A 115,343-nucleotide genomic window follows, 5' to 3' on the forward strand; every position below is an offset into this window, starting at 1 on the left:
AGGAGGTCACCGACGAGGTCTTCGAGAGCCCCGCTTCCAAGGTCTTCGACGAGGCCGAGAACCGCATGCACACCATCAAGGCTGTCATGTACGCCACGCTCAAGTAAGAGCATCTAGCATCTCGCTCGGGGTGTCTTGCTGCACACCCCGAGCGGCTTTGTCTGGTAAATATCTCGCACCAGGCGGCAGGCACGGCACGGAAGAGCCGCTTCGGGCGAGATCAGTAAATGATTTATGAAGGGGGGATGAGAACTATGACTGAGACCGCTAAGAAAAAGCGCGGTATGCCTTCATCGTTCACCATTCTTCTTGCTCTGCTGGCAATTGTCGCAGTGATTACCGTTATCGTCTCCGGCACGTCCGGTGGCGCGGTTACTGCCGCCCGTCTGAGCGATTTCTGCACCGCCCCGATTAAGGGCTTCGCTGACGCTCTGCCCGTCTGCCTCTTCGTTATGATCCTGGGCGGCTTCCTCGGCATGATGACCGAGACCGGCGCCCTGGACAACGGCATCGCCGTCCTGGTGCAGAAGCTTAAGGGTAATGAGATCATGCTCATTCCCGTGCTGATGCTCATCTTCTCCCTCGGTGGTACCACCTATGGTATGTGCGAGGAGACCGTTCCCTTCTACGCCTTGCTTGCCGCTACCATGATGGCCGCTGGCTTCGACCCGATGGTCGGTGCCGCCACCGTCCTGCTCGGCGCTGGCTGCGGCTGCCTGGGCTCCACGGTTAACCCGTTCGCCGTCGGCGCTGCCGTCGACGCTCTGACCGGCGTTGGCATTGAGGTCAACCAGTCCATCATCATCGGCCTCGGTGCCGTCCTGTGGATTGTTACCACTGCTATGTCCATCTTCTTCGTCATGAGCTATGCCAAGAAGGTCAAGGCTGACAAGGGTTCCACCATCCTGTCGATGCAGGAGCTCAAGGACGCCGAAGAGGCTCACGGCAAGGCTGCTTCCGAGGTTCACAATGAGGTCAAGCTCACCGGTCGTCAGAAGGGTGTTCTGATCGCCTTTGCCTTCACCTTCGTCGTCATGATCGTCGGCTTCATCCCGCTGGCCGACCTCAACGAGGGCGTCGCCAACTTCTTTGACGCTGGCGCTGTCTACGATGCCGACGGTAACGCCGTCGTCCAGGGCTGGTCTGCCCTGATCACCGGCCTGCCCATTGGCCAGTGGTACTTCGACGAGGCTTCCACCTGGTTCTTTCTCATGGCTGTCCTGATCGGTATCATCGGTGGCCTGTCCGAGAAGCAGATCGTCAACACCTTCATCACCGGCGCTGCCGACATGATGTCCGTTGTTCTCGTCATCGCCCTCGCTCGTGGTATCTCTGTCCTCATGGCTAACACCGGCCTCGACGTCTACGTCCTCGACGCTGCCGCCAATGCCCTGGCTGGCCTGTCCGGTGTGATCTTCGCTCCCATGAGCTTCCTGGTCTACTTCGGCCTGTCCTTCCTGATCCCCTCGACCTCCGGTATGGCCACCGTCTCCATGCCCATCATGGGACCGCTGGCTGTTAAGCTCGGCTTCTCGCCCGAGGTCATGGTCATGATCTTCTCCGCCGCCATCGGTGTCGTGAACCTGTTCACCCCGACCTCCGGCGCCATCATGGGCGGTCTCGCCCTGGCCAAGATCGAGTGGACGACCTGGCTCAAGTTTGCCCTTAAGCTCATCGTCGCGCTCTCCGTCGTCTGCGCCATCATCCTGACCGTCGCCTGCGTGTTGCTCTAAGTACCCAACGGGTACCCCACGGAAACCTTGACGATCCTGTAAAGGATCACCTGGTCATCGTCTGTCCGGTGGGGTCAACCCACCGGTAGACTCCTACCTTTAGCCCCCTCCCGTTCCGTGCGCGGGAGGGGGCGACTTTTTGTTCCGCGGTTTTACCAAACCGCGGAACCGGTCGACGCTACGCGCCGTCCAGAACGACAATTTGTCATTCAAAAGGCAAGGCATGACCAAAAGGTCTATGCCTCGCCTTTTTCATGCCAACTTGTACGTTCTGGACGGCGCTCGCTGTCCGTCCTCTGCCTGCGGCGCTTTCCATTGTTGGTGCAGAGGGCGCTTTGCCTACTCTGGTGGGCTTTCGCTGGCTTATGCTCAACCTGCGACGTTTCCATTATTGATACAAAGGCCAGGTTTGTTTGAACCAAAAAGGGGAAGTTGCGGTGGAATAGTTCCTGTTTGGCCGTCTTGAGGGGTTAAACGGGAACTATTTCACCGCAACTTATCGATGGCGTGTTTGGTTGGTGCCAGTTGATTGCTTGGGCGTTGGGGAGGGTCTGCTCCGTTATAATCGCCTAGAACATTAAATGGAAACGGGACGGGAGCCATATATGCGCCAGGGTTTCGACAACGCGAAGTATATCGAGCTGCAGGCTGCTCACATTAAGGAGCGCATCTCACAGTTTGGTGGCAAGCTCTATTTGGAGTTTGGCGGCAAGCTGTTCGATGACTATCATGCGAGCCGCGTGCTGCCGGGTTTTGAACCGGACAGCAAGTTCCGCATGCTCAAGAGCATCGCCGACGATGTCGAGGTTATCATCGCGATCAACGCGAACCACATCGAGAAAAACAAGGCTCGTGGTGACCTTGGCATTACCTATGACGAGGATGTGCTGCGCCTGGTTGACCTGTTCCGCGGCAACGGCTTTGCCGTCGCGGCTGTGGTCATCACCCAGTACGCCGGCCAGCCTGCTGCCGATGTGTTCCGCAACCGCTTGAACGCGCTCGGTATTCCCGCCAAGCTGCACTATCCCATCGAGGGGTATCCGCACGATGTCGATCTGATCGTGTCCGACGATGGCTACGGCAAGAACGAGTTTGTCGAGACCACGCGTCCGCTCGTTGTCGTGACGGCACCCGGCCCCGGCTCGGGCAAGCTCGCTACTTGCCTCTCGCAGCTGTATCACGAGCATAAGCACGGTACCGCCGCCGGCTATGCCAAGTTCGAGACCTTCCCGGTCTGGAATCTTCCTCTGACGCATCCGGTCAATATTGCCTACGAGGCCGCCACGGCTGACCTCGACGACGCCAATATCATCGATTCGTTCCACCTTGAGGCCTACAACAAGACCACGGTCAACTACAACCGCGACGTCGAGGCCTTCCCGGTAGTCCGTGCCCTGATGGAAAAGATCCTGGGCAAGAGCCCCTACCAGAGCCCTACGGACATGGGCGTCAATATGGTCGGCTTTGCCATCACCGATGACGATGCCTGCCGCGACGCTTCCAAGATGGAGATTGTCCGCCGCTACTTTACCGCGGTCGAAAATGTGCGCCGTACCGGCGTGGGCGATGAGCAAGTCGACCGTCTCAAGATTATTATGAAGAAAGCCGGCATCGATAAGAACTACTCACCGGCGCGCTCGGCGGCCCTCACCAGGGAGCAACTGACGGGTGGTCCCGTGGGTGCCATGGTCATGCCCGATGGCTCCGTGGTGACCGGTAAGACCTCCACGCGCCTGGGCGCCGCAAGTTCGCTCATTATGAACGCCCTCAAGCACGTCTCGGGCGTCGACCTTGAGCTCGAGGTTATCAGCGATGAGGCGATCGAGCCCATCAGCAAGCTCAAGACGCATTTCCTGGGCAGCAAAAACCCGCGCCTCCACACCGACGAGACGCTTATGGCGCTGTCGATCACCTCGGCCACGAGTGAGACGGCCGCTCGCGTCCTTTCGGGCCTGGAGCAGCTGCGCGGTTGCGATGCCTTCTTTAGCGTGATTATCTCGCCGACGGACGAGACGGTACTGCGCAAACTGGGTATCAACGTGTGCTGCGAGCCCAAGTTTGAGCGCCGCGGTTTCTTCCATCGCTAAGTTTGAAGCACCGCGGTAATTGCATTGCATTTTGGCCGTATCGGGTTAGCGTCCGGTACGGCTTTTTGATCAATAAAGCGCCTATTTCGGCGAAAAATAGCTGTTTACCTGCCTAGAAACAATTTGAGCGGTATACAATAACCGTAACTGTTTCATCCTTAGCGGGATGCCGCATGATGGATATTACCTGCCATCGTGAGGTGTGTCGGTCGCGCACGGCGCGTTAGATGCTCGTGCTCGGTTTGAGGAGGCTGCTATGGCGGGCAAGGGTCGTGCGAGTGTCAACGATATGAAGCGTGTCGAGGTGCTGGTGTTGATGGAGATCGACCAGCAAACCGAAGACAATGGCGGGCCGTATGGTTTCTCGCGCAAAACGCTTGCCGAGCGCGTGGGGGTTTCGCCGTATCGTGTCCGCGCCGCAATCGATCGCTTGGATTCCGAAGGCATGATTGATGTCGTCTCGCGTTATAGCGACGACGGCGGTCAGCTTGCAAATGGCATTTGCCTCACCGAACGTGGCGAGTGGTATCTTGAGGGCGTCCGTACCGGCATGCTCGTTCAAGAAATGCTTGAGGACGAGGTTGCTGATCGATAGCAGCATGTAACCCTTGCCACAGCGACGCCGCCTGGGAAACCGGGCGGCGTTTTGTTTCAAGATTGAGAAATGCAATCGCACGCGAGAAAAATTGCGAACGGTCCGCGGCGCGAGTATTACAATGAAGACCCGTAAGATGTGGATAAACAACTTCTACGGGAAGCGCAGGTAACTCAATATGACCAAGCATGTGTTCGTAACCGGTGGCGTGGTTTCGTCCCTGGGCAAGGGTATCACCGCGGCCTCGCTGGGCCGTCTGCTCAAGTCGCGTGGCTACAAAGTAACGATGCAGAAGGCCGACCCGTATCTGAACGTCGACCCCGGTACCATGAGCCCCTTCCAGCATGGTGAGGTCTTCGTTACCGAGGATGGTTACGAGTCCGACCTGGACCTGGGTCATTACGAGCGCTTTATTGATGAGAACCTGACCCGCGATTCCAACTTTACGACCGGCGCCATCTATAAGAGCTTGATCGCCCGCGAGCGTCGCGGCGACTTTTTGGGCGGTACCGTGCAGGTGATTCCTCACGTCACCAATGCCATTAAGGACAAGTTCCGCCGCATCGAGGAGCAGACCGGCTCCGATGTAGTCATCACCGAGCTGGGCGGCACGATCGGCGACATCGAGTCGCAGCCGTTTGTCGAGGCCATCCGCCAGTACCGCAAGGAGGCCGGCCCCGAGAACGTCTGCTACATCCACGTGTCGCTCGTTCCCTATATCGCCGCCGCCCACGAGGTCAAGACCAAGCCCACGCAGCATTCCGTCAAGGAGCTCCGCAGCTTTGGCATCCAGCCCGATATCATCGTGCTGCGCTCCGACCACCATATCGATGACGCTATCCGCGGAAAGATCGCAAGCTTCTGCGACGTCGACACCGATTGCGTCTTTACCAACGAGGACTGCGCGAGCATTTACGATGTTCCGCAGCTGCTTGCCGAGCAGGACTTTGACCTGCGCATTTGCGAACGCCTGGGTCTGGATCCGCGTGAGCGCGACATGAGCGAGTGGAACGAGTTCCTGCGCAAACAGAATCACGCCAACCATCACGCCGACAAGGTGAAGATCGCCGTCGTGGGTAAGTACACGCAGCTGCCCGATGCGTACCTGTCGGTTATCGAGGCCCTGCACCATGCGGGCGTCTTCTACGATCGCCATGTGGACGTCCAGCTGGTCGACGGCGAGAGCCTCGACGAGCAGAATGTCTCCGAGGTTTTGGGCGACGCCTCGGGCATCCTGGTCCCCGGCGGCTTTGGCAAGCGCGCCCTGGAGGGCAAGATCCTCGCGGCCGAGTTTGCCCGTGAGCACAAGATTCCGTATCTGGGCATTTGCCTGGGTATGCAGGTGGCCGTGTGCGAGTTCGCCCGCAACGTCGTCGGCCTTGCCGGCGCCAGCTCCTCCGAGTTCGATCCGGACGGCCCGTTTAGCGTCATCGATCTGATGAGCTCGCAGGAGGACGTGACCGAGAAGGGCGGCACCATGCGCCTGGGCGCCTATCCGTGCAAGCTCGCCGCCGATACCCTTGCTCGCGAGGCATATGGCGAGGAGCTCGTCTACGAGCGTCACCGTCACCGCTTTGAGTTCAACAACGCCTTCCGTGACCAGCTCGAGGACGCCGGTTTGGTTATCTCGGGTCTGTCGCCTGACGAGCGCCTGGTCGAGATGGTCGAGCTGCCGCGCGATGTGCATCCGTGGTATGTGGCAACCCAGGCTCATCCCGAGTTCAAGAGCCGCCCGACCAACCCGCAGCCGCTGTTCCGCGAGTTCGTGCGCGCTTCGATCGGCCAGCACGAGGGTGTCGACCGTCTGCAGGTGACGCCCATGAACCTCGCTACGGACTAAGGGTGCCGGCGAATAAGGAACATACCGAAGCTACTCCCTCGTCGCTCGCCGTGGCGGCGGGGGAGTATCTCGATTACCTTGCGGTCGAGCGGGGTTTGGCGCGCAACACGATTGCGGCCTATCGTCGTGACCTGACGACGTACTGCGCCTATCTGGAGCGGGTGGGTATTGTGTCTTTTGAAGAGGTGACCCGTCAGGTCGTGGAGGGCTTTGTCGCCGACCGTCGCGATGGGGGCTATTCGGATGCCTCGGTGGAGCGTGCGCTTGCGGCCGTGAAGGGCCTGCATGCCTTTTTGGTGCGCGATGGGGCTGTGGCCCAAAATCCAACGGCGGCGTTGCGCCTGCCTAAAAAGGCTGAGCGTTTGCCGGAGTATCTATCGGTGGAGGATGTCTCGGCGCTGCTCGATCAAGACTTCCCCGAGGGCGAGATGGGCTTGCGCGACCATGCCATCTTGGAAGTGCTCTACGGATGCGGTTTGCGTGTGAGCGAGTTGGTGGGACTCGATGTGGGCGATATCCATATCGACGATGGCTTTGTGCTCGTTCGCGGTAAGGGCTCGAAGGAACGCCTGTCCCCGCTGGTGGGAAGCGCGGCGCGAGCTCTGACGCTTTATGTAACTGAGGGGCGTTCTCGCTTGGCGGCCCATGCCCGCGGAACCGAGACCTCGGCGGTCTTTTTAAATAAGAACGGCCGCCGTCTGTCGCGCCAGGGCATCCATGCCATCTGTGAGCGCTACGGGCGCCAGGTGGGACTGGTGGGGCTCCATCCCCATACGCTGCGTCACTCCTTTGCCACCCATATGCTTGCGGGCGGCGCAGACCTCCGTGTGCTACAGGAGATCTTGGGACATGCCGATATATCGACCACGCAGGTCTACACGCATGTCGATCGTACGCAACTGACCGAGGTCTATTTGGCGGCGCACCCGCTGGCACATTGTTAACACATCGCTGACCTGCATATTTATAGGTATTTGGGGACGGGCTCCAGATTGCCGCGGCGTGCTTTTGCGCGCGCATGGGCAATCTGGGGCCCGTCCCATTTTTCGCCACTTGGCGTCGCGGTGGTGGGCCGCACGGGCCTTGGGTGGGGGAGTTTGGGGGCGATGTGAACGGCGTGTAAAGGGACGTAAAAATCGCCTCAAGGTCAACTTGAAGGTTGAGGTTCGCGGGCGTGGTTCTACAGGTGGCATCACGCCTTTGCTGCAAACACAACATATTGTGTTCTCGAACATATGCTCGGGGGTGTTTTACAACATATTGAGGGTGGAGTGGTGGGGCGGGGTGGGGGAAGGGGTGGGGAAAGGTGTTGAAAAATGGGGCGGTTCCCCATATTATTGATGACGTCGACAGGCGGGGCGGTTCCCCGCGTACGTGCCATCTGAGTAACCGAGGGGAGGGCGCACATGGGAATGACGGGTGCATACGAGCGCAATCTCGATGCAAAAGGTCGTCTGTCCCTGCCTGCACCCCTTCGCGAGGAGCTTGGAGAGCACGTTCGCGTGTTCAAAGCCCTGGATGTCGATGCTCTGTACGTGTTCTCTGCCGAGGCCTTCGATAAGTGGGTCGAAGGACTCTTCGCGGGTCGTGAGGGCCACGAGGGTTTTAACCCGCGTGACATCAACGACCAGAAGCTCATGAGGGCGATCAACAAGCGCACCACGTCGATGGACGTGGACAGCGCCGGTCGTATCGGTCTTTCCGAGTCTCTCCGCAAGCAGGCGAACCTCGACCGCGAGGTCACGGTTGTGGGCAACTACGACCACCTTGAGGTTTGGGATCGCGCCGCGGCCGATGAGGACGATGACGATGAGGCCCTGCTGGACCTCTTCTTCTCGTAAGGGCAAGGCACGGGTAACGGATGGAGCGTGGGATCTTGACACAAGAATATCGGCATGAACCTGTCATGCTCGGCGAAGTGCTTGAGTCGCTGCGGCTAAAGAGCGGCTCCGTTGTCTGCGATTGCACCCTTGGCGGTGCCGGCCATTCGGTAAAGATGGCCGCGCAGGTGGGGGAGACGGGCCTTTTGCTCGGCGTCGATCAGGACGACATGGCCCTCGAGGCCGCTGGTGCCCGTCTGGACCGCGAGGTTCCCGGCGTTCCGCACCAGCTGCTGAAGGGCAACTTCGGCGACTTGGACGAGCTGCTTTGCTCGGCCGAGGTGCCCGGGGTCGATGGCTTCCTGTTCGATTTGGGCGTTTCGTCACCGCAACTCGATATCCCTGGCAGGGGCTTTTCGTATAACGAGGACGCCCCATTGGACATGCGGATGGATCCGGGTAATAACACCTTAAACGCAGCTGAGGTCATCAACACCTATAACGAACACGACCTCGCCCGGATTCTACGCGTCTACGGAGAAGAGAAGTTCGCCTCGCAGATTGCGCGCGAGATCGTGCGCCGCCGCGAGCAAGAACCGATCGAAACCACCGGCCAATTTGTCGAGATCATCAAGGCGGGTATCCCGGCTGCCGCTCGTCGGCATGGCGGACACCCGGCCAAGAAAAGTTTCCAGGCCATTCGCATCGAGGTCAATCACGAGCTCGATGTGCTCGAACGAGGGCTTGATGCCGCCACCAGGTGGCTCAACCCGGGCGGACGTATCTGCGTCATCTCGTATCACTCGCTCGAGGACCGTATCGTAAAGAACCACTTTAAGGAGATGAGCCAGGGGTGCACGTGTCCGCCGGAGATTCCGGTGTGCGTGTGCGGCAACGTGCCGATACTCAAGGTCATCACCCGCAAACCCTTGGTTGCCCAGCCTGATGAGGTTGAGCGCAACCCTCGGGCGAGATCAGCCAAAATCCGCGTGGCGCAGCGTCTGTAGGCGCGACCGCGCGATATTGGACCTCCCGCTCGCACCATAAACGAAGCTTAAACACACTACCAACGTACTCGGGATGGGAGGCGGCATATCATGGGCTACAACACTTCAAGCGCAGCACTCGCCTATGATATGAACGCCATGCCCGCCTATCGTGAGACGCCGCAGGCCCCCGTTGCTCCCCGTGAGCAGCGCACGCCGCGCTTTGATGTCTACACGGGCGCGGGCCGTCAGGCAAACCAGGCGGTAAGCCCGGTTTTCATGAGCGTTCTTAAAACGTTTTGCATCATTGCGGCTATCTTCATGACGATCGGCGTCGCCCGCGTGGCACTCGCCGGCGTTACGGCCCAGGTGCTCAACAGCAACGCCGAGCTTACCAACACGCTCGAAAAGGCGACCGATGAGAGCTCCGACCTGGAGGTCATGCATTCGGTCTATGGCGCCGACACGCGCATTCGCGACCTTGCGGGCGCTTATGGCATGGTGGAGCCCAGCGAGAGCGTTACACTTGACTTTTCGCAGGATGCAGCCGCGGGCGCCAACGCGACCGCGACCGCTCAGTAGCAAGACGGTAGCTGAGTATGACAAATGACTATCGCCGCGGTTCCGATGGGGGCCGCGGTTCTGGACGTCCCTCGTCGCGGGGACGTTCTGGTTATCAAGGAACGGGTCGGCAATCTTACAACGCCGGGCAGTCCCGTGGCAACGACCCGGCGTCGCGACTTCGCGGCTCGGACGGCCCTCAAATGCATAACACCAGGTCGCGCAAGAGTTCGTCGACCGAATGGCTCACAGGCACGCCTCTGCCTCGCCGCAAAGCCATCATGGGCTTCATCGGGCTTGGTTTGGGCTTGGGCGTCTTTCGCCTTGCCGACTATCAAATTGTCGAAGCCGATAAACTGCGCGAGCGTGCCGATGCGCGCCGCCTGCTTGCACAGACCCTCTATGCCAAACGCGGCACCATCTACGACCGCAACGGTAACGTGCTGGCGTCGTCGGTCGAATGTCGCAACATCGCCGTGAACCCGCAGCTTGTCGAGGATGTTGACAAGACGGTGTCGGCGCTGGTCAAGGCAACTGGAATCGATAAAAAGACCTGCCGCAAGCTCGTCGAGTCCGATGGCACCTGGGTGTATATCAAGCGCCAGGTGGACGAAGACGATGCTGCGGCGCTGGAGAAGAAGAACCTGCCCGGCGTGCTTTTTGAGCAGGCCATGAAGCGCGTATATCCATACGGCAATCTGGCATCGCAGGTGCTGGGTGTAGTGAATGTAGACAACGACGGCTTGACGGGTCTCGAAAAGCAATACAACAAGCTTCTGACCGGCACGAATGGTACCCTCGTGCGCGAGCGCGCGAGGGACGGCAGCTATATCGCGGGCGGTGCCTATAAAAAGGTGGCTGCGGTCGACGGCGTTGACATCGTGACGACGCTCGACGTCAATATGCAGCGAGCGGCTGAGGATGCTTTGGCGGAGGCTGTCGAGAAGACAAAGGCCAAGAACGGCTCGGCTTTGGTCACCGACCCCACGACTGGTGAAATTCTCGCCGCCTGCTCGTACCCGACCTACGACCAGACCGATCTGGAAAACGCCAAGACCGAGGATATGAACTTGCGCCTGGTCACCGACGCCTACGAGCCCGGCTCGGTCTTTAAGACGCTCGTGGCGGGCGCCGGCTTCGACTTGGGCGTCGTGCGATCGAGTACGTCGTTTGAGGTGCCGGCGAGCATCAAGGTGGGTGACGATACCGTCACCGATGCCGACAAGCGCGACTATGCCATGACCATGGATGTGCGCGAGATGATGCGCCGTTCGTCCAACGTGGGCTTTGTCCTGGTGGGGCGCAAGATCGGTGCGGATGACTTTGCCGCCTATGTGGACAAGTGGGGCATAGGTCACAGCTCCGGTGTCGATTTTCCGGGCGAGAGCCTGGGCATCGTCAAGGAGCGTGACCAGTATGACGGCGCCACGCTGGGTTCGATGAGCTTTGGACAGGCGCTGTCCGTCTCGCCGATTGAGATCGCACGTGCCGTGGGCGGCATCGCCAACGGCGGCGTGATGATGACCCCGCACTTCTATAAGTCCAGCAAGGGCGACGAGAAGGACTGGGGCGAAGGCGAGCGCGCGATTTCGGAGGACGCCGCATCCCAGGTGACATCGTGCATGCAGACGGTCGTGTCCGAGGGAACGGGCGTTGGCGGCGCGGTTGACGGCTATGACGTGGCGGGTAAGACCGGTACGGCCGAACGAGCCGACGAGAACGGCGGCTACCTCAAGGAGAACTACATGTCGTCCTTTATGGGCTTTGCACCGGCACAATCGCCCAAGGTGCTGTGCTATATCACGCTCGACGGAACGCCGAGCGGCTCAGATGCCGCTGCGGTGCCGTTCCAGTCCATTATGGCCAACGCGCTCGACGTGCTGGGTATCCCGCACACGAAGTAGGGGGTTACAATCTTTGGGGCGTGGTTTGTTGTCCCATATGAGGGGTGTTCACATGCCCTGCACCACGCATGCGCGGCGCTGGGATACAATACGCCGATAGCATTATTAGGTTTACAGGGGAGCTGCAATGATAGAGATCGCCGTCAACAACCTCGCGGCCGCAACAGGGGCCCGAACCGTGACGGGAGAAGCCGATCAGGTATGCCGCGGGTGCGTTATCGACTCGCGCCAGGTCGAGGAAGGGACGATTTTTGTCGCCTTTCCCGGTGAAAACGTCGACGGCAATGATTTTGCTTCCCGTGCCGTCCAGTCGGGTGCCGGCGCCGTCGTGATGATGCGTGAGCCCGAGGCCGAGCTGGTCTCGCTGGCGCAGGACAAGGGCTGTGCCATCTTGCTGACCGATGATCCCGAGGAGTTTCTGCTGCGTTTGGCGCACACGTACCGTCTGGAGCTTGGCTGCCTGGTCGTTGGTATTACCGGTTCCATCGGCAAGACGACGACCAAGGACGTGCTCGCCGCTGTGCTCGCCAAGCGCTATCGTGTCTGGGCCACCAAGGGCAATTTCAATAACCTGATCGGCATGCCACTCACGGTGCTTTCCGCTCCGGCCGATACCGAGGTCCTGGTGCTCGAGATGGGCATGAACCATTTCCACGAGATCGAGCGCCTGTCCCAGTCCGCCAATCCCAACCTTGCCATCGTGAGCAAGATTGGTACCTCTCATATCGGCATTTTGGGTAGCCGCGAGAACATCGCCCGCGCTAAGGCCGAGATTGTCCAGGGTATGTGCGCCGCTGGCGACTTCTTGCCGCTGCTGGTTTTGGGCGGCGAGGACGACTTTACGCCGTTCATTCGCGATACGTTCGCCCAGCCTGCTGGTATCGACGTGATGCTGGCCGGCGTCTCGGACGATGATGAGGTCCGTGCCCGCGACGTTCGAGTTGATGACGAGGGCCGTCCGGTCTTTACGCTCGATTTTGGTCAGGGCGAGACAATCGATACCATGCTTGCCATCCCCGGCGTGCAGTCCGTCCCAAATGCCGTTAAGGCCGCCGCGGTTGCCTATCGCCTGGGCGTGACGCCCGAGCAGATCGATGCTGCCTTTAGGGGCCTCACGATCACCGGTCACCGCCAAGAGATCAAGCGCGCCAAGAGCGGTGCCCGCGTCATCGACGATTCCTATAACGCCAGTGCCGAATCCATGGCTGCTGGCCTCGATCTGCTGTGCTCGCTTTCGTGCACGGGGTCTCGCATGGCGATCCTGGGCGAGATGGGCGAGATGGGCGATGAGGCTCCTCGCATGCATGAGCTCGTGGGCGCCTATGCCGCCGCCAAGAAGCTCGACATGCTGGCGTGCGTGGGTGGTGAGCTGGCCCAGCTTATGGCCGATGCCGCGCGCATGATGGGCATGGACGAGGACCGCATCCAGGTGTTCTCCGATTATCAGCAGGTGCTCGACCGCATGGGCGGCGCGCTTGAAAAACATGATGTTGTACTGGTCAAGGGTTCCCGTTTTGTTGAGCTCGACCGCTTTGTGGAAGGTGTGTGCTAGCCCATGTTCGGCAATCCCTCGTATCCAACGTATCAGGCTTTTTTGGGGCTTGGCATCGCCGCTGCCATTGCGCTGCTGCTCATGCCGTGGTGGATCAAGCTGCTCAAGGTCGAGGGTATCGGCCAGCAGGTTCGTGCCGACGGCCCCAAGCGTCATTTGGTTAAGCAGGGAACGCCCACCATGGGTGGCGTTGTCATCCTCGTCGCGATCTCGCTGACCTGCCTGCTGATGGGCAAGCTCACCACCGAGCTCGTGCTCGTGCTGCTCGCCACGCTGGCGACCGGCGTGCTGGGCCTGATCGACGACCTGACCTCCGTTACGCACGGGCGCTCGCTCGGTCTGACGCCTCATGCCAAGATGATCGGCCTAACCATTATCTGTGTCACCTTTACGGTACTTGCCGTCAACTGGTGCGGCGTCGCCCCCGAGATTCGTTTTCCCGGCGGCCTGACGATTGACCTCGGTGTTCTTTCGACCACCATCTGCGGCCTTTCGTTCCCGTGGCTCTACATTGTCTTTTGCTGGCTGATGATCGCCGGTCTTTCTAATGCCGTGAACCTGACCGATGGCCTTGACGGTCTTGCTGGCGGCACCTCCATGATCGCCATGCTCGCCATGGCTGCCATGGCGTTTTTGCACGGAGACGTGAACCTGTCCATCTTCTGCACCGCGTGTGCCGGTGCCTGCTTGGGCTTTCTGTGGTTCAACTGCTATCCGGCGAGCATCTTTATGGGCGATACCGGCTCGCTTGCCCTGGGCGCCGCGTTTGCCTGCACGTCCATCATGACCAACACCGAGGTCGTCTCCCTCATCATCGGCGGCCTGTTTATCGTTGAGACCCTGTCGGTCATGATTCAGGTTGTCTACTTCCACTTTACGCACAAGCGCGTCTTCCTTATGGCGCCCATCCATCATCATTTCGAAAAGAAGGGCTGGGCCGAGACCAAGGTCGTCATCCGTTTTTGGATTATCGCTGCGGCCTTTGGTGCCGTTGGCCTTGCTTTGTTCTTCCAGTTGGGATAGTGGTCTTTCATGCCTCTTGCTGATGTCTTTAGCCTGCTCGTTTTGGGTCAGGGCAAATCCGGTCTCGATGTCGCCCGCTGGGCGCTGGCACATCCCGAGCGCGTAAGCGCCGTTACCGTGTATGGCGGCGGCACCTCTGAGCCCAATGACGCCACGCGTGCGCTCGAGGCTGCTGGTGCGTCGTTTGTCTATGGGGCCGAACAGGTCGAGGGCGCCTATGACGTGTGCGTGACATGCCCGGGTATTTCGGAGTTCTCGTCCTTCTTTAAGGCGGGGCGTGAGCATGCCGCTCAGATTATGGGCGAGCCCGAGTTTGCCTATCGCTTGTCTCCCCAAAATTGGATTGCCATCACGGGCACCAACGGCAAGACAACTACCACGTCGCTGACTGATTATCTGCTCAAGGCCGCCGGTGAAGCCAGCGTGGCCGTCGGCAATATCGGTGAGCCGCCGGTGAACGAGATCGACGGCCGCGCACATAATGAGTGGTTTGTGGCCGAGCTGTCGAGTTATCAGATTGCTACGACCGCCGAGCTTCATCCTCGCGTGGCGGTGCTGCTCAACATCACGCCCGACCACCTGGGCTGGCACAAGAGCCACAAGAACTATGCGCTTGCCAAGATCAAGTTGTTCGAGAATATGGTCGACGACGACCTCGTGGTTATCGACGTTGAGGATGCCGGCATCCATGAGTTCGATGAGTACATCTACATGCCGGGCCGCCGCATCTGCAAGGTCGCTTTTGACGAGCCCGAGGGTGCAGACGCCGCCTTTGTGCGCGACGGCAAGTTGGTCGTCCGCCTGAAGGGCGTCGAGACTCAGCTTGTCGCCACTTCCGAGCTCAAGATCTCGGGCCATCACAATGTCATCAATGCCCTATGTGCTGCCACGGCTGCTTTGGCCGTCGGTGCCGATCCCGAGGGCATTTGCCGTGGTTTGGCATCGTTCCAGCCGCTGGAGCACCGCGTTGAGCCCTGTGGCGAGATCGATGGCGTGCGCTACGTCAACGATTCCAAGGCAACGAACACCGATGCAGTCGAAAAGGCCCTGACGGCGTTTCCCGACGACGATGTGATTTTGCTGCTCGGCGGCCACGATAAGGGTACGCCGCTTGCGGACTTTGCCCGCGTCGTTATGGACAACGTGCGCTCGGTCGTTTGCTTTGGCGATGCGCGCGAGCGCTTTACCGCCGCTATGGACGAGGCCGATGTCGATGGTGACGTGGATATCGCCCAGGCGGATGACCTGCGCGATGCCGTGGACGTCGCCCGTTCGCTGTCGAGCCGTGGCGACGTGATCTTACTTTCTCCTGCCTGCTCTTCGTTCGATGAGTTCTCGGGCTATGAGGAGCGCGGCCGCGTGTTTAAGGACTATGTGGCCCAGCTTGCCGCTGCGGCGAAATCGCAAATGGAATAGGGGTTGCCGGTGAGAGAGGAGAGCCCCCGACAAGGTATGAGGAGGCCCGACTCGGACCGTGCTTCCTCGCGGCGCAGCACACCGCGTTCCGGTCGCGGCGGGCAGACGTTTAGCGAACGCTATATTGCCGGCGTTCCCGCCCGTATCATGCGCCCCCGTTTGATATTCATGGCCTGCCTGTTTACCTTGGTGTGCTTTGGCCTGCTGATGGTGTACTCGGCGTCTTCGGTCGAGGCGCTGCACGAGAATGGCTCGGCGACGTTTTTTCTGTTTCGACAAGCCGCGTTTGCCGGAGTTGGCGTGCTGGCTATGGTTGCCATCGTGCGCATCTTGCCGGACAGTTGGTTTGGGGAAGACGTGCTCAGGATCTTCCTCATAGGCATGATAGGGCTACTGTTTCTGGTGTTCTTGGTGGGCAGCGGCAGCCGTGGCGCCACGCGCTGGCTCAACATCGCCGGCATTCAGTTCCAGCCTTCCGAGTTTTTAAAGCCATTTGCCATTGCGTATTCGGCCATCATGCTCGATCGCTTCTTTTCGCCCGGTGGCAACATCAACGAATTCCTTCGCAAGATGGGCATCTACCTGGGCATTTCGCTCTTTCTGATCTTTATCCAGCCCGATTTCGGTACTGTCCTGATCATCCTGTTGACCCTCATGTGCATGGCGTTGTTTGCGGGTCTCGACCCCAGATTTATCATCGGCGTGCTAATCTTCGGCATTCTCGTGATCGTGATTGCGCTTGTCGCAGAGCCGTACCGTATGGTGCGTATTCAGGTTGCCTTGAACCCTTGGGCCGACGAGTATGGTGACGGCTATCAGGCCACGCTTGCCATCATGGCCTTTGCCTCGGGCGGTCTGTTCGGCCGTGGCATCGGCAACTCAACCATGAAGTACTCGTATCTGCCCGAGGCGCACAATGACTACATCCTGGCTATCATTGGCGAGGAAGTCGGCTTTGTCGGAACCGTGCTGTTCTTCTTGGTGTTTGCGATGCTGATCTACTCGGCGTTTCGCATTGCCGAGCAGGCGACCGATCGTCGGGGCGCGCTCATGGCGTCTGGCTCCGCGGTCATTCTCGCAGTGCAGTTTTTGATTAACGCGCTGGGCATCCTCAACGTGTTTCCCATGACGGGCAAACCGTTGCCGTTTATTAGCTACGGCGGTTCGTCGATTATTGTGTCGCTTATGCTTGCCGGGTTGATTCTGCGCGTTTCGTACGAGAGCGCCCGCCGCGATGAGTATGACCGCCGCCGTGAGAGCTTTGCCGTTATGGACGAGAGCACCGCCGGCGTAGCCCATGTGCGCGGTGAACGACCTTCGCGTAGCGGCTTTACCGTTCTGGATGGTTCTGCATCCGAGCCGGCAGCTCGTCCACGCCCGCGAATGGCTCCGCAAGGTCGTCCGCAGCGCCCCAGCCCTCGCAACGCGGGCGGCGGATATAATCGAATCGATTTGAACTCGGACCCGTCGGCGCGTCTGCGTACCGACGACCAGGGACCGCGTGTACGAAGGGACTACCATGACCGATAAAATGACCGTTGCTATTGCAGCCGGCGGCACGGCAGGACACATCAACCCCGCGCTCGCCTTGGCCGAAGAGCTGCGTGACCGTGGCCACCACGTTGTGTTCGTGGGCCAGTCGCGCAAGCTCGAGGGTCGTCTGGTCCCCGAGGCTGGGTTTGATTTTGTGCCCATTACGGTCACGGGCTTCGACCGCTCCCGTCCTTGGACGGCGCTGACCTCGCTGTGGCGTGTCAACAAGGCCAAACGTGCGCTCGCCAGTCATTTCTCAAAGGTCGGCAAGCCCGATGCTGCCGTCGGTTTTGGTGCCTATGTCGAGGTTCCGCTGCTGGGGTGGTGCAAGGGCGCAGGCGTTCCGTATCTGCTGCATGAGCAGAACTCTGTTCCGGGCCTGGCCAACAAGATGATGAACTCCCACGCCGCCCGCGTGTGCATCTCGGTGCCGGCAGCGCGTTCGGTCTTTGAGCGCGAAGGTGACCCTGACCACGTGCTCATGACCGGCAACCCCGTACGTCGCTCGGTAATCGAAGGCGATCGCGCTCGCGGCCGCAAGGCACTTGGCGTTCCCGAGGACGCTACGCTGCTGCTCGTCTTTGGCGGTTCACTTGGCGCCCAGCACCTCAACGAGCGCGTGGTTTCGCTCAAAAACGAGCTGCTTTCGCGCAAGAACCTCTATGTGTTGCATTCGACGGGTGCCGACGGCTTTGAGGAGACCGAGCGCGCTTTGGCGCTGACGCCCGAGGAGGCGAAGCGTTACCGCGTCCAGCCTTACATCGACAACATGGGCGATATGTTGGCTGCTGCCGATTTGGTGCTCTCGCGTTCGGGCGCATCGAGCGTGGCCGAGATCGCTGCGCTCGCCGTGCCCTCGGTGCTCGTGCCGTATCCGCATGCGACGGCCGACCACCAAACCACCAATGCCCGGTATCTGGTCGACGCCGGGGCCGGCGTGCTCTGCGCCGATGCCGATATCGACGGTTCTGCCTTTGCCGATGAACTGCTGCACCTGGTCGATGACGCGGCGGCGCGCGACGCCATGCGTCAGGCGGCGCGTGGTCTGGCTCAGGATAGGGCCGCCGCTCTTCTGGCGGATGCGGTAGAGGGTTTGCGTTAGTTAGACGGGATATCGTCGGTCGCCCTCGCGCTGATGCGGTAGGTGCGGTACAGTTAACGGGTTACAGGCAGTGTTTACGCAAGGAGTACACGAGCACATGGCTGATTCCCAGACTGCAACCTCCGCGCCCGAGTTTAAGAGCGCCCACTTTATCGGTATCGGCGGCGCCGGCATGAGCGGCATCGCCCTCGTTCTGCACGAGCGCGGTTATGCCGTTACCGGCTCCGACCTTAAGACGTCACGTTATATCCGCCAGCTTACCCGCGCTGGTGTGAAGGTACATGTGGGCCATGAGGCCGCCACGATCGACGAGGTCAAGCCCGACGTGGTTGTTGTCTCCACCGCTATTCCGGAGTCCAACCCTGAACTCGTGCGCGCTCGCGAGCTTGGTATTCCCGTGTGGCCCCGTGCCAAGATGCTCTCTGCCTTGGGCCACGGCTACACTACCGTCGCTGTTGCCGGCACGCACGGCAAGACCACCACGTCTTCGATGTGCGCCACCATGCTCGACCGCATGGGTCTGGATCCGAGCTTCCTGATCGGTGGCATCGTCGAGGGCTATGACACGAACGGCAAGAACGGCTCGGGCGACTACTTTGTCGCCGAGGCCGACGAGTCCGACAGCTCCTTCCTGTTCCTGAACCCCAACGTGGTCATTGTGACCAACGTCGAGGCCGACCACCTCGATCACTACTCGGGTATCGAGGAGATCGAAGCGACTTTCGCCAAATTCATGAGCCTGGTGGGCGAGGACGGCACCGTCATCGTCTGCGGTGAGGACCCGCATCTGGTCGAGCTCGCCAAGTCGACGGGCCGTCACGTGCTTTCCTACGGCTTTGCCGAGAGCAACGACATCGTCTGCATGCACCCGGATGTCAAAGGCATCCAGAGTGACTTTATCGTTCGCTTTGAGGACGGCACTGAGCATGCCGTGGAGATCAAGAGCAATCCCGGTCGCCACAACATGCTCAACGCCACGGCGGTGCTCACCGTCGCCCATGTCCTGGGCCTTGACATCGACGCCGCCGCCAAGGCGCTCTCGAGCTTTGAGGGCGTCCGCCGTCGCTTTACCCACGTGGGCGATATCGATGGCATCACCGTGGTCGATGATTACGGCCATCACCCCACCGAGATCAAGGCGACGCTTGCTGCCGCTTCGTCGCTGGGCTACAAGCATGTCGACGTCGTGTTCCAGCCGCACCGTTATTCGCGCCTGCAGGCCCTGTGCGACGACTTTGCCGATGCATTTGCCAATGCCGATAAACTGCTGCTGATTGATGTGTTCTCGGCTGGCGAGATGCCCATTCCGGGTGTTACCTCTAAGATGCTCGCCGATACCGTGCGCGCCAAGCATCCTGGCAAGGAGGTCGTGTACTGCTCCAGCCGTCTTGAGCTCAATCAGGAGCTCGAGCAGATGGTGGGCGAGGGCGATCTGCTGCTCACTATGGGTGCCGGTGACGTTACGACCGTCGGTCCCGAGTTCATTGAGTATCTGACTGCCAAGAAAGACGCTTAAGTCTAATGGGTCTGTTTAACGCCGTCATGGCGCTCTCGGGCATGATCGACACGGATGTGATCGAGGACGAGCGCCTTGCGCGTCATACGAGCTATCGTATCGGCGGCAAGGCCGACCTCTTTGTGACGTGCCATAGCTATCATGCCCTCCGCCGCGCCGTGGCGGTGCTCGATCGCGAGCAGGTGCCGTGGGTCATCATAGGCAAGGGCTCCAATCTGCTGGTTGCCGATGGCGGTTATCGCGGCGCCGTCATTTCGCTCGGACGTGAGTTTCAGCGCACGGTTGTTGCCGATGACGGTTGTACGCTGACGGTCGGTGCGGGCGTGATGTTTGCGCGCCTGGTCAACGATGCCCTGTCGCGTAGCCTCTCGGGCCTTGAGTTTGCCGTTGGCATCCCTGGCTCGGTTGGCGGTGCGATATCTATGAATGCCGGCACACGGACCGAGTGGATTGGCTCGCTGGTTGAGGATGTCGTAACGTTTGACCCGGCATCCGGTATCAAGCATTATGCGGGGTCCGAGATCACTTGGGGCTACCGCGAATGTAGCCTTCCCCGCAATGAGATTATCCTCGAGTGCGTGCTCAAGCTTAAACCGGCGCCCAAGGCCGACATTCGCGAGCGCATGGAGCGGTACCTGACGAGGCGCAAGCGTACGCAGCCCATGGGTCGCGCATCCTGCGGGTCGGTCTTTCGCAACCCGCCCGATGCGAGTGTGGGCAAGCTTATCGAGGATTGTGGATTAAAGGGTTTTTCGATTGGCGGCGCGGAAGTTTCGCCCGTTCACGCTAATTTTATCGTTAATAACGGAACTGCCTCGGCCGATGACGTTGCCGCGGTTATCAGACATGTGCACGGAAAGGTGAGGGAGGCGTATGGCATCGAGCTCAGACCGGAAGTTAAATTCCTCGGCTTCTAGAGCATCGAAACCCACCTTCCGCCGCGCCGGAGGGCGTTCCGGCGCGCCTGTCAAACCTCAACGCAATACCGTCGCGCACTCTAAGTCTGTCGGGCATGCTCGACAGACCAGTCGTCCGGTTGTCGGCTCGCAGCTCGGTAATCGTCCGGCCGCAAAAAAGTCCTCGCGTCCCTCGGTGACGTCAAAGCCTGTTATGGGCGCCAAACCCGCCCGTCCCATGGCAACTCCTAAGCCCTCGACGGGAACTAAAGCGCCGCGTCCAGGTCGCACGCTGGGCGCATCGAAACCGCGCTCGCTGACATCGGTGCTGGCTACCGCCAAGAAGCCTTCGGGTAAAAAAGGCGTCAACCCGTTGTCTTCACTTGGGGCGATGGTAAATAAAACATCAGACGCCGCTTCTGTTGTTGCAGGCAAAGGCAAAATCGTGGGCGGCGTTCTGGCCGCCTTGGCCGTGCTCGTCGTCGTTGCCATCGTGGTGATCAACTCTGGATTGTTTACCGCCACTGATATTCAGATTCAAGGCAGCGAGCATGTGACGAAGCACGATGCTATCCAGCTGATCGATTTGCCCGAGGGAACGTCGCTTTTTAACGTCGATCCCGACCAGATTACCGAGGACCTCAAGGAGAATCCGTGGGTCTCGGGCGTGGATGTCCAGCGTCAGTTCCCGCATACGCTCATCATTACGCCGATGGAGCGCAAGGTCATCGCAATTGCCTATATCAGTTCCGATGACCTTGCCTGGGCCATCGGGGGTGATGACACCTGGATCGCCCCGCTGTCGACGTCGGTCGAAGTGGACGACCAAGGCAACGTCATCACGACAGGGCAGGGCTCAAATACCTTGACCGGAATCGATGCCGCGCTGGCGCTCGCTAAGCACTATGGCGCGGTGTTGTTGACTGATGTCTCGGCGGATGTCGCTCCGGTTTCCGGCCAGGCAGTGAGCTCCAAGGCCGTTAAGGCTGGCTTGGATTATGTGCGTGGTTTTTCGAGCGAGTTCTTGGGACAAGTCAAGGATATTTCCACGCCTTCGGTCGAAGCCATCTCGGCAAACCTCAATAACGGCATTGAGGTGTCGCTGGGCGATTCGAACGATATCGTCAAGAAGGAGCGCGTAGTCACCAAGCTGCTTTCGCAGGTAGAGGGCGTAACGTATATCAATGTGCGCTCTCCGGGTAACTATACATTTAGGAACGCTCCGACCTCGTAGCGCTGGTTGATGCTTTGTTGAGGGGCCATACCACGCCGTTTATCTGGTTTGTTTGGTTTTCACGGTCAATTATTTGACTGATACGTTCATAATGTGCAAACATAATACGGTTTACCTTTGCATTTACTTTCAACCTGAAGGTTAATGTGCGCAGGGGTCGACCCATGCTATGGCTATAACCTTTGTTCGGAGGACCGACATGCACGAGACAGAGATCAACAACTACCTTGCCGTCATTAAGGTGGTCGGCGTCGGCGGCGGCGGTACCAACGCGGTCAATCGAATGATCGAAGAGGGCATCCGCGGCGTCGAGTTTGTTGCCATCAACACCGATGCTCAGGCACTCGCGATCTCTGATGCCGATATCAAGGTGCACATCGGCACCGACCTTACCCGCGGCCTGGGCGCCGGCGCCAACCCCGAGGTTGGCCGCAAGGCTGCCGATGAGTCCCGCGACGACATTGCCGAGGCGCTCGCTGGCGCCGACATGGTGTTCATCACCTGCGGCGAGGGCGGTGGCACCGGTACCGGCGCTGCTCCCATCGTTGCCGATATCGCGATGAACGAGGTCGGTGCGCTGACCGTCGCCGTCGTGACCAAGCCCTTCACCTTCGAGGGCCGCAAGCGCAAGAAGAGCGCCGAGGAGGGCATTAAGACCCTCTCCGATTGCGTCGACACCATGATCGTCATCCCTAACGATAAGCTGCTCGACATCGCCGAGAAGAAGACCACCATGCTCGAGGCCTTCGCGATTGCCGATGGCGTCCTTTCCCAGGGCACCCAGGGCATCACCGACCTCATCACCGTCCCCGGTATCATCAACCTGGACTTCGCCGATGTTAAGACCATCATGAAGCAGGCCGGTACCGCCATGATGGGTATCGGTACCTCTTCTGGGGACACCCGTGCCGTCGACGCTGCCCAGCAGGCCATCTCCAGCCCGCTGCTCGAGAGCTCCATCGATGGTGCCACGCGCGTGCTGCTCTCCATCGCCGGTTCCAAGGACCTGGGCATCCAGGAGATCAGCGACGCCGCCGACGTTGTCGCCAACGCCGTCGACCCCGAGGCCAACATCATCTTCGGTACCGTTGTCGACGAGTCCCTGGGCGATCAGGTGCGTATCACCGTCATCGCTACGGGCTTCTCCGACTCCAACGTCAACCGTCAGGACGAGCTCTTTGCTGCTCAGCAGTCTCAGAGCAAGGCCGCTGCCTCCGCTGAGCCGCAGCGCACCGCTCCTGCCACGAGCCCGGCTCAGGCCGCTCCGACCCGCAACGTCGGTGGCACCGAGCTTCCTAACTTCGGCAACGATCAGTTCGAGCTTCCCGACTTCCTGAAGCGCGGTAGCTTCTAAGTCGTTCTTTGCATTGTTGTGCACAGGGGCGTGTCCGTATGGACGCGCCCTTTTTATTTCGACTTTGTAAACTAGAACCTCCAATCTCTTTACGTTCCCTTTACGATTGCCTCCAGCGCAGCAGGTATCCTTTTAGAGAAGTATGACAGCCGTATAAACGCGGGCTGTAGCGGCGATGCCGCGGTACTTGTGTTATTAGGAGGCTTTAGTATGGCAGCACGTGCGGACAAAGTTTCGCGTGTCGACCATGATGGAGTTACGTTGGTGGAGGGCGCGACATCCGATGTTCGCTTTGCCTTCACCGAGCGCGCCGGTGGCGTTTCCGAAGATGCGTACTCCTCACTCAACTTGGGCTCGCATGTTGGCGATGACCCCTTTGCTGTTCAAGAAAATCGTTGTCGTGCGCTCGAGGCTATGGGTGCCGCCGAGTGCGAGCACAACCTGCTCGTTCCCAATCAGGTCCATGGTGATCATATCGTTGCGGTGACCTCGAACGGCGCCGATGACCTTGAGGACGTTCGCGAGCAGATTGCCGAGGGCTGTGATGCCATCGTCTGCACGGCGCATAACGTGCCCGTGCTGCTCTGCTTTGCCGACTGCGTTCCCGTGGTGCTGGTGGCCCCCGGCGGATTTGCCGTGGTGCACTCCGGTTGGAAGGGCACGATTGCACGTATTTCCGCCAAGGCGTGCCAGGCGCTTTGCGATGCTGCCGGTTGCGATGCGAGCGACGTTTCCGCCTATATCGGCCCCCATATCTTGGGTGACGAATATGAGGTATCCCAGGAACTCATGGATCGCTTTGCCGCCGAGTTCTCTTGCATCGATGCGAATACCTCTCGCATGCTTGATCTTTCCGCTGCCATTCGCGAGGCGCTGGTAGATGTCGGTGTCGACGCGGATAATATCGTGGATACCCAGCTTTCGACCGTGCGTCAGAACGACCGCTTTTATTCCTACCGTAACGAGGACGGCACCTGTGGGCGCCATGCTGCGATCGGCGTGATGCTATGAGAAAGATCGTATCGGTCCTGAGCGCCGCTGTGCTTACGCTTACGCTGTGCGCCTGTTCTTCGGGATCTTCTAGCTCTTCCATTACCGTGGCCGGCTCCACGACCTGCCTTCCTATCGCCGAGATTGCGGCCGAGGGCTTTAAGGAGGAGACCGGCATCGACGTGCTCGTTTCCGGTTTGGGTTCTTCCGCTGGGATCGAGGCCGTCAGCGCCGGCACGGCCGATATCGCCAGCTCCTCCCGTGGACTCAATGCCGACGAACAGGATCTGGGCCTGACTCCCATCGTCATCGCCCACGACGGTATTGCGGTCATCGTGAACGACGACAACCCCGTCGATAACCTCTCGACCGAGCAGCTCCGCGATATCTACGCCGGCAAGATTACCAATTGGAAAGAGGTCGGTGGCGAGGACCTGAGGATTCAGGTCATCAACCGAGACGAGGCGTCCGGTACGCGCGAGGCCTTCCGTACCATCGTGATGGATGGCACGCCGTTCGATCGCCGCTCGGCTGTTCTTTCGGGTACGGGCCAGGTGCGCGACGTGGTATCTCGTTCGCGTGGGGCCATCGGCTACATTTCGCTGGGCTTCGTCGATAGCCTCAACGCCAAGACCTCGGTCAAGGCTGTCTCGGTCAATCATGTTGAGGCGTCCGAGAAGACGGTCGCGAGTGGCGGCTATCCCATCTCGCGCGACCTTTACTTCTTTGTGAAGGGTGCGCCTTCGCAGCAGGCGCAGGATTACATCGACTACGTGACGTCCGAAAAGATGGACAAGCAGATTCGCGAGGCGGGCTTTATTCCCGTCACCAACGACGAGAAGGGGAGTGAGTAGCATGGAAGCACAGGAAAACTCCCAGACTGAGCAGAATGCTCAGGCACCCAAGAAGCGCGAGCTGGCGCTCGTATCGCGCAGTACCTATATCAAGGAGAAGGCGCTGCAGTGGATCTTCTTTGCCTGCGCGTTTTTGGCGGTCGTTACCGTCATCCTGATTTTTGTCTTTACCACGTACTCGGCGCTGCCCGTCTTTACCGACATCGGTCTGGCGGACTTCTTTAGCTTTACGTGGGCGCCCTCTGAGGGCCACTACGGCATCATGTCGCTGCTTGCCGGCTCAGGTCTGGTGACCGTCGGTGCGCTCGCCATGGGCGTGCCGCTGGGCGTGGGTACGGCCGTTTACCTGGTCGAGATTGCCAGCAAGCGCGTGCGCAAGCTCATCAGCCCCGCCGTTGACCTGCTGGCGGGCATACCCTCCATCATCTACGGCTTTTTCGGCATGATCATCATCCGCCCGTTTATCGCACAACTGACCGGCGGCCTTGGTTTTGGTGCGCTGACGGCGTGGTTTGTGCTCGCCATCATGATCGTCCCTACCATCACCACGCTCACCATCGATGCCCTCAATTCCATTCCCATGGGCATTCGCGAGGCATCGTATGCCATGGGTGCTACTAAGTGGCAGACCATCTATAAGGTCGTGCTACCTGCCGCTAAGCTGGGTATCGTGGATGCCATCGTGCTGGGTATGGGCCGTGCCATCGGAGAGACCATGGCCGTGCTCATGGTCGTGGGTAACGCCCCGGTTATTCCCGACAGCATTGCGAGCCCTATCTCGACGCTCACGAGCGAGATCGCGCTCGACATGAGCTATTCCTCGGGTCTGCATCGCTCGGCGCTGTTCGGCATGGGCGTGGTCCTGTTTATCATCTCCGCCACGCTGGTGGGCATCGTCCGTCTGATTTCCAAGAAGAAGAGGGGGTAGGCTATGTCCGATTCCGTTGACACGACGGTCGATACGACCTCGTCGCGCGAGCGCATCAAGCGTGCCCTTTCCCACGGCAAGAAGGGCCGCATCAACAAGGACCTGTCCAACAAGATCATGCTTGGCGTGTTTCGTGCCGCTGCCTACATCACCACGCTGGTGCTGGTCGCTATCATCGCCTACGTGGTCATCAACGGCCTGCCACACATCTCGCTCGACTTTATCTTCGGTTGGCCCCAGGGCGTCAACGCCGAGGGCGGAATTTGGCCCACGATCGTCTCGACCGTCTACGTGACGGCGCTCGCCATGCTTATCTGCACGCCGATCGCTGTGCTGGCAGCCGTCTATCTGGCCGAGTACGCCAAGCAGGGCAAGGTCGTCGAGCTCATTCGCTACGCTGCTGACGCTTTGGCCTCGGTGCCCTCCATCGTTATGGGCCTGTTTGCCTACGCCTTGTTTGTCGAGGCCATGGGCCTGGGCCTTTCGATGGTCTCGGCCGCCCTGGCACTCGCGCTCTTGATGCTTCCCATCGTCATGCGTACCACCGAAGAGGCCATTCGCGCCGTTCCGCGCTATATCCGCTGGGGCGCATATGGCCTGGGCGCCACCAAGTGGCAGGTTGTCTCCAAGATCGTGCTTCCTTCTGCCTTTGGCCGTATTGCCACGGGCATCGTTCTCGCCATCGGCCGTGCCATTGGCGAGACCGCGGTGGTGCTCTATACCATGGGGCAGGCCATCAATCTACCTATTTCGCCGCTCGATTCCGGCCGCCCCATGACGGTTCACCTGTATCTGCTTGCCAACGACGGCATCAACATGAACGCAGCCTACGGCACCGCGCTCTTGCTGATGGTGATCATTCTGGCCTTCAACCTGTTTGCGCGCTTCCTGTCGCGCAAGCGTCGCTAGTTAAGGAGTCCCATGTCCGTTTATCAGTCCGCTCCCACGTTGGAGCAAGCGGCCATTACGGCCAAGGATTTCAACTTTTGGTACGGTGACTTTCATGCGCTGACGGGGCTTGACCTCAACATCGCCAAAAACGCCATCACCTCCTTCATTGGCCCTTCGGGCTGCGGCAAGTCGACGTTTTTGCGCTGCATCAACCGCATGAATGACCTGATCGAGGGCACGCGCGTCGAGGGCACCATGACGCTCGACGGCAACGATATCTATGTCGAGGGTGTCGACCCGGTCGATCTCCGTCGTCGCGTGGGCATGATCTTTCAGCAGCCCAACCCGTTCCCCAAATCCATCTACGAGAATGTCGCCTTTGGCCCTCGTCTGCAGGGCGTGACTAGCAAAAGTGACCTCGATGACATCGTGGAAGAATCGCTCAAGCGCGCCAACCTCTGGAAAGAGGTATCCAATCAGCTCAACAAGGATGGTTTGGCGCTCTCGGGCGGTCAGCAGCAGCGTCTGTGCATCGCGCGCGTGCTTGCGGTGCAACCCGATGTCCTTCTGATGGACGAGCCCTGCTCCGCCATCGACCCCACGTCCGTCTCTAAGGTCGAGGATCTGATGGCCGAGCTGGCGCCCGAGATGACGATCATCATCGTCACGCATTCAATGCAGCAGGCAGCTCGCATTAGCGACTACACCGCATTCTTCTTGCAGGAAGTTGCCGGCGAGCCCGCTACGCTCATCGAGTATGGTCAAACCGACGCGATCTTCACCAGCCCGGTGGACTCGCGGACGGAAGACTATATCACCGGCCGCTTTGGCTGATCGGTGCGACTAGTCCCAAGCCGATCGGATCTGGTCCGGTGCGTATTCACTGTGCGGGCGGCATGACCGCACCCAACTGATTGGAGTGAACCATGCGCAAACTGTTTTCCCGTCAGCTCATCGAGGCCCGTCACGAGATGCTGAGCATCTACGAGGCCGTCGATCTGGCCCTCCACGATGCCGTGAAGGCCTATGTGACCGACGACCGCAAGCTCGCCACCAAGACCAAGAAGCGCACGCTTTCGATTGACGCACGCTGCGCCAACCTGGAGGCCGTCTGCTACAACCTGATTGCCACGCAGTCACCGGTCGCCTCCGACTTCCGCTTGCTGCAGACGATCATCTACGTCGACTTTAACCTGCAGCGCATGACCGATAAGGTTCGCCAGATTTGCCGCGCCACGCGTCATATGATCAAGGCCGACATCTCGCTGCCCAAGGAGCTTGTCGGCACGGTCGAGGCCGAGGCTGAGGCCGTCTACCAGGTGCTGGGCTCTTCGCTTTCTGCGCTCGTCACCAACGACATGTCCATCATCTGCAACTTGGCCGTCGAGGACGAGCCAGTGCACGCCGCCTACGAGAAGTTCTTCCGCACCTTTAACCGCATGGACACGGGCGATTTTATGGACGACGACAGCAACTATGACGACCTGCGCCGCGCCATCATGGTATCGCGCTATCTCGATCGCATCGCCTCGATTTCCATCGATGCCGCCTGCCGTCTGACCTTCCTGTTGACCGGACAGCGTATGACTGCCGGTGATATCGCCTGCACTGATGAGGATGAGCTCGAGAGCATGCGCGTGCCTTCGGGCGAGGGTGTTATCATGAGGCCCGCCGTCGATGCACGCTACGTTGCCAAGGTGCCCGTTAACGAGGTCAGCGAGGGTCTTCGCTACCTGCTCGATCATCTTGAGGATGAGGACGATGGCGAGGACGACGAGGAGTAAGTAACCCCGTTCGTCGAAAGATTGTAAATACCTAAGTGAGCGCGGCCTTGCACATGCGGGGCCGCGCTCTTGCGTTAGCATGGGACTACTTGTTTGGCTGTCAGCGGAGGCGATTGGCAATGGATAACTATTTGGACTTGATGCGCGCTCGCCGCGAGCAGATTCTGGAACGTTTTTATGCGGCGCTCGATCGCGCGGGCCGTCCCCACGACGCCGCGAGCCTCATTGCCGTGTCCAAGACCGTTGGTGTCGATGAGACCGTTGCCGCCATCCAGGCGGGGTATCGCCATTTTGCCGAGAACCGCCCGCAGGAGCTGGTTCGCAAGCTCACGGGTCTGGCGGAGCATCCGGAGCTGCCCGAGGTGCGCTTCGATATGATCGGCAACCTGCAGACCAATAAGATCAATGCGGTGCTGGGCTCAGCCGAGCTGATTCACTCGGTGGGTTCGCTGCATCTGGCGCAGGCGATCTCGAGCCGTGCTGTTCGCAAGATTGAGGCAGGCGAGCTCGTCGGCCCCCAGCGTGTGCTCATTGAGGTCAATGTGAGTGGTGAGGAGTCGAAGGGAGGCTTTTCACCCGATGAGATTCGCGCCGCCGCGGGTGAGCTTGCAGAACTTGAGGGAATTTGCGTACAGGGGCTTATGACTATGGCGCCCCGGGGGAATAAGGATGTGGCACGCCGCACCTTTGCGGGGCTTCGTGAGCTGAGGGATGAGCTGGAGGCGGCGCATCCCGATTTGAACCTGCCTGAGCTTTCCTGCGGTATGAGCGAGGACTTTGAGTCTGCCCTTGAGGAGGGCTCTACGCTCGTTCGCCTGGGCAGGGTAGTATTTAGCCCGGAGTTTGCAGTAAAATAAGGCTCTGAAGTGCGCACTGATTATCGGGGCGCCTGCACTAAACCGCGAGAGGACACAACCATGGGCTTCCTTGACGAGATTAAAAATAAGATGCACCTGGGCGGCCAGCAGGGTTACGACCAGGGTTATGGCCAGGACGACGACTACGGCTACGATGACGGCTACGACGATGGCTATCAGAACAACGGCTATAGTGGTGCTTCGGGCGAGGGCTTCTACACCCAAGACGAGCCGAGCAACGGCCTGCTTGGCCAGACGCGCCGCGGTGAAGCTGAGTCGGTTGCCGTGTATACGCGCTCCGGTCAGCTGGTCGGCGATGACTCCCGCCATGCCACGACGTATAACCCGCCTTCGCGCTCGCAGGACAGTGTTGCGAGCGGTTATCGTCCTGGTGCCTATGACACGCCGTCGAGCTACGCCGAGAATACCCGCGCCCGTGCCGCCGCTGCACCCGCGCCTGCACCGAGCGATGCCTCGGCCTATGCGAGCAATATCATCAACGCCACGCCGCAGCTGCCGGCCTATGTCCTGCGCCCCGAGAGCTATGACGACGTGGAGACCGTGGTGCGCCGCGTTCGCACCAAGCAGCCTGTCGCACTGATTTTTGTGGGCGTACGCACCGAAGTTGCCAAGCGCGTCTTGGACTTCTCTTACGGCTTTGCCTGCGGTCTGGGTGCCACGGTCAAGGAGGTGGGCGACCGCGTGTTCATGGTGCTGCCCGCCGGTTGCGAGGTCAAAGATTCCGATCTCAAGAAGCTTCGTGCCGACGGCTACCTTAAGTAAAGACAAGACGAGGAGATTCCCATCAACATCTACACTATCGTCCAGCTGGTCAACACGCTGTTCAACTTCTATTCCACGCTCATTGTCGTCTACTGCTTTATGACGTGGATTCCCATGAAGCAGGGTGGTTTGCTTCAGGATATTGCCGCGGTGCTTGATAGCGTGTGCGGTCCGTGGCTCAACCTGTTCCGTCGTTTCATCCCGCCGATGGGCGGTATCGATTTTTCGCCGGTCGTTGCGATTATTGCGTTGCAGTTGGTGCAGAGGCTGGTTCTGCAGCTTCTTATAGGTATACTCGTGTAGAACTGACTTAGTAACTTACGTCGGGCGTGTAGCGCCGAGGCGATGAAAAAGGAGACTTGTTATGGCTATTACCCCTGCAGACATCCAGGCTCAGACTTTCTCTGAGGCCAAGCGTGGCTACGATCCTGCTGAGGTCGACGTCTTCTTGGAGACGCTGTCCTCCGAGGTTGACGCTATGCTCGCTAAGATCGTCGACCTTAAGGGTCGTCTGACTGCTACCGAGCAGCAGCTTGCCGATGCGCAGGCTCAGCTTGCCCAGGCTCAGGATGCCACCGCCCAGGCCGTTCCTGCCGCCCCCGTGGCTGCTCCCGCCCCTGACTTCTCCGCTCAGGAGCGCCAGATTTCCGCTGCCCTGATCGCTGCCCAGCAGACCGCTGAGACCATCGTTAACGATGCCAACGAGAACGCTGAGCGTATCCGCAATGAGGCTGACGCCAAGGCCCGCGAGGTTATCCGCCAGGCTCTGACCGAGAAGCAGGCCGAGCTCGAGGAGATCGATCGTCTCAAGGCTTCCCGTGAGGAGTTCAAGGCAGAGTATCTCAAGCTCATCCAGCACTTCATGGACGATGCCCAGAACTCCTTCCCGGCCGACCTCATGGCCTCCACGCCGGTCGGTTCTGCCGCTTCTCCTGCGGTGACTGTTCCCGCCGAGCCGCTGCCCGTCGCTGACCCGGTTGTCCCCGTGGCCGATCCCTTTGCCCCGATCGACAACTTTGCTGCCGACGACCTGGACTAACATTCGGCCTACAATTTAGCGCCTAGAAAGGACCCGCAGCTTGCGGGTCCTTTTTTATGACTGTGCAGGGGCGCGCAACATAAAAAACCGAGCCCTGCACATTGTGGCGCAGAACTCGGCGAATGGGTGAGCGGTAAAAGGTAGGTTTTAGGGCATGTGCCAAAAACTACTTGAGGAGGAAGTTGGGGAGGGGAATGGTACGGGCCTCGCGATGCTCGGGATCGGCGATGTGGTCGGCGGGATAGCCACAGACGAGCATGTGATAGGGATAGACGCCCTTGGGCAGATTGAACTGCTCCTGTGCCACCTCAGGCTTAAAATGGCATACCCAGCACGTTCCCAGGCCCTGCTCGGTGGCCTCCATCATCATCTGATCACACACGATGGACGTATCGATTTCGCTGGAATTCATCTGATCATACGGGCGCACCCAAGCATCATCGGTAACGCTGCAAATAAGAAAGACAAGCGGAGCCCCAAAGATAGACCCATCACGAGCAAACCGAGGCTGACAAGCAGCAGCCTTCTCCAGAAGCTCAGGCGTATCCAACACCATCACACGGGTTGGATGATTATTACAAGCAGAAGGAGCAATACGCCCAGCCTCAACAATGGCATCCACCACAGCCTGCTCAACAGCCCGAGCCTCAAATTCACGACAAGAATAACGAGAACGGGCCAGATCCAAATATCCCATAACCAAACCCTCCAAATTCAGTGTATCAACCCAAAGTAAAACAAAGGGTACCCAAAGCCCCATCCAGACAAACGTTTAAGGCGGTCCCAAAGTTCCCAATCGGGCTCAAAGGCCCTGCCAACAAAAGCCTCATTGCTTTCAAAGTATCAGCCAAAGTTCCCAATGGTGGTACGTAAGGCGAAGGGACGGCCACGGTTTGCTTTCGAACGACTCTGCAAAGCAGCCGGAGTGAGAAAGCAAACCGTGGCCGGCCCTTCGCCGCCGGGACACGTACCCCCAATTAACTGTTCTTCATGACAATCGAATCCACAACATCTGCCACGTTCTCGCAGCAGTCGGCGCAGTACTCCAGGAAGGCGTACACGTCGCGCCAGGCGATGACCTCGAGCGGATCCTTGCCGTTGACATGCAGGTTGCGCATAGCGTTGATGTAGAGCTCGTCGGCCTCGGACTCGATCGTGTTGATCTGGATGACGAGTTCGCGCAGGGTCTTGGACTTGCGGTAGTTGGGCAGCTCGACCATCAGGTCTTTCATGGCGCGGCAGGCGTCAGTCACCTTGTGGGCGATGACGATGGCGTCGGGATGGATGCTCTGGATGTTGGTGAAGTAGACGCGCTGCACGACGCCCTCGATGCGGTCGAGTACGGTGTCGAGTGAGCAGCTCATCAGATCCAGATCCTCGCGCTCGAGCGGGGTGATAAAGGCGGTGAGCAAGGCGTCTTCGAGCTCATGGTGCTTCTTGTCTGCCGCATGCTCAATCGCATGCATCTTATCGAGCATGTCGTGGATCTGCGCGGGGTCAAAGTTCTCAAAAATCTTGGTGAGCAGCTCGGCTGCCTGAACGGCGAGGTCGGCGCAGGCAACGTAGTTATCAAAGTAGAACGAATCGGGTTTCTTTGCCATGGGTGGGTCCTTTCGAGGCGAAGACGGGTGGGCGAAGTGTTGCAGTCCGGATGGACGCTCGGTTTGATTAGAGGAACATCATGAACAGCTTGGCCATGACAAAGCTGATGAGTCCGCAGGCAGGGAAGGTGAAGAACCAGGTGAACATCATGTCCTTGACGACGCCGAAGTTGATGGCCGAGAGGCGCTTGACGGCACCGACGCCCATGATGGCGCAGGTCTTGATGTGTGTGGAGGACACGGGGATGCCGGTAAGGGTGGCAAGCAGCAGGTTCGCGGCGCCCGCCAGGTCGGCGGAGAAGCCCTGGTACTTTTCGAGCTTGACCATGCTCTGGCCGACGGACTTGATGATGCGCTCGCCGCCCACGCTGGTGCCGATGCCCATAGTGGCCGAGCACAGCAGCATAATCCAGATGGGGATGCCTGCATCGCCGACGCTCGTCTGGCCGCTGGCAAAGGCCACGCCTAAAAAGAGCACGCCGATGAACTTCTGTCCATCCTGCGCGCCGTGCATAAAGCTCATGGCCGCGGCGCTCGCGATCTGAGCGTATTTAAAGAAGACATTGGCACGTCGCCTGTTGGCGGCGGCGAAAAGAATCGAGACGAGCTTGCACAGGACCCAGCCCATGACAAAGCCCAGGCCTATGGAGAGCGCCAGGCCGTAGATGACCTTCATCCACTCGTGGACGTTGACGCTGCTCGCACCGCCGAGGGCGATGGCGGCACCGGTCAGGCCGGCGATAAGGCTGTGGCTTTGCGAGGTGGGGATGCCAAAACGCGACGCTGTGGCGCCGTAGACGACGATGGAGAACAGCGCCGCGCATAGGCAGGCGAGCGCCATGGTGCTGTTTCCGCCAAAGTCGACGATATGTGAGATGGTGTTGGCGACGCTCGCGTTAAAGTGCGTCATGATGAGCACGCCGAGGAAGTTGAATGCGGCGCTCATGAGAATGGCGGCGCGGGCGGGCATGCAACGCGTAGTGACGCAGGTCGCGATGGCGTTGGGCGCGTCGGTCCATCCATTGACGAAGATGGCGCCCAACGCGAGGATCACGGTGACGGCAAGGACTGGGTTCGACACAATTTGGCCGAGGAAGGTTGAGAACGTTACGTCCATATATGGGCTTTCTCGAAGTTTGCAGACACGTTACAAAAACATGATAAATCGTATCACCTCCTGCGGGTCTCTTTACCGAGTTCTGATGGGAGAAGTGAACTTTTTGGCACTAAAATTGAATATTAGCCCTGTTGACCGCGGGTGTTCTTTTTGCTAACACGCCATGCGGACACGTGCGATTACTACGACACTCCAAAACCACAGTCTGTTCGCTTTACAACATGCAAACATGCGTTCGATAATAGGAGGCATGGAATATCGACAGACAGACGGCAAAACTCGGCGCGTGCACAAGCAGTATGTGGACGTCGTGGCCCGCATCCTCGCGGGCGGACAGGTCGTGCCGGTCACCGTCTGCTGGGTCGACGGCCGTTGTTTTACGATCGACGAAATTATCTCGACCACCGGGTTTGGCCTGATGGTCCACGGCATCCGTACGGCAACATATAAGGTGCGTTTTGGCGGGCACGCGACCGAGTTGTATCTGGAGGACCAGACGCGCGAGCGGGCAGACGGCTCGCAGGCACACGTGATGCGTTGGTGGGTCTGGGCCTTTGATCGTACGCTTGAGGGCGAGCGCCGTAGGTAAGGACGTGTGGCATTCGGGTACAATGGCAGGAATCTTGTCACCTACGGCGCTGTCGTGCGCTTTTTGAAAGGACGAAGTATGAACGATATCCAGGGCTATCAGAACGGCCCCATCGAGACCGGTGCAAGCCGTGCCAAGGAGATGTCGCCGCGCGCGTACAACCTTGTCATGTCTGCCCTGATCTTTTTGGGCTTTTCCGCCATGGGCGTCGGTGCTTACTTTACGAGCACCATGTCGTTTGCGCGCATGATGATGAGCGGCGCCGCTTTGCCGCTGGTCTTTGGCTCATTTATTTTGACCATCGTCGGCATGGTCATGATGTCGGCCGCCGCCAGCAAGCAGTCCGTGGGCCTGTCCCTTGTGGGCTACGTAATCTTTGCGAGCACCTTTGGCCTGACCGCGTCGTTTGGCCTTGCCAACTACGACCTGCCCACCATCAACACTGCCTTTATCGCCACGGCCGCCATCACCTTTGTCTTTGGCGCCTTGGGCGTGACGTTCCCCAAGTTTTTCCAGCGCGTATATGGCATCGGTTTTGGCATTCTGCTCGCAACTATTCTGGTTGAGATCGTGCTGATGTTCATGGGCGTCTCGCAGACCATCACCGATCTGATCGTGATCGTGGTGTTCGCCGGCTTTATTGGCTACGACACCTATGTTGCCACGACGGTGCCGCCTACGCTGCCCAACGCCGTGCTCATGGCGTCCAATCTGTTCGTGGACATTATCAACGTGTTCCTGCGCATTTTGAACATCCTCGGCCGTCGCGATTAAAGCGCGGCATTGCGACGCTTCCTGCCGGACACGGTAAAACGATGCGAAAGGCGGTCCTTCGGGGCCGTCTTTTTTGTGCGCGGCGGGGTATCATGGATGGGAAAAAGCCGATAGCGGCAGCGACAGGAAAGGTGGCCACGTATGGCAGACGTCGACAACAGGAACCGTAACCGCAGGTCCAACCGAACGGGTCAGCCCAATCCCAAGCGCGAGGCGCGTGCCAAGGCCGCCGAGTGCCATGTGGCGGCTATGTCCGAGGCCTGCGCCAAGGACATCGAGCGTTCGCTTGCCGGCGTGTGCGAGTTCGATGGTATGCCTGCCGGTTTTGTCGCGGCGATGAAGGTCAAGGCCCAGGTGGCTGCTGCTGCCGAGGAGCAGGTTGCCGAGGAGCCCGAGGCCGCCGAGGTCGAGGCTGCAGTCGATACCGAGGTGGCGCCCGAGCCCGCCGAGGAGGCCGCCGAAGCCGAGTCCGAGCCCGCCGAGGAGCCCGCTCCGGTCCTGCCCGAGGTCACCGTGCTTGACGCCTCTGCCACGCAGGCCATTCTGGATAACGGCCGAGGCTACGCGCAATTCTGCGACATGGCCGTACTCGCCTTTGCCTCGTTCACCAACCCGGGCGGCGGCTACATCCAGGGCTATCTGGGTCAGGAGGCCACGCTGTGCGCCGATTCGTATCTGTACAACGTTCTCGATAAGCAGCGCAAATGGTACGGCGAGAACCGTCGCCGCAACATCAACTGTGAGCTGTACCGCAACCGTGCGCTGGTGGTGCCCGCGGTGCGTTTCGACCGCAACCATGTGCACGCCTATGCCGACGTAATCGTCGCCGCCGCGCCCAACGCCAAGCGCGCTCGCCAGGAGTATCGTGTGGGTGACGATGCCCTGCTGGACGCCCTGCGCGATCGCATCCGCTTTGTGCTTGCCATCTGCGACGAGCTGGGTCGCGAGAAGCTCGTGCTGGGCGCTTGGGGCTGCGACAACAACGGCTTTGACGCCGAGGCCGTGGCCGAGCTCTTCCGCAAGGAGCTCGCATCGGGCGACTTTAAGGTCAAGCAGGTCTTTTTTGCCGTGCCCTCTACGCGCTGGGACGAAGATTTTGCCAAGTTCGAGCATGTGCTGGCAAACTTCCCCGAGCGCAACGAGGAGTCCTATGCCCAGGTTGCCGCTCGCGCTGCGGCTGCCCGCGCCGCCGAGCAGGCCCAGGCTGCCGCCGAGGACGATGAAGACGATGACGATTGGCGCAAGTACCTGTAATCGGTATGTGCTGACAGATAGGTCGATTCGGCGGGAGAGACTGCTCCCGCCGACTTTTTACTAGAGGAAGGGCTTACGATGAAAAACGTTCTGTGCTTTGGCGACAGCAATACCTACGGCTATGATCCGGCGGGCATGCGCGACGGCACCGCGGTGCGCTATGCACGTGATGTGCGCTGGTGCGGCGTGGTCCAGCGCGACTTGGGCGAGGGCTGGCACGTGATTGAGGAAGGCTTAAACGGCCGCACGACGGTGCGCGACGATATGTGCCATCTGGACACTAACCTCAACGGCATTCGCGCATTGCCGATGCTACTCGAGGCCCATAAGCCGCTGGACGCCATTGTGATCATGCTGGGCACCAACGACTGTAAGACGGTCTTTAACGTGACGGCTTCCGATATCGCCCGTGGCGCCATGGCGCTGATTCGCGCCGTCCGCGCGTTTCCGTGGACCGACGCTGCGCCTTGTCCGCACATTCTGCTGATGGCTCCTATCAAGATCAAGCCGCAGATTGCCGATGTGTATATGACCGACTTTGACGAGCATTCCGTTGAGGCATCTGAGCATTTTGGCGAGTACTATGCGCACGTGGCCGAGCAGTTTGGCTGCGACTTTTTGAATGCCGCCGAGTTTGCCGAGCCGGGCGATATCGATTATCTGCACATGATGCCCGAAAGCCACGAGAGCCTGGGCCACGCCGTGGCAGCCAAGCTCCAAGAGATGCTCGGAGAGTAGCGCGACCCCAAGCCACCGCAAAGGGGACGGGCGCCTTTGCGGTGGTTTTGGACTGCGAATCTTAATACTGCCACATATGGTTAACGGGGCCGGAGCCTTTGCCCATGTCAAAGCCGGCGGCGAGAGCGCCGGTTAGGTAGGCCTTGCCGGCGTTGACGGCGTCGGCAAGATCCATGCCCTGGGCCAGCGCGCAGGCGATGGCGGACGAGAGCGTGCAACCGGTGCCATGCGTGTTGCCGGTCTCGATGCGCTTGTGGCGGAACCACGTGGTGAGCGGATCGCCCAGGTGGTTGCCCTCGTCATCGAGCGGCGCGGGCTCTGCTAGCACATCGTTGGCCTCGTTGACAAAATGCCCGCCCTTAACGAGAGACGCGCAACCAAAGCGGCGGGTGAGGAGCATGGCAGCATTTTGCTGCGTGCGCTCGGAGTCGACCTCGTAGTCGAGCAGGGCCATGGCCTCGGGAATATTGGGCGTGATAACCGTCGCTAGCGGGAACAGGCGGCGGGTGAGCGCCTCGGCGGCATCTTCGGCAATCAGCCGTGCGCCCGAGGTGGCTACCATGACGGGGTCGACGACCACGTTTGTTACGTTCCAGGCGCTCAAGCGGTCGGCGATGACTTCGATAATCTCGACAGAAGAAACCATGCCGATCTTGACGGCGTTCGGGCGGATATCGTCAAAAACGGCGTCAATTTGCGCGGCTACGATATCTGGCGAGATATCCTGTACGGCGGTGACGCCCAAGGTGTTCTGTGCGGTGATGGCGGTGATGGCCGTCTCGGCATACAGGCGGTGCGCCGTGATGGTCTTGATGTCGGCCTGAATGCCGGCGCCACCGCTGGAATCGGATCCTGCGATGGATAGAACGGCAGGTACCTTACTGCGATCCATGTTCGCTCCCTTGTTCGGTCGGAATCAAATGGGTCTATAAGCCAGCATTATAATGATGCCCGGGCCGACTCTATGTCGAACCCGGGCGGGCGATGCAATCTTTACGCAAATGCAAGCAAATGTTCACACGTCAACAATTGACAGGCACCAGCTCGCCGCCAGAAGCGGCCGCGGCGACAGGGCTAGTCCTCCATGCCGAGGTCGATCGTGGTGCCCTCGAAGATCTTGTTGACGGTGCGGACGGCGCACATCTTGCCACACATGGTGCAAGTGCCCTCGGTGGCGGCGGGGGACTCCTCGTAGCGCTTCTTGCCCGTAACCGGGTCGAGCGCGCACTCCCACATGGCGTCCCAGTCAAGCTTGCGGCGTGCCTGGCCCATCTTGTCGTCCATGTCGCGGGCGTGGGGCACCTTTTTGGCGATGTCGGCGGCGTGTGCGGCGATCTTGGTGGCCATGAGGCCGTCGAGCACATCCTGGGCGTTGGGCAGGCATAGGTGCTCTGCCGGTGTCACGTAGCACAGGAAGTCGGCACCGGAACTGGCGGAGATGGCGCCGCCGATGGCGGCGGTGATGTGGTCGTAACCCACGCCGATATCGGTCACCAGCGGCCCGAGCACATAGAACGGAGCATTGTGGCACAGGCGCTTCTGCAGTTTCATGTTGGCGGCGATCTCGTCGAGCGCCATGTGACCCGGGCCCTCGACCATGACCTGGACGCCGGCGGCCCAAGCGCGCTTGCACAGCTTGCCCAGCTCGATCATCTCAGCGGTCTCGGTGGCGTCGTTGGAGTCGTAGAGGCAGCCCGGGCGGCAGGAGTCGCCGAGCGAAATCGTCACGTCGTACTCGTGGCAAATCTCGAGCAACTCGTCGTAGAACTCATAGAATGGGTTCTCGTTACCGGTGACCTCCATCCAGCCAAACAGCAGTGAGCCGCCACGGCTCACGATGTTCATCAGGCGGCCGGTCTCCTTAAAGGTCTTGGTGACCGACTTGTTTATGCCGCAGTGGATGGTCATAAAGTCCACGCCGTCCTCGGCATGCGCGCGCACGACTTCGAACAGGTCGTCCTTGGTGAGCTTGACCAGCGGCTTTTCCATGTAGCCGATGGCGTCGTACATGGGGACGGTGCCTACCATGAGCGGCGTCTCGTCGATGAGCTGCTGGCGGAACTGACGTGTCTTGCCCGAGTTGGAGAGGTCCATGATGGCGTCGGCGCCAAAGTCCTCGGCGATCTTGACCTTCTTCCATTCCTCGGCGGCATCGGCCTTGTCGCCCGAGATGCCCAGGTTCACGTTGACCTTGGTGGACAGGCCCTCGCCGACGCCAAAGGCGCGCATACCCTTTTTGATATGCACGATGTTGGCGGGAATGGCGATGCGGCCGTCGGCCACGCGCTCGCGGATGTACTCGGGGTCGCGATGCTCGCGCTCGGCGACCTCCTTCATCTGCGGTGTGATCTGCCCGGCGCGGGCGAAGTCGATTTGCGTGACGAGCTTGGGCTCGGTCTGTGTGCTCATTGGCACGGCTCCCTTCGTTGGCATTACCCATATCAGGTTTGCGGGTCAGGGCGGGCGCGCCCAATCTCAGCCTGCCGTCCTGTCCTGCAAGCTCCCCGTTTATGTAATGGGCTCAAGTATAGCCTGAATGGGTACGATTGGGCCAACGAGCGTGCCTGTGGGGAGGCGAACATGGAAGACAAGCATCTATATCGTGAGACGCAATGGGATGTATCGGCCGAGGAAAGCCGCGCGCACCATGGCCTTGTCGCGATTGGTTTTGCGGTGCTTGCCGTGCTGGTGATTGCCTTTTGTATCTGGACGTTTGGTGGTCGCGGCGGCGCTGCCTGGGAGTTTGAGGCCGACGATGCCCTGCCGATCATGACAGTGAAGGTCGCGGGCGGCAATACCGTTGCCGCGCCGGGCGACTATTGGTATCCGCGCAACGAGTTTGTGCAGTTGCAGCTGAGTGGCGGATCCATTCCTGGTGAAGAGATCGAGCGCGTGACCTTCGATGCGGCGCTCAAAACACTCACGGTTAAGCTCAAGAATCAGGGCGACGTGCCCACGACGATGGATATCGCGCTGACGGAATGGCGCCTGGAGCCCCCGTCGGGCGTCAGGGTATCCGAGGTGGAGCATGTCAAGGTTACCTACCAAGATGGCTCGACGAGCGAGATTGCAAAGGCCGATGGCTTGGCGGAGTAACGGGGTGTTTGGAAACGGCGGGCCTATTGTACCTGCGCGTTCATGAAAACCAGGGTGTTTTTGTCTGAAAGCTCGGGGATGTGCCGATAGCCGATGTTGAATGCGGTAAGTTCGCTTACATCCTCGAGCTTGTTTTCTGCCATCCAGCGCACCATGGAGCCGCGCGCTTTTTTGCTGGCGGTCGAGCGCTGGATGGGCCTGCCGTTGCGGACGCCTTCGCCAAAGAGGCATGTGACGACCGTGGCATCGGTGGTGAGGCGGGTCAGAACGGCTTTGGCGTATTCCGCGCTGGCGAGGTTGACAATCGTAGCGTTGGAGCCTGCCGGAGCGATAGCCCGTGCGAGCTTGTCGCCCCAAAACGCGTAGAGGTCTCGGGCATTGTTGACGGCAAGCTTCGCGCCCATCTCCAGCCGATACGGTTCAACGGCATGAAAGGGGCGTACGCATCCGTAAAGGCCCGAGAGGATCCAGAGATGGTTTTGCAGCCAGTCGAGCTGTGCAGCATCCATGACCTCGGGCGCCATGCTTTGGTATTGAATGCCGTGATAGGACATGACGGCAGGGGAGATTCGACGCGCGATATCGGGATCGGCGAGGCCGGCATCGCTCAGGACAGGCATAAATTCGTGAAGCGTATCCAGGCACGTTGTAAGCAGCCTGTCGCTCACGTTCCATAGCGCCTGCAGGCCGCCGCTGCCTTCATTCCGCTCGATATCTAGCAGTGCGCGGTGGAGGCGAGCTGTCTCGCGCACAAAGGGTGGAATGCCCAGGACTTCAAAAGCATCTTGGGCCGCGCGCATTTGCTTGGCGGGCGAAATGATGACCTGCAGCATGGACTCTCCTCTGCAAAAAAGAAGTTGCGGTGGAATAATTCCTGTTTTGCCTGTTAAAAGGCATGTCTGGGAACTATTTCACCGCAAGTTATAAAGGGCTGGTTGGACTCGTTTTACGAGGGTTGATTTAGGCGCGCTCGATGAAGGCCTTGTAGCCGCGATAGGCCTCGTAGATATCGGCCTTGTTGGCGACCTCCCACAGGGCATGCATGGACAGGACGGCAACACCGGAGTCGATGACGTTCATGCCGTACTTGGCCATGATGTAGGCGATGGTGCCGCCGCCGCCCGCGTTGACGCGACCGAGCTCACAGGTCTGGAAGTCCACGCCGGCCTCGTCCATGATGTCGCGGACGAGGGCCACGTACTCGGCATCGGCGTCGTTGGAGCCGCCCTTGCCGCGGCTGCCCGTGTACTTGTTAAAGCACAGACCGCGACCCATAAAGGCGGCGTTCTTGGTCTCGAACTTGCCGGCATAGCCCGGGTCAAAGCCGGCGGACACGTCGGAGGAGAGCATGCGGCTGCGGGCGAGCGCGCGGCGCAGGGCCAGCGGGCTATTCTCGCCGGCGAGCGTCATGATCTCGGCGACGGTGTTCTCGAAGAAGCGACTCGTCATGCCGGTGGCACCCACGGAACCGATCTCCTCCTTGTCGACGATGAGCGTGATGCTCGTGCGCTCGACATTGGCCACATTGATCTGGGCGAGCATGGAGGGGTAAGCGCAGACGCGGTCGTCGTGGCCATAGCCCAAAATCATGGAGCGGTCGAGGCCCATGTCGCGGGCGGGACCGGCGGGCACGACCTCGATCTCGGCGGAGAGGAAGTCCTCCTCCTCGACGTCATACTGCTCCTTAAGGATGTCCAGGAACATCTGCTTGACGGGCTCCTTGGGGGCGTCCTTGTCGTTCTCGTCAAACTTGACGGGACGGCCGCCCACGATCACGTCGAGGATCTCGGCGTCGACGGCGTCCTTGGCGGGCTTGGCCATCTGCTCGCTCGAGAGGTGGATCAGCAGGTCGGAGATGGTGAAGACTGGGTCATCTGCCTTGTCGCCGATGTTGATGTCGACGGTGGTGCCGTCCTTTTTGCAGATGACGCCTACGAGTGCGAGCGGGGAAGCGACCCAGTGGTAGCTCTTGACGCCGCCATAGTAGTGCGTGTCGAGGTAGGCCATGTCGCCGGCCTCGAAGGCGGGGTTCTGCTTAAGGTCTAGGCGCGGCGAGTCCACGTGGGCGCCCAGGATGTTAAAGCCCTGCTCGAGCGGGGCGGTGCCCAGGTTGACGAGCATGAGGTCCTTGCCGTGATTGGCGGCGTACACCTTGTCGCCTGCCTTGAGCTCGCGGCCTTCGGCGATCACGGTCTCCAGGTCGACGTATCCCGCCTCCTCGGCCATCTTGATGCCGGTCTTGACGCACAGGCGCTCGGTCTTGTTCTCGCTCAAAAACTGCTTATAGCCGCGGCAAAGCTCCTCGAGCTCCTCGATTTGCTGTGGCGTGTACTTTTTCCATGCGCAGGGACGCTCCATGACGCAGGCTCCTTTCGGATCGATCGTGCTGGTTGATGTACCGTGAGCCATCGTATCACGCGCGGGCTCACGGTGGCGGGGGAGCTTGATGTGAGGTGGCCGCGGGGCGGGGAGCGTGTAAACTGGAGTGAGCAAACCGTGCCCAGCCCAAAGCGAGGTATTCAATATGTCTGACAAGCGCCGCACCTTTGCCGTTATCGACGGCAACTCGCTCATGCATCGCGCCTTCCACGCCGTGCCGCCGACCATGAACGCGCCGGACGGTCGCCCCACCAACGCGATTTTTGGCTTTCTGAACATGTTTCTTAAGATGATCGACGCCTTTAACCCCGACGGCGTTGTTGTGGCGTTTGACAAGGGCAAACCGCGCGTGCGCATGGAGATGCTGCCGCAGTATAAGGCGCAACGCCCGCCCATGGACCCCGATCTGCATGCGCAGTTCCCTATGATTAAGGAGCTGCTCACCGCGCTCAACGTGCCGATTCTGCAGTCCGAGGGCTGGGAAGGCGACGATATCCTGGGAACCATGGCGCGCCTGGGTGAAGAGGCCGGCTGCGACATGCTACTGGTGACCGGCGACCGCGACATGTATCAACTCGTGACCGAGCACGTCAACGTGGTCTCGACCCGCAAGGGCCTGTCCGACGTGGCGATTATGACGCCCGAGAGCGTGGACGATCTGTATCACGGCATCACGCCGGCGCTCGTGCCCGACTTTTATGGTCTGAAGGGCGACACGTCCGATAACATCCCCGGCGTGCCGGGCATCGGCCCCAAAAAGGCGAGCGCGCTCATTGCGCAGTACGGTAGCCTGGACGAGGTCATCGCGCATGCTGACGAGGTCAAGGGCAAGATGGGCGAGAACCTGCGCGCACACATCGACGACGCGCTGCTGAGCCGTAAGGTGGCGACAATTCGCACCGATGCGCCCGTCGAGCTCGACTTTGAGGCGACGTCCTTCCCGACGTTTTCTGCCGATGAGGTTTCCGCGGCGCTGGGTACGCTTGGCATCACCGCCATGCAGAACCGTTTCTTGGCGCTGATCGGCGGCGAGGGTGGCGCTGCTGCCGCTGCTAGAACGTTTGAGATGCCCACGATTGAGCGCACCGCTGCCGGCGATGCCGAGGCGCTTGCTGACGTGGCGTCCGAGGTTTCGCGTGCGATCGAGGCGGGCGAGTGGGTCGCCGCCGTGGTGGACGATGATAAGGAAGAGGGCGCGCTCTTTGGACTGACGCGCACGCTGTGGTTGGCGACGTCCAAGGGCCTCTTCGCGCTCGAGGAGGGCGACAGCTGCGCGGCGGCTGAGGTTGAGGGCTTCAACTTCGTCCACGGCGTGATTGCTGGCGTGCTCGCGCGTCTGTTTATGGAGGGTCGCGTGGCGAGCCCGGATATGAAGGTGCTGTTGCACGAGCTTTCGCCCATCGATTCTTCTGAGCCCGAGCTCATGGATCCGCTGTCCGCTGATTCCACACGCATCTTCGATACCGTGGTTGCCGCCTACCTGTTGGACTCCGACCGCTCCGAGTTCGATGAGGCATATCTTGCCGATACGTATCTGCGGATGGCGCTGCCTGCGGCGCGCGGTGCAGAGGATGCCGGTGAGGACGCTCCGGCGCCCGCCGCTCGCACGGCGGCCTTGACGCTGGCGCTGGTCGCACCGCTGCGCGATCGCATGGCCCGTGAGAACGCCGCCAACGTGTTCGACGGTATCGAGATGCCGCTTGTGCCGGTGCTTGCCAAGATGGAGCGCGCGGGCATGCTCGTGGATCCCGATCGGCTGCGCAGCCTGTCCGAGGGCCTGGCGACCCAGATTACCGAGGTTGAGCGCAGTATTCGCGACCTGGCGGGTGACGAGACCTTTAATATTGGCAGTCCCATGCAGCTGTCGCATGTGCTCTTTGATGTGATGGGGCTTCCGACCAAGGGCCTCAAGAAGACTAAGCGCGGCTATTATTCGACCAACGCCAAGGTGCTGAGCGACCTTGCGCGTGACCACGAAATCGTGCGTCTGATCTTGGACTGGCGTGAGAAGTCTAAGATCAAGTCCACCTATCTGGACACCCTGGGCCCGCTACGCCGTGGTGACGGTCGCGTACACACTACGTACAACCAGACCATCACGGCAACGGGGCGTCTGTCCTCGAGCGACCCGAACCTGCAGAACATCCCGACGCGCTCGGAGCTGGGTCGTACCGTCAAGACGGCGTTTTCGGCGGGCGAGGGAAGCGTCTTTTTGGCGGTGGACTACTCGCAGATCGAGCTGCGTCTGCTGGCGCATCTCTCGGGTGACGAGCACTTGGTGCGCGCCTTCAACGAAGGCGAGGACTTCCATGCCGAGACGGCCGCGCGCGTATTTGGCGTGCCGGTGTCCGAGGTGACACCCGACCTGCGCAGTCGCGCCAAGGCCGTGAACTTTGGCATCGTGTACGGCCAGCAGGCCTACGGCCTGTCGCAGTCGCTGCATATCTCGATGGCCGAGGCGCGCGACATGATCGACCGCTACTACGAGGCCTACCCGGGCGTGCGCACGTTCCTCGACAACGTGGTGGCGCGCGCCAAGCAGACGGGCTACGCCGAGACCATGTATGGCCGCAGACGCCATATTCCCGAGCTCAAGGCCAAAAACCCGCAACTTCGCGGCTTTGGTGAGCGCACGGCCATGAACCACCCCATGCAGGGCACCGCCGCCGATATCATCAAGATTGCGATGGCCCGCGTAAGCCGCCGCCTGGAAGAAGAAGGCTTTGCCGCCCACATGATCCTGCAAGTGCACGACGAACTGGACTTTGAGTGCCCTATCGACGAAGTCGAGCGCCTAACCACCATGGTCCGCGACGTCATGGAGCACGTAGTGGACCTCCGCGTTCCCCTAATCGCCGAAGCCAGCACCGGCATAACCTGGGCCGACGCTAAATAAAGGCGTACCAACAACCCCAAAGTAACCAAAAGCAGAAGGGGGCTCCTTGCCAACAAGGAGCCCCCTTCATTCCAAAAAATCAGCCAAAGTATCTAGGTGCCAAGACGCCATCCAGGCGGCAATCAAGTCACCGCAGGACCTGGCCGGGCGAGGCGGGTAAGTTTTTCGTAGATTCCGCACGAGCCGGAAAGCACTTAATGTGCTTTCCGAGCGAGCCCAGGACCTGACCGAACGAAAAACTTACCCGCCTCACCCGTCCAGGTCCGACGAGCAACGTTAACGAGCCGCCAGGATGGCGTCGATGAGCGTCAGTACGCCCCCGTCGTTGTTGCTCGGAATGCGCCACTTAGCATGCGCGTTCATGTGCTCCTCGGCATTGTCCACGATAAAGCTGTGACCGACGCGCTCGAGCATGGGGATGTCGTTGTAGGTGTCGCCTACGGCGGCAGCATCGGCAATATCGATGCCCAGGTGCTCGCACAGGTGCGCGACGCCGGCGCCCTTGTCGACGCCCAGGTTCATAAAGTCGATCCACTCGCGCCCGGCGTTGGTGACGTAGAGCTTGTCCGAGAACTCGGGGCTATAGGTCTCGCGGAAAGCGGGCTCGGCGTCGTAGCCTGGGAAGAAGACCGAAATCTTGTTGGACTCGAAATCGATGCCCTCAAAGCTGTCGACGTAGTTGATTGTGTTGTAGTAGACGCTGATCTCGTCGTGGTATTGATGGTCGCGGGCAAGCACGTAGAACTCGTCGAAGCAGCACAGGACGGGGACAGCGCGAGGATCCTCCGAGGCACGGCTCAAGACCTGCTGATACAGCTCCACGTCAATATTGCTCTTATAGATATAGCTGCCGCGATAGATCACGCACGCTCCGTTATCGGGACAAAAAGCGAGGCGGTTCTTAATGCCCTCGAACATCTCTTCGAGCTTGGGGGCGGGACGTCCGCTGGCGGGGCAGAATACGATGCCTGCGTCGGCGAGCTTGTCAAGACGCTCGTCGAGACCCTGGGGCAGCACGCGATCGTCGGTCAGCAGCGTCTTGTCCATATCGACGGCGAGAATCTTAATGTTGCCGATGTTGGCGTCCGATTCGTAAGTTTGCATAAAAATGCGCCTTTCGTTTCGAGATTGTTTCAGACGTTATAACCATCAACTAGTAGTCGAGCGTATTTTCGCAGGAATGGTGCGTATTTGCACTGCAATTCACAAACTAATGAAAAAACTTTTCAGAAATTTGAATTTGTCGCTTGCGCAGCGTGCACTTTATCGTAATATAGCGAACATCGAAAACGGAGACGGCAAAAGAGCCGTTTACCGAGGAAAAGGTACCGTTTGCGATATTTGAATTGCGCCCGGCGATACGTGAAAGGAGAGGCAGATGCAGTTCGTAAAGATCATCACCACTGCAGACAATGCCATCCGACGCCAGCGCGCAATTTCCCGACGACGATAACAATCGTCTCTGTCCGCATGGGGCGCAATGCCTCAACAGAGTCATTTTGAGGTCGTTGGGTTTAAGCACGACATAGCCGCATGTTTCTAGGGCATGCCTGTGATGCATTCTGCTGAATAACCTGATATTGCACGGGTTTTGACCTCAAGGTGACTTGCAACTGACCGATGTTCTAACTAGCTACCAAGGGCGAAAGGAAACAGCCATGAGCAAGGAAAAAGTCGTTCTCGCATATTCCGGTGGTCTTGATACATCCGTATGTGTCAAGTGGCTCCAGGACGAGAAGAATCTCGATGTCGTTTGTGTCTGCGGCAACGTGGGCCAGGAAGAGACCGGACTGGATGCCAAGAAGCAGAAGGCGCTCGACCTGGGCGTTCTCGATTGCCAGGTGCTCGACCTGCGCGACGAGTTCTCCGATGAGTTCCTGACCAAAGCCATCGCAGCAAACTCCATGTACGAGAACAAGTACCCGCTGCTCTCCGCCCTGTCTCGCCCGCTGCTTGCCAAGAAGCTTGTTGAGGTCGCCCACGAGTTTGGCGCGACCTACGTCGCCCACGGCTGCACCGGCAAGGGTAACGACCAGGTCCGTTTTGAGGCCGCCGTCAAGGCCCTCGACCCCGAGCTCAAGGTTATCGCCCCGGTTCGCGAGTGGGACCTGAAGTGCCGTCCCGACGAGGTCGCCTATGCCCACGCCCACAACGTGCCGGTTCCCGAGGGTGCCAACGACAACCCCTACTCCATCGACGACAACCTGTGGGGTCGTGCCATTGAGTGCGGCCACCTGGAGGATCCCTGGAACGAGCCGCTCGACGACGCCTGGGTTATGACCAAGAACCCCGAGGACACGCCCGACACCCCGACCTATACCGAGATCGAGTTTGAGGCCGGCAAGCCCGTCGCCGTCGACGGCAAGAAGATGAAGCTCTCCGAGATTGTCATCGCCCTTAACAAGATTTCGGGCGATAACGGCTTTGGCCGTCTCGACCTGGTCGAGGATCGTCTGGTGGGCCTCAAGAGCCGCGAGTGCTATGAGGTTCCCGGAGCCCTGACGCTCATCACCGCCCACAAGGCGCTCGAGGACATCTGCGTCGAGGGCGACCTGCTCAAGACCAAGATCAAGCTCGAGCAGGATTGGGCCACCGCCGTGTACAACGGCCAGTGGTACAGCCCGCTCAAAAACGCGCTCGATGCCTTTATGGCCGATACCCAGAAGTTCGTGACCGGCACTGTCCGTCTGAAGTTCTTTAAGGGCAACTGCCATGTCGTCGGCCGCAAGAGCCCCTTCAGCCTCTACGACTACGGTCTGGCTACCTACGACCGCGACACCACGTTTGACGAGAAGGCCAGCGCCGGCTTTATCGAGATCGATACGCTGTCGCTCAAGACGTGGGCAAAGGTCCAGGGTCCCAGCTCCGCTGCCGCCCAGGCCTAGCGCCTCCTTCCCTTGGTATCCGCGCGGCCCATCCGCGTGATACATAACGGGCGCACGGGGTCCCTACCTTTCGTTATGCTTGCTGACACTTCTTAACATCGGTGGCCCCTACGTTCCGCCCGCATATATGATGCCGCGTCTGCGGCTGAGTCCGAGCCCCGCCGGGGTTGTCCGGCGGGGCTCCTTCTATCAATTTGGCGGCTCTGTGCCTATATATATGAGGAGTATCCATTATGTTCAATGCTATCGCGCATGCTTTACTTTCCCTCGCGCCCGAGTTCGATGCTGCAAAGGTCGAAGACGTTCCCATGAGCCTGAAGGCCTGGATCGATGGTTCGCAGGGCAACATCCGGAGGGAGACGTTGGGCGCCAAGTGCATGGTGCGTCACTTCTTTGCAAATTAGCTACATGGCTCCGCACACGGTGGGGAATGTGTAAAACTAGCGGTTGAAAAAACGCTTTAGCGATATGGCGCATTGCTTTGGGCGCTTGTTTTGGTATTTGAGAAAGGGGACGGTTCCATGGCTCTTTGGGGCGGTCGTTTTGAGGCGGGCGTGGCCGAGGTCACGCAGGAGTTTGGCGCGTCGCTGCCGGTCGACAAACATCTCTATAAGCAGGATATCGCCGGATCTAAGGCACATGCCAAGATGCTGGCGGCCCAGGGCATTATCAGCGCCGAGGACGAGCGGGCGATTGCCAAGGGCCTGACCGGAATCGAACAGGATATCGATGCCGGCAACTTCACCTTCGACATCAACGACGAGGACATTCATATGTCCATCGAGAGCGAGCTGACCCGTCGCATCGGCGAGGCGGGCAAGCGCCTGCATACCGGGCGTTCGCGCAACGACCAGGTGGCGACCGACACGCGCCTGGGCGCCAAGGCGCTGGCCAAGGAGCTCATGGAGGCCAATCTTGAGCTGCGTCATGTGCTGGTGGATGCGGCCAAGAAGTATGACAAGGTGATTCTGCCGGGCTACACGCATATGCAGCACGCTCAGCCCGTGCTGCTCTCGCATCATCTGCTGGCGTATTCCTGGATGTTCGCGCGTGACTTTACGCGCCTGAAGGCTGCCTTTGATGCCGCCGACAACTGTCCGCTGGGTGCTGCCGCGCTTGCCGGCACGAGCTATCCGCTCGATCGTCAGATGACGGCTGCCGAACTTGGCTTTGCGGGTGTGATTCCCAACTCGCTCGATGCGGTTTCCGACCGTGATTTCCTGCTCGATCTGCATTACGCCGGCTCTGTTATGGCCATGCACCTGTCGCGTCTTTCCGAGGAGATCGTGCTGTGGTCGAGCTCCGAATTTGGCTTTATCACGCTTTCCGACTCCTACTCCACTGGCTCGTCCATCATGCCGCAGAAGAAGAACCCCGACTTTGCCGAGCTTATCCGCGGCAAGAGCGGCCGCGTGTATGGCAACCTGGTGCAGCTGCTCGTAACCATGAAGGGCTTGCCGCTCGCTTATAACAAGGACTTGCAGGAGGACAAGGAGGGCGCGCTCGATACCGCCCATACGCTCATGCAGTGCCTGTCGGTTTTGGCCGGTATGATTTCGACTTGGACCGTCAACGAGGATGCCATGGCGCGCGAGTGCGGCGTGGGGCACCTTGCCGCCACCGATGTTGCCGATTACCTGGCTAAGCGTGGTCTGCCGTTCCGCGAGGCACATGCCGTGGTGGGCCATCTGGTCCTGATGTGCGAGAAGCGCGGCTGCAATCTTGAGGACCTGCCGTTTGAGGTGTTCCAGGAGGCAAGCTCGCTCTTTGAGCACGACATTACCGAGGCGCTCGACATCCCGTCGATTGTCGCTGCACGCACGACCGAGGGCGGTACCGCCCCTGCCGCCGTTGCCGTGCAGCTGCAGCGTGCCGAGGCACAGCTCGTGGGCGACGAGGGCGTGTTTGGATCGCTGACCAAGGTCGTCGAGATGGGCCACGGGATAAAGTAAGGGTTTGGCCGAAGCCGTTTTTGCCATTTATTGAGGGATCGTTTTTTGCTTTACGGGCGTCTGCTGATGTGGGCGTCCGTATTTTGTTGCTATGGGGGAGGGGCTTGTCGAGAAGTTCTGTAGGACCTTTGGGCAGGTTGTGAAGGGGGTACGTTCGCGGGTGGCAACCGACCGTCTGCTCTGTTCGATGCGGTTGATGGGCGGTCGGATGGTACTCTAATCGGGCTTCGAAACAGAAGTGACACATATGGAACGCTTCAATAAATTGCAACGTTTCAATAAACAGCTTTTTGTTTAACTGCAGCTAAAACTCTGTTACGATGCAGTCCAGGCGGGTGCCGGAATGGGACTTGGGCACGCGCGAACCTACTTGAAAGGCTACCTTATGGCTATCGAGAAGACCTTCATCATGATTAAGCCCGACGCCGTGCGCGACCGCAAGATCGGCGAGATTGTTGCTCGCATCGAGCGCAGCGGCCTTGTCATCGAGCGCATGGAGATGACCACGCTCGAGCGCGCTACCGTCGAGGAGCACTACGCCCATCTGGCCGACAAGCCCTTCTTTGGCGGTCTCTGTGACTTTATGACGAGCGGTCCGGTCGTCAAGATGGTCGTTTCCGGTCTCTCCGCTGTTGCTAAGATGCGCACCCTCATGGGCGCTACTAATCCGCTTGACGCTGCTCCTGGTACCATCCGCGGCGACTTTGCCGTCGATGTCAACGCCAACGTGATCCACGGCTCCGACTGCCTGGAGAACGCCGAGATTGAGATCAAGCGCTTCTTTGGCTAAACCAGCTTTGACTCCTTAAAGCTGTTAGCGTGTGGCTTGGGCGCCGCGGAACTCCATCCGCGGCGCCCTTTTATTCCAAAATCTATGAAGGGGCCCGTTCGGTCATGAGTTCCGAGCGGGCCCCTGCTGTTAGCTTGTGGCACTGAGTTGTTTAGGCCTCGTCGACGACCTTGAGGCCGCGCGTGTGGTCGATCTCGTTGAGGAGGTTAACGCGACGCTCGTGACGACCGCCCTCAAACTCGGCGTCGAGCCACTCGTCGACAATCATCTTGGCGAGCTCGGAGCCCACGACGCGGGCGCCAAAGGCGAGCACGTTGGTATTGTTGTGCATGCGGGAGAGCTTGGCGCTGAAGGGCTCGGAGCACACGACGGCGCGCACGCCCTCGACCTTGTTGGCAGCCAGGCTAATTCCGACACCGGTGCCACAGATGAGGATGCCCAGGTCGACGTCGCCGTTGGCAACGGCCTTACCCACCTTGTAGCCGGCGATGGGGTAGTCAAAGCTCTCGGAGGTGTCGGTGCCAAAGTTCACGACCTCGCAGCCGCGCTCCTTCAGGTGCTCGGAGATGATGTTCTTGAGCTCGACGGCGGCGTGGTCGTTACCGATACCGATCTTCATGGATGGTTCCTCTCTGGTCTGTGCGGCGCAAATGCTAAAGGTGTTTACCGCGTTCGACTGCATGATAGCGCGACTTTTGCGTAAACGCTCGGGCGTTTTTTGGTCAAACGCTTTAGCATGCAACAAGACCGGCTTCTCATGAATGAATGCTGTCAGTTTGTGCTTGAGCGCCGTCCGCCGGAACCATGGTTGCGGTTTTTGATGCATTGTTATCAAATAAAGGAGCTAACTATTTTTGAGAGCCAAGCCCGTTATGCAAGCAGGAGATACCTATGCCTACCGATTCCGTCCGTGATGCCGCGTTTTGCGATGTTTTGAACCGCGAGCTTGTCTGCGCGCTCGGCTGTACCGAGCCCATTGCCGTTGCCTATGCAGCAGCGCTGGCGAGCCAGACGCTCGGTTGCGAACCAGATCATATGGATGTTGCCTGCTCGGGCAACATCATCAAGAACGTTAAGAGCGTGACCGTGCCCAACTCGGGCGGTATGCACGGTATTGAGGCCGCGGCCGTGCTGGGTGCCGTGGGCGGCGACGCCAAGAGCGCGCTCGAGGTGCTCGAGAGCGTTAACGATGAAGACCGTGCTCGCGTGGCCGAGCTCCTCGCCGACGCCGACTACTGCGATGTGTCGCTTGTCGAGGGTGTGCCCAACCTCTACATCAAGGTGACTGCGACGGCCGGGGGCCATACCGCGATCGTCGAGATTACCGACCACCACACCAATGTCACGTGCCATACGCTCGATGGTATTCCGGTATGCGGCAAGTCGGCGGGGGAGTGCGCCGCCTGCGCCGAGCGCGTTGTAGCTGAGCGGGCGGCAGATAACGCCGACACGCCCATGTCGATTGAGACCATCATCGACTTTATCGAGTACGGTGACATTGAGGACGCCCGCGCTGCCGTTGAGCGTCAGATTGAGCTGAATGGCGCAATCAGTGCCGAGGGCCTTGCGCACGCTTGGGGCGCCGAGGTGGGTCGTACGCTGCTGGGTGCTCGTGCCGATGACGTCGCCTGCCGTGCCCGTGCCCGTGCAGCCGCCGGGTCCGACGCCCGCATGAACGGTTGCGCGCTGCCGGTCGCCATTGTGTGCGGCTCGGGCAATCAAGGTATTACCTGCGCGTTGCCCGTCATGGAGTATGCCGAGTACCTGCGTTGCGACCACGAGCGCCTGGTGCGCGCCGTGATGCTGTCCGATCTTATCGCCGTGCATATCAAGAGCTATATTGGTGCGCTCTCGGCGTTTTGCGGTGCTATTTGCGCCGCGTGCGGCGCCGGCGCCGCGATTACCTGGCTGTGCGGTGGCACGCGCGAGCAGATTGGCGCGACGGTCTCGAACACGCTCGGTAACGTGGGCGGCATCGTGTGCGACGGCGCCAAAGCGAGCTGTGCCGCCAAGATCTCGGCTGCCGTCGATGCGGCGATTCTGGGCCATGATATGGCCATGCAGGGTCGCGGCTTCCGCGCCGGCGAGGGCCTGATCCAAGATACCGTCGAGCAGACGATTGCCAGCATGGGCTACGTGGGCCGCGTGGGCATGAAGGACACCGACATCGAGATCCTCAACATCATGATCGGCAAAACCCAGGTCTGTTAAGACAGTTCGTCGGCTACTTGGTGTTCGTAGAAGGCTTCTACTACGGCGTTAAAGTCGCGGGCGAAGTCTTCCATGGTTCCGCGCCAGGTGGCTCGGCTGGGCTTGCCCTGGCCAACATAGGCAGTTTGAATGCCGCAGGCGGGACTGGGGAAGTCGCGCTTGGGATCGTTGCCCACCATAAGGACCTCGTGCGGCTCGAGCCCCATCACCTGAAGCTGCTCTAGATAGTAGGTGGCATCGGGCTTGCAGCGGGTGGTGTTTCCCATGTGCGTGACGAGCTCAAAGGGAGCGTCGGCCAGGTCGCCCCAACCCATGCGGCACTCGATGGCCCCCTGGGGAAAGCTGGGGTTGGTAAAGAGCGCACAACGCAGCCCTGCGTCCTGTACGGCCTGGAGCGCGGCGTGTGCGCCCGGCATGGCGTGGGCGTTAATGACATCGTCGTTCTTGTACGGAAGAACTTCGCGGTCATAGTAGGTAAACGCCTCGTAGATGAGGGGATCGGAGAGGCGGATCCCGCATCGGCGCTCGACCTCTTCTTGGTAAAACTCAAGATTGGTGCGGTTGTCCGTGCCGCTGCGGCGATTGGCGTTGAGGTCGACCAGGATGGTGCCGAGGCGTGCCATCGTGCCACCGCGGCTGCGGCGCCCGATATCCGCGAGCATCGAAGAGACATCCTTAAAATAGCGAAGGATGAACGCGTTGAGGTTGATGCTAAGAAGCGTTTCGTCCATATCGAAAACGACTGCTTTGAGCACGCGGGCACCTTTCTCGTAGATTTGATCTAGAGTCGTTGGCTCCGGATACTTTACCCCAAAGCCAATTGCCTGGCTGGTTATCGTCAAGTTGCGGAGACGTGTGTTCATAAGATTACGAAAAAGTCTCCACACGAGTAAAAAATCGCAGTTCACGCTTGAAATCGAACTCATTTCCCCGTAACCTATACGAACGTGATTGCATAAGCGTCACATTAGTATCTGTCGGCTCCCGAGTGTTCCTAAACGTTGTGTGCTTGTCGCACCCTTCTGTAGGTCCTAGCAATCGGGGCCCCGTAGTTCGAAAGGGGTCCACCTTTGAGTGAGATTCAGAACTCGTCCATTTTCTCTCTTGACGATGTCAACGAGGAGGAGATGAACAACCTCATCGACGGTACGATTACCGACTTTGATGAGGGCGATCTCGTTAACGGCACTGTCGTTAAGATCGAGCATGACGAGGTGCTCGTTGACATCGGATTCAAGTCCGAGGGCGTTATCCCGGTCCGCGAGCTGTCCATCCGCAAGGACGCTAACCCTGCAGACATCGTTGCACTCGGTGATCCCATCGAGGCTCTGGTTCTCCAGAAGGAGGACAAGGACGGTCGTCTGGTCCTGTCCAAGAAGCGTGCCGAGTACGAGCGTGCTTGGAACCGCATCGAGGAGAAGTTCAACTCCGGCGAGAACGTCGAGGGCGAGGTTATCGAGGTTGTCAAGGGCGGCCTGATCCTCGACATCGGCCTGCGTGGCTTCCTGCCCGCTTCCCTCGTCGACCTCCGTCGTGTCAAGGACCTCACCTCCTACATGGGCACCCGCATTGAGGCCCGCGTCATCGAGATGGACCGCAACCGCAACAACGTCGTCCTCTCCCGTCGCGTCGTGCTCGAGGAGTCCCGTAAGGCCGAGCGCTCCGAGATCCTGTCCAAGCTCAAGTCTGGTATGCGTCTCCAGGGCACCGTTTCCTCCATCGTCGACTTCGGCGCCTTCGTCGACCTCGGCGGTATCGACGGCCTCATCCACATCTCCGAGCTCTCTTGGAACCACGTCAACCATCCTTCCGAGGTTGTCAAGGTCGGCCAGGAGGTCGAGGTCGAGGTTCTCGACGTCGATCTCAACCGCGAGCGCATCTCCCTGGGTCTCAAGCAGACCACCGAGGATCCGTGGCGCGCACTGGTCAAGAAGTACCCCGTCGGCGCTATCGTCGAGGGCACTGTGACCAAGCTTGTCCCGTTCGGCGCTTTCGTCGATCTGGGCGAGGGCATCGAGGGCCTGGTGCACATCTCCGAGATGGCCAACAAGCACGTCGATCAGCCTTCTCAGGTCACCCACGTGGGCGACAAGGTTCAGGTCAAGGTCATGGAGATCGACCTCGACCGTCGTCGTATCTCCCTGTCCATGAAGTCTGCTGCTGAGACTCTGGGCGTCGAGATCGAGGTTACCCCGCTGCCTTCCGAGAAGAAGGACGAGGAGACCGACGCCGAGTAAATCGGTTTGACGATCACTTGTTTAAGGGATCCGTCCGCAATGGACGGGTCCCTTTTTGCATTTGGTGCCGAGATGCATGATGCTGCCCATGCTATCCACAAGCTATTTGGTTGTCGGTGCATGAAAAAATGCCGACATCCCGCCTCGGGGAGGAGGCGGGAACGCACCGAGTAGACGGAGGGGTGCGGAGCGCGGTCGCGTCTCGACTGACGACATTGCCCATCGACAACCTTATTGTACTGCATGGTGTGGTTCTTGGTTTATCGTGTCGAACGCTTGCGTTGTGCCATTGCCTGCGGCAACGGTGTGCTACACTTTTACACTGCTGAGTGGGCCAGACGGTCGCGCGATGTGCTACTTGCAGCACGCGTGAGGAAAGTCCGGGCTCCAGAGGGCGGGATGCCGGCTAACGGCCGGGCGGAGTGATCCGACGGAAAGCGCCGCAGAAAAGAAGACTCCCACCTGCGCCGCAAGGCGTAAAGGGAAAAGCTGAAACGGTGGTGTAAGAGACCACCAGCGTCGTGGCAACACGGCGGCTTGGCAAGCCCCATCCGGAGCAAGCGCGAATAGGAACGCTATGGGCCGGCCCGGTCCGCGTTCGGGTAGCGTGCGTGGAGCTGCACGGTAACGTGCAGACAAGATAAATGACCGTTCACGACAGAACCCGGCTTATAGGCCCACTTGGCACTTTGTTGACGCTGCGAACCCGTCAGCGCGGCAATCTGCCTTTCAAGCCTTCGGGCATGACCATAAGGTCAATGCCCTCGTCTTTCAAGGCACCTTGCTCGCGCTGACGGGTTCTCGCCTTCGACGGCGTCAGCTGGCCGATTTGGCGCTCATTCGTCGGTCGCCGCCATAAGGCGTGCTCCCTCCTCTTTCGGGCCAAATCGACTCAGCTGACGCCGTCTCGCTGTCTTTGCCTGGTCATTGACGTTGCCGTTCTATTTACTGGGGCTAACGGTACGGGCTTTGCCTTATTATTGAGGCTGTTTGTTGCTTTGCTTGTTGTTGAGGGGCTTTGTTGGACAGCTATTTTACTCTGCAATCGAATATTGAGGCTTCGGGCGAGTTTGTGGACCGCAAGAGCCGGTTTATTGCCCAGCTGGTCCATATTGAGTCCGAGGATGAGGCGAATGCCTTTATCGAGATGGTTCGCAAGCGTCATTACAACGCTCGGCACAATGTTCCCGCGTGGATTTTGGTCGATGGACGCGAACGCCAGAGCGATGATGGTGAGCCGAGCCGCACAAGCGGTATGCCGACGCTCGAGGTGTTGCGCGGCGCGGAGCTCAAAAATGTTTGCTGCGTAGTGACGCGCTATTTTGGTGGCACGCTGTTGGGGCCTGGTGGCTTGGTACGCGCCTATACCGCGGCGACGCAGGCAGCGGTGGCCGCGGCTCAGGAGGCCGGGCAGATCGTTGAGATGACAAGCGTCGTGCCGGTTGACGTGCATGTGGCCTATCCGCAGTACGAGCAGGTACTTCGTTTGGCGCAGGATTCGGGTGCCAAGGTTTCGGATACCGATTACGCGGATGCCGTGACACTTCATTTGGTGTTTAAGGCGGGGGAGCAGGAGCCATTTTGCGCTAAGATGCGCGAGCTTATGGCGGGGCGCGAGGAGATTGAGGTCGGTGCTCCCGAGTTTGCCGAGTTCTAACGACGACGGCCGGCGTGCTTTTGGATGGATTCCAAGCGCGACGGCCGTCGTTTTTCTGTTGCTGCCGTTTACTCGGCGAGCTGCTTTAGCACATCGCAGGCGATCTCGACGGCATCGTCGATGCAGCCGGGACAGCTGCGGAGCGGACCCTTGTCCGATCCGATGCCTTTGAGCGTGCCGCAGATGGTCGTCGTGTTCTTCTCGCCAAAACGCTTGGCGATTTCGCGCGACAGCTTGTAGGTCTGGCCCTTAGTCTTGGGGTTTTCCATGCCGTCGCTCATCACGAAGCCCATGATGGCCACGGCGCCCGAGATGGCGCCGCAGGTCTCGGTCATGCCACCCATGCCGGCGCCAAAGCCCTCGGTGAGGGTAAAGGCGGTCTGGGGGTCGAGCCCGACGGCGGGCGCGAGCGTGCAGGCGACGGCCTGTGCGCAGTTGAAGCCACGGGCGTGATATTCGGCAGCTTGAACCTGACAGGCGGTGATGTCGAGCTGGGCCGTATCGATTTGCTTCATCGTTGTCTCCTTGGTCACGGTGTACCCGCCTATGGTACCCGTGACGGGGCATGTAATCATCGAGAGCTTCATGTATGCCTCATTTTTATCTATCGAGCAAATGCCCAAGGCTTGAGATAAATACCCCTGATCAATTTGTCCCTTAACCTACCTTGGGGATGGGTTGAGAGGGGTACAGGGTAGCGGTATCGTGAACCGAATAAAACTAAAACCCAGGCAAGGGAGCTAGATATGAGCGAGCAGACCATCGGTACTACATGTGTTCAGGGCGGCTATCACCCGGGAGATGCCGAGCCGCGCCAGGTGCCCATCTACCAGTCCACCACGTGGAAGTACGACACGTCCGAGCACATGGGCAAGCTGTTTGACCTAGAGGAGTCGGGCTACTTCTACAGCCGTTTGCAGAACCCCACGTGCGATCTCGTTGCCGCCAAGATCTGCGAGATGGAGGGCGGCACCGCTGCGATGCTCACGAGCTCGGGCATGGCGGCGAATTTCCTCGCGATCTTTAACGTGGCCGGTGCCGGCGATCATGTGGTCGCGAGCTCTGCTATTTACGGCGGTACGTATAACCTGCTCGCCCACACCATGGGCCGCATGGGCGTGACCTGCACGTTCGTCGCCCCCGACTGCACCGATGAGGAGCTCGAGGCAGCCTTTGAGCCCAATACCAAGCTCGTCTTTGGCGAGACGATCGCAAACCCCGCCCTTGCCGTGCTCGATATTGAGCGCTTTGCCAAGGCCGCGCATGATCACGGTGTACCGCTGATGGTCGACAACACCTTCCCGACACCCGTGATGTGCCGTCCCTTTGAGTGGGGCGCCGACATCGTCACGCACTCCACCACCAAGTACATGGATGGACATGCTGCCTACCTGGGCGGTGTGATCGTCGACCACGGCCAGTTTGACTGGATGGCCCATGCGGACAAGTTCCCGGGTCTTACCACGCCCGATGAGAGCTATCACGGCGTGACCTATGCCGAGAAGTTCGGTCGTGAGGGCGCCTTCATTACCAAGGCAACCGCTCAGCTCATGCGCGACCTCGGCCCCATGCAGAACCCGCAGGCGGCCTTCTTCCTGAACAGCTCGCTCGAGAGCCTGCACGTGCGCATGCCGCGTCATTGCGAGAACGGCCTGGCCGTTGCCAAGTTCCTGCAGAGCCATCCCAAGGTGCGCTTCGTGAGCTATCCGGGCCTGGAGGGCGACAAGTACTACGACATGGCTCAGAAGTACATGCCCAACGGTACCTGCGGTGTTGTGAGCTTTGGCTTTAACGGTGGTCGCGCGGCGGCCGAGACCTTTATGAAGAGCCTTAAGCTCGCCCAGATCGCCACGCACGTGGCCGATGCGCGTACCTGCTGCTTGCATCCCGCTAATGCCACGCATCGCCAGATGAACGATGAGGAGCTCATCGCCTGTGGCATTTCTGCCGACATGGTGCGCCTGTCGTGCGGCCTCGAGGATACGGCCGATCTGATTGCCGACCTTGAGCAGGCGCTCGAGCAGTGCTAGGCTAGCGTTCGTGCGAGGCGCCGATGCTGGCAGAAAGCTTCGGCGACCTTTCGTTCCGATTCCGTAGGCGGGACCCCAATTGCGGCTGTTTGCATGCGATTGGGCCCCGTTTTTTTTGCGTTGGGCCACTCGAAAGGATGGATATGGAGAAAACTGCAGAGCAGCTGCGCCGCGAGCACATTGCCCTAGAGGGCGACACCCATGGCAAGAACAAGTGGGCGATTCTGTTTACCGTGCTCATCATGACGTTTATGGTGTGTCTGGATTCGACCGTCGTGACCGTGGCGCTGCCCGTGATGCAAAAGGAGCTGGGCGTGGGCCTCGATCGCATTCAGCTGGTAAGCTCGGTGTATCTGCTTGCGACATGCGTGGCTATGTTGCCGTTTGGCCGTCTGGGCGACGTGCGCGGCAAGGTGAATGTGTTCCAGCTGGGCGTCATCGTCTTTTCGGTCGGTTCGCTGCTGTGCGACCTTTCGTCCTCGCTCGAGGTTCTTATCCTGGCACGCATTGTTCAGGGTGTCGGTTGCGCGGCGGCCATGGCCAACAACATGGGTATCATCACCGAGTCGTTTCCGGCGCGCGAACGAGGCCGTGCCATGGGTATTCTCGCGACCTTCGTGGCCCTCGGCATGATGTGTGGCCCCGTGCTCGGTGGCATGCTGGTGGCAAGCTTTCCCTGGGAGAGCATCTTCCTCATCAACCTGCCCATTGGCGTCATCTCGTTTATCGTGGGGCTCTACACGTTGCCGCATGTTAAGCCGGAGGCCGGCGACCGTCCCATGTCCCTTGCCGAGGCCACTCGTCGCTGCTTTGCAAATTCGGCCTTTACCATCAACCTTGCCTGCATGCTCATCGTGTTCGTTGGTATTGGCGCATCCGAGTTTATCCTGCCGTTCTATTTTCAGGACGCCCACGGCTTTGGTTCCGACATTTCCGGATTGCTGTTTTTGGCGCTGCCGATGGTGAATGCCTTTATCGGCCCGCTTTCGGGTGCGGTTTCGGACCGTGTTGGCTGCGAGGGTCCCACGGCGGTCGGCCTGGGCGTGTACGTGTGCGGGCTCTTTGCGGTAAGTACGCTCGACGAGCACTCTTCCATCCCTGTGATTGTGTGCTGTGCCGCGTTTATGTCGTGCGGTACGTCGATTTTCCAGAGCCCCAACAACTCGCTGTACATGGGCTCGGCTCCGCGCGAGGCACTTGGCTTTGCGGGTAGTCTGGGTAGCCTGGCGCGTTATGCGGGTATGGCACTCGGCATTACGGTGGCGTCGAATATCCTGTATGGACAGATGAGCGTGGCGATGGGCGAGGCCGTGACCAGTTTTGTTGCAGGACGTCCGGATGTGTTCCTGTTTGGTTTCCGTTCGGTGTTCTATGTGTTGATGGCTGTGGCCGCTGTGGGCTTTGCGCTTGCCATGGTGCGTTTGGTGAAGATGCGCGCCCGCCATTAGCGTGTTGGGAGGCTGTCTGCCACGATTCGCGCCGTCCCAAAAAGACTGGTTTGTGGTGCGATGCGGCTTGTGGGACGGGCGGGGGTCGGTCCGTGGTAGACTATCGAACAACGTTTATTAATCGCGCGGTATCGTTGCCGCGAGAAGGGGTTGCGCCATGCAGGAGCTTGAGGATCGTATTCGCCATGACGGCATCGTAAAGGCCGGTAACGTCCTTAAGGTTGATGCCTTCCTCAACCACCAATGCGACGTTGAGCTGTTCGACCACATGGGCGCCGAGTGGGCCCGACTGTTCGAGGGTGTCGAGATCAACAAGATCCTGACGATTGAGGCTTCGGGCATTGGCATGGCTTGCATCGCGGCTCAGCATTTTGGCGGCGTGCCGGTGGTCTTTGCCAAGAAGGCGCAGTCCATCAACCTCGACGGCGAGCAGTATGCCACGACCATCTACTCCTTTACCAAGCAGAAGGAGTACCCGGTCATTGTGGGTAAGCGCTTCCTGTCCGAGGGCGACAAGGTCCTGATTATCGACGACTTCCTGGCCAACGGCTGCGCGCTTGAGGGCCTTATTAAGATCTGCGAGGCTGCGGGCGCCGAAGTTGCCGGCATTGGCATCGCCGTTGAGAAGGGCTTCCAGGGCGGCGGCGATAAGCTCCGTAACCGCGGCTTCCGCGTTGAGAGCCTGGCGCGTATCGCCGATATGGACTGCGAGAACGGCGAGATCACCTTCGCCTAAGCGCGCAACACAAGCGATTGGTATGCGATGTGACAAAGGGACTGTCCCTTTGTCACATTTTTTGTATGAGGGGAGGTGTTGATATGGATGAGAATAAGATGGGATGGCGCGAGTATGCGCGCTATGCCGAGATGTCGGCCGAGGAGTTGGCGCGCGATTGCGAGGTGCAGGTGTTTCGCGCGACGGGTCCGGGCGGACAGGGCGTGAACACGACGGACTCGGCGGTACGCATGAAACATATCCCTTCGGGGATTGTCGTGACGGCGCGTGAGAGCCGCAGTCAGTTCCAGAATCGTGCGAGCTGTTTGCGTAAGCTGAGGGCAGAGCTTGAGCGTCGCGGGCGTCCACCGCGTCGACGCGTAAAGACCAAGGTGCCTCAACGCTCTCGCCAGCGCAGGCTCAACGACAAACGCTTCAACGCCATTAAAAAGGCCAACCGACGCAAACCGGGCAGCGACGAATAGCCTCCTTGTAAGTTGCGGTGAAATAGGGACTGTTTATGCAGCTAAAGCCGCAAACAGTCCCTATTTCACCGCAACTTAGGGGTGGCTAGTGGGTGGGGTGCCAGACGTGGAGGGCGCCGCCGAGGACGTCGACCTCGATGCGCGAGGCGACAACGGGCTCCCCGTCGGCCTGGATGGGGTAGTCGGGCTCCTCAAAGGTAAGCTCGGCATGGCGACAGCGGCGCATGCGAACCGGTGGCAGCTTGGTATGGTGGCCATCCTTGGCCGAAAGGAACATGGGAAGCGCGACCGCACGAGGGACGGGGCCGCAGGCGTAGCAGACGTCGAGTATGCCGTCGCACGGGTCGGCGTCGGGGCAGATGCGATAGCCCGAACCATAGGTGGGGCCCAGCTGAATCGCCATGATAATCGCCCTTACGCGCTCGGCGGGCGCGCCGTCAAAGCTGACGGTCATGGGGTAGTTGCGATAGCGCAGGCCAAACTGCTCAAGTCCCGAAAGAGTGTAGAGCGGAGCGCCGGCGAGGCCCGTCTTTTTGCGCAGCTCGGTGGTGCCAAGGCCGATGGCGGCATCGATACCGACCGAAAGCGTCTGGTCGTAGTACTCGACGATCGCCTCGCCGCTGCCGCTTGCGGGGTTCCATGAACGAATGCGCCCGATGTCCTGACGCTGCAGCTCGCAGGTGAGCAGCGCGCCAAAATCCTTGCCGGAGAAATCGTCGATGCCGAGCGTTTGGGCAAAATCGTTGCCGGAGCCCACAGGTAGGATGGCAAGAGCGGGGCGGGCGTCCTCCTTTTGCGTCATAAGCCCGTTGACGACTTCGTGGATCACGCCGTCGCCGCCGAGTGCGATAACGGTGCGATAGCCCGTTGCCTGGGCGGCTAGCTCCTTGGCGTGTCCCATGCGCTCGGTCAGCACCAGGTCAAACTGGGATGTGCGCGCGGTCATGTCCAAAAAGCGCTGCAGGCGCTCGGCAACCTCATGCGCGGCGCCCGACTGGGCGGCAGGATTGGCGATGATGAGGGTGCGACCAAAATCAGTTGCGTGCATGGGGCGACTCCCGGTGTGAGACATGGCAGTGCGGTCGTGCTCGGGTCGAATTGTCCCCGATTGTGGCTGCACGGCGATTATTACATCTACTCTATCAGGTCGTTGTGGCGCTCGATAGCATCCGCTACCGTACCGCCCTCATCCACAATAAGCGAACGGCGCTTGGGTGAGATGATGCGCTGGGCGGGGTACACGCCGCGGTGTCCGCCGGTTAGGTAGCTGATAAAGGCCACGATGACAAAGAACCCGGCGGCCGTGCCGTGGAACAGGTCGATGGCCATCATGCAGGTGGTGATGGGCACGTTGAGGCCGGCGCAGAACACACCGAGCATGCCGAGAGCCGCCAGAAAACTGGGGTCGAGCCCGGTAAGGCAACCGATCCAGCCACCGAGTGCCGCACCGATGCCAAACAGGGGCGTGACCTCGCCGCCTTGGAAGCCAGCGCCCAGGGTGAGCGCTGTGACGACCAACTTGATGGCTGCGTCCGCCAGGGTGGTGTTGCCGGCAAATCCGGCGCCGGAAAGCCACGTGGAAAGGCCGGCGTAGTTCCAGGCGTCGAGGAGGGCATAGGCGGCCAAAACCACGAGTGCGCCCATGAGTGCGCGAACGAGGTAATTGGTGATAAAGCGACCGTACAGGCTCTTGACGGTTCGAACCGACCAGGCAAAGAGGCGTGCCGTCAGACCGAAGATAATGGCGCTGATAACAACGATGACGACCGTTTTGGGCGTCATAGCGGGAACGCTGGCGATAACATTCGCCTCGTACTCGGTTCCCAAGGCAAGCGATGTAAAGTAGCCGGTAAACGAGGCGAACAGGCAGTAGATGCCCGCGGTGTAGTCGATCTTGCCGATAAAGCACATCTCCATGCCAAAGAAAGCCCCGGCAAGGGGTGAGCCGAATACGGCGCCAAAGGCCGACGAGATGCCCGCGAGCATGAGGTCGTGGTGGTCATGCTTTTTGAGGTGGGCGAGGCTCGAGATGTTGCTGGCGATGGTGCCGCCAATCTGCACCGCAGCTCCCTCGCGACCGGCCGATCCGCCCGTTAGGTGCGTGAGCGTGGAGCAGACGAAGGTGAGGACGGCCATGCGCATATGGATGAGGCGTGTGCCCAGAGCGGAGTCGATGACCAGGTTGTTACCGCGTTTGGCGGCAAGACCGTGGTTTTTGTACACCCATGCGGTGGCAACGCCCACAACGGGAAGCAGTGCGTAAATCCACGCATGGTGCTCGCGATAGTCGGTGGCGATATTCAGCGAGGCCAAAAACGCCCAAGCGGCAACGCCCATGGCGAGCGAGACAATGACGACGAGCGCGAGCAACTTGGCGCTCGCGAGTAGGTTGCGGGCGTTGCGGCGCGTGTCGGCAGCCAAGAGATGCTCGGAGCGGGTAAGTTGATGCCTGCCTGCCGTGATGACGTCGTTCAGGGAGAAAAAGCCGCCATCGTCGAGCGGCTGGGAATGATTCTGCGTTTCGTTTGCGCTTTCGGGTTTGTCGTTATGAGCCATACGTTCCTCTTTTAGGTTGCAACGCAAGCATTATAAAACGCGGCAAACGCGACGAGCCGGTGGGTTGGTTTCCATTCTGTTTCGCGGCTTGCGGCCGACAGGTGTATTTACTGGTACAGGCTGAGTCGCGGTCGTGCGTCGGGGGATTATACTGAGAAAAGCATAAAGAATCGGCGCCCCTGTTGTGCGCCGTGACATTAAGAGGTGCATATGGCAGAGAAACTCATTCCGTTGAATGACGCACAGTCGATTATCCTGTCGCACGTTGCTCCGACCGATCTCGTCGAGATACCCGTGTGGCAGGCCGCCGGCCTTCCCTTGGCCGAGGACGCGGTGGCCGATATCGATATCTCGCCGTTTGCCAACAGCGCTATGGACGGATATGCCGTGCGCTCGGCGGACTTGGCACAGGCATCTGGCGAGGCGCCGGTGACGCTCGACGTTATCGGACACGAGGCCGCGGGCCATGTCTTTGAGGGCACAATCGGCACGGGCGAGACCGTCCGCATCATGACGGGCGCGCCGGTGCCCGAAGGTGCCGATGCCGTGGTGAAGTACGAGATCGTCGACGTACTCGATGGCGACGGCAACGAGGGCTCGCACGTTCGCTTCTCGGCGCCTGCCAAGGTAGGGGAGAACGTTCGCTCTGCCGCCGAGGAGGCCCATGCCGGCGATGTTGTGATGCATGCCGGCGAGGTCGTGGCTCCGGCGGGCGCCGGCTTGCTGGCAAGCGCCGGATACGCGAGCGTGAAGGTGCACGCTGCCCCACGTGTGGGCATCATCTCGTTGGGCACGGAACTGGTCGCACCGAGTAAGGTACCGGCGCGCGGTCAGATTCGCGATTCCAACTCCTCGGCGCTGATGGCCGAGGCACTCGATGCCGGCGCCGAGCCCGTTTTCTACGGCATCGCGCCCGACGATGAGCAGGCGATTGCCGAGTTGGTGCATCGTGCCGTGCAGGAGTGCGATTTTGTCATTACGAGCGGCGGTGCCTCGGCGGGCGATTACGATTTCGTGACAGCGCTCGTCCGGCGCGAGGGCGAGGTGCTGTTTGACCGCATCTCGATGCGTCCGGGCAAGGCCATCACGTTTGGCTTGCTCGGGGGTAAGCCCTACCTGGGGCTTTCAGGCAATCCGGCCGCGGCGTACGTGGGCTTTGAGATGCTCGCCCGTCCGGCAATTCGCAAAATGCGTGGCTTTGCCGAGGGGGCGCGCCCCGTGCAGCGAGCGGCTCTTACTCACGGTGTGAAAAAGCGCCAGGACCGACGCTTCTTCGATCGCGCCACGGTTTTGCGCGACCCCGAGACCAGTGAGCTGTTGGTGACCGAGGCCAAGACGCAGAATTCGGCGCTGCTCGGCACGATGCAGCGGTCCAACTGCCTGCTGCGTATTGACGAAGGACCGTGCGAGCTCAAGGCGGGCGACGTCGTGGATGTCGTGCGTGTCGACCTGCCCGAGGGCACGGTGTTGTAGGAGGAAGACTATGGAGTTGAAGATTTCGATCGTGACGTGCTCGGATACGCGCGATCTTGCTCAGGACGAGGCTGGAGCCGCACTCGAGGAACTTATCGAGGCGCAGGGCTGGACGGTCGCCTCGCATGTGGTCGTGCGCGACGACGCCAGCGAGATCGGTGATGCCATTGTGGAAGCTGCCGATGAGTGCCACGCCAACGTCGTCCTCACCTGTGGCGGCACGGGACTTTCGATGCGCGACGTGACGCCCGAGGCGACGCGTGCCGTCTGCGACCGCGATGTGCCGGGTATTGCAGAGGCAATCCGTGCGTACTCCATGACCAAGACGCGCCGCGCTATGCTCTCGCGCGCCGTGTGCATGCAGCGTGGGCATACGCTTGTCATCAACTTTCCGGGATCCACGAAAGCGGCCCGCGAAAGCTGGGAGGCCATAGCGGACCAGCTGGAGCATGCGGCTCAGATGACAGCGGGCGGCGGACATACCAACTAGGTGGTTTACCTGCGGCGGGGCGACCTGAACGGCTGCTCCGCTTTTGTTTTCCGCCGAAGCGACGCCGAGGTGCACGGTAACTCGAAACTATATTCTCTGACGAGAATAATTTCTCACTATCATTATTCTCGCAGAAGTATAATCTGATTGCAGATTAAAGCCCGCGGTGGGGTACCCGGGCACAAGGTCCGAAAGGGTTGAATATGTTCGATATGGTTTCACGCCGCGGTTTTGTCTCGCTTTCTGCTGCCGCTGCCGCCGGCCTTGGCCTTGCCGGCTGCTCGGGCAACAAGACGTCCGAGCCCGCTGGTTCCGATGCCGGCTCCGTCAAGTCTTCCTCTAAGAAGAAGGCTGTCGAGCTGCAGGTCTTTGCCGCTAACTCGCTCGAGAAAGCTCTGCCCGAGGTTCAGGAGCTCTACACCGAGCAGACCGGCACCACGTTTGCCGACACGCAGTTTAAGGCGTCTGGCGACCTTGTCGAGCAGATGCGCGCCGGTGCCGCCGTCGACGTGCTCATCACGGCCTCCAAGGGCACCATGGATGACGCTGAGACCGCTGAGCTCGTCGACACCGACACCCGTGAGGATATGTTCGTCAACGACCTCGTGATCATTCGCGCCGAGGGCTCCGACACCAAGGTCGAGGCCATCGCCGACGTCGCGAATCTGGACGGTAAGATTGCCATCGGCGACGCCAAGACCGTCCCCGCCGGCAAGTACGCCAACCAGGCGCTGGCTTCCGTGGGCCTCTATACCGGTACCGAGGGCGACGACGGCGAGTACGCGCCCGAGCTCGCCGACAAGGTAGCCCTGGCCGACAAGGTCGGCACCGCTGCGTCTTACGTCTCTACAGGCGACTGCGTGGCGGGTTTTGTCTACAGCTCCGATATCTTCCGCTACGACGGTATCGAGGAGGCCTTCGTGTGTCCCGAGGACTCGCACAAACCCATCGTGTACCCGGGCGCCGTTGCCGATAGCTCCGAGCATGCCGACGAGGCCAAGGCGTTTATCGACTTCTGCCTGTCCAACAAGAAGGCTCAGAAGATTTGGGCGAAGTACGGCTTTGAGCTTTCCGCGTAGTGCGGCTTGGCGCGATAATTCCATCGTTTTGTGTTTCACTCCGTCCTTGTATTTGCTTGGAGCTTTTCGTGCTTAATAGATTCCGCATGCTTGTCGCCTGTGCTTTGACCTTCGCGCTTTGCTGGGTGCCGGGATTTGCGTTTGCTGGGGACGTTGAGGACGGGGCCCAGGTTGCTGCGACCGCTCACGGGCTTTCCTATGGGATCGAGGGTTTTGAGCGGTTGGCCAAGGGGACCGCTCGTGCCATGGAGGGCCAGCCTGAGGGCTACCGTTTTCCCGTTGACGAGGACGTGGACCTTGTGGTGGCGCCTGCTGCCGATCGCGTTGTGGTGTGGATATCGCCCAAGGCGGTCGAGAAGTATGGATTGGATCCGCAGGATAACGAGTGCGTATCGGGTCTCAAGGCCCTCGTTTGTAAGCTCGACAGCGCAAACTGCATGGGAGGTGCGCAGCTAGGGGACGTGGATCTTCCTTGGTATGTTACGGCGGAAACAACGTTTGAGACCGGCGGGTATACCTATGGCTTTGACGAGCGCGGTGCGGATGAGGACCGCTATGTGGTGATTGCATCAGCCTCGGGTGATGCCAAGGGCGGCGCGCGTTGGCTTGATAGCGCTCAAATGGTAGAAGCATCGTCTGTCGTGTTGCGGGATGAGCAGGGCCCCTTGACCTCTCTGGCCTCCTTTTTGGGCGGCATCGACTACCGACCGTTTTGGGTTTCCATCAAAACGAGCGGTCTTGCCCTGGTGATCGCGTTTGCACTGGGCCTGTTTGCAGCGTGGAAGACTATGGGTACCTCGAGTCGCATCAAGGGCTTGCTCGACTCGGTCTTTACCATCCCTATGGTGCTGCCGCCTACGGTGTGTGGCTTTTTGCTGCTTATGCTGTTTGGCCGCTCGACCGGGGTTGGCCAGTGGCTGATCGCGCATGGTGTCTCAATCGTCTTTACCTGGCCGGCAGCGGTGATATCTGCCGTGGTGGTGTCGTTTCCCCTGGTCTACCGTACGGCGCTCGGTGCCTTCGAGAGCCTCGATACGCAGATGCTCGACGCCGCGCGAACCCTGGGATGGTCCGAGCGTCGCATCTTTGCCAAGCTTATGATGCCGCTTGGCTGGCCCTCGATTGCCGCCGGCACGGTCCTCGCCTTTGCCCGTGCGATGGGCGAGTTTGGCTGCACCCTGTTCTTTGCGGGAAACTACGCCGGTATTACGCAGACCATTCCCATCGCCATCTACTTTGAGTGGATGGGCGGCAACACCTCGGTGGCCCTCTTTTGGGTCGCCGTCGTGATCGTGTTCAGTTTCCTGGTCATTCTGTTCATCAATATGTACACGGCGCATTCGCAAAAGTACCGCGAGCGCGGCCTGTCCCGCGTGGAGCGCAAGCAGGCCAAGCAGCTGGGCGGCCAGACCGATTCGCTCGCCCCAGTCGGCGGCGATGCACTGCGTATCGATCGCGAGGCGTTGGCCGAGCTTATGCGCGATGACACGGTCGCAAAGGGAGGTCGATAAGCCATGTCGCTTGTTCTGGATATCAAAAAGCGCTATCCGGGGTTCACTCTCGACATGCAGCTTGAGGCCGGCGAGGAGCGCGTGGCGCTGCTGGGCGCCTCGGGTTGTGGTAAGAGCTGTACGCTGCGCTGCATTGCCGGCGTGGAGACGCCCGACGAGGGCAAGATCGTCGTCAACGGCGTGACCTTTTTTGACTCGTCGGCAGGCATTAACCTGTCGCCCCAAGAGCGCAAATGCGCCTTGCTGTTCCAAAACTATCAGCTCTTTCCCAACATGACGGTGGCCGATAACGTATGTGCCGGTGTAAAGGACGTGGGCGACGCCGCCGCACGCAAAAAGCTCGCCGAGCGCTATCTGGGCATTTTCGGTCTGGCTGATTTCGCCGACCGCTATCCCGCGCGCCTCTCGGGCGGCCAGCAGCAGCGCGTGGCGCTCGCGCGCATGGTGGCGGCGCACCCGGGCATCTTTATGTTCGACGAGCCCATGAGCGCGCTCGACTCCTATCTTAAGAGCGCGCTTGAGCAGAACATGCTCGACCTGTTCGATGTGTGCAACCGTACCGTGCTCTACGTGAGCCACGATATTGACGAGGCATGCCGCCTGTGCGAGCGCATTTGCGTGATGCATAACGGGCATGTGGAGGAGATCGGCTCCGTCGAGGACGTGGTTCGCCGGCCGCAAACCTTGGCTGCGCTGCGCCTGACGGGCTGCAAGAATACGAGCCGCGCGCGCAAGATCGGGCTTCAGGAAGTTGAAGCCCTGGACTGGGGCATGACCTTCAACGTGGGCCGTGAGGTTCCCAATAACGTGGCGTACCTGGGCATTCGTGCGAGCTACTTCCATGTGGACAACCGTGCCGAGCGGGGCCGCAACAGCTACGACCTGCACGTGGCGCGCGTGAGCGATTCGCGTTTTGAACGCCTGGTGCTGTTGGATGTGCCGCGGGCCGATGCGCCCACGCGTCTGCAGTGGAAGGTGAATAAGGTGAGTGTACCCGTGGAAGAGCTGCCGCAGGCGGGTGAGACTCTGCGCATGCATTTTGATGCAAGCAGGATTCATCTCGTTTGCCGATAATGCGGGTGCGATGCGGTCGAGGAGGTAGTCCTCGACTGCTTTGTTTTCACTTCGCCGTTCGCCGATTTCTACATGACTAAACCTTATCATTCTGATAATTAATTATCAGATAGTGAGACGCTCGCATCCCGACGCTGTCGTACGCATGTCGGCGGTGTTCGTCTGGACGACAACCGTTGATATAGTTACCTTCGACGAGAAAAGGAGGGCGCGCTGATGCCGCAGAAGACATATTCGCGTCGCGTTGCCGCGCGCGCCCTGTATATGGCTCGGAGCCGCATATGAGCAGGTATGTTCACGGCTCCGGGAGAGACGACGCACAGCTAAATAATCGACCGCAAAGCAGGTTCCCCAAAATTCCGGGTTTAGGCGCGGCTGGGTTTTCGCCACCCACCGTGCAGCAATACCGTAGCTATTCATTTTTGGTTCGAGAGGGGAACCATCATGGCTGAAGAATTCGATTTCCATCCGATGTGGGAGAGCCTCGGCATGAATCTTGCCGACCACGACATGCTGCTGGGCGCCGTGGGCCAGATGTACGGCGATATGTTCCTGACGCAGAATAATCGCCCCAAGTCCACGTCCTACCTGGACTTTGTGGCCACCAACATCCATAGCGGCCGCATTAAGGAGATGCTCGACAAGAAGGAGGCCGGCGAGGCCACCAAGATCGTGGGCTCGTTCTGCGTGTACGTACCCGAGGAGATCGTGCTTGCCTGTGACGGCATTCCCGTGGGCCTGTGCTCGGGTGCCGACTGGGCAACCGACAAGGTCGAGGAGCACCTGCCGCGCAACACCTGCCCGCTCATCAAGAGCTTTGCCGGCTTTAAGCTGGGCGAGGTCTGCCCCTACATTGAGTCGAGTGACTTGGTGGTGGGCGAGAACACCTGCGATGGCAAGAAGAAGGCCTACGAGTTCTTTGCCACGCAAAAGAACATGTACGTCATGGATATTCCCAACGTGCACGACGAGTCGACGCTCGTGACCTGGAAGGCCGAGGTCAAGAAACTCGCCGCCAAGATCGAGGAAGAGTGCGGCGTCACGATTACGCCTGAGCGTCTGAAGGTCGCCATCCACTCCGTCAATGAGAAGCGCCGCGCCCTGCAGCGCCTCGCTGCCACGCGCGCTGCCGACCCTGCGCCCATCAGCGGTCTCGACAGCCTGCTGACCGTTCAGGCTGCCTTTATGGACGACACGCCGCGTCTGACCGGAGCCATCAACGACATGGCCGCCGAGTGCGAGCAGCGCGTTGAAGCCGGCGAGGGCGTGGCGCCCAAGGGCACCAAGCGCATCCTGTACACCGGTACGCCCATGGCCGTGCCCAACTGGAAGCTGTTCAACCTGATCGAGAAGGCCGGTGGCGTCGTGGTGGGCGAGGAGTCCTGCACGGGCTCGCGCTACTACAAGGACCTGGTCGACGAGTCCGGCGAGACGGTCGACGAGATGCTCGACGCCATCGCCGAGCGCTACTTTAAGATCAACTGCGCCGTCTTTACGCCCAACGACCAGCGTATGAAGGACATTGTCCAGATGGCCAAGGACCTGCATGCCGACGGTATCGTCGACGTGGCCCTGCAGTTCTGCACGCTCTACGAGATGGAGTCGTTTGCCGTGGAGAAGGCCGCCGAGGAGGCCGGCATTCCGTTTATGCACATCACGACCGACTACGCCGGCGAGGACGCAGGCCAACTGCAAACCAGGATTGAGGCTTTCTTGGAAACCATTTAGGGCTATCCGGTCCAGCGGCTTCCCCAAGCACCCGATCTTGCCGTTCAAACCATCGCTTGCATACCAAAGTACGCGGCGCTCCTCTTTCACGGCAACCTCGGGCACCTGGGAAAGCCGTTTCCTTGGTTGGTTAAAAGGTTTGTTAAGGAGTTATATGTCGGAAAATATTGAGCAGCCGTTGCCGTCCACGTTTGAGGAGTTCAACGAGCAACGCAAGGCGGCGTTTATTCGCGTCAAGGATTATAAGCAGGCGGGTAATCGCCTGGTCGGTTTTCTGTGCAGCTACACGCCGCTCGAGATTATCGATGCCGCGGGGGCTGCGAGCGTGGCGCTGTGCGGCACGTCCGACGAGGTGATTCCCGAGGCCGAGAAGGTGCTGCCGGCAAACCTGTGCCCGCTCATCAAGTCTACGTATGGTTTTGCCTATTCGCAAAAGTGCCCGTTTACGTACTTTAGCGACATGATCATCGGCGAGACCACCTGCGACGGCAAGAAGAAGATGTACGAGCTACTCAACGAGCTCAAGCGCACGCACATTCTGCATCTTCCGCAGGGTCGCGATCGCGCCTACGAGCGTGAAGGCTGGTACGAGGAGTGCCGCCTGCTCAAGGAGGAGCTCGAGGGCTTCTACGGCATCACGATTACCGACGATGACCTGCGTGCTGCCGTCCGTCGTCGCAACCGCTTGCGTGCGGCCCAGCTCGAGATGTTTGCGCTGCAGGCCAACCAGCCGGCGGCCATGAGCGGCATCGACCTGATGAGCACTATGTTTGCCGGTACGTTCAGCTTTGATATCGAGGCCTATACGCAGCAGCTGGAGCAAAAGGTCGCCAAGCTGCGCGAGGCCTACGACGCGGGCGAGCGCCCGGTTGCGGCGGACGCCAAGCGCATTCTGATCACCGGTTGCCCGGTGGGCGGTGTGATCAACAAGATCGGCCGCACCATCGAGTCCAACGGCGGCGTGGTCGTGTGCATGGACGACTGCTCGGGTGAGCGCACGGCGGCTATGATGATCGACCCGGACGCGCCCGACATTCTGCGCGCCATCGCCGACCGCTACCTGGATATCAACTGCTCGGTCATGACGCCTAACGACGGCCGCATGGAGAACACACTGACCATGTGCGAGAAGTACCATGTCGATGGCGTGGTAGAGAGTGTGCTACAGGCCTGCCACACCTTCAACGTTGAGAGCGCGCGCATGCAGGAGGCCGTCGAGGGTGCGGGTATTCCGTATATGAAGATCGAGACCGACTACAGCAACGGTGACATGGGCCAGATCGAGACGCGCATCGCCGCCTTCATCGAAACCCTGTAGGACAAATGCGGCAAAGGGATAGTTGCTTTGCCGCATAGAAGGAGGATGCCGTGGTTGGCATTGGTATCGACATAGGCTCGACGGCCGCGAAGGCTGCAGTGGTGGAGACGGACGGCGCCATTGCGTGGACCTGCGTCATGCCGACGGGGTATTCGTCGGTCGATGCGGCCGAGCGCTTGCGCGGCGAGCTCGCTTCAGCCGACTATGACGTGGCTGCCGACGACGTGCGCGTGATCGCGACCGGCTACGGCCGTGTCGCCGTGCCCTATGCGCACAAGGTCGTGACCGAGATCACCTGCCACGGCACCGGTGCCGTGCGCCTGTTTGGCGATCACGGCACGGTGATTGACGTGGGCGGCCAGGACACCAAGGTCATTCAGCTTAAAAGTGGCCGCGTGGCCAAGTTCGCCATGAACGACAAGTGCGCTGCCGGTACGGGGCGCTTTTTGGAGATCATGGCCGACCGTCTGGGTATTTCCCAACAGCAGATGGCCGACCTTGCGCGTTCCGGTGAGCCCACCAAGATCAGCAGCATGTGCACGGTGTTTGCCGAAAGCGAGGTCATCAGCCTGATCGGTCGCGGTGAGCCGCGCGAGAACATTGCACGTGGCGTGATCGACAGCGTGGTCTCGCGCGTGGCGACCATGGCCGGGCAGGCCGCGGGCGCCCCGTACTACCTGACCGGTGGCCTGTGCGAGAACGCCTTCGTGGTGGAGCGGTTGGGCGAGCTGCTGGGGTCGCCGGTGACCACCTCGCCCCAGGCCCGCTTTGCCGGTGCCATCGGCGCGGCTGTCCGCGCCGCCGCCTTGGCCTAGGGGTGTACCGCGACATGCGCATCCTCAATATCTCGGCACAAAAACCAGATAGCACCGGCAGCGGCACCTACCTTGCCGCGCTCGTGCGCGAACAGATCGAGACGGGGCATCGCGCCGCCGTGCTTTGCGGCGCGGCACCGGGTGATACCCAAGGCGAGCTGGACCGGCGTGCTGCCGTGTTTGCCGTACCGTTCGAGTCGCCCGAGCTGCCGTTTCCCATCTGCGGTATGTCCGATGTCATGCCCTATCCCTCTACACGCTATCGTGACCTGACGCCTTCGATGCTCAAGGCATTTGAGCGGGCATTTGCTGCTGCAATCGATCGGGCGGTGGCTGAGTTTCGGCCCGATCTGGTGCTCTGCCATCACCTGTATCTGGTGACCGCATTGGCGCGCGAGTGCGTCCGGGGCGTGCCGGTTGTTGCCGTGTGCCATTCGACCGATCTGCGCCAGCTTCGTTCGCATGCGCTCGAGCGCGATCGCATCGTAAGTGCGGTTCGTCGGCTCGATGCCGTCTTTGCGCTCCATGCTGAGCAGGCTGAGCAGATTGGCCTGGTGTGCGGCGTCGATGCCGATCGCATCCACGTGATTGGGACGGGCTACGACCATCGCGTCTTCTGCCGCGACGCAAGCGTGGCGAGGCGGCCGGGATCGCTTGTGTACGTGGGCAAGATTTGCTTTAAAAAGGGCGTCGAGTCGCTGGTTCGAGCCGTGTCATTGCCGATTGACGATGACGTCCGCCCATCTGGCTTGGTGCTTGTGGGCGGTCGCGGGGACGATGCCGAGTACGCGCGTGTCGAGCGCTTGGCCGCGGCCTCGGATGTGCCGGTGACGCTGGCGGGGCGCCTGGATAGCGATGGGCTCGTGCGCGCCTACCGCAGTTCCGACGTCTTTGTGCTGCCTTCGTTTTACGAGGGTCTGCCGCTCGTGACGATCGAGGCCCTCGCGTGCGGCTGCAAAGTTGTGGCGACCGATTTGCCCGGCGTTCGTCCCTGGATGGAGGCTATGCTTCCCGGCGCTCCCGTGACGTGGGTGGCGCCGCCGCGTATGACGGATGTCGACACGCCCGAGGCGGCCGACCTTCCGTTGTTTGAGCGCGCACTGGCAGATGCTATCGCGCAGGCGCTTGCGGCGCCGCCTTCGACGTTCGAGCCGTCGGCGGTCTCTTGGGAAGCGTGCCTGGGGCGTATACTTAAAGTCGTTGATTTGTTGGAAGGGGGTTCGTATGGCTAAGGACACCATTAAGCTCACATCCATGACGGCCGCGAGCGGTTGAGCCGCTAAGTTGGCTCCCGGAGCCCTCGCCCAGGTCCTGGGCGATTTACCCAATGTGCATAACGACAACTTGCTCGTGGGGTTCGATACCTCCGACGATGCGAGCGTCTTCCGCGTAGGGGAGAACCTTGGGCTCGTGCAGTCCATCGACTTCTTCCCACCGATGGTCGACGACCCGTTTCTATTTGGCCAGATCGCCGCGGCAAACTCACTGTCGGACATCTACGCCATGGGCGGGCGGCCGAGCCATGCCATGAACTTGCTGTGCATCCCGAGCTGTCTGGGCGTTGAGGTTGCCGGTCAGATTCTGGCGGGCGGCGCCGACAAGTGCGTCGAGGCGGGTTGCTCCATCGCGGGCGGTCACACCGTCAACGACGACGAGCCCAAGTACGGCCTGTCCGTGAGCGGGTTTGTCGCGCTCGACAGCATGCTCGCCAACAGCGGCGCGCGCGTGGGCGATGCGTTACTGCTGACCAAGGCGGTTGGCTCGGGCATCATCACCACGGCCATTAAGGGCGAGCTCATCGAGCAGGACGAGGCCGCAGCCATGTTTGACTCGATGCGCACCCTCAACGAGGCTCCGATTCGTCTGGCCGAGGGACTTGAGCTTCACGGCTGCACCGACATTACGGGCTTTGGTCTGATCGGGCACGCGTGCGAGATGGCCGAGGGCTCGGGCGTGCAAGTTGAGCTTGCGTCGGGGGCGGTGCCACTCTTTGACCAGGTGCTCGACATGGCGCGTTTGGGCATTATCCCCGCGGGCTCCTACCGCAACCAGGACTTCTTTGGCCCGCGCGTGACGGCCGACGAGGACCTTGAGCCGGGCATGCTCGACGCGCTGTACGACCCGCAGACGTCTGGTGGCCTGCTTATCGCGGCACCTGCTGCCGATGTGGATGAGCTTGCGAGCCGTCTACATGCCGAAGGACGTATCGCCGCCGTCGTCGGGCGCGTGTACGAGCCGGTACCAGGCGGTCCTGCCGTTCGCGTTGTGCATTAAGGAAAACCGTTTATGCGACCGCCTACTGTTCTGGGCGGTCCCTTTTGAAAGGAAAAACTATGTCTACCAAAATTGAAGTCAATGCCATGGGCGATGCCTGCCCGCTGCCCGTCGTCAAGACGCTCAAAGCCCTGAAGCAGCTCGATGGCGAGGGCACAGTCGTGACCTCGGTCGACAACGAGACCGCCGTCAAGAACATCTCCAAGATGGCGCAGGAGAAGGGCTGCACGGCCTCAGTCGAGAAGGTTTCTGACGCTGAGTGGCACGTGACCGTCGCGACCGCCGGTGCCGTGGCCGTTGCGGACCCCGAGCAGGACGGCGCTGCTTTCTGCGACGCCAGCGCCGGCAAGGGCAAACTTGTCATTTCCGTCTATACCGATTGCATGGGCCGTGGCGACGACGAGCTGGGCCACAAGCTCATGAAGGCGTTTGTCTTTGCCGTGACGCAGCAGGAGGAGCTGCCCGCGACTATGCTTTTCTACAACGGCGGTGCCAAGCTCACCGTCGAGGGCTCGCCGGTGCTCGATGACCTGAAGGGCTTGGCGGAGCAGGGTGTCGAGATTCTCACCTGCGGTACCTGCCTCGACCACTATGGCATTAAAGACCAGCTTGCGGTGGGCGAGGTCACCAACATGTACGTGATCGTGGAGAAGATGGAGCAGGCCGCGCGCGTCGTGCGCCCGTAGCGTATTGGTTGGAGTTGCCATGAGGGAGAAGCGCCCGGCGCTTGTCATCACGTTTCCCACCACGGCGGCCGCCATGGGTTGCGAGTCCCTGTGCATAGAGCGCGGCCTTCCCGGGCGAACGATTCCCGTGCCCGGGGAGGTCGCTGCCGGCTGCGGTTTGGCGTGGAAGGCGTTGCCTGCCGATGAGGAACTGCTGCGCGGCGAACTCGCCGAGGCGGGCGTTCCTACCGAGGGCTATACCGTGATTGATATGTGGGAGGTCGTGCGATGATCTACCTGGATAACGCGGCGACGACCATGCACAAGCCGCAGACGGTCATCGATGCCGTGACGCAGGCGATGTGCTCGCTCGGCAATGCCGGGCGCGGCGCCACGTCGGGTGCGCTCGATGCGGCGCGTACCATCCACGGCTGCCGCGCCAAGCTTGCGCGCCTTTTGGGTTGCCCGAGGGCGGACCATGTGTGCTTTACGCCCAACTCCACGGCGGCGCTCAACACCGCCATCAATGGCGTGGTACGTCCCGGTGATCACGTGGTCACGACGGTGCTCGAGCACAACTCGGTGTTACGCCCGCTCAACCGCTTGGCGACGGAACAGGGTGTGACGGTTGAGCATGCGGGTTGCGATGCGAGCGGCGCGCTCGACTACGACGAGCTCGAGCGGTTGGTCACGCCGGGCACGCGTGCTGTGGTGGTGACGCACGCCTCCAATGTGACCGGCAACGCGGTCGACATTGCGCGCGTGGTGGCCATCGCGCATGCGGCCGGCGCGCTGGTGATCGTCGACGCCTCTCAGTCTGCCGGCACGGCGAAGATTGACATGGATGCCATGGGGCTCGATGTTGTGTGCTTTACCGGCCACAAGGGGCTCATGGGTCCGCAGGGGACCGGCGGCCTGGCCGTGGCAGAGGGCATTGACGTGGCTCCGTGGGCCATGGGCGGCACGGGCGTGCACAGCTTCGACCCACTGCAGCCGCTTGAGTGGCCCACGCGCCTTGAGGCGGGCACGCTCAACGGCCACGGCATCGCGGGACTTTCTGCCGGCCTTGACTATATCGAGGCCCAGGGTGGGGTCGAGGCGATTGCTGCCCACGAGCGTGCGCTCGCTGATCGCTTCCTTGCCGGTGTGCGCAAGATTCCGGGTATTAAGCTCTACGGTGCCTTTGACCAGCCGACGCGCTCGGCGATCGTCTCACTCAACGTAGGCGATATCGATTCGGCTGAGATCTCGGACGCGCTCATGCAAGGGTGGGGGATTGCGACGCGCCCCGGTGCCCATTGCGCTCCGCTCATGCACCGCGCGCTCGGGACCGAGCGCCAGGGCGTCGTCCGCTTCTCGTTTGGGTATTTCAACACGGACGAGGAAGTCGACACCGCGATTGACGCTTTGCGCGATTTAGCCTGCTAGAGCGTATATACTTGCGGGACGGGCCTTTTGCCCGTCCCGTTTTTGTTTCGACCCGAAAGGTGTTCCTATGGCCTCATCCGCACCGCGTGACCTGCGCTCCGACCATGTCGTTACCGTCGGCATCGCGCTGTTCTCGATGCTCTTTGGTGCCGGCAACCTCATTATTCCGCCGTTGCTGGCGCTCCAGGCCGGCACGGCCACACCGCTTGCCATGGTTGGCTTTTTGATTGCCGCCATCGGCCTGCCCGTCATGGGCTTTATCGCCGTGGCGCTTGCCGGCACGGCGCGTGAGCTTGCCGGCCGCGTGCACCCCAAGTTTGGCGAGTTCTTTGTTGCGGCAGTGTATCTGGCCATCGGCCCGTGCCTTGCCATTCCGCGTACGAGCTCCACGGCGTTTGAGATGCTGGTACCGTTGCTACCCGAGGGCATCTCGCTTGGCACCGCGCGCTTGGTCTTCGCCGTCGCCTTCTTCGTGGTCGCATTTGCACTTACGCTGCGCCCCGGCGTCATCACGCGCGTGCTCGGCCGCATTACGGGCCCCGCGCTCATTGCGCTCATCGTGCTGGTCGTGGGTGCTGCCGTGATCTCGCCGCTGGGACCGGCTGCCGCGCCGCAGGCTCCCTACAATGCCGGTGCTACCGTGCAGGGCTTTTTGACCGGCTATCAGACCATGGACCTGCTTGCGTCACTCGCCTTCGGCATCATCATCGCCGAGACCATCCACGAGTTGGGTGTTACCGATGACAAGCGCGTGGCCTTTGAGATTTCGCGTTCCGGTGTGATCGCCGGCGTGCTCATGGCCATCATCTACTGCGGCTTGGGCCTTGCCGGTATGCAGCTCGGCACCGTGATGCCCGATGCCACCAACGGCGCCGCCATCCTCGCCCGTTCGGCCTCCATGCATTTTGGGCTTGCTGGCACGGTCGTGGTCTTCGCCATCTTCTTCCTCGCCTGCATGAACGTGTGCATCGGCCTCATTAGCTGCTGCGCGCGCTATTTCTGTGAGACGTACGTGGTTGAAGGGGGAGCGGAGGCTTCCGAGGAAGCCATGCGCCGCCCCTTCGCGATCCTTGCCTTTGTGTTCGCGGCGTTTTCGTGCGTGCTCTCCAACGTGGGCCTCGATGTGATCCTTATGTTCTCGGTGCCCATGCTCAACGCCTTGTATCCCGTCGCCATCGTGCTGGTTCTCATGGGTTTGGTACACGGTTTTTGCGACGCGCATCCGCAGGTGTGGGTTTGGGTCGGCGGCGTCGTCGCGGTGCAGAGCGTGATCACCTCGGTCCGCGACGCGTTCTTTGCGGGTGCGTGGCTGCCGTTCGATGTGCTGCCGCTGGCGGACATTGGAGCCGCGTGGGCGCCGGTTGCTGTGGTTGCCTTTGTGATCGGTCTGCTCCATAGTCGTTTTGTCGCACATTCGAGGAGCTAAGGCATCAATGCTTGCACAGGCGGGGAGTCTCCCCTATAATTTCCTTCGCTTTGGGACACGCAAGGTTTAGACCTTAGCTGCTCAACACCTTCGGGACGTGGCGCAGTTTGGTAGCGCGCCTGCTTTGGGAGCAGGATGTCGCAGGTTCAAATCCTGTCGTCCCGACCATATCTTGCGGGCGTAGTTCAATGGTAGAACCCCAGCCTTCCAAGCTGATGACGCGGGTTCGATTCCCGTCGCCCGCTCCATAGGATATCTTTAACGGCTTTGGCTCCTTTTGGTGCCAGAGCCGTTTTCATATACATGCCGGGACCCCACATCCCCTTCTAAGTTGCGGTGAAATAGTTCCTGGATTAGCCGCAAAAGCTGTTATCCAGGAACTATTTGACCGCAACTTATTGAGGCCGAGCGGGCTGGGTCGATGATGGGTTCTGTTGCCGAGAAGATGAGGACAGCCGGTCAGGAGTCTGCGTAGGGTTTTGTGGTTGGTATACCGTAGCCGCGCATCATGGAGCCGAACGCTTTGACATCGTAGGTGTCTGAGAGCTTGAAATGAATGACGTTGTGCCCCATGGCACGCAGGTTCGTGTCGCGCATGAGGGCAGCTCGATAGGTTTTTGCCGCAGTATGTTCCGGATCATTTTGGGCATCGTCCTCAAACTTGCCTAGTCCATGCAGCTCAGCCAGCATCCAAGAGCCGTTTGGCATCTGCCAACCGTAATCTGCCAAATAATAGCCGGCGTTTCCCGGTCGAGTGATTTCAACCTGAAGTTCGGGAGCGGCAACTCCCGCCAGAATCATTGCCGCCCGTGCTTCGGATTCTCCACCGTTATCCGATCTGCCATCCATGTGTTCAAAAACGTCAAATGCGCGCGCGATGCCGTGCAGTCCGCGGCAGTTCGTTTGTGCATATGCACGCAATTCTTCACGCTCGACACCGTACTCACGAGCCAATCCGTCGACATAGCCTAGTGCATATCGAAAAGCGTTAGTTCGGGCGATGTCGACCACCGTGCGATATGGATTCGTTAACGTAAAAGGACCGAGCTGCCATACGTCGCCCGGCCGCCAGCGTCGGTATTCAACGAATTCGTACATATCGCGTCTGGTGGAACGCGGCAACAGCACTTGCACCTTGTCGAGAAGCGAATATGCAGAACCGATGCCATAGAGCAGTGCCGCCGTTGCTCCACAAAACACGGCATTCGGTTCAACGACCGCAATAGCGGATGCCAATTGAAAGATGCGATCTTCGACGCCGAGGTCATTCCAATACGCGGGATCAGCGTAGACATGGTTGTAGAGTCGAATAATCATCTCTTTTTGCATGAGCGCGTAGGCACAGCGTTCATCCCATTTTTTGGTAGCTACAAACAGGTGCCCGCCATGATGGGCCTCGAATAACCGGAAGAATAGCTCTGCTTGCGGTTTGGAACAGCGTTTATCATGACTCATTTTCGACCCCATGGTCTCGAGGGGGAGTGAATGACACTACGCTATCCCATATTTGGTCCGCCAGACCTTGCCATGAACTGACCAAAAGCTTGACGGGGCAGGTCAGAGTCATGAGTCAGAGCCAAACATATCGGCAAACGGTTGATTAGTGCCCCTCGGCGGCACTAAAAACCACCCTTACAGAAAGTTGCGGTGAAATAGTTCCTGGAAAGCTCGAATAAGCCTAAATCCAGGAACTATTTCACCGCAACTTAGGTGGGGATGGGGTTAGCTGCGGGGGCGGTGGCGGAGCTTGTCGATGGTGGAGTCGGTGTCGTGGCTGCGGGCTTCGGCGGCGCGGCCGCGGACGTCGGCGGCGCGGTCGCGGGCGTCGGCAGCGGTTTGGCGCTTGCGGCGGTAATCGATCATGCCTTGGATGATGGGCTTGCCAAAGCTCACGACATCATCGTTGTAGATGGCAGTTCGGGCTGCGAGGAGGCAGTCGGTAAAGTCCATATGGGTCTTGCCAAAGAGTTTGACGGCAAGGGCGACAACGGTGGGCTCGTCGACCATGACGTCATCGAGCAACCTCTTCATGGCCGCAGCAATCTCAACGCGGGGAACCTTATAGACGTCGCGCAGCGTGACCACGACGCGCGTGATAATCTCGGGGTAGACGCGAGCGGTGCGCGTGGCGATGACCTTGGCGGCGCGCGGTGACAGAACTTCGTCGTCGTCAAGCAGGTAGCGTAGGATGACGGTCTCGTCGATAATGGTGCTACTCATGGATATCTACTTCCTCGGGACCCAAAATCGAATCGTCGCATTCTGTAGCAAGGTACTCAATCCAGGCATTGCGCTCCTCGGAGCGGCGATTGGGGTCCCCATATGCTTTGAGCGATTCATAGGCGGCGGTGCCGTCCTTTGAGCGCACGGCGACCGGCTGAAAGGGAAGCTTGCGCATCAAAATGCTCTGCGCGACAAAAAGGCGAACGGCCTCGGCAAGCGATGTGCCCATGGCGTCGTAGAGGCGCTCGGCATGCTGTTTGTCCTCTTCGCGAATGCGCACCTGCAGGATGGCTCGTTTTTGCGTCGATGACATCACTGGCCCCCTTAATGAGCGTGCAATATGAATGGTCAAATACAACATTGGCTAATAATAGCCAATCTTATAACCACTGCTTTATTGCACTCAAGTTAATGAGCGCGAAATATATATCAAACGTATTACATCCTTTATAAACGAGCGTGAAATCTCCCCTGGATTTACGCATGTAATACACTCGCCTTTATAGCTATCCGAGAATAGTTCCAACCTGCCAAAACCCCTGCAATACACCCGTATTGCAGGGCCTATGCTCAAGTTTGCCCCCTGCAACTGCGTATATTTAACCTGTATATCGTTGGAGGAATTCTATCGAAGTGCCTGTTTCGCCGCATGTGCTCGATACGCCGATGCCGGACCACGGGCGGTCCGGGGCAACGTCGGCAGGGTCTCTCCGGCATGGGATTCAGGAGGGAGTGAACAACATGGGCAATAAACGAGTCGTAGCCGATTCCTCACGCTGCATTGGGTGCCAAACCTGTATGGCGGCGTGCATCGAGGCGCACGACATCCCCGGCAACATTGCCGCGCCGCGCCTGCGCGTAACGCGCACCTACGAGATCTCCGCGCCGGTGGCATGTCACCACTGCGAGGACGCTCCGTGCGCGAAGGCCTGTCCTACGGGCGCCTTGTTCTTTGATCAAAAGAACCATCGTATCGGCGTCAACGAGGACAACTGCATCGGCTGCAAGAGCTGCGTCATGGCATGCCCCTTTGGCGCCGTGAGCGTGGCGACCACGCAGGCCCCCGTCTTGATGGGTGACCTTCGCGTGGGTTCGCAGACTAAGAGCTTCGTGCTCAAGTGCGACCTGTGCGTGGACCGTCCCGGCGGTCCGGCGTGTGCCGAGGCGTGCCCGACCAAGGGCCTCACCCTGGTAGACGAGGAGCGTCTGGCAGAACTGACTGCCGAGCGTGCCCGCGCCACCATCGAAAACGAGGCGTAAGCGTCGGGCGACAGGCCCAATGATTGTCAAATAAGTACCGAGCATTCGGTAGCAGAGAAAGGAAGGAGGGTGTCATGGAGAAGCATAAAGTGATCTGCCCGTATTGCGGCGCCGGTTGCCAGTTTAACCTCCTGGTCCAAAACGGCCAGGTCGTGGGCACCGAACCGCTCAACGGCATCACCAACCAGAGCGAGCTGTGCCTTAAGGGCATGAGCGGCTACGACTTCATCAACGACACCAAGATCTTGACTCCTCGCGTACTGCACCCGATGATCCGCCGCACCAAGGGCGCGGATCTTGAGCGCGTAAGCTGGGACGAGGCACTGGATTTCACCGCATCTAAGATGCAGGCCATAATTGACGAATATGGTCCTAACGCTGTCATGACCACCGGCTCTTCGCGAGGCGGCGGCAATGAGGCGAACTACGTCATGCAGAAGTTTACGCGTGCGTGCATCGGCACCCACAGCGTGGACAACTGCGCCCGTACTTGACACGGCCCTACTGTCCTCGGTCTGATGGACACGGTTGGTTCAGGTTGCATGTCATGCTCCATCCCCGGTATGGAGGATGCGGGCTGCATTTTCCTCTTCGGCTATAACCCTGCCGATTCGCACCCCATCGTCGCAAGGCGTATCGTGCGAGCCAAAGAAAAGGGTTGCAAGATCATCGTCGCCGACCCGCGCCATATCGAAACCGCGCGTATCGCCGATCTCTACCTTCCGATCAAGAACGGTTGCAATGTCGCGTTCCTCAACGCCTTTGCCAACTGCTTGGTCAACGATGGCCTCTACGATAAGGAATTCGTCGCCGAACACACGAACGGCTTTGACGAGTGGTGGGAGACCATCAAGAACTACACTCCCGAATCCGTACAGGACATCACGGGTGTCGAGCCCGCGTTGATCCACCAAGCTGCCGAGATGTACGCCACGGCGAAGCCCTCTGCCATCATTGGCTGGGGCATGGGCGTATGCCAGCAGAAGCAGAACCTGAAGACGGTGCACACCATCGCCTCCATCGCCTGCGTTGCCGGCCAGATCGGCAAACCCAACTCCGGCCTCGCGCCCGTGCGTGGCCAGAATAACGTCCAGGGCTCCTGCGATATGGGCATGCTGCCCAACCTGTACCCTGGCTACCAGAAAGTCACCGACCCGGCAGTGCGTGCCAAGTTTGCCAAGGCTTGGGGCGTGCCCGAGGAAAAGCTCCCGCTCGAGGAGGGCTACAAGCTCACCGACCTGGGCCACCTGGTCGACGAGGGTAAGGTGCACTGCTTCTACAACTACGGCGAGGACCCGGTGCAGACCGAGCCCGATTCGGCCGGCATGCGCAAGACGCTCTCCGAGCTGGATCTGTTCATTTGCCAGGACATCTTTATGACGCAGACGACTATGCTCGCCGACGTCATCCTGCCTGCCACCTCTTGGGGCGAGCACGAGGGTGTCTTTACCGCATCCGACCGTAGCTTCCAGCACTTTGACGCGGCCGTTCCGCCCAAGGGCGAGTGCCGTCACGACTGGGAGATCTTCGCGGACCTGTCTACGCGCATGGGCTATCCCATGCACTACGACAACACCGAGCAGATCTGGAACGAGTGCATTAGCCTGTGCCCCAACTTTGTGGGCGCGACTTACGAGAAGATGGCTCCCGAGGGCGGTTACGCCCAGTGGCCGGTCAAGAACACCGATGTGAACGACCACGGTACGCCCGACATGTTCGCTGGTGGCAAGTTCACCACCAAGGACGGCCGCGCCAACCTGATGGCGCACGACTGGGAGGCGCCCTCCGAGCTTCCCGACGATGAGTACCCGCTCATCCTGTGCACCGTCCGCGAGGTCGGCCACTACAGCTGCCGCTCGATGACCGGCAACTGCAAGACGCTGGCGCTGCTTGCCGACGAGCCCGGCTTTGTCCGCATGAATCCCGCGGACGCCCAGGCACGCGGCATCAAGAATGGCGACATCGTCTCGGTCCACAGCCGCCGTGGCCAGGTATATAGCCGCGCCGACATAAGCGATCGCATCAACAAGGGCACGGTCTACATGACCTACCAGTGGTGGATCGGCAAGTGCAACGAGCTGACCATGCACAAGGTCGACCCGGTCTCGCATACGCCCGAGGACAAGTTCTCCGCCTGCCAGGTCGACGCTATCGCCGACCAGGTCTGGGCTGAGGGCGAGGTGGAGCGTCAGTACACCGAGCTCAAGCAGGCTCTGGTGGACGCCGCCGCTCCCCAAGACGTTGAGCCCGGCGCCGCCAAGTTCGACGACGAGACGCACGTGAATCAAATCGTGTAGTCCCGTTCTCGTTGGCTTTTTGGGCCGGGCGTCCCGTACGTTCGGGACGCCCGGCCCGTTATTTTGAAAGGAAGTGGGGATGAACCGCTTCATCGACATCAACCCGGAGAGGTGCATCGGCTGCGGAACATGCCAGTCCGCCTGTGCCGACGCCCACCGGATGCAGGGTCTTCAGGATACGCCGCGCCTGGCGCTCGTGAAGACCGGCGGTATTTCGGCCGCCCTTGCCTGCCACCATTGCGAGGGTGCCCCCTGCGCCGAGGTTTGCCCGGTGAATGCCATCGAGCACGATGGCGATCGCATCCACGTCAAGGAGCAGGAGTGCATCGGGTGCAGGCTGTGCGCCATCGCGTGCCCCTTCGGAGCCATCCATCCCGATGGCACGTCTATCGCCGGTGTCGCAGGCATGTGCGATCCGACGCCTTCGTATCCTAAGTCCCTGAGCAGCCTGCTTACGTGGGCTCCTGGCCAGTACACCTGCGCTGTCAAGTGCGACCTGTGCGCCTTCGATCCGGACGGCCCGCATTGTGTGGCGGCGTGCCCCACCAAGGCGCTGACCGTCATGGGCGGCGCGGCCGATCGCGAGCTCGACGAGGCCAAGCGCCTGCGCTCAATCGAGAACGGCCCTGCCGTCGACGTGGCGGCTGTGGCCCAGGGTCTGTCCGAGAAAGCAGAAGGGAGCGTAAACAATGGATAGCATGACGCTGTTTATCGCATCGCTTGCCGTCTCGTGCATCGGTGCGCTCGCCTCGGTTCTGCTGATTAAGGCCGACAACGCCGCCAAGACCGCCGGCTGCCTGATCGGCGCCGTCGCGGCCGTGCTGTCGTTCATCGCGGGCCTCGAGGCCGTGCTTGGCGACGTTTCGTCCCTCAACACGGTCTTCTTCTTCCCGTTCGCCCGTCTCGAGCTCTTGCTCAACGGCCTTGCGGGCCTGATCGTGGTCCTCATCTCGATTCTCGCCTTTGCGGGCTTCATCTACGGTCTGTCCTACTTCGACGAGTACCCGGGCAAGGTCGGGCGCGCCGGCTTCTTTATGAACACCTTCGTCGCCTCGATGATGCTCGTCATCACCGCCGACAACGTGTTCTGGTTCCTGGTCGCCTTTGAGCTCATGTCCCTTACGAGCTACTTCCTTGTCGTTATCGAGGAGAACAAGAACTCCATTAGGGGCGGTTGGCTCTACTTCGTCATCGCGCACGTGGGCTTCGTTCTCATCATGGCGAGCTTCCTGCTCATGACCAACGGCGTGGGCGGTTCCTTCAGCTTCAGTGATTTCCGTACGCATGACTTTGGACCCGCCGTCTCCTCCGCGTGCTTCGTCCTCGCGTTCTTCGGATTTGGCGCGAAGGCCGGTATCATCCCGCTGCACTCCTGGCTGCCCCAGGCGCACCCCGAGGCGCCGTCCAACGTGTCCGCCCTCATGTCCGGCGGCATGATCAAGATCGGCATCCTGGGAATCCTCAAGGTCGGTCTCGACCTGCTCGCGGGTTCGGGCGTCCAGCTCTGGTGGGGCCTCATGGTCCTGGTCTTCGGATCCATCTCGTCGGTCCTGGGTGTCGTCTACGCCCTCCACGAGCACGACATCAAGCGCCTGCTTGCCTATCACTCCGTCGAGAACATCGGCATCATCTTGCTCGGTGTCGGCGCGTCCATGACGGCGCACGCCCTGGGCAACGACGTCATCGCGACGATCGCGCTCATGGCCGCCCTCTACCACACGCTCAACCACGCCATGTTCAAGGGCGAGCTGTTCCTCGGCGCGGGCTCCCTGCTCTATGCCACGGGTACGCGCAACATGGAGAAGATGGGCGGTCTGTTCCGCCGCATGCCGGTCACGGCCGTCTGCTTCCTCATCGGTGCCCTTGCCATCTCGGCCATCCCGCCGCTCAACGGCTTCGTTTCCGAGTGGTTCACCTACCAGTCCCTGTTCAACATCTCGACGCTCTCCGACCCGGTCGTCATGGTGTTCGCCGTCGCCTCCGCGGCCGCGCTCGCCATCACCGGTGCCCTGGCCGTTACGTGCTTCGTGAAGGCCTACGGCGTCTCGTTCGCGAGCAGCCCGCGTTCCCAGGAGGCTGCGAACGCCAAGGAGTCCCCGGCTCCGATGTTGTTCTCGCAGATGCTCCTCGCGGCCATCTGCGTGGTGCTGGGAATCGGCTCTCCCGTCATCGCCCCGGTTCTGGGCGACGTCGCCCAGAGCGTGCTTGCCGGCTCCGCCGTCACGGCCACCTCGGGCGTGTCTCTGGTGAACGAGATTTCCGGTGCCGCCACCTCCACCCCCGCGATCGCCATCGCGCTCGTGGTCCTCACCGGCCTCGCGTTCGTGTTGAGGTTCTGCCTCGGCACCAAGGCCCCCGCTAAGAAGACCGACCCTTGGGCGTGCGGCTACGAGCCCAACGAGCACATGCCCGTCGTCGCCACGAGCTTCGCGTCCGACGTCGAGCTCTTCATGGGCCCGCTCTACACCCTGCGCGAGGTATGCACCAAGATCTGCTGGTCCATCGCGCACGTGTTCCAGAAGCTCACCGGTGTCGCCCAGGGCGTCGAGCCCCTGCCCGACCGTTTCCTGGTCGATGCACCGAGCGAGGGTGCCGACAAGCTGGCCGGCCTTGCCTCCAAGATCGAGGGCGGCAACTACTCCGTATACATCTGCTACATCGTCGCGGCGCTCGTGGTTTTCCTCGTGCTCGCCGTGGTCATGGTCTAGAGAGGGGAGAGGATATTATGAACATCGTTCTTGCGATAGCGCAGGGCCTCGTGGTCATGCTGGTCGCGCCCTTCTTCTCCGGCCTCGCCCGTGTGATTCGCGCGAAGATGCACAATCGCCGCGGTCCGTCCATCCTTCAGGATTACCGGGACCTCGCGAAGCTCATGGCGCGTCCCGAGTCCGTGAGTTCCGACTCGAGCTTCGTGCTGCGCATCATGCCGCCGCTGTTCCTCGCGGTGTCGTTCATGCTCGCCATGGGTCTGCCCATGTTCACGCTCGAGAGCCCCATGCCCGTCTTTGGTGACGCCATCACCATCATGTACGCGCTCGCGCTGTCCCGCTTCTTCTTCGCACTGTCCGGCGTGGATTCCTCCAACGCCTACGCGGGCTTCGGCGGTATCCGCGAGCTGCTCATGAGCGTGCTCATCGAGCCGTCCATGCTCATCGCGCTGTTCACCGTCGCCATCGTGTGCGGCTCCACGGACATTGCGACCATGGGCCAGCACATCGTTACGGGCAACGTCTCGAGCGTCGTCGCCGTTATCCTCGCTGGCGTCGCCTTCGCGGCCGCCTGTTACATGGAGCTCGGCAAGCTTCCGTTCGATCAGGCCGAAGCCGAGCAGGAGCTCCAGGAGGGCCCGCTCGCCGAGCTCTCCGGCCCGTCCCTGGCCATGATGAAGCTCGCCATGGGCATGAAGCAGGTCGTGGTCGTCGCTTGGTTCACCTCCATCTTCATCCCCTGGGGAGAGCCCGCGACCATCGGCGTCACCGCTCTCGTGGGCGCCGTCGTCTTCCTCGTCAAGTGCCTGGTCGATTTCGTCGTCTGCGGCGTGCTCGAGAACTCCGTTTCCCGTTCGCGCTTCAAGGTGCTCGGTAACCAGACCTGGGCCGTCGTCGGCATCGCGGTCCTCGCGTTCGTCTTCGTCGTCGTAGGCGTGTAGGGAGAAGGGAGAAACTATGTCAATCGAATCGAGCTTGTCCCTCTTTGCCATGGTGGCAATCGCCGTCCCCATGCTGGGCTCCCTGCTCATCGTCATGCTGCCGCGTCCCTACGCTAAATGGATCTGCGCCTTTGCCGGCGGCATCGCCACGGTCGCTTCCGTTGGCTTGGCCGCGACGTTTGCCGGAAACGGCATGAACGCGGTCGATGTAACCTGGGCGAGTATGGGTCAGACCTTGGTCATGGGCTTCATATTCGACCGGATGAGCACGCTGCTCGCACCCGCGTTCGTCGCTATCGGTCTGCTCGTCGTCATCTATTCGTTCCCGTATATGAGCGATAAGAACAAGGAGCATCCCGACGCGCCCCGTCGTCGCTTCTACGTGTACTTCTCCACGTTCATCGGCGCCATGGCCGGTCTCGCCTACAGCTCCACCATCGTCGGCCAGCTCGTTTTCTTCGAGATCACCGGCGTGTGCTCCTGGGGCCTCATCAGCTACTACATGACGCCCACGGCCAAGAAGGCCGGTATGAAGGCACTCATCATCACCCACATCGGCGCTCTGGGACTCTACATCGGCGCGGCCTTCCTGTTCGCCGGAACCGGCACGTTCGCGCTGAGCGCGATCTCCCAGCTCGATTCCGGTATGAAGACCGTCGTGCTGCTGCTCATCCTGTTCGCCGCTTGGGCCAAGTCCGCCCAGTTCCCGCTCTACATGTGGCTGCCCTCCGCAATGGAGGCCCCCACGCCCGTTTCCGCCTACCTCCATGGCGCGTCTATGGTTAAGGTCGGCGTGTGCGTGTTCGCCCGCGCTCTTGCGAGCGCCGGCGATATCCCCGAGATCGTCGGTTGGGTCGCCATCATCGACGCCGTCGTGACCATGCTCTTCGGCTTCCTCATGTATCTGCCCCAGAAGGATATGAAGCGCCTGCTCGCCTTCTCGACGATCGCGCAGCTCGCCTACGTGTTCTTCGGCCTGGGCCTCTCCGTGTTCGGAAGCCAAATGGCGTTCAACGGCGCCGTCGAGCACATCTTCAACCACGCGTTCACCAAGACCCTGTTCTTCCTCATCGCCGGCTCCCTCAGCTTCACGCTGGGAACCCGTATGTTGCCCAAGATCCAGGGCCTCATGAAGAAGTACCCGGTCACGGGCGTGGGTTTCGCGGTCGCCGCGACCGCAATCGCCGGCGTGCCCCCCATGAGCACGTTCTTCTCCAAGTTCCAGATTATTTCCGGTGGCTTCGCGGTTGGTGCTTCCAACACGGTCATCTTCGTCCTCGTGTGCGTCATGGTCGTCGAGACCGTCGCCACCTTCGCATGGTTCCTGCGTTGGATGGGTAAGGTCCTGCCCGGTGAGCCGAGCGAGACCGTGGCCGCCGGCCAGCCCCTTCCGCGCGCCATGGCGTTCGTGTTCGTCGTCCTCATGATCATGGTCGTCGTCGCCGGTCCTCTGTCCTCTAGTTGGATGGGTTAGGAGGTAGGACATGGGTTATTCGTTAGTCAATATCCTGGGCGGTCTTCTGATCGTGACCTCCACCATGGTGGTCGTCTCGAAGACCATCCCGTCCGCCATCAAGTGGTACGCGATCCAGTCGGTTGTCCTGGTGGGCGTGCTGCTCACCCTGGGCCTCACCACCGGTGCCACCGAGCTTCTCATGTGGGCCGCGTCGGCCTTCGTCACCAAGGTGATCCTCGTTCCGTTCATTCTCAACCGTGCCTACAAAAAGATGGGTTCGCCTGCCGATAGCACGTTGACCTCCTCCGTCAAGCCGGCCTGGACCATCATCCTCACCGGTCTGGAGGTGGCCATCTGCTTCGCGGTGGTCACGCGCCTGAGCCTGCCCACCGCTGAGGTGGCTACTCCGGCCCTCGCCATCAGCTTCGCGCACTTCTTCGTCGGCCTCACGTGCATCATCTCCCAGCGCAACATCCTCAAGCAAATCTTCGGGTACTGCCTTATGGAGAACGGTAGCCACGTGACGCTCGCCCTGCTCGCGCCCACGGCCCCCGAGATCATCGAGATCGGCATCGCCACCGACGCCATTTTCGCCGTCATCATCATGTCCGCCGTCGTCGTGAGGATCTGGAACGACACCAAGTCGCTCGACTCCCACGACCTGACCGAATTGAAGGGGTAGGCCATGGATGTTTCAATGCTGACGGTCGCCCTGCTCGCTTGTCCCCTCGTGTTCTCCCTGATTATGGCTGCGCTCCCCAAGACGACGTCCTACAGCGTCTTTGCGGGGCTCAACACCATCTCCGTCGCGGCGACCCTCGTCCTTTCGGTCGTCACCGCGGGAACCATGCTCTCGAGCGGGCGGAATATCGACGCTTTGGGCCTGTGGCTCCATCTCGATTCGCTCTCGTCGATCTTCGTCCTTCTGGTAGGCATCATCGGGTTCATCACCGGCGTGTACTCCATCTCCTATATCAAGATCGATATCAAGGAGAAGACCATGCCGGCCGAGCGCACCAAGCAGTACTACGCGCTGTTTAGCCTGTTCGTTTTCACGATGCTGCTCGCCTGCCTGTCCAACAACATCATCCTCACCTGGGCGGCGGTCGAGGCCACCACGCTGTCGACCGTGTTCCTCGTGGGCATCTACAAGAACAAGCAGGCGCTCGAGGCGTCTTGGAAGTACGCGATGGTCTGCACCGCCGGCGTGGCCTTCGGCCTGTTCGGCACGCTGCTCATCTACGCGAACGCCGCCGATATCATGCCCAACGCGCATGAGGCAGCCTTCCTCACCTCCATCATGCCCTACGCCGACCAGTTCGACCCGATGCTCGTGCGCCTCGCGTTCGCGTTCATCGTCATCGGCTTCGGCACCAAGGCGGGCCTGTTCCCCATGCACACTTGGCTGCCCGACGCGCACTCCCAGGCTCCGAGCCCGGTCTCCGCGCTGCTCTCGGGCGTGCTGCTCAAGTGCGCCATGCTGGTGATCATCCGCTTCTACTCCCTGTCCATCATCACGGTGGGCGACACCTATCCGCGTACGCTCCTGCTCATCCTGGGCACGCTGTCCATCCTGGTGGCCGCCCTGTGCATCTTTAAGCAGGACGATATCAAGCGCCGCTTCGCGTACTCCTCCGTCGACAACGTCGGCGTGGTCGCGCTGTGCCTGGGTATCGGTGGTCCGCTCGGTATCGCCGCCTGCCTGCTGCACTGCATCTTCCACGGTTTCACGAAGGCGCTCGCCTTCTGCATGGCCGGTAACATCCAGCACATCTACCACACCCGCGACCTGAACAAGATCAAGGGCGTCGTCGAGATCGCTCCCGTCACGGCAGCGCTCACCATCATCGCCCTGCTCGCGCTCGCCGCCTTCCCGCCGTTCGCCCTGTTCATCTCCGAGTTCCTCACCTTCGTGGCCGGCATCCAGTCCGGTCCCATCTGGGTGGTCGTGCTCGTGGCCATTGGCCTCACCGGCGTGTACTTTGCCCTTACCGGCATCGCGCTCAAGTCCATCTTCGGCAAGGCGCCCGAGGGCATGAAGCGCCACGAGGTGCCCGCCCTTATGATCATCCCCGAGATCGCCCTCGCGATCGTGGTCATGTGGTTCGGTATCGCCACCCCGGTCGCCATCACGAGCGGCGTCGAGGATGCAACGTCCGTCGTTTTGAACCAGAGCGTCGAAGAGCTGCACGAGGCCCCTCTCTACCGCATGGTGTTCAGTTCCCAGACCAAGACAAGTGAGGTGAATTAGCACCATGGCAGAACCTGAAAAGAAGGACTACGCTCGTCGCTGCGAAAGCCACGTCGAGGCCCTGCGTGCTGCAGTGCCGGGCGCTATCGAGAAGGTCGAATGGCAGTGCGAGGACCAGCTGACGATCACCGTCAAGCTGGACCGTCTGCCCGAGGCCGTCCACTACCTGTATTACGAGCGCTACGGCTGGATTCCTGTGATTGTCGGCAACGACGAGCGCAGCCTGTGCGGCCGTTACGCCGTGTACTACGTCATCTCCATGGAGGGGGAGGACCCCGGCTGGGTTACCGTGCGTGCCGAGGTCGACCCCGCCAAGATGACGTTCCCGTCCGTGACGCCGTTCGTCCCCGCCTGCGTGTGGGGCGAGCGCGAGCTGCGCGATATGTTTGGCCTGATTCCCGAGGGTCTGCCCGACCGCCGTCGCCTGGTGCTTCCCGACGATTGGCCCAGCGGGCTGTACCCGTTGCGCAAGGATTCGATGGATTACCGTTTCCGCCCCGCCCCCGCGAGCGACATGGAAAACTACGAATTCCTGGCCGACACCAAGGGCAAGGAGACTACGCTCGTCCCCATGGGACCGCTGCACATCACCTCCGACGAGCCCGGCCACTTCCGCCTGTTCGTGGAGGGCGAGACGATCGTCGATGCCGACTACCGCCTGTTCTACGTGCATCGCGGTATGGAGAAGGTCGCCGAGACGCGCCTGAATTATGATGCCGTGACGTTCCTTGCCGACCGTATCTGCGGTATCTGCGGCTGCGCCCACTCGGTGGCCTACGCCGAGGCTGTCGAGCGCGCCCAGGGCATTCATGTCCCGCCGCGCGCCCAGTACATCCGCGCCATCATGCTTGAGGTCGAGCGTCTGCACTCACACCTGCTCAATATTGGCCTCGCATCGCACTACACCGGCTTCGACTCCGGCTTCCAGCAGTTCTTCCGCGTCCGCGAGAAGTCTATGGACCTGGCCGAGAAGCTCTCCGGTCACCGCAAGACCTATGGCCTCAACGTGATCGGTGGCGTGCGTCGCGACATTTTGGCCGAGCAGAAGCTTTCCACGCTCACGACCATCCACCAGCTGCGCTCCGAGGTTCAAGAACTCGTCGACATGCTGCTCTCCACGCCCAACTTTATCGAGCGTACGAGCGGTATCGGCATTCTGGACCGCAAGATCGCTCGCGACTTCTCGCCGGTCGGCCCGCTCATGCGTGGCTCGGGCTATGCTCGTGACGTGCGCTTTGACCATCCCTTCGACGGCTACGCCGATCCGGACGTCCAAAAGATGCACGCCGCTACGGCTGACACCTGCGATGCCTTCGGCCGTACCGCCGTTCGCATCCAGGAGGTCTACGATTCGATCGACATGATCGAGACCATGCTCGAGAACTGCCCGTCGGGCCCCATCCTCACCACGGATTGGGAGTACACCCCGCACAAGTACGCCATCGGCGCCACCGAGGCGCCGCGCGGCGAGGACGTGCACTGGGCCATGCTCGGCAATAACCAGAAGTGCTACCGCTGGCGCGCCAAGGCCGCTACGTACAGCAACTGGCCGGTCCTGCGCTACATGTTCCGCGGCAACACCGTGGGCGATGCGGCGCTGATCGTCGGCTCGCTCGACCCGTGCTACTCCTGCACCGACCGCGTGACGGTGACCGATGTCGCCGCCAAGCGCGACCACGTGCTCGACAAGGAGCAGTTCGAGAACGTCTGGCGCGACAAGTCGCCGCTCGCGGGCGAGGGCACCATGGCCGCTCCGCTCGATGAGGAGGCGCTCTAATATGCTGAAGCTTTGGAAGGTTAACGCCAAGGCCGGCGACGCGACGGTCAAGTACCCGTTTGCGCCGTTCCCCACCAACAAGGACATGCGCGGCAAACCCGAGCACAACGCCGAGCTCTGCATCGCCTGCGGTGCCTGCGGTGTGGCGTGCCCGGCCGATGCCATTCGCATGGACACCGACCTTGCGGCCGATACCATTACCTGGTCGATCGACTACGGCCGCTGCATCTTTTGCGGTCGCTGTGAGGAAGCCTGCCCCATGGAGGCCATCAAGCTCACCGAGGAGTTTGAGCTGGCTGTCATGAGCAAGGACGACCTTACCAGCAAGAGCGTCTATACGCTCGAGCACTGCTCGCGTTGCGGCAAGCCGTTTGCCCCGCACAAGGGGATCGACTACGCCAAGCGCCTGCTGCAAAAGGCCGGCGGCATGGAGGCGGAGCAGGCTGCCCGTACCGTCGGTATGTGCCAGGAGTGCAAGCGTGAGCTCGACGCCCTGCGCGCCGCCTCGGCCGTAAAGACCGGCAACGCGCACGGCATGGCTGCCAACGAGACGCTTGCGTCCGGTGAGCCCCAGGGCCCCGGCATGGAGTATCTGGGCGGCCACGGCGTGAACCCGGAGTATATCGACCGCGAGCTCAACCCCGATGCGCCCGAGATTCCCGCCGGTCCGGCGCCGGTCGAGGGCATCATCATGGATTTTGAAACGAAGGAGGAGTAACCATGGCCGAACCCACGCTTTTGCCCGAGCGGCTCCAGTACCGCCCGACCAAGATCGAGCTCGACGAGAGCATCGAGAAGGCCAAGGCGACCCTTCTTAAGAAGATCAAGCGCTCGGTGTACGTCTACCGTGTTGACTGCGGCGGCTGCAACGGCTGCGAGATCGAGATCTTCGGTTCCATCACGCCCGTCTTCGACGTCGAGCGCTTTGGCATCAAGGTCGTGCCCTCGCCCCGTCACGCCGATGTGCTGCTGTACACCGGTGCCGTGACGCGTGCCATGCGCATGCCGGCCCTGCGCGCCTTTGAGGCCGCACCCGATCCCAAGATCGTGGTGTCCTATGGCGCATGCGGCTGCACCGGCGGCATCTTCTACGACAACTACTGCGTCTGGGGCGGCACGGACAAGATCTTGCCGGTCGACGTCTATATCCCCGGCTGCCCGCCCAGCCCCGCGCAGACCGTCTACGGCTTTGCCATGGCACTTGGCCTGCTGGACCAAAAGCTCCATGCCGAGACCACGGTGGAGGCCGCCGGCGAGCAGGCCGATATCCTGCACCCCGGCGTGCCGTACAAGCTGCGTGTGGCCATCGAGCGCGAAGCTCGCGCCATGAGCGGCTACCGTTACGGCCGCGACTTGGCCAACGAGTTTATGGATACGCTTGAGGGCGCGCCCAAGGGCGATATCCGCGGCGCCATGGCGCTGCTCATCGACAAGCAAGATGATCCTCGCCGCGTCGAGGTGTACTCGGCGCTGCAGGATCTGGTGCTGGCCGGAGGTCACTAGATGGAGCTCACGGACCGCTCTGGTTACTTTGCGGGTCCCGGCATGCTCGGCGGCTCTTTTGGCGATGCCTCGCGCGCAAGCGACGAGGCCGCCGAGGGCGTCGCCGACCCTTGCCTGGGCCATGCGCCCGACCAGGTGGTCTTTTACGAGCTCACGCGTAAGTTTGTGGAGACCGAGGAAGACGTTCCCCAGGAGGCCTGCGACGTGCTGTACTACACGCTCGCCGTGGGCCACCACACCGGCGTGCTCGACTGCTTTGAGCCGCGCCTGTCGGTGTCGGTGGATGTGTTCTATTCGCTCGTCGACGCGCTGCCGGAGGGGGAGGCTAAGACCAAGTTTGAGGCCATCCGCTCCTTTGGTGAGTGCCAGCTCGACAAGGCGGCGGTGCCGTCGCTGCTCGAGGCCTGCGATGCGCTGCTCGACGAGCGCGGTTTTCGCGGGTCGGCCAAGGCCGGCATCTCGGTGTTCGACGACGACTTTGGCCTGCATGCCCAGCAGGTCGCGTTTCTGATGAAGTTCCGCGATCTGGTGGAGCGCGTGCGCGATGTGTCGGGCGTGTATCTGACGGGAAGGTTGCAGTAATGGGTCGCGTTGTGGATGGACGTGTGAACGGCGCCCCGTTTGCGGGTATCGTGCTCACGGCGGGAAGCGTGCTGCGTGCCGACGATGCCGCCGGCCCCGTGCTCTCCAAAAAGATGGAAGACGCACCTATCGCCGGTTGGTACACCATCGACGGAGGCCAAACGCCCGAGGATGACATCATCGAGGTCAAGCGCGAGTGTCCGCCGCGTTTGGTTTTGGTTGATGCCGCCGACATGGCGCTGCCCGTCGGCGCCATCCGCTTGCTCGACAAACGTGATGTGGCCCGCAAGTCGATGTTCACCACGCATTCGCTTCCCTTGTCGATTCTGATCGAAGAGATTGAGCAATCGTGCGATGATATCGTCTTCGTCGGAATTCAGCCGGGCGACACGGAGTTCTACAACCCCATGTCCCCGGAAGTCTTTGACGCCGTGGACGCCGTGTACGACGCCGTGGCCGCCAACGACTTTTCCCACTTTGTCCGCTTGGGGCAAGAGCAGTAGGAGCACTTGTTCCATTTTGTTAGGAAAGAAGTGATTGACATGGCAGATTCCAAGGTGGAGTATCCCGCTCCCGATTGCCTGGCGCCCGCCGCGATCGAGGCCAAGACCGAGGTCGCCGGCGTGACCAAGGCTAACCTGCCGGTCGCTAAGGCCTTTCTGTTGGCAATGTTCGCCGGTGCGTTCATCGCCTTCGGCGGCCTGTTCTTTACGGTGTTTTTGAGCGATAGCACGCTGGGCTGGGGTGCCCAACGCGTCGTGGGCGGCCTGTGCTTTTGCCTGGGCCTGGTGCTGGTACTGGTGTGCGGCGCCGAGCTGTTTACCGGCAATTCGCTTATGGTCTGCGCGCTCAAGAGCAAAAAGATCACCCTGGCTCAGATGCTCAAGGCATGGGTCGTCGTGTGGGTTGGCAATTTTGTCGGCGCTCTGTTCATCGTCTTTTTGGTGTACATGGCCGGCATCTATAAACTCAACGGCGAGGCGGTCGCCAACTCCATGGTGAGCGTTGCCGCCGGCAAGGTGACGATCGACTGGGTGACGATCTTCTTCCGCGGCATCCTGTGCAACATCTTTGTGTGCCTGGCCGTGTGGATCGGTACCGCCGGCAAGACCGTGGTCGATAAGGTCGTGGGCATTCTGCTGCCCATCGCCGCCTTTGTGGCCTGCGGTTTTGAGCACTGCGTTGCCAACATGTACTTTTTGCCCATGGGTGCCGTGATGCACGAGTGCGGCTATGGTGCCGACGTCGCCGGCGCCGATGCGCTCAACGCCGCGGGCATTGCGTTTAACCTGTCCGCCGCCACGCTGGGCAACATCGTGGGCGGCGCGGTTCTGGTCGCGCTCGGCTACTGGTTTATCTATGCCAAGAAGTCCGAGGCGTAAGGTGCCGTCTGTTTGACGTTGGGCCTCCCGCGGGGCGTTGCCGTGCGGGAGGCTTTTTGGGTCTGGGGCTCGTTGCCGAGCTTTTTGCCTGTTGTGTTTGACTGATGAAAGGGGTAATCGAGATGGCATCTGCTGTGAAGCGTGACGGTCGCGCCGTGGTGACCACATGCGGGGGATGCTATGCCGATTGCGCCTTTGCGGCACGCGTTGAGGACGGTCGCGTGGTGGCTGAGTTGCCGGTGCCGGGGCATCCGTGCGCGGCGCGTGCCCTGTGCGCCCGCGGGCGCCATCGCCTGGCAATGCCGTTTGACGAGCGCGACCGCATCGTGCATCCCATGCGTCGGCGAGCTGATGGCTCGGGGTTCGATGCGATTTCGTGGGACGAGGCGTTTGCGCAGATCGCTGCGCGCCTTGGGGGGATTGTTGACGAACATGGCGCTCGTGCGCTGGGTATGACGCTCGGCGTGCCCTCGTTCGACCGCTACTGGGGCTATCGTCTTATGCATGCGCTGGGTTCGCCCAACGTGTACGGTGCCGATGGCGCCTGCGAGGTAAGCCGTCTCACTGGTTGGGAGCATAGCTTGGGTTATAGCCCCGCCTCCGACCTGGCGCATACCGATTGCATTATGTATCTGGGGCGTTCCATTGTCGATTCGTCGACGAATGGGGCCGTTGATGCACTCAACGATGCGCGCCGGCGCGGGGCGAAGATTATCGTGGTCGACCCCCGGCGCAGTGGCTCGGCTGCGCTTGCCGACCGCTGGCTGCGCGTGCGCCCGGGCTGTGACCTGGCCTTGCTGCTGGGCATTGCACATGTGCTCATTGCCGAGGGCCTGTACGACCACGAGTTCGTTGCCCGCTACACCACGGGTTTTGACGAGCTGGCGCAGGCGGCCCGTGCTTGGACGCCTGAGTGGGCCGAGTCGATGTGCGACGTGCCGGCCGCAGAGATCGCCGCCACGGCGCGCGATCTAGCTGCCGCCGCGCCTGCTGCCGTGGTGGACGCCGGTTTTCATGGCGGCATTGGCATCGCGTATGCCAATAGCACCCAGACCGCGCGCGCGATTTGTCTGGTCGATGTGCTGCTGGGCTGCATCGGACACGCGGGCGGTGCCCTCAACCCGCCCACGCCTCTTGCGTTGGGCGATTTGGACCCTGCACGTTTCGCGACGCCGTCGATGCCACGTGAGCCCAAGTTGGGGTCCGAGCGCTATCCACTGGTCGATCCGGTGCGCGGTCTGTGCACGACCATCGGTCAGTCGATTCTTGCCGGCGATTTGCGTGGACTTATCGTCTATGCCAGTAACCCCGGTGCGGGCTATGGCAATGCGCAGGCTTGGTTGGGTATTTTGCAGCAGCTCGACTTGCTCGTGACGATTGATATTCGCTGGTCCGAGACGGCGCATGCTTCCGACTTCGTGCTGCCCGATGTGACGTATCTGGAGGCCGACCGCGGTGTGGGCACAGTCGTGGGTGCCAATGATTCGTGCGTGTTCTACCGCAACGCCGTGCTGCCCGTGCAGCATGACGACACGCGTCCCGGTCGGGAGATCTTTGCTGGTCTGGCACAGGCGTGTGGTGTGGGCGAGTACTTCCAGTTTACGTCTGACGATCTGGCGGCTGCCCAGGTGGCGCCTTTTGGGATTGATCTTGCCGAACTCAAGGAGCGCGGTTGGGCCGATACGGGCGTGGCGCTGGCGTCGCGTACGGGTGAGCCGGTGATTCCGCTTGCCGGCGGCAAGATTGCGCTGGCAAGCGACGTATGGGAGCGAGCCGGTCTGGGCCGCGTTCCCGGTTGGATCGCGCCCATGGTGGAGCCCGGTCCGGGGATGTTTCGCCTCATTAGCGGCAACCGTCCCTTTGAGTCGCACACCTCGCGCAGGCTTGCGGCCCAAGGTGCCGCCGAGGCTGGATCGGACCTGGATGCCGTGCAGATGAATGCCGATGCCGCCGCTCGCATGGGTATTGCCGACGGCGAGATCGTCGAACTCGTGAGCGATATGGGCCGCGACCGCGTGCGCGTGGAGACGACGCCGTATCTGCATCCGGCGTGCATCTTTACGTCGGCCGCCCCCGGCGGGCGTTCGTTTGGCGCCGATGCCGGTGGCGCTCAAGCCTTGGGCGTGGGCCCGCTCGACCATACGCCACTGCGTTGGGACCCGTTGACGGGCGCCGCGCTCACCCAGGAAAACGCCGTTCGCGTGGAAAAGATCGCGGCGCGCGAGGATAATAACGAGTAATTGACTCAGCTGATGTATTCGACTGATCCGCGTTTCTTTTGAAAGGCCGCACATGAGCGATAGCCAGAACATGTCCGATGAGGTACGCGCCCGCTTGCGCGCCCTTCCTTCCGTTAACGAGTTGCTCGCCGAGTGGCCGGTGGTGAAGGCGGCGGGGGAGACCTGCGACGCGGTAGTCCATGCCGCCGTCACGGCCGTGCTCGACGAGGAGCGCGCCGCCATTCGCGCCGGCGCCGCCCCGCGCTCCAAGCGCGAGCTGGCCTCGGCCATCGAGTGGCGTGCGCACCGCTCCGCGCTGCCGAGCCTGCGCCCTGCCGTCAACGCTACGGGCGTGGTCATCCATACTAACCTGGGTCGAGCCCCGCTCGCGGAGTCGGCGGCAAAGGCCGTGGCCGAGGTCGCGCGCGGCTACAGTACGCTCGAGTACAGTGTGGACACCTGCTCGCGCGGGTCGCGCAAGGAGCACGCCGCGCAGCTGATTCGCTCTCTCACCGGTGCCGAGGACGCGCTTGTGGTCAACAACAACGCCGCCGCGGTGCTGCTGGTGCTGGCGACTCACGCTGCGGGCAAAGAGGTTATCGTCAGCCGCGGCGAGCTTGTCGAGATCGGCGGCAGCTTCCGTATCCCCGATGTCATGGCGGCTTCGGGCGCCAAGCTCGTCGAGGTCGGAGCCACCAACCGCACGCATTTGAGCGACTACGAGCGCGCCATCACGCCCGATACGGCGATGATCCTTAAGGTCCATCCCTCCAACTATCGTATCGAAGGTTTCCACGAGGAGGTAGGTTCTCGGGAGCTTGCCACCTTGGCCCACAAGCATGGCCTGCTGTTCTACGAGGACCAGGGCTCGGGCGCTCTTCTGCCCGACGACATCCTGGTGCGCGGCGGTGAGGAGCCCACGCCGGCTTCGGTTTCGGCAGGGCTCGATCTGGTGTCGTGCTCGGGTGATAAGCTGCTGGGTGCCGCGCAGGCGGGCATTATCATGGGCCATCGCGATCTGGTCCAGGCCTGCGGGTCGCATCCGCTTATGCGTGCCCTGCGCCCGGGCAAACTGGCTCTGTCGGCGCTCGAGGCCACGCTGCGTATCTACATGGACGGCGCCGATGTTGCCCATCGCGAGGTGCCGGTGCTCAGCATGCTTACGCTTCCGCAGGCCCATTTGGAGCGACGTGCCCGCAAGCTGCGCGATCGTATGGTCGCCGGGCTCGACAAGGCCGGTTGCCCGTGCGCCGTTCAGGTGGAGATCGTCGAGGAATCGTCAACCCCCGGCGGTGGCTCGCTTCCTACCGTCGAGCTACCCACGATGTGCGTTGCCGTGCGTCTTGTTGACGCGCACCTGACGGTCGATGCGCTCAAGCGCTCGCTTGTCCAGGACTTCGACACGCCGGTTGTCACGCGAACCTCGCACGATCGCATTTTGTTTGACGTGCGCACGCTCGTGGGTGACCGCGATATCGAGACGGCGGCATCGACGCTCGTAGCGTGCGTTAAGAAGGCGATTGCTCGATGAGTGAGGTTCAAGCGCTGGTGGAGTGTCCCGTTATCGTTGGCACAGCGGGCCACGTCGACCACGGTAAGTCGGCACTGATCGAGGCGCTGACTGGCAAGAATCCCGATCGTCTGGAGGTTGAGCGCCGTCGCGGTATGACCGTGGAGCTGGGCTTTGGCGAGCTGGCGCTGCCGAGTGGCAAGATCGTTGGCCTGGTCGACGTGCCGGGCCACGCGCATTACTTGCGCGCCATGGTGCAGGGCGCCACGGGCATCGACGTGGCCGTGCTGGTGGTTTCGGCCGTCGAGGGCGTGATGCCGCAGACCCGCGAGCACGTGCACGTGCTGGAGCTGCTGGGTGTCACGCATATGGTGGTGGCGCTGACGATGTGTGACCTGGCCGATGCCGAGATGACCGAGCTTGCCGAGCTCGATGTCGATGACTTTTTGTCAGGTACCGTGTTTGCAGGCGCGCCGATCGTGCCCGTGTCGTCCAAGACCGGCGAGGGGATCGATGGCCTGCTGGCTACGCTCGACGAGCAGGTTGCCGCTTGCTGGGATGCCTGCCGTGCCCGTGCCGAGCTCACCGATGCCGCGCCGCGTCTGCCGATTGACCGCTGCTTTACGATCAAGGGCGTCGGTACTGTCGTGACGGGAACGTTGCACGATGCGCCGGTTGCGGTGGGCGACGAACTCGTCGCCCTGCCGTCGCGTACGGCCTGTCGCGTGCGTGGGATTCAGGTGCATGGCGATACGCCGCGGGCGTTGCCCGGTCAGCGTGTGGCGCTCAACTTGGTGGGCGATGCCGTCGCCGCGCTCGATCGCGGTGAGATGCTCGGCGTGGCGGGCCGCTTTGGCCAGACGATGCGATTTATGATGGCGTTTACGTATTTGGGTCGCGAGGGCGCCAAGCCGCGTGTGCTCGAGTCGGGTGCGCGTGTGCACGTGATGGCGGGTACAGCCGAGGTTGTCGGTCGCATCATGTTCATGGAGGGCGAGGCTCCCATGGCGGTGGGCGAGACCCGTATTGTTCAGGTGCGCTTGGAAAACTCGCTGCCGCTGCGTGCTGGGGACCATGCCGTGGTGCTGTCCTATTCGCCCGTGATGCTTATTGGCGGCGGGCGTGTGCTGCTTTCGCGCTGCCGTCGCTCGCGCGAGCTTGCCGAAGGAGAGCGTGCGCTGTATGCGGCGATCGAGTCCGGCGATATCGCGGGCGGTGTGGGCGCTTGGCTGGCGTTGCAGACGCTGCCGGTTACGGCGGTTGATGTTGCCGAGGCTTTGGATCTTGGTGTCGGCGAGGCCGATGCCGCACTGCGCGGGTTGGTGGCGCAGGGCTCCGTTTGCAAGCTTGCCGTGGGTGATGCGGACCTCTTGGCGGACACCGGGGTGCTCGACGCCGCGATGGATGCCCTGGCGGCGACCTTGTCGGCCATGCATGCGGCGGCTCCCAAGGAGACGGGCTTTACGCCCGGCGCTGTTGCCCATGCTGCCTGGCCTGCTGCCGACGATGCCGTTGCCGCGGCCTTGATTGCCGAGGGCTGCTCGCGTTGCGTGTGCGCCGCCGAGGGCGCCGAGGTATTCGATCCGCATTCGGCCGCCGCGGCGGCACGCGTGGTGCGAGAGGCTTGCGAGCGCATCGTCGCGCTGCTTGACGAGACCGGCCTGGATGCACCGGCGCTTCCCGAGGTGGGCGAGCAGTTGCAGCTCGATTGCGACACCATGACGCGTGCCCTGCGCGAGCTTTCGCTCAACCGCTCGATCGTCAAGGTCGAGCGTGATGTGGCTCTGTCCGTCGCTGCCGAGTCCCATGCGCGTGAGCTTGTCGCCGCTGCCATTGAAGCAGCCGGCGGCGCTGCCACCACGAGCGTGCTGCGCGAGGCCCTGGGCGTGTCGCGCAAACGCGCCATCAGCATCTTGGAGCACCTAGATGCCGTGCGCTTTACGGTGCTCGACAAGGAAGCCGGCGGCCTGAGGTCCCTACGCTAGATCGACTGCTCGGTTTGGTAAAATACCGCCGCACTTGGGAACGGATGGGCTCCGGTGGGCTCCGCGGTCCTCAAAACCGTTGCGAGGCGTGCAAAACGTCTTGGATGTGTTCGATTCACATACGTTCCCGCCATACGCTACCAGCGCTTTTGTGCTCGCGGTCTTGCTGCGTGCCGCAAAGGCGCTGTTTTGTTTTTGCGCGGGTCCGCCGTGTCGTCTGTCTTGTCGCCTGCGGTATTTGCCCCGTGCTCTGGATTATGAACGTGCCGATGGAGGTGTTTTGCCGTATGACTACCGTAAGACGTGCCGATCTTTCTTGTGTCGTCCAGGCGGGTGGGCTGTCCTCGCGCATGGGCTGCGATAAGGCGCGCATGTCGTTTTGCGGCGAGCCCTTGATCGAGCGCGTGCTGGGCCGGCTGGCGCCAGTTGCCGGCGAGTTGGTCGTGACGACTTCGCGTCCCAGCGAGCTTGCCTACCTTGAGGATTGCGCGTTTGGCGGTTTGGTGCCGCGTGTGGTGGCGGACCTTGAAGGGTCGGCGGGCGCCATGCGCGGCATCGCGAGCTCGTTGGCCGCGGCCCGATTGCCGCTCGTGGCCATCGTCGCCTGCGATATGCCGTTCGTCTCACCAGAACTGATCGGCGCGCTTGCCGATCGTGTTGACGCCGAGGCGCTCGACGCGTGCGTGCCGCGCGAGGAGCGGGGGATTGAGCCGCTTTGCGCCGTCTGGCGCCGTGACGCGTGTGCACCGGTTGCCCAAGAGCTGCTCGCCTGCGACCGCCAGCGCATTCGCTGCCTGATCAATCGCGTTCAGGCTGGTTATATGGATGAGCCGCAGATCGTTAAGTCCGCGGGCTCGACGCTCTGCTTCGAGAACGTCAATACGCCCGAGGAGTTTGCGGCGGCCGAGTTACTCGCCTAGACGATTGGAGTTGTCATGTCTCACGATATTTGCCCCGACACGGGAGAGCCTTGCACTTGCGATGGTTCCGAGCCCTGTACCTGCGGCTGCGGTGGCTGTGGACATACTGCGGAAGAGGAAGCGGCCGCCGCGGCGTATCGTGAGGCACACCGCGAAGGCCCATCCGGTGATGCCCTCGACCGCGAGCGCAAGATTATCGTGTCGTTTGACAGTACCTTCGATGTGATGGAATGCGAGCAGCTGTGCCTGGATGCCGGCGTGCCCGGGCGCATTATGCCTTTGCCCGGCTCAATTACCGCAGGTTGCGGTCTGTGCTGGGCCATGCCGTTCTCGGGCGATGCGCTCGCCGCCTTCCGCGCTGCCACCGAAGGCCGCATAACCCCCGCCGACTACCATCAGCTCGTCCTCTAGCCACCGGCACCACCACAAAGGTGCCTGTCCCCAATGTGGTGGTTTGGAACACGTGGACGAAACAGGTTTGAAACACGGGTTTTGCATGTCAGGCACACAAAAACGCCTCTACCTGCATCGTAATCAAAACGAAACATCTGCTCGTCGGCTTATGCGAAACTTTCCCGCAACAGTGCGATATTATCCATACACGATAAAGCTCGCGGCGCATGGGGTGCCGCGACCGACACTTTTCGTTTCCCATCATTGGAGGAAGCATGAGCTACACGCAGAAAGTTCTCGAAGAGCTCAAGGCCCGCTATCCCGAGCAGCCTGAGTTCATCCAGGCCGCGACCGAGATCCTCGGCACCATCCAGCCGGCGCTCGACGCCCATCCCGAGTACGAGGAGGCCGCCTTGCTTGAGCGCCTCGTCGAGCCCGAGCGCATCGTCATGTTCCGTGTCCCCTGGGTCGACGACCAGGGCAAGGTCCAGGTCAACCGCGGCTACCGCGTCGAGTTCAACTCTGCCATTGGACCCTACAAGGGCGGCCTGCGCTTTAACCCGACGGTCACCTTGGGCATGCTCAAGTTCCTGGGCCTGGAGCAGATCCTCAAGAACAGCCTGACCACCCTTCCCATGGGCGGCGGCAAGGGCGGTTCCGACTTTGACCCCAAGGGCAAGTCCAACAACGAGATCATGCACTTCTGCCAGTCCTTCATGACCGAGCTCTATCGCCACATCGGCCCCAACACCGACGTTCCCGCCGGCGACCTGGGCGTTGGCGGCCGCGAGGTTGCCTACCTGTTCGGTCAGTACAAGCGCCTGACCAACGAGTGGACCGGCGTCCTTACCGGCAAGGGCCTCTCCTTTGGCGGCTCGCTTGCCCGTACCGAGGCCACCGGTTACGGTCTGGTTTACTTTGTGGACGAGTACCTCAAGAGCCGCGGCGACTCCTTCGAGGGCAAGAACGTCGTCGTTCATGGCTCCGGTAACGTCGCCATCTACGCCGTCCAGAAGGTCGCCCAGCTCGGCGGCAAGGTGCTGGCCTGCTCCGATACCCACGGCTGGGTCGAGGATCCCGACGGCATCGACTACACCGTGCTCGAGCATGTCTACAACAAGAAGCGCTCCGGCCACGACAAGGGCGTCACGCTCGCCATGTACGTTGACGAGAAGCCCAACGCCGTGTGGCACGAGGGCGACGGCCGCGGCGTTTGGCAGCTGCCCTGCGACATCGCGCTGCCCTGCGCTCGCGAGAACACGCTGCTGCTCGAGGACGCCCAGGCGCTCGTCGCCAACGGCTGCAAGGTGGTCGGCGAGGGTGCGAACATGCCCACGACCATCGAGGCCACGACCTACTTCCAGGAGAACGGCGTCGCCTTCATGCCCGGTAAGGCTGCTAACGCCGGCGGCGTGCTCGTGTCCGGCCTGGAGATGAGCCAGAACGCCGAGCACCTGTCCTGGACCTTCGAGGAGGTCGACGGCAAGCTCGAGCAGCTCATGCGCGGCATGTTCCACAACGTGGACGACACCGCCAAGGAGTATGGCCAGGAGGGCAACTTTGTCATGGGCGCCAACATCGCCGGCTTCCTGAAGGTTGCCGACGCCATGCTCGCCCAGGGCGTCTGCTAAATCTTCGCTCGACATAGCATGTGATGAGGCTCCCAGCTATCCGGCTGGGAGCCTTTTTCTATGGTGACGATGGCGGCGCCCCCTCGTTTGGTACACTTAAACGTACTGGACAAGTGGAGAGATGGGGGAGAACGTGCTCAAGTTCGGTACCTACGTCCGTGTTGGGAACGCGGCCGAAGCCTATGAGCTCTTGCAGAAGAACCGCAACAACAAGATTGTGGGCGGCGGCATCTGGATGCGTCTGGGTTCGCGTCGTGTGGCGACGGCGATTGACCTTTCGGCCTGCGGACTCGATCAGATCGAGGAGACCGAGACCGAGTTTCGCATCGGTGCCATGTGCACCCTGCGCCAGCTCGAGCGCCATGTCGGGCTCAACGCGCTTGTCAACAATGTCTTTGAGTTCGCCGTCCACGACATCGTGGGCGTGCAGCTGCGCAATACCGCCACGGTGGGCGGCAGCATCTACGGCCGCTTTGGCTTCTCGGACGTTCTCTCTGCGTTCCTGGCGCTCGATTCGTATGTTGAGCTGACGGGTGCCGGCCGCGTGCCGCTCGCCGAGTTCGTTGACATGGGCTACGTGCGCGACGTGATCGAGCGCGTCGTGGTCGTTAAGCACGACTACCGCGCGAGCTATGAGGCCGTGCGCAAGGCCGCGACCGACTTCCCCTCGCTCAATGTCACCGCCGCCTGGTGGGACAACAGCTGGCATGTCACTGTGGGTGCCCGTCCGCTGCGCGCGACCCTGCTGCAGGGCGAGGCATGCGGCTTGGTGAACGAGCAGCCTTCCGAGGATGAGCTGCGTGCCCTTGCCGCATCCGTGCGTGCCCTGAGCTACGGCACTAACCTGTGGGGCTCGGCTGACTACCGCCGCCGCATCTCGGCGCCGCTGGCGATTCAGGCCGTGCGCCGCGCCGCCGGCATCGAGCTTTCGGCTGCGCTTGCCCGCGAGCTCGAGACCGTGCAAGTGCCTAAGTTTGCCACGGACGAGTATTCCTGCCGCCGCGTGCCCGGCGTCGATTCTAGCGAGGTGCGCTAATGGCTGCCAAACTCATCGATCTTTCCTTTACGCTCAACGGCCGCAAGGTCAAGGTTCAGATTGCCCCCGACACCATGCTCTTTTCGCTTTTGCGTGAGCAGGGTTGCGCGTCGGTGCGCTGCGCCTGCGAAACCACCAACTGTGGTCTGTGCACGGTGTGGCTCGACGGCGACCCGGTGCTGAGCTGCTCGGTTCCCGCCGCGCGCGTCGAGGGCCGCTCCGTCACCACGCTCGAGGGCCTCAAAGCCGAGTCCGAGGCACTCGCCCGCGCGATGGCTGCCGAAGGTGCCGAGCAGTGCGGTTTTTGCGCCCCCGGCCTTATCATGAACGTGCTGGCGCTTGCCCGCGCCGCCAAGGAGGATCCGAGCCTCGTCGCTACGCGCGAGGAGCTCTCGCGCCAGCTGGCCGGCAACCTCTGCCGTTGCAGCGGCTACGAGAGCCAGCTGCGCGCTATCGTGCGCTTCCTTAACGAGTCCGGCGTGCAGGTGGGCTTTGAGATGCCCGAGCTGCCGGTCAACGACACCAGCTGCGACGGCGTCTCGTACAAGCAGATCACCCACAAGCAGCCCAAGAAGGACTCGAAGGCGCTGCTCGAGGGTCGTCCCGTCTACACGGGCGACATGGTGCCCGCCGGCGCGCTCATCGTTAAGCTCAAGCGCAGCCCGTATGCGCGCGCCAAGATTCGCTCCATCGATACGTCGCGCGCCCTGAAGGTGCCCGGCGTGGTGGGCGTCTATACCTACGAGGACGTGCCCAAGCGCCGCTTTACCATCGCCGGCCAGAGCTATCCGCAGCCGAGTCCTTACGACCGCCTGATCCTCGAGAACCTCGTACGCTACCAAAACGAGGAGGTGGCGATCGTCGCCGCCGAGACCGAGGAGGCCGCCGACAAGGCGCTCAAGCTCATTAAGGTCGACTACGAGGTGCTCGAGCCCCTGCTCGACTTTACCCAGGCACTCGATAACGACATCGTAGTCCACCCCGAGGGCGACGTGACCTTTATGTTCCCGCAGGGCGGCGACGTCCCGCGCAACTTGGTATGCAGCGGTACCAGCGACTTTGGCGACTTGGACGAGGCCTTTGCCCAGAGCGACATCGTCTTCACCCGTACCTACACCAGCCAGGCCACGCAGACCGCGCCCATGGAGACCTTCCGAGCCTTCGCGACGACCGACGCGTTTGGGCGTATCTCGGTGACCACCTCCACGCAGGTGCCCTTCCACGTGCGCCGCATGGTCGCGCAGTCGCTCGACATTCCGCAGTCGCAGGTGCAAGTCATTAAGCCGCGCATTGGCGGCGGCTTTGGCTCCAAGCAGACGGGCTGCTGCGAGATCTTCGTGGCATTCGTTACCCAGCAGACCGGCCGTCCGAGCTACTGCTGCTACACTCGCGAGGAGACCATCACCGCGGGCAACTCGCGCCACCAGATGCAGATGACCGTCAAGCTGGGCGCCATGAACGACGGCACCATCACGGCCATCGACCTGCACACGCTGTCCAACGCCGGCGCCTATGGCGAGCATGCCACCACGACGATCGGCCTTTCGGGTCACAAGAGCCTGCCCATCTACAATCACGTGAAGGCGAGCCGCTTTAGCTGGGACGCCGTCTACACCAACACCAACCGCGGCGGCGCGTATCGCGGCTACGGTGCCACCCAGGGCCAGTTTGCCGTGGAGAGTGCCGTCAACGAGCTCGCCGACATGCTGCACATGGACCCGGCCGACCTGCGCCTTAAGAATATGGTGCACGAGGGCGAGATCATGCCGCAGTACTACAACGAGAAGCTCAACGCCTGCGCGCTCGACCGTTGCCTTCTGCGCGCGATGGATATGATCGGTTGGCGCGACAAGCCGCTAGCCGTCGACCTGGGCGACCGTGTGCGTGCTCTGGGCTGTGCGCTCACCATGCAGGGCTCGGGCATCTCCAACGTGGATATCGCCGGCATCGACATGCGCTTGGAAGAGGACGGCTTCATTACCATCGGCACCGGCGCCACCGATAACGGCATGGGCGTCGACACGATCCTGGCGCAGATTGCCGCCGAGGAGCTGGGTGTGGAGAGCTCGCTGATCGTGGTGCGCGGCGTGGACACCGACGTGTCGCCGTTCGACGCCGGCTCGTACGCGAGCTCCGGTACCTACGTGACGGGTCTGGCAGCCAAGAACGCCGCTACCGAGCTGCGCGAGAAGATCTGCGCCAAGGCCGCCCAGATGTGGGATGTTGACGCCGCCGACGTGGTCTTTGATGGTCAGTACGTGCGCCTGTCCGACGAGCGTGCCGCGCGCGAACAGAACCGCTACCTCACGCTGCGCGACTTTGCCAACCTGTGCGTCAAGAACATCGCGGGCGGCGACGCGCTCACCTCGCACGCCTCTGCCTGCCTGCCCGTTTCGCCTCCGCCGTTTATGGCCGGCATTGCCGAGGTCGAGGTCGACAAGGCCACCGGCAAGGTGACCGTGGTGGACTACGCGGCGGCCGTCGACTGCGGCACCGTGATCAACGAGGCGCTCGCACGCGTCCAGGCCGAGGGTGGCATTGCCCAGGGCATCGGTCACGCGCTCTACGAGATTGTCGAGCACGACGACCGCGGCCGCCTGCGCACCGGCAACTTTATGAGCTACAAGCTGCCCACGCGCCTGGATATCGGAAGCATCCGCGTGGCCTTTGAGCCGAGTTACGAGCCGACGGGCCCGTTTGGCGCCAAGTCGATCGGCGAGGTAGTCATCAACACACCGCTCGCCGCTGTGGCCTCGGCCGTGGCGCACGCCACCGGCCACCAGGTGCGCTCGCTGCCGATCACGCCCGAGAAGGCCCTGCTGGGGGAGTAACAGGTCAGCGAACAAGTCGTAATTGGCGGGGCGGGCAACTCGTCCCGCCTTTTGCACTCGTGGTGAGGTCGTGAGCTTGTAAAAGGTGTGCGTGCGCTTGCCGTTCGTATCTGCTATCATTCCTAGTCTGTGCGCTCATGCGGGCGTGGCGGAATTGGTAGACGCGCCAGATTTAGGTTCTGGTGGGATTCCCGTGAAGGTTCGAGTCCTTTCGCCCGCACCAACGCATCTGCGTCGGCTTCGGCCGTCGCGACTCTTTGTTGCATAAAGGTACCAGCACCTCAGATAAGCTGGGCAGTATGAGGAGGAACGTGTTGAACATCACCGCTTCTGACGTCAAGGACGCCAAGCTCACCGCTACGGTCACCATCCCGGCCGCCGACGTCGACGCCGCGATCAAGAAGGCCTACAAGGATACCGCCAAGAAGTACCGCTTCCCGGGCTTCCGCGCCGGTAAGGCTCCCCGTCCGGTCATCGACTCCGCTCTTGGCGCCGAGGCTACCCTCGCTCAGGCCACCAACGACCTGATCGCCGCCAACGAGCCCGCCGTCCTCAACGAGCTGGACATCGTCCCCACCAAGAGCGGTGACTACAAGGAGCTCGACCTCGCCAAGGACCACGAGGACTACACCTACACCGTCGAGTTCTCCCTGCGTCCCGCCGCTGAGCTCTCCTCCTTCGACGCCGTCGAGATCGAGATGCCTCCTGCGGAGGTCACCGAGTCCGAGATCAACAACCAGGTTGAGATGCTCCTCAACTACCGTGCCACCTTCGAGGACGTCGAGGGTCGTGCCGTCGAGGCCGAGGACTACGTTACCGTCGACCTCAAGGCCGTCGAGAACGCCGACAACTTTGCCGCCGAGGGCCGCATGCTCATCGCCGGTAGCGACAGCAACCCCAAGGAGTTCAACGAGGCCCTGATCGGCGCTAACGTTGACGACGTTAAGACCGTCACCTGGACCGACGAGGTCGAGGAGGGCGAGGAGGCCGAGACCCACACCGTCGAGGTCACCGTCAAGGGCATCAAGGTCCGCAACACCCCCGAGCTCACCGACGAGCTCGTCAAGTCCGACTTTGGCTTCGACAGCATCGACGCTATGCGCGACGCCATCAAGCTCGAGATCGAGCAGGACAAGGCTTCCCGCCTCCCGGCCGAGAAGGAGAACCGTTGCGTCTCCGCTCTCGCCGAGCGTCTGCAGCTCGACGAGATGGACGCCGACTACGAGCAGTCCGTCTTTGAGGAGCTTGGCCAGAACTTCCTGTCCAACCTCGCTGCCCGCGGCATGACCCTGGACACCTGGCTGCCCGCTTCCGGCCTGACCATGGAGCAGTTCATCGGCGACCTGCACAAGCAGGCCAACGACGTTGCCCGCGAGTCCCTGGCGCTCGACGCCCTCGCCCGTGAGCTCAAGATTGAGGTCACCGAGGACGACGTCAACGCCGAGTTCGAGAAGGCTGGCGTCAAGGACGTCGAGGCTTCCAAGGCCGAGTTCATCGCCGATGGCCGCATGCCTGCCGTCCGCGAGTCCATCCGTCGCTCCAAGGCCGTCGACCACCTGGTCGAGAACGCCAAGGTGACCGAGGTCGACGAGACCGCCAAGGACGCCGAGTAATTCTCGCCACCTTGCCCGCGAGCGCATGCGTGCGCCCGTGATGGGGTAAAGTTATACACCGGTTATCCGGTTGCTTCGTACGGTGCCAGCCAATGCATAGCATGCGGGCACCGTACGTTTATCTAGAACCAATTTGGTCCGCAAGAGAGAAATGGAGATGCGTATGATCGCCAAGTTCGATTCCGCCCTCGTGCCATACGTTATCGAGCAGACGCCGCGCGGCGAGCGCAGCTACGATATCTATTCGCGCCTGCTCAACGACCGCATCATCTTCTTGGGCGAGGAGATCAACTCCGTCAGCGCCAACCTGGTCGTTGCCCAGCTGCTGCATCTTGAGAGCCAGGATGCCGAGAAGGATATCTCGCTCTACATCAATTCGCCCGGTGGCGAGGTCTACTCCGGCCTGGCGATTCTGGACACCATGAACTTTATCAAGCCGCAGGTCTCCACCATTTGCGTCGGTATGGCCGCGTCTATGGCCGCCGTGCTGCTTTCGGCCGGCGCCAAGGGCAAGCGCTTCTGCCTGCCGCACTCCAAGGTCATGATTCACCAGCCCAGCGGCGGTGCCCAGGGTCAGCAGACCGAGATTGAGATCGTTGCCGAGGAGATCAAGAAGACTCGTCGCGAGCTCAACCAGATCCTGTCCGACGCCTCGGGCCAGCCCATCGAGAAGGTTCAGGCCGATACCGAGCGTGACAACTACCTCACGGCTGCCGAGGCCCTCGACTACGGCCTGATCGACCGTATTGTCACCTCGCGCGACCTCGCCGCGAAGGACGCCTAGGATGGCCGGTAACATGCAGGACGGCTTCGACGAGAACGGCAACCCCATCCGCTGCTCCTTCTGCGGAAAAGAGCAGGGTCAGGTTCGCCGCCTGGTGAAGGGCCCGACCAACATTTTTATCTGCGACGAGTGCGTCGCCGCCTGCTCCGAGATTCTTGAGGAGTCGCTGGCTTCGGACTTTATGGACGCCGCTCGCAACGGCAAGCTGCCGGGCTTTCTCAACGACCACGGCCAGGCTGCATCCCAGCCCGCCGTTGACCCCGAGACCGAGGGCTTTGAGCTCGAGGACGACCGTCAGGTCATCACGCACGTGCCGACGCCGCACGAGATCTATGACGAGCTTTCGGCCTATGTTATGGGCCAGGAAGATGCTAAGCGCGCCATGTCGGTTGCCGTGTACAACCACTACCGTCGCGTGATCGAGGGCGGTGCCGCGGTGTCCGCCCTTGACGAGGCCTCGGGCATGGGCGCCCAGTTTGACGATGACATAGACGAGGTGGAGCTCGCCAAGTCCAATATTTTGCTGCTCGGTCCCACCGGTACCGGTAAGACCCTGCTTGCCCAGACGCTCGCGCGCATTCTCGAGGTGCCGTTTGCCATTGCCGATGCCACCGCGCTCACCGAGGCCGGTTACGTTGGCGAGGACGTGGAGAACATCCTGCTCAAGCTCATCAACGCCGCCGATGGCGACATTGAGCGCGCGCAGGTCGGCATTATCTACGTGGACGAGATCGACAAGATCGCCCGCAAAGCCGAGAACCTCTCCATTACCCGCGATGTTTCGGGCGAGGGCGTTCAGCAGGCGCTGCTTAAGATCCTTGAGGGCACGGTGGCCAGCGTTCCGCCCACCGGCGGCCGTAAGCATCCCCAGCAGGAACTGCTTCAGATCGACACGACCAACATCCTGTTTATCTGCGGCGGTGCCTTTGTGGGCCTGGACAAGATCATCGCCGACCGCGTGGGCAACAAGGGCGTAGGTTTTAACTCCGAGATTGCCGGCCCCACCTCGGTCGACGAGAATGATCTGCTGCGTCAGGTGCTCCCGCAGGACCTCAACGCCTTTGGCATGATCCCCGAGTTCGTGGGCCGTACGCCCGTCGTGACCCAGACGCAGGCGCTCGACGAGGACGACCTGGTGTCGATCCTGACCGAGCCCAAGAACGCCGTGGTGCGCCAGTACCGCAAGATGTTCCAGCTCGAGAACGTTGAGCTTGAGTTTGAGGACGCCGCCCTGCACGAGATCGCCCGTATGGCGCTTGCCCGCAAGACCGGCGCCCGCGGCCTGCGCTCCATCTGCGAGGACGTGCTGCAGCAAACGATGTTCGACCTGCCCAGCGAGGAAGGCGTCGCCAAGGTCATCGTGACCGAAGCCTCCGTAAAGGGCGAAGAACAGCCCCAACGCATCTACGGCTAAAACCTGTCAAAACGTTTTTGTCGATAGCCTCCGACCACCCGCGGTCGGAGGCTATTTTATATATACGCAATAACCCCAACTACCTGTGTTATTCTGTTTGTTTGTTTAAGCCTCAGCGAAGTCATATCAGACTGAAGTAATCGATACCTAAGGGGAGGAATGTAGCCCGATTTTCGTAGATTCCGCACGAGCCGAAGACCACGTAATGTGGTCTTCGAGCGAGCCCAGGACCTGACCGAGCGAAAATCGGGCCTACATTCCTTCCCGGTGGGACGGGAGAGATATATGGAAGAGATGCCCAAGAATTACGATCCGTCGACCAACGAGCCGGCGATCCTGCAGAAGTGGCTCGACGGCGGCTACTACAAGCGCCGCGAGGGCGTGGGCGACTGCACCGTCACCATTCCGCCTCCCAACGTGACCGGCAAGCTCCACATGGGTCACGCCACCGACGACTCCATCCAGGACGCCATCGTCCGTATGGCCCGCATGCGCGGCAAGTCCACGCGCTGGGTGCTCGGCACTGACCACGCCGGTATCGCCACGCAGACCAAGGTCGACAAGAAGCTCAAGAGCGAGGGCATCAGCCGCCTGGAGATCGGTCGCGACAAATTTGTCGACGCTTGCTGGGATTGGACCCACGAGTACGGCGGCATCA

Annotated in this window: 101 protein-coding genes, 4 tRNA genes, 1 other RNA gene, 1 pseudogene and 1 riboswitch (2 of these 108 cut by a window edge); of the genes and pseudogenes, 91 read left to right on the plus strand and 16 right to left on the minus strand. The window is 61.0% G+C overall.

Annotated elements, in window-relative coordinates:
• From argF to AAAX34_RS03785, 29 genes are all read left to right on the plus strand, one after another.
• Positions 1–107, plus strand: the final stretch of a protein-coding gene (gene argF / locus AAAX34_RS03645) for an ornithine carbamoyltransferase (protein WP_349110002.1). Its footprint begins 889 nt before the window's first position; only the last 107 of its 996 coding nucleotides appear in the window; the start codon falls outside the window, past its left edge; it ends in the stop codon at positions 105–107.
• 147 nt (positions 108–254) lie between these two features.
• Entirely contained in the window at positions 255–1,733 is a 1,479-nt protein-coding gene (locus AAAX34_RS03650; RefSeq protein ID WP_161115923.1) for a YfcC family protein, read from the plus strand.
• Between the two features lie 605 nt (positions 1,734–2,338).
• Complete coding sequence (locus AAAX34_RS03655) at positions 2,339–3,820, plus strand: DUF1846 domain-containing protein (protein ID WP_006234276.1); 1,482 nt, start codon at positions 2,339–2,341, stop codon at positions 3,818–3,820.
• Between the two features lie 256 nt (positions 3,821–4,076).
• Positions 4,077–4,415, plus strand: coding sequence for a hypothetical protein (locus tag AAAX34_RS03660; protein WP_161115922.1), 339 nt, complete (start codon positions 4,077–4,079; stop codon positions 4,413–4,415).
• A 178-nt stretch (positions 4,416–4,593) separates the two neighbouring features.
• Complete coding sequence (locus tag AAAX34_RS03665) at positions 4,594–6,255, plus strand: CTP synthase (RefSeq protein ID WP_055286060.1); 1,662 nt, start codon at positions 4,594–4,596, stop codon at positions 6,253–6,255.
• Between the two features lie 2 nt (positions 6,256–6,257).
• On the plus strand, positions 6,258–7,199 hold the full coding sequence (xerD, locus tag AAAX34_RS03670) for a site-specific tyrosine recombinase XerD (protein WP_349110003.1): 942 nt from the start codon (positions 6,258–6,260) through the stop codon (positions 7,197–7,199).
• Between the two features lie 462 nt (positions 7,200–7,661).
• Positions 7,662–8,096 carry a division/cell wall cluster transcriptional repressor MraZ gene (locus AAAX34_RS03675; RefSeq protein ID WP_006234269.1) on the plus strand — a complete coding sequence of 145 codons (435 nt, stop codon included), beginning with the start codon at positions 7,662–7,664 and terminating at the stop codon, positions 8,094–8,096.
• A gap of 20 nt (positions 8,097–8,116) precedes the next feature.
• Positions 8,117–9,082 (plus strand): 16S rRNA (cytosine(1402)-N(4))-methyltransferase RsmH, encoded by a 966-nt coding sequence (gene rsmH, locus AAAX34_RS03680; RefSeq protein ID WP_006234266.1) that lies wholly within the window; start codon positions 8,117–8,119, stop codon positions 9,080–9,082.
• Between the two features lie 90 nt (positions 9,083–9,172).
• Positions 9,173–9,643 carry a hypothetical protein gene (locus AAAX34_RS03685; RefSeq protein ID WP_022094483.1) on the plus strand — a complete coding sequence of 157 codons (471 nt, stop codon included), beginning with the start codon at positions 9,173–9,175 and terminating at the stop codon, positions 9,641–9,643.
• A gap of 182 nt (positions 9,644–9,825) precedes the next feature.
• Positions 9,826–11,526, plus strand: a complete 1,701-nt coding sequence (locus tag AAAX34_RS03690; protein ID WP_230318723.1) for a penicillin-binding protein 2 — start codon at positions 9,826–9,828, stop codon at positions 11,524–11,526.
• Positions 11,527–11,653: 127 nt separating this feature from the next.
• Positions 11,654–13,078, plus strand: a complete 1,425-nt coding sequence (murF, locus tag AAAX34_RS03695; protein ID WP_161115921.1) for a UDP-N-acetylmuramoyl-tripeptide--D-alanyl-D-alanine ligase — start codon at positions 11,654–11,656, stop codon at positions 13,076–13,078.
• Between the two features lie 3 nt (positions 13,079–13,081).
• On the plus strand, positions 13,082–14,101 hold the full coding sequence (gene mraY, locus AAAX34_RS03700) for a phospho-N-acetylmuramoyl-pentapeptide-transferase (RefSeq protein WP_006234262.1): 1,020 nt from the start codon (positions 13,082–13,084) through the stop codon (positions 14,099–14,101).
• Between the two features lie 9 nt (positions 14,102–14,110).
• Complete coding sequence (gene murD, locus AAAX34_RS03705; RefSeq protein ID WP_161115920.1) at positions 14,111–15,517, plus strand: UDP-N-acetylmuramoyl-L-alanine--D-glutamate ligase; 1,407 nt, start codon at positions 14,111–14,113, stop codon at positions 15,515–15,517.
• 36 nt (positions 15,518–15,553) lie between these two features.
• Positions 15,554–17,047 carry a putative lipid II flippase FtsW gene (gene ftsW / locus AAAX34_RS03710; RefSeq protein WP_349110004.1) on the plus strand — a complete coding sequence of 498 codons (1,494 nt, stop codon included), beginning with the start codon at positions 15,554–15,556 and terminating at the stop codon, positions 17,045–17,047.
• A complete protein-coding gene (gene murG, locus AAAX34_RS03715; RefSeq protein ID WP_117770001.1) occupies positions 17,037–18,152 on the plus strand; it encodes an undecaprenyldiphospho-muramoylpentapeptide beta-N-acetylglucosaminyltransferase in 1,116 nt (371 codons plus the stop codon). The genes ftsW and murG overlap by 11 nt, the downstream gene beginning before the upstream one ends.
• A gap of 97 nt (positions 18,153–18,249) precedes the next feature.
• Positions 18,250–19,668: a UDP-N-acetylmuramate--L-alanine ligase gene (gene murC / locus AAAX34_RS03720; RefSeq protein ID WP_055286074.1), complete on the plus strand. Its 1,419-nt coding sequence runs from the start codon at positions 18,250–18,252 to the stop codon at positions 19,666–19,668.
• A 5-nt stretch (positions 19,669–19,673) separates the two neighbouring features.
• Complete coding sequence (gene murB, locus AAAX34_RS03725; RefSeq protein WP_006234257.1) at positions 19,674–20,585, plus strand: UDP-N-acetylmuramate dehydrogenase; 912 nt, start codon at positions 19,674–19,676, stop codon at positions 20,583–20,585.
• 217 nt (positions 20,586–20,802) lie between these two features.
• Positions 20,803–21,798 carry an FtsQ-type POTRA domain-containing protein gene (locus AAAX34_RS03730; protein ID WP_349110005.1) on the plus strand — a complete coding sequence of 332 codons (996 nt, stop codon included), beginning with the start codon at positions 20,803–20,805 and terminating at the stop codon, positions 21,796–21,798.
• Between the two features lie 199 nt (positions 21,799–21,997).
• Complete coding sequence (gene ftsZ, locus AAAX34_RS03735) at positions 21,998–23,152, plus strand: cell division protein FtsZ (protein WP_022094491.1); 1,155 nt, start codon at positions 21,998–22,000, stop codon at positions 23,150–23,152.
• Positions 23,153–23,362: 210 nt separating this feature from the next.
• Positions 23,363–24,163 carry a polyphenol oxidase family protein gene (locus tag AAAX34_RS03740; RefSeq protein ID WP_196033197.1) on the plus strand — a complete coding sequence of 267 codons (801 nt, stop codon included), beginning with the start codon at positions 23,363–23,365 and terminating at the stop codon, positions 24,161–24,163.
• The gene (locus AAAX34_RS03745) at positions 24,160–24,996 is read left to right on the plus strand and encodes a phosphate ABC transporter substrate-binding protein (protein ID WP_138374475.1); all 837 of its coding nucleotides are present in this window, start codon (positions 24,160–24,162) and stop codon (positions 24,994–24,996) included. The genes AAAX34_RS03740 and AAAX34_RS03745 overlap by 4 nt, the downstream gene beginning before the upstream one ends.
• Position 24,997: 1 nt before the next feature.
• A complete protein-coding gene (gene pstC / locus AAAX34_RS03750) occupies positions 24,998–25,924 on the plus strand; it encodes a phosphate ABC transporter permease subunit PstC (protein WP_349110007.1) in 927 nt (308 codons plus the stop codon).
• Positions 25,925–25,927: 3 nt separating this feature from the next.
• Positions 25,928–26,833, plus strand: coding sequence for a phosphate ABC transporter permease PstA (gene pstA / locus AAAX34_RS03755; protein ID WP_349110008.1), 906 nt, complete (start codon positions 25,928–25,930; stop codon positions 26,831–26,833).
• 12 nt (positions 26,834–26,845) lie between these two features.
• Complete coding sequence (gene pstB / locus AAAX34_RS03760; RefSeq protein ID WP_117758727.1) at positions 26,846–27,649, plus strand: phosphate ABC transporter ATP-binding protein PstB; 804 nt, start codon at positions 26,846–26,848, stop codon at positions 27,647–27,649.
• Positions 27,650–27,741: 92 nt separating this feature from the next.
• Positions 27,742–28,599 (plus strand): PhoU domain-containing protein, encoded by an 858-nt coding sequence (locus AAAX34_RS03765; protein ID WP_006234247.1) that lies wholly within the window; start codon positions 27,742–27,744, stop codon positions 28,597–28,599.
• A 119-nt stretch (positions 28,600–28,718) separates the two neighbouring features.
• Positions 28,719–29,456: a YggS family pyridoxal phosphate-dependent enzyme gene (locus tag AAAX34_RS03770; protein ID WP_117746754.1), complete on the plus strand. Its 738-nt coding sequence runs from the start codon at positions 28,719–28,721 to the stop codon at positions 29,454–29,456.
• 60 nt (positions 29,457–29,516) lie between these two features.
• Positions 29,517–30,239 (plus strand): cell division protein SepF, encoded by a 723-nt coding sequence (locus AAAX34_RS03775; RefSeq protein ID WP_006234245.1) that lies wholly within the window; start codon positions 29,517–29,519, stop codon positions 30,237–30,239.
• A 57-nt stretch (positions 30,240–30,296) separates the two neighbouring features.
• Positions 30,297–30,542: a YggT family protein gene (locus AAAX34_RS03780; RefSeq protein ID WP_227790178.1), complete on the plus strand. Its 246-nt coding sequence runs from the start codon at positions 30,297–30,299 to the stop codon at positions 30,540–30,542.
• A 61-nt stretch (positions 30,543–30,603) separates the two neighbouring features.
• Positions 30,604–31,278 (plus strand): DivIVA domain-containing protein, encoded by a 675-nt coding sequence (locus AAAX34_RS03785; RefSeq protein ID WP_006234242.1) that lies wholly within the window; start codon positions 30,604–30,606, stop codon positions 31,276–31,278.
• 166 nt (positions 31,279–31,444) lie between these two features.
• On the opposite strand, the gene AAAX34_RS03790 is transcribed toward AAAX34_RS03785, so the two are convergent.
• The 3 genes from AAAX34_RS03790 to AAAX34_RS03800 all read right to left on the minus strand — a co-directional run bounded on the left by AAAX34_RS03790 (position 31,445) and on the right by AAAX34_RS03800 (position 33,996).
• On the minus strand, positions 31,445–31,975 hold the full coding sequence (locus AAAX34_RS03790) for a nitroreductase family protein (RefSeq protein ID WP_349110009.1): 531 nt from the start codon (positions 31,973–31,975) through the stop codon (positions 31,445–31,447).
• Positions 31,976–32,255: 280 nt separating this feature from the next.
• Entirely contained in the window at positions 32,256–32,879 is a 624-nt protein-coding gene (locus tag AAAX34_RS03795) for a DUF47 family protein (RefSeq protein ID WP_055309822.1), read from the minus strand.
• A 67-nt stretch (positions 32,880–32,946) separates the two neighbouring features.
• The gene (locus AAAX34_RS03800) at positions 32,947–33,996 is read right to left on the minus strand and encodes an inorganic phosphate transporter (protein ID WP_006234237.1); all 1,050 of its coding nucleotides are present in this window, start codon (positions 33,994–33,996) and stop codon (positions 32,947–32,949) included.
• 286 nt (positions 33,997–34,282) lie between these two features.
• On the opposite strand from AAAX34_RS03800, the gene AAAX34_RS03805 reads away from it, so the two are divergent.
• The 4 genes from AAAX34_RS03805 (at position 34,283) to AAAX34_RS03820 (ending at position 37,351) form a co-directional block, all read left to right on the plus strand.
• Positions 34,283–34,585: a hypothetical protein gene (locus AAAX34_RS03805; protein ID WP_349110011.1), complete on the plus strand. Its 303-nt coding sequence runs from the start codon at positions 34,283–34,285 to the stop codon at positions 34,583–34,585.
• Between the two features lie 78 nt (positions 34,586–34,663).
• The gene (locus tag AAAX34_RS03810) at positions 34,664–35,359 is read left to right on the plus strand and encodes a Bax inhibitor-1 family protein (protein WP_349110012.1); all 696 of its coding nucleotides are present in this window, start codon (positions 34,664–34,666) and stop codon (positions 35,357–35,359) included.
• A 141-nt stretch (positions 35,360–35,500) separates the two neighbouring features.
• A complete protein-coding gene (locus tag AAAX34_RS03815) occupies positions 35,501–36,613 on the plus strand; it encodes a TIGR02452 family protein (protein WP_349110013.1) in 1,113 nt (370 codons plus the stop codon).
• A 78-nt stretch (positions 36,614–36,691) separates the two neighbouring features.
• Entirely contained in the window at positions 36,692–37,351 is a 660-nt protein-coding gene (locus tag AAAX34_RS03820; RefSeq protein ID WP_349110015.1) for an SGNH/GDSL hydrolase family protein, read from the plus strand.
• A gap of 61 nt (positions 37,352–37,412) precedes the next feature.
• Here AAAX34_RS03820 and thiD read toward each other — a convergent pair whose 3' ends face one another.
• Positions 37,413–38,243 (minus strand): bifunctional hydroxymethylpyrimidine kinase/phosphomethylpyrimidine kinase, encoded by an 831-nt coding sequence (gene thiD / locus AAAX34_RS03825; protein WP_349110016.1) that lies wholly within the window; start codon positions 38,241–38,243, stop codon positions 37,413–37,415.
• Between the two features lie 182 nt (positions 38,244–38,425).
• Positions 38,426–39,760: a phosphomethylpyrimidine synthase ThiC gene (thiC, locus tag AAAX34_RS03830; RefSeq protein WP_006234165.1), complete on the minus strand. Its 1,335-nt coding sequence runs from the start codon at positions 39,758–39,760 to the stop codon at positions 38,426–38,428.
• Positions 39,753–39,868: riboswitch (TPP riboswitch) on the minus strand. It overlaps the preceding gene by 8 nt.
• Positions 39,869–39,931: 63 nt before the next feature.
• On the opposite strand from thiC, the gene AAAX34_RS03835 reads away from it, so the two are divergent.
• Positions 39,932–40,447, plus strand: a complete 516-nt coding sequence (locus AAAX34_RS03835; protein ID WP_349110018.1) for a hypothetical protein — start codon at positions 39,932–39,934, stop codon at positions 40,445–40,447.
• Between the two features lie 23 nt (positions 40,448–40,470).
• Here the strand turns inward: AAAX34_RS03835 and AAAX34_RS03840 are convergent, their stop codons facing one another.
• Positions 40,471–41,280 carry a YaaA family protein gene (locus tag AAAX34_RS03840; RefSeq protein WP_349110020.1) on the minus strand — a complete coding sequence of 270 codons (810 nt, stop codon included), beginning with the start codon at positions 41,278–41,280 and terminating at the stop codon, positions 40,471–40,473.
• A gap of 127 nt (positions 41,281–41,407) precedes the next feature.
• Positions 41,408–42,805: an aminopeptidase gene (locus AAAX34_RS03845; protein ID WP_349110022.1), complete on the minus strand. Its 1,398-nt coding sequence runs from the start codon at positions 42,803–42,805 to the stop codon at positions 41,408–41,410.
• Between the two features lie 166 nt (positions 42,806–42,971).
• On the opposite strand from AAAX34_RS03845, the gene polA reads away from it, so the two are divergent.
• Positions 42,972–45,722, plus strand: coding sequence for a DNA polymerase I (gene polA / locus AAAX34_RS03850; protein WP_349110024.1), 2,751 nt, complete (start codon positions 42,972–42,974; stop codon positions 45,720–45,722).
• Between the two features lie 276 nt (positions 45,723–45,998).
• Here the strand turns inward: polA and AAAX34_RS03855 are convergent, their stop codons facing one another.
• Entirely contained in the window at positions 45,999–46,826 is an 828-nt protein-coding gene (locus AAAX34_RS03855; protein ID WP_349110026.1) for an HAD family hydrolase, read from the minus strand.
• A 554-nt stretch (positions 46,827–47,380) separates the two neighbouring features.
• On the opposite strand from AAAX34_RS03855, the gene AAAX34_RS03860 reads away from it, so the two are divergent.
• The 4 genes from AAAX34_RS03860 to ndk all read left to right on the plus strand — a co-directional run bounded on the left by AAAX34_RS03860 (position 47,381) and on the right by ndk (position 51,349).
• Positions 47,381–48,607 (plus strand): argininosuccinate synthase, encoded by a 1,227-nt coding sequence (locus AAAX34_RS03860; protein ID WP_035138001.1) that lies wholly within the window; start codon positions 47,381–47,383, stop codon positions 48,605–48,607.
• Positions 48,608–48,840: 233 nt separating this feature from the next.
• Entirely contained in the window at positions 48,841–49,011 is a 171-nt protein-coding gene (locus AAAX34_RS03865) for a hypothetical protein (RefSeq protein WP_349110027.1), read from the plus strand.
• A gap of 117 nt (positions 49,012–49,128) precedes the next feature.
• On the plus strand, positions 49,129–50,559 hold the full coding sequence (gene argH, locus AAAX34_RS03870) for an argininosuccinate lyase (protein ID WP_349110029.1): 1,431 nt from the start codon (positions 49,129–49,131) through the stop codon (positions 50,557–50,559).
• Between the two features lie 385 nt (positions 50,560–50,944).
• Positions 50,945–51,349: a nucleoside-diphosphate kinase gene (ndk, locus tag AAAX34_RS03875; RefSeq protein ID WP_006234152.1), complete on the plus strand. Its 405-nt coding sequence runs from the start codon at positions 50,945–50,947 to the stop codon at positions 51,347–51,349.
• 151 nt (positions 51,350–51,500) lie between these two features.
• Here the strand turns inward: ndk and rpiB are convergent, their stop codons facing one another.
• On the minus strand, positions 51,501–51,968 hold the full coding sequence (rpiB, locus tag AAAX34_RS03880) for a ribose 5-phosphate isomerase B (protein ID WP_006234151.1): 468 nt from the start codon (positions 51,966–51,968) through the stop codon (positions 51,501–51,503).
• Positions 51,969–52,240: 272 nt separating this feature from the next.
• Here rpiB and AAAX34_RS03885 point away from each other — a divergent pair, with 272 nt between their 5' ends.
• Complete coding sequence (locus AAAX34_RS03885) at positions 52,241–53,560, plus strand: L-serine ammonia-lyase, iron-sulfur-dependent, subunit alpha (protein ID WP_349110030.1); 1,320 nt, start codon at positions 52,241–52,243, stop codon at positions 53,558–53,560.
• Here the strand turns inward: AAAX34_RS03885 and AAAX34_RS03890 are convergent.
• Complete coding sequence (locus AAAX34_RS03890; RefSeq protein ID WP_349110031.1) at positions 53,557–54,423, minus strand: HAD family hydrolase; 867 nt, start codon at positions 54,421–54,423, stop codon at positions 53,557–53,559. The two genes, AAAX34_RS03885 and AAAX34_RS03890, sit on opposite strands and share 4 nt — an antisense overlap.
• 207 nt (positions 54,424–54,630) lie before the next feature.
• Between AAAX34_RS03890 and rpsA the strand changes: the two genes are divergently transcribed.
• From rpsA to AAAX34_RS03905, 3 genes are all read left to right on the plus strand, one after another.
• A complete protein-coding gene (gene rpsA / locus AAAX34_RS03895; RefSeq protein ID WP_022095232.1) occupies positions 54,631–55,797 on the plus strand; it encodes a 30S ribosomal protein S1 in 1,167 nt (388 codons plus the stop codon).
• A 326-nt stretch (positions 55,798–56,123) separates the two neighbouring features.
• An RNA gene (gene rnpB / locus AAAX34_RS03900) (RNase P RNA component class A) lies at positions 56,124–56,485 on the plus strand.
• A 330-nt stretch (positions 56,486–56,815) separates the two neighbouring features.
• A complete protein-coding gene (locus AAAX34_RS03905; protein WP_215673429.1) occupies positions 56,816–57,454 on the plus strand; it encodes a YigZ family protein in 639 nt (212 codons plus the stop codon).
• Positions 57,455–57,522: 68 nt separating this feature from the next.
• Here AAAX34_RS03905 and AAAX34_RS03910 read toward each other — a convergent pair whose 3' ends face one another.
• Positions 57,523–57,969, minus strand: a complete 447-nt coding sequence (locus AAAX34_RS03910) for a C-GCAxxG-C-C family protein (RefSeq protein ID WP_349110033.1) — start codon at positions 57,967–57,969, stop codon at positions 57,523–57,525.
• 231 nt (positions 57,970–58,200) lie between these two features.
• Between AAAX34_RS03910 and AAAX34_RS03915 the strand changes: the two genes are divergently transcribed.
• The 4 genes and pseudogenes from AAAX34_RS03915 to AAAX34_RS03930 all read left to right on the plus strand — a co-directional run.
• Positions 58,201–59,484: an O-acetylhomoserine aminocarboxypropyltransferase/cysteine synthase family protein gene (locus AAAX34_RS03915; RefSeq protein ID WP_349110034.1), complete on the plus strand. Its 1,284-nt coding sequence runs from the start codon at positions 58,201–58,203 to the stop codon at positions 59,482–59,484.
• Positions 59,485–59,627: 143 nt separating this feature from the next.
• Positions 59,628–60,932: an MFS transporter gene (locus AAAX34_RS03920; protein ID WP_349110035.1), complete on the plus strand. Its 1,305-nt coding sequence runs from the start codon at positions 59,628–59,630 to the stop codon at positions 60,930–60,932.
• Positions 60,933–61,089: 157 nt separating this feature from the next.
• Positions 61,090–61,668 carry a xanthine phosphoribosyltransferase gene (locus AAAX34_RS03925; protein WP_349110036.1) on the plus strand — a complete coding sequence of 193 codons (579 nt, stop codon included), beginning with the start codon at positions 61,090–61,092 and terminating at the stop codon, positions 61,666–61,668.
• A gap of 164 nt (positions 61,669–61,832) precedes the next feature.
• Positions 61,833–62,132, plus strand: a pseudogene (locus tag AAAX34_RS03930) (peptide chain release factor-like protein); the annotation flags it as partial.
• Between the two features lie 85 nt (positions 62,133–62,217).
• On the opposite strand, the gene AAAX34_RS03935 reads toward AAAX34_RS03930, so the two are convergent.
• Entirely contained in the window at positions 62,218–63,180 is a 963-nt protein-coding gene (locus tag AAAX34_RS03935; RefSeq protein WP_349110037.1) for a diacylglycerol kinase family protein, read from the minus strand.
• A gap of 86 nt (positions 63,181–63,266) precedes the next feature.
• Positions 63,267–64,688, minus strand: a complete 1,422-nt coding sequence (locus tag AAAX34_RS03940; RefSeq protein ID WP_349110038.1) for a chloride channel protein — start codon at positions 64,686–64,688, stop codon at positions 63,267–63,269.
• 210 nt (positions 64,689–64,898) lie between these two features.
• Here AAAX34_RS03940 and glp point away from each other — a divergent pair, with 210 nt between their 5' ends.
• The 16 genes from glp (at position 64,899) to AAAX34_RS04020 (ending at position 80,217) form a co-directional block, all read left to right on the plus strand.
• The gene (gene glp / locus AAAX34_RS03945; RefSeq protein WP_349110039.1) at positions 64,899–66,161 is read left to right on the plus strand and encodes a gephyrin-like molybdotransferase Glp; all 1,263 of its coding nucleotides are present in this window, start codon (positions 64,899–64,901) and stop codon (positions 66,159–66,161) included.
• A 10-nt stretch (positions 66,162–66,171) separates the two neighbouring features.
• Positions 66,172–66,651: a MogA/MoaB family molybdenum cofactor biosynthesis protein gene (locus AAAX34_RS03950; RefSeq protein WP_349110041.1), complete on the plus strand. Its 480-nt coding sequence runs from the start codon at positions 66,172–66,174 to the stop codon at positions 66,649–66,651.
• Between the two features lie 203 nt (positions 66,652–66,854).
• Positions 66,855–67,730 carry a molybdate ABC transporter substrate-binding protein gene (gene modA / locus AAAX34_RS03955; protein WP_349110042.1) on the plus strand — a complete coding sequence of 292 codons (876 nt, stop codon included), beginning with the start codon at positions 66,855–66,857 and terminating at the stop codon, positions 67,728–67,730.
• 68 nt (positions 67,731–67,798) lie between these two features.
• Positions 67,799–69,241: a molybdate ABC transporter permease subunit gene (gene modB / locus AAAX34_RS03960; protein ID WP_349110043.1), complete on the plus strand. Its 1,443-nt coding sequence runs from the start codon at positions 67,799–67,801 to the stop codon at positions 69,239–69,241.
• Between the two features lie 3 nt (positions 69,242–69,244).
• Complete coding sequence (locus AAAX34_RS03965; RefSeq protein WP_349110044.1) at positions 69,245–70,315, plus strand: ATP-binding cassette domain-containing protein; 1,071 nt, start codon at positions 69,245–69,247, stop codon at positions 70,313–70,315.
• A gap of 444 nt (positions 70,316–70,759) precedes the next feature.
• Positions 70,760–72,043 carry a double-cubane-cluster-containing anaerobic reductase gene (locus tag AAAX34_RS03970; protein ID WP_349110046.1) on the plus strand — a complete coding sequence of 428 codons (1,284 nt, stop codon included), beginning with the start codon at positions 70,760–70,762 and terminating at the stop codon, positions 72,041–72,043.
• A gap of 154 nt (positions 72,044–72,197) precedes the next feature.
• Entirely contained in the window at positions 72,198–73,361 is a 1,164-nt protein-coding gene (locus AAAX34_RS03975) for a double-cubane-cluster-containing anaerobic reductase (protein WP_349110048.1), read from the plus strand.
• Between the two features lie 50 nt (positions 73,362–73,411).
• Positions 73,412–74,176 (plus strand): acyl-CoA dehydratase activase, encoded by a 765-nt coding sequence (locus AAAX34_RS03980; protein ID WP_271737876.1) that lies wholly within the window; start codon positions 73,412–73,414, stop codon positions 74,174–74,176.
• A 14-nt stretch (positions 74,177–74,190) separates the two neighbouring features.
• The gene (locus AAAX34_RS03985; protein WP_271737875.1) at positions 74,191–75,408 is read left to right on the plus strand and encodes a glycosyltransferase family 4 protein; all 1,218 of its coding nucleotides are present in this window, start codon (positions 74,191–74,193) and stop codon (positions 75,406–75,408) included.
• The gene (selD, locus tag AAAX34_RS03990; RefSeq protein ID WP_349110050.1) at positions 75,401–76,450 is read left to right on the plus strand and encodes a selenide, water dikinase SelD; all 1,050 of its coding nucleotides are present in this window, start codon (positions 75,401–75,403) and stop codon (positions 76,448–76,450) included. The genes AAAX34_RS03985 and selD overlap by 8 nt, the downstream gene beginning before the upstream one ends.
• 59 nt (positions 76,451–76,509) lie before the next feature.
• Complete coding sequence (gene yedF, locus AAAX34_RS03995; protein WP_349110052.1) at positions 76,510–77,136, plus strand: sulfurtransferase-like selenium metabolism protein YedF; 627 nt, start codon at positions 76,510–76,512, stop codon at positions 77,134–77,136.
• Positions 77,137–77,155: 19 nt separating this feature from the next.
• The gene (locus tag AAAX34_RS04000) at positions 77,156–77,407 is read left to right on the plus strand and encodes a DUF3343 domain-containing protein (protein WP_161159820.1); all 252 of its coding nucleotides are present in this window, start codon (positions 77,156–77,158) and stop codon (positions 77,405–77,407) included.
• Positions 77,404–78,543 carry an aminotransferase class V-fold PLP-dependent enzyme gene (locus tag AAAX34_RS04005; protein WP_349110054.1) on the plus strand — a complete coding sequence of 380 codons (1,140 nt, stop codon included), beginning with the start codon at positions 77,404–77,406 and terminating at the stop codon, positions 78,541–78,543. The genes AAAX34_RS04000 and AAAX34_RS04005 overlap by 4 nt, the downstream gene beginning before the upstream one ends.
• Positions 78,544–78,610: 67 nt before the next feature.
• A complete protein-coding gene (gene brnQ / locus AAAX34_RS04010) occupies positions 78,611–79,969 on the plus strand; it encodes a branched-chain amino acid transport system II carrier protein (RefSeq protein ID WP_349110056.1) in 1,359 nt (452 codons plus the stop codon).
• Positions 79,970–80,060: 91 nt separating this feature from the next.
• Positions 80,061–80,137 (plus strand) — tRNA-Pro (locus tag AAAX34_RS04015).
• 6 nt (positions 80,138–80,143) lie between these two features.
• Positions 80,144–80,217: transfer RNA gene (locus AAAX34_RS04020), tRNA-Gly, on the plus strand.
• A 211-nt stretch (positions 80,218–80,428) separates the two neighbouring features.
• On the opposite strand, the gene AAAX34_RS04025 is transcribed toward AAAX34_RS04020, so the two are convergent.
• The 3 genes from AAAX34_RS04025 to AAAX34_RS04035 all read right to left on the minus strand — a co-directional run bounded on the left by AAAX34_RS04025 (position 80,429) and on the right by AAAX34_RS04035 (position 82,505).
• Entirely contained in the window at positions 80,429–81,424 is a 996-nt protein-coding gene (locus AAAX34_RS04025) for a hypothetical protein (RefSeq protein ID WP_349110057.1), read from the minus strand.
• Positions 81,425–81,691: 267 nt separating this feature from the next.
• Positions 81,692–82,189: a hypothetical protein gene (locus AAAX34_RS04030; protein WP_349110058.1), complete on the minus strand. Its 498-nt coding sequence runs from the start codon at positions 82,187–82,189 to the stop codon at positions 81,692–81,694.
• Positions 82,182–82,505 carry a type II toxin-antitoxin system RelB/DinJ family antitoxin gene (locus AAAX34_RS04035; protein WP_349110060.1) on the minus strand — a complete coding sequence of 108 codons (324 nt, stop codon included), beginning with the start codon at positions 82,503–82,505 and terminating at the stop codon, positions 82,182–82,184. The genes AAAX34_RS04030 and AAAX34_RS04035 overlap by 8 nt, the downstream gene beginning before the upstream one ends.
• A 428-nt stretch (positions 82,506–82,933) precedes the next feature.
• Here AAAX34_RS04035 and AAAX34_RS04040 point away from each other — a divergent pair, with 428 nt between their 5' ends.
• The 28 genes from AAAX34_RS04040 to AAAX34_RS04175 form a co-directional block, all read left to right on the plus strand.
• Complete coding sequence (locus AAAX34_RS04040) at positions 82,934–83,452, plus strand: 4Fe-4S dicluster domain-containing protein (RefSeq protein WP_349110061.1); 519 nt, start codon at positions 82,934–82,936, stop codon at positions 83,450–83,452.
• Positions 83,453–83,526: 74 nt separating this feature from the next.
• Complete coding sequence (gene fdhF, locus AAAX34_RS04045; RefSeq protein WP_349110062.1) at positions 83,527–85,749, plus strand: formate dehydrogenase subunit alpha; 2,223 nt, start codon at positions 83,527–83,529, stop codon at positions 85,747–85,749.
• Positions 85,750–85,828: 79 nt separating this feature from the next.
• Positions 85,829–86,446: a 4Fe-4S dicluster domain-containing protein gene (locus tag AAAX34_RS04050; RefSeq protein WP_161115541.1), complete on the plus strand. Its 618-nt coding sequence runs from the start codon at positions 85,829–85,831 to the stop codon at positions 86,444–86,446.
• Positions 86,439–88,457 (plus strand): hydrogenase 4 subunit B, encoded by a 2,019-nt coding sequence (gene hyfB, locus AAAX34_RS04055; RefSeq protein WP_349110064.1) that lies wholly within the window; start codon positions 86,439–86,441, stop codon positions 88,455–88,457. The genes AAAX34_RS04050 and hyfB overlap by 8 nt, the downstream gene beginning before the upstream one ends.
• Positions 88,458–88,474: 17 nt before the next feature.
• Positions 88,475–89,398, plus strand: a complete 924-nt coding sequence (locus AAAX34_RS04060) for an NADH-quinone oxidoreductase subunit H (RefSeq protein ID WP_055309580.1) — start codon at positions 88,475–88,477, stop codon at positions 89,396–89,398.
• Positions 89,399–89,414: 16 nt separating this feature from the next.
• Entirely contained in the window at positions 89,415–90,872 is a 1,458-nt protein-coding gene (locus AAAX34_RS04065) for a hydrogenase 4 subunit D (protein ID WP_055309579.1), read from the plus strand.
• Between the two features lie 10 nt (positions 90,873–90,882).
• Positions 90,883–91,536 (plus strand): hydrogenase 4 membrane subunit, encoded by a 654-nt coding sequence (gene hyfE / locus AAAX34_RS04070; protein WP_006234111.1) that lies wholly within the window; start codon positions 90,883–90,885, stop codon positions 91,534–91,536.
• A 3-nt stretch (positions 91,537–91,539) separates the two neighbouring features.
• A complete protein-coding gene (locus AAAX34_RS04075; protein ID WP_349110065.1) occupies positions 91,540–93,105 on the plus strand; it encodes a hydrogenase 4 subunit F in 1,566 nt (521 codons plus the stop codon).
• A 4-nt stretch (positions 93,106–93,109) separates the two neighbouring features.
• Positions 93,110–94,882 (plus strand): hydrogenase large subunit, encoded by a 1,773-nt coding sequence (locus AAAX34_RS04080; RefSeq protein ID WP_349088028.1) that lies wholly within the window; start codon positions 93,110–93,112, stop codon positions 94,880–94,882.
• Position 94,883: 1 nt separating this feature from the next.
• Positions 94,884–95,600 (plus strand): formate hydrogenlyase complex iron-sulfur subunit, encoded by a 717-nt coding sequence (locus tag AAAX34_RS04085; RefSeq protein ID WP_349110066.1) that lies wholly within the window; start codon positions 94,884–94,886, stop codon positions 95,598–95,600.
• Between the two features lie 2 nt (positions 95,601–95,602).
• Positions 95,603–96,385, plus strand: a complete 783-nt coding sequence (locus tag AAAX34_RS04090; protein WP_260699786.1) for an NADH-quinone oxidoreductase subunit B family protein — start codon at positions 95,603–95,605, stop codon at positions 96,383–96,385.
• Positions 96,386–96,967, plus strand: coding sequence for a formate hydrogenlyase maturation HycH family protein (locus AAAX34_RS04095; RefSeq protein WP_349076255.1), 582 nt, complete (start codon positions 96,386–96,388; stop codon positions 96,965–96,967).
• A complete protein-coding gene (gene hycI, locus AAAX34_RS04100; protein WP_349110068.1) occupies positions 96,967–97,470 on the plus strand; it encodes a hydrogenase maturation peptidase HycI in 504 nt (167 codons plus the stop codon). Before AAAX34_RS04095 ends, hycI begins: the two co-directional genes overlap by 1 nt.
• 39 nt (positions 97,471–97,509) lie before the next feature.
• Complete coding sequence (locus tag AAAX34_RS04105; RefSeq protein ID WP_349110069.1) at positions 97,510–98,349, plus strand: formate/nitrite transporter family protein; 840 nt, start codon at positions 97,510–97,512, stop codon at positions 98,347–98,349.
• A 122-nt stretch (positions 98,350–98,471) separates the two neighbouring features.
• Complete coding sequence (locus AAAX34_RS04110) at positions 98,472–100,589, plus strand: molybdopterin-dependent oxidoreductase (protein WP_349110071.1); 2,118 nt, start codon at positions 98,472–98,474, stop codon at positions 100,587–100,589.
• Positions 100,590–100,641: 52 nt separating this feature from the next.
• Complete coding sequence (selA, locus tag AAAX34_RS04115; protein ID WP_349110073.1) at positions 100,642–102,099, plus strand: L-seryl-tRNA(Sec) selenium transferase; 1,458 nt, start codon at positions 100,642–100,644, stop codon at positions 102,097–102,099.
• Positions 102,096–104,063 carry a selenocysteine-specific translation elongation factor gene (selB, locus tag AAAX34_RS04120; RefSeq protein ID WP_349110075.1) on the plus strand — a complete coding sequence of 656 codons (1,968 nt, stop codon included), beginning with the start codon at positions 102,096–102,098 and terminating at the stop codon, positions 104,061–104,063. The genes selA and selB overlap by 4 nt, the downstream gene beginning before the upstream one ends.
• 36 nt (positions 104,064–104,099) lie before the next feature.
• Positions 104,100–104,196: transfer RNA gene (locus AAAX34_RS04125), tRNA-Sec, on the plus strand.
• Between the two features lie 154 nt (positions 104,197–104,350).
• A complete protein-coding gene (locus AAAX34_RS04130) occupies positions 104,351–104,983 on the plus strand; it encodes a molybdenum cofactor guanylyltransferase (protein ID WP_349110076.1) in 633 nt (210 codons plus the stop codon).
• Positions 104,984–104,998: 15 nt separating this feature from the next.
• Positions 104,999–105,394 carry a DUF3343 domain-containing protein gene (locus tag AAAX34_RS04135; RefSeq protein WP_349110077.1) on the plus strand — a complete coding sequence of 132 codons (396 nt, stop codon included), beginning with the start codon at positions 104,999–105,001 and terminating at the stop codon, positions 105,392–105,394.
• Positions 105,395–105,651: 257 nt separating this feature from the next.
• Positions 105,652–107,007: an NADP-specific glutamate dehydrogenase gene (gdhA, locus tag AAAX34_RS04140; protein ID WP_117790751.1), complete on the plus strand. Its 1,356-nt coding sequence runs from the start codon at positions 105,652–105,654 to the stop codon at positions 107,005–107,007.
• A gap of 133 nt (positions 107,008–107,140) precedes the next feature.
• On the plus strand, positions 107,141–108,043 hold the full coding sequence (locus AAAX34_RS04145) for an FAD binding domain-containing protein (RefSeq protein ID WP_349110079.1): 903 nt from the start codon (positions 107,141–107,143) through the stop codon (positions 108,041–108,043).
• Positions 108,043–110,874, plus strand: a complete 2,832-nt coding sequence (locus tag AAAX34_RS04150) for a molybdopterin cofactor-binding domain-containing protein (RefSeq protein WP_349110081.1) — start codon at positions 108,043–108,045, stop codon at positions 110,872–110,874. Before AAAX34_RS04145 ends, AAAX34_RS04150 begins: the two co-directional genes overlap by 1 nt.
• Positions 110,875–111,013: 139 nt before the next feature.
• Positions 111,014–111,097: transfer RNA gene (locus AAAX34_RS04155), tRNA-Leu, on the plus strand.
• A gap of 88 nt (positions 111,098–111,185) precedes the next feature.
• Complete coding sequence (gene tig, locus AAAX34_RS04160) at positions 111,186–112,487, plus strand: trigger factor (protein ID WP_271755721.1); 1,302 nt, start codon at positions 111,186–111,188, stop codon at positions 112,485–112,487.
• Positions 112,488–112,650: 163 nt separating this feature from the next.
• A complete protein-coding gene (locus tag AAAX34_RS04165; RefSeq protein ID WP_022095182.1) occupies positions 112,651–113,271 on the plus strand; it encodes an ATP-dependent Clp protease proteolytic subunit in 621 nt (206 codons plus the stop codon).
• Position 113,272: 1 nt separating this feature from the next.
• Positions 113,273–114,685, plus strand: a complete 1,413-nt coding sequence (clpX, locus tag AAAX34_RS04170) for an ATP-dependent Clp protease ATP-binding subunit ClpX (protein ID WP_349110082.1) — start codon at positions 113,273–113,275, stop codon at positions 114,683–114,685.
• Positions 114,686–114,970: 285 nt separating this feature from the next.
• Positions 114,971–115,343 carry the start of a valine--tRNA ligase gene (locus tag AAAX34_RS04175; RefSeq protein WP_349110083.1) on the plus strand. Its footprint extends 2,324 nt past the window's final position, so 373 of the gene's 2,697 nt are visible here — the first part of the coding sequence; it begins with the start codon at positions 114,971–114,973; the stop codon falls past the right edge of the window.

It is taken from the genome of Collinsella sp. CLA-ER-H4 (genome assembly GCF_040092395.1).
Taxonomy (GTDB): Bacteria; Actinomycetota; Coriobacteriia; order Coriobacteriales; family Coriobacteriaceae; genus Collinsella.

What these genes read in the sequence shown, in the direction of transcription:
- AAAX34_RS03650 (WP_161115923.1), top strand. Translation starts at nt 255, where the DNA reads ATGACTGAGACCGCTAAGAAAAAGCGCGGTATGCCTTCATCGTTCACC.
- AAAX34_RS03655 (WP_006234276.1), top strand. Translation starts at nt 2,339, where the DNA reads ATGCGCCAGGGTTTCGACAACGCGAAGTATATCGAGCTGCAGGCTGCT.
- AAAX34_RS03660 (WP_161115922.1), top strand. Translation starts at nt 4,077, where the DNA reads ATGGCGGGCAAGGGTCGTGCGAGTGTCAACGATATGAAGCGTGTCGAG.
- AAAX34_RS03665 (WP_055286060.1), top strand. Translation starts at nt 4,594, where the DNA reads ATGACCAAGCATGTGTTCGTAACCGGTGGCGTGGTTTCGTCCCTGGGC.
- AAAX34_RS03675 (WP_006234269.1), top strand. Translation starts at nt 7,662, where the DNA reads ATGGGAATGACGGGTGCATACGAGCGCAATCTCGATGCAAAAGGTCGT.
- rsmH (WP_006234266.1), top strand. Translation starts at nt 8,117, where the DNA reads ATGGAGCGTGGGATCTTGACACAAGAATATCGGCATGAACCTGTCATG.
- AAAX34_RS03685 (WP_022094483.1), top strand. Translation starts at nt 9,173, where the DNA reads ATGGGCTACAACACTTCAAGCGCAGCACTCGCCTATGATATGAACGCC.
- AAAX34_RS03690 (WP_230318723.1), top strand. Translation starts at nt 9,826, where the DNA reads ATGCATAACACCAGGTCGCGCAAGAGTTCGTCGACCGAATGGCTCACA.
- murF (WP_161115921.1), top strand. Translation starts at nt 11,654, where the DNA reads ATGATAGAGATCGCCGTCAACAACCTCGCGGCCGCAACAGGGGCCCGA.
- mraY (WP_006234262.1), top strand. Translation starts at nt 13,082, where the DNA reads ATGTTCGGCAATCCCTCGTATCCAACGTATCAGGCTTTTTTGGGGCTT.
- murD (WP_161115920.1), top strand. Translation starts at nt 14,111, where the DNA reads ATGCCTCTTGCTGATGTCTTTAGCCTGCTCGTTTTGGGTCAGGGCAAA.
- ftsW (WP_349110004.1), top strand. Translation starts at nt 15,554, where the DNA reads ATGAGGAGGCCCGACTCGGACCGTGCTTCCTCGCGGCGCAGCACACCG.
- murG (WP_117770001.1), top strand. Translation starts at nt 17,037, where the DNA reads ATGACCGATAAAATGACCGTTGCTATTGCAGCCGGCGGCACGGCAGGA.
- murC (WP_055286074.1), top strand. Translation starts at nt 18,250, where the DNA reads ATGGCTGATTCCCAGACTGCAACCTCCGCGCCCGAGTTTAAGAGCGCC.
- murB (WP_006234257.1), top strand. Translation starts at nt 19,674, where the DNA reads ATGGGTCTGTTTAACGCCGTCATGGCGCTCTCGGGCATGATCGACACG.
- AAAX34_RS03730 (WP_349110005.1), top strand. Translation starts at nt 20,803, where the DNA reads ATGGCAACTCCTAAGCCCTCGACGGGAACTAAAGCGCCGCGTCCAGGT.
- ftsZ (WP_022094491.1), top strand. Translation starts at nt 21,998, where the DNA reads ATGCACGAGACAGAGATCAACAACTACCTTGCCGTCATTAAGGTGGTC.
- AAAX34_RS03740 (WP_196033197.1), top strand. Translation starts at nt 23,363, where the DNA reads ATGGCAGCACGTGCGGACAAAGTTTCGCGTGTCGACCATGATGGAGTT.
- AAAX34_RS03745 (WP_138374475.1), top strand. Translation starts at nt 24,160, where the DNA reads ATGAGAAAGATCGTATCGGTCCTGAGCGCCGCTGTGCTTACGCTTACG.
- pstC (WP_349110007.1), top strand. Translation starts at nt 24,998, where the DNA reads ATGGAAGCACAGGAAAACTCCCAGACTGAGCAGAATGCTCAGGCACCC.
- pstA (WP_349110008.1), top strand. Translation starts at nt 25,928, where the DNA reads ATGTCCGATTCCGTTGACACGACGGTCGATACGACCTCGTCGCGCGAG.
- pstB (WP_117758727.1), top strand. Translation starts at nt 26,846, where the DNA reads ATGTCCGTTTATCAGTCCGCTCCCACGTTGGAGCAAGCGGCCATTACG.
- AAAX34_RS03765 (WP_006234247.1), top strand. Translation starts at nt 27,742, where the DNA reads ATGCGCAAACTGTTTTCCCGTCAGCTCATCGAGGCCCGTCACGAGATG.
- AAAX34_RS03770 (WP_117746754.1), top strand. Translation starts at nt 28,719, where the DNA reads ATGGATAACTATTTGGACTTGATGCGCGCTCGCCGCGAGCAGATTCTG.
- AAAX34_RS03775 (WP_006234245.1), top strand. Translation starts at nt 29,517, where the DNA reads ATGGGCTTCCTTGACGAGATTAAAAATAAGATGCACCTGGGCGGCCAG.
- AAAX34_RS03785 (WP_006234242.1), top strand. Translation starts at nt 30,604, where the DNA reads ATGGCTATTACCCCTGCAGACATCCAGGCTCAGACTTTCTCTGAGGCC.
- AAAX34_RS03790 (WP_349110009.1), bottom strand. Translation starts at nt 31,975, where the DNA reads ATGGGATATTTGGATCTGGCCCGTTCTCGTTATTCTTGTCGTGAATTT.
- AAAX34_RS03795 (WP_055309822.1), bottom strand. Translation starts at nt 32,879, where the DNA reads ATGGCAAAGAAACCCGATTCGTTCTACTTTGATAACTACGTTGCCTGC.
- AAAX34_RS03800 (WP_006234237.1), bottom strand. Translation starts at nt 33,996, where the DNA reads ATGGACGTAACGTTCTCAACCTTCCTCGGCCAAATTGTGTCGAACCCA.
- AAAX34_RS03810 (WP_349110012.1), top strand. Translation starts at nt 34,664, where the DNA reads ATGAACGATATCCAGGGCTATCAGAACGGCCCCATCGAGACCGGTGCA.
- AAAX34_RS03815 (WP_349110013.1), top strand. Translation starts at nt 35,501, where the DNA reads ATGGCAGACGTCGACAACAGGAACCGTAACCGCAGGTCCAACCGAACG.
- AAAX34_RS03820 (WP_349110015.1), top strand. Translation starts at nt 36,692, where the DNA reads ATGAAAAACGTTCTGTGCTTTGGCGACAGCAATACCTACGGCTATGAT.
- thiD (WP_349110016.1), bottom strand. Translation starts at nt 38,243, where the DNA reads ATGGATCGCAGTAAGGTACCTGCCGTTCTATCCATCGCAGGATCCGAT.
- thiC (WP_006234165.1), bottom strand. Translation starts at nt 39,760, where the DNA reads ATGAGCACACAGACCGAGCCCAAGCTCGTCACGCAAATCGACTTCGCC.
- AAAX34_RS03835 (WP_349110018.1), top strand. Translation starts at nt 39,932, where the DNA reads ATGGAAGACAAGCATCTATATCGTGAGACGCAATGGGATGTATCGGCC.
- AAAX34_RS03840 (WP_349110020.1), bottom strand. Translation starts at nt 41,280, where the DNA reads ATGCTGCAGGTCATCATTTCGCCCGCCAAGCAAATGCGCGCGGCCCAA.
- AAAX34_RS03845 (WP_349110022.1), bottom strand. Translation starts at nt 42,805, where the DNA reads ATGGAGCGTCCCTGCGCATGGAAAAAGTACACGCCACAGCAAATCGAG.
- polA (WP_349110024.1), top strand. Translation starts at nt 42,972, where the DNA reads ATGTCTGACAAGCGCCGCACCTTTGCCGTTATCGACGGCAACTCGCTC.
- AAAX34_RS03855 (WP_349110026.1), bottom strand. Translation starts at nt 46,826, where the DNA reads ATGCAAACTTACGAATCGGACGCCAACATCGGCAACATTAAGATTCTC.
- AAAX34_RS03860 (WP_035138001.1), top strand. Translation starts at nt 47,381, where the DNA reads ATGAGCAAGGAAAAAGTCGTTCTCGCATATTCCGGTGGTCTTGATACA.
- AAAX34_RS03865 (WP_349110027.1), top strand. Translation starts at nt 48,841, where the DNA reads ATGTTCAATGCTATCGCGCATGCTTTACTTTCCCTCGCGCCCGAGTTC.
- argH (WP_349110029.1), top strand. Translation starts at nt 49,129, where the DNA reads ATGGCTCTTTGGGGCGGTCGTTTTGAGGCGGGCGTGGCCGAGGTCACG.
- ndk (WP_006234152.1), top strand. Translation starts at nt 50,945, where the DNA reads ATGGCTATCGAGAAGACCTTCATCATGATTAAGCCCGACGCCGTGCGC.
- rpiB (WP_006234151.1), bottom strand. Translation starts at nt 51,968, where the DNA reads ATGAAGATCGGTATCGGTAACGACCACGCCGCCGTCGAGCTCAAGAAC.
- AAAX34_RS03885 (WP_349110030.1), top strand. Translation starts at nt 52,241, where the DNA reads ATGCCTACCGATTCCGTCCGTGATGCCGCGTTTTGCGATGTTTTGAAC.
- AAAX34_RS03890 (WP_349110031.1), bottom strand. Translation starts at nt 54,423, where the DNA reads ATGAACACACGTCTCCGCAACTTGACGATAACCAGCCAGGCAATTGGC.
- AAAX34_RS03910 (WP_349110033.1), bottom strand. Translation starts at nt 57,969, where the DNA reads ATGAAGCAAATCGATACGGCCCAGCTCGACATCACCGCCTGTCAGGTT.
- AAAX34_RS03915 (WP_349110034.1), top strand. Translation starts at nt 58,201, where the DNA reads ATGAGCGAGCAGACCATCGGTACTACATGTGTTCAGGGCGGCTATCAC.
- AAAX34_RS03920 (WP_349110035.1), top strand. Translation starts at nt 59,628, where the DNA reads ATGGAGAAAACTGCAGAGCAGCTGCGCCGCGAGCACATTGCCCTAGAG.
- AAAX34_RS03925 (WP_349110036.1), top strand. Translation starts at nt 61,090, where the DNA reads ATGCAGGAGCTTGAGGATCGTATTCGCCATGACGGCATCGTAAAGGCC.
- AAAX34_RS03935 (WP_349110037.1), bottom strand. Translation starts at nt 63,180, where the DNA reads ATGCACGCAACTGATTTTGGTCGCACCCTCATCATCGCCAATCCTGCC.
- AAAX34_RS03940 (WP_349110038.1), bottom strand. Translation starts at nt 64,688, where the DNA reads ATGGCTCATAACGACAAACCCGAAAGCGCAAACGAAACGCAGAATCAT.
- glp (WP_349110039.1), top strand. Translation starts at nt 64,899, where the DNA reads ATGGCAGAGAAACTCATTCCGTTGAATGACGCACAGTCGATTATCCTG.
- AAAX34_RS03950 (WP_349110041.1), top strand. Translation starts at nt 66,172, where the DNA reads ATGGAGTTGAAGATTTCGATCGTGACGTGCTCGGATACGCGCGATCTT.
- modA (WP_349110042.1), top strand. Translation starts at nt 66,855, where the DNA reads ATGTTCGATATGGTTTCACGCCGCGGTTTTGTCTCGCTTTCTGCTGCC.
- AAAX34_RS03965 (WP_349110044.1), top strand. Translation starts at nt 69,245, where the DNA reads ATGTCGCTTGTTCTGGATATCAAAAAGCGCTATCCGGGGTTCACTCTC.
- AAAX34_RS03970 (WP_349110046.1), top strand. Translation starts at nt 70,760, where the DNA reads ATGGCTGAAGAATTCGATTTCCATCCGATGTGGGAGAGCCTCGGCATG.
- AAAX34_RS03975 (WP_349110048.1), top strand. Translation starts at nt 72,198, where the DNA reads ATGTCGGAAAATATTGAGCAGCCGTTGCCGTCCACGTTTGAGGAGTTC.
- AAAX34_RS03985 (WP_271737875.1), top strand. Translation starts at nt 74,191, where the DNA reads ATGCGCATCCTCAATATCTCGGCACAAAAACCAGATAGCACCGGCAGC.
- yedF (WP_349110052.1), top strand. Translation starts at nt 76,510, where the DNA reads ATGTCTACCAAAATTGAAGTCAATGCCATGGGCGATGCCTGCCCGCTG.
- AAAX34_RS04000 (WP_161159820.1), top strand. Translation starts at nt 77,156, where the DNA reads ATGAGGGAGAAGCGCCCGGCGCTTGTCATCACGTTTCCCACCACGGCG.
- AAAX34_RS04005 (WP_349110054.1), top strand. Translation starts at nt 77,404, where the DNA reads ATGATCTACCTGGATAACGCGGCGACGACCATGCACAAGCCGCAGACG.
- brnQ (WP_349110056.1), top strand. Translation starts at nt 78,611, where the DNA reads ATGGCCTCATCCGCACCGCGTGACCTGCGCTCCGACCATGTCGTTACC.
- AAAX34_RS04025 (WP_349110057.1), bottom strand. Translation starts at nt 81,424, where the DNA reads ATGAGTCATGATAAACGCTGTTCCAAACCGCAAGCAGAGCTATTCTTC.
- AAAX34_RS04030 (WP_349110058.1), bottom strand. Translation starts at nt 82,189, where the DNA reads ATGAGTAGCACCATTATCGACGAGACCGTCATCCTACGCTACCTGCTT.
- AAAX34_RS04035 (WP_349110060.1), bottom strand. Translation starts at nt 82,505, where the DNA reads ATGTCATCGACGCAAAAACGAGCCATCCTGCAGGTGCGCATTCGCGAA.
- AAAX34_RS04040 (WP_349110061.1), top strand. Translation starts at nt 82,934, where the DNA reads ATGGGCAATAAACGAGTCGTAGCCGATTCCTCACGCTGCATTGGGTGC.
- AAAX34_RS04050 (WP_161115541.1), top strand. Translation starts at nt 85,829, where the DNA reads ATGAACCGCTTCATCGACATCAACCCGGAGAGGTGCATCGGCTGCGGA.
- hyfB (WP_349110064.1), top strand. Translation starts at nt 86,439, where the DNA reads ATGGATAGCATGACGCTGTTTATCGCATCGCTTGCCGTCTCGTGCATC.
- AAAX34_RS04060 (WP_055309580.1), top strand. Translation starts at nt 88,475, where the DNA reads ATGAACATCGTTCTTGCGATAGCGCAGGGCCTCGTGGTCATGCTGGTC.
- AAAX34_RS04065 (WP_055309579.1), top strand. Translation starts at nt 89,415, where the DNA reads ATGTCAATCGAATCGAGCTTGTCCCTCTTTGCCATGGTGGCAATCGCC.
- hyfE (WP_006234111.1), top strand. Translation starts at nt 90,883, where the DNA reads ATGGGTTATTCGTTAGTCAATATCCTGGGCGGTCTTCTGATCGTGACC.
- AAAX34_RS04075 (WP_349110065.1), top strand. Translation starts at nt 91,540, where the DNA reads ATGGATGTTTCAATGCTGACGGTCGCCCTGCTCGCTTGTCCCCTCGTG.
- AAAX34_RS04080 (WP_349088028.1), top strand. Translation starts at nt 93,110, where the DNA reads ATGGCAGAACCTGAAAAGAAGGACTACGCTCGTCGCTGCGAAAGCCAC.
- AAAX34_RS04085 (WP_349110066.1), top strand. Translation starts at nt 94,884, where the DNA reads ATGCTGAAGCTTTGGAAGGTTAACGCCAAGGCCGGCGACGCGACGGTC.
- AAAX34_RS04090 (WP_260699786.1), top strand. Translation starts at nt 95,603, where the DNA reads ATGGCCGAACCCACGCTTTTGCCCGAGCGGCTCCAGTACCGCCCGACC.
- AAAX34_RS04095 (WP_349076255.1), top strand. Translation starts at nt 96,386, where the DNA reads ATGGAGCTCACGGACCGCTCTGGTTACTTTGCGGGTCCCGGCATGCTC.
- hycI (WP_349110068.1), top strand. Translation starts at nt 96,967, where the DNA reads ATGGGTCGCGTTGTGGATGGACGTGTGAACGGCGCCCCGTTTGCGGGT.
- AAAX34_RS04105 (WP_349110069.1), top strand. Translation starts at nt 97,510, where the DNA reads ATGGCAGATTCCAAGGTGGAGTATCCCGCTCCCGATTGCCTGGCGCCC.
- AAAX34_RS04110 (WP_349110071.1), top strand. Translation starts at nt 98,472, where the DNA reads ATGGCATCTGCTGTGAAGCGTGACGGTCGCGCCGTGGTGACCACATGC.
- selA (WP_349110073.1), top strand. Translation starts at nt 100,642, where the DNA reads ATGAGCGATAGCCAGAACATGTCCGATGAGGTACGCGCCCGCTTGCGC.
- selB (WP_349110075.1), top strand. Translation starts at nt 102,096, where the DNA reads ATGAGTGAGGTTCAAGCGCTGGTGGAGTGTCCCGTTATCGTTGGCACA.
- AAAX34_RS04130 (WP_349110076.1), top strand. Translation starts at nt 104,351, where the DNA reads ATGACTACCGTAAGACGTGCCGATCTTTCTTGTGTCGTCCAGGCGGGT.
- AAAX34_RS04135 (WP_349110077.1), top strand. Translation starts at nt 104,999, where the DNA reads ATGTCTCACGATATTTGCCCCGACACGGGAGAGCCTTGCACTTGCGAT.
- gdhA (WP_117790751.1), top strand. Translation starts at nt 105,652, where the DNA reads ATGAGCTACACGCAGAAAGTTCTCGAAGAGCTCAAGGCCCGCTATCCC.
- AAAX34_RS04150 (WP_349110081.1), top strand. Translation starts at nt 108,043, where the DNA reads ATGGCTGCCAAACTCATCGATCTTTCCTTTACGCTCAACGGCCGCAAG.
- AAAX34_RS04165 (WP_022095182.1), top strand. Translation starts at nt 112,651, where the DNA reads ATGATCGCCAAGTTCGATTCCGCCCTCGTGCCATACGTTATCGAGCAG.
- clpX (WP_349110082.1), top strand. Translation starts at nt 113,273, where the DNA reads ATGGCCGGTAACATGCAGGACGGCTTCGACGAGAACGGCAACCCCATC.